The organism is Siminovitchia thermophila, from assembly GCF_016909185.1.
In the GTDB taxonomy this organism is placed as follows: domain Bacteria; phylum Bacillota; class Bacilli; order Bacillales; family Bacillaceae_C; genus Siminovitchia; species Siminovitchia thermophila.
Map to the genome: position 1 here is coordinate 1 of NZ_JAFBFH010000016.1, position 97998 is coordinate 97998.

Annotated in this window: 96 protein-coding genes; 89 read left to right on the forward strand and 7 right to left on the reverse strand. The window is 43.6% G+C overall.

Annotated features, from left to right (window positions below; all coding sequences use genetic code 11):
- Positions 1–261: 261 nt before the first annotated feature.
- Positions 262–495, reverse strand: a complete 234-nt coding sequence (locus JOC94_RS12060) for a spore coat protein (RefSeq protein WP_205179415.1) — start codon at positions 493–495, stop codon at positions 262–264.
- Positions 496–713: 218 nt separating this feature from the next.
- On the opposite strand from JOC94_RS12060, the gene JOC94_RS12065 reads away from it, so the two are divergent.
- Positions 714–1262 carry a YceD family protein gene (locus JOC94_RS12065; protein WP_077111829.1) on the forward strand — a complete coding sequence of 183 codons (549 nt, stop codon included), beginning with the start codon at positions 714–716 and terminating at the stop codon, positions 1260–1262.
- A 32-nt stretch (positions 1263–1294) separates the two neighbouring features.
- On the forward strand, positions 1295–1468 hold the full coding sequence (gene rpmF, locus JOC94_RS12070; protein WP_077111828.1) for a 50S ribosomal protein L32: 174 nt from the start codon (positions 1295–1297) through the stop codon (positions 1466–1468).
- 549 nt (positions 1469–2017) lie between these two features.
- Here the strand turns inward: rpmF and JOC94_RS12075 are convergent.
- Positions 2018–2281: a metal-sensitive transcriptional regulator gene (locus JOC94_RS12075; RefSeq protein ID WP_077111827.1), complete on the reverse strand. Its 264-nt coding sequence runs from the start codon at positions 2279–2281 to the stop codon at positions 2018–2020.
- A 133-nt stretch (positions 2282–2414) separates the two neighbouring features.
- On the opposite strand from JOC94_RS12075, the gene JOC94_RS12080 reads away from it, so the two are divergent.
- Positions 2415–3170 carry an enoyl-CoA hydratase/isomerase family protein gene (locus JOC94_RS12080; protein ID WP_077111826.1) on the forward strand — a complete coding sequence of 252 codons (756 nt, stop codon included), beginning with the start codon at positions 2415–2417 and terminating at the stop codon, positions 3168–3170.
- Between the two features lie 75 nt (positions 3171–3245).
- Positions 3246–3794 (forward strand): RsfA family transcriptional regulator, encoded by a 549-nt coding sequence (locus JOC94_RS12085; protein WP_077111825.1) that lies wholly within the window; start codon positions 3246–3248, stop codon positions 3792–3794.
- Positions 3795–3938: 144 nt separating this feature from the next.
- On the opposite strand, the gene JOC94_RS12090 is transcribed toward JOC94_RS12085, so the two are convergent.
- Together JOC94_RS12090 and JOC94_RS12095 are read right to left on the reverse strand one after the other, a co-directional pair.
- The gene (locus JOC94_RS12090; protein WP_077111824.1) at positions 3939–4355 is read right to left on the reverse strand and encodes a DUF4064 domain-containing protein; all 417 of its coding nucleotides are present in this window, start codon (positions 4353–4355) and stop codon (positions 3939–3941) included.
- Between the two features lie 162 nt (positions 4356–4517).
- Positions 4518–5000, reverse strand: coding sequence for an N-acetyltransferase (locus JOC94_RS12095; RefSeq protein ID WP_077111823.1), 483 nt, complete (start codon positions 4998–5000; stop codon positions 4518–4520).
- A gap of 161 nt (positions 5001–5161) precedes the next feature.
- Here JOC94_RS12095 and JOC94_RS12100 point away from each other — a divergent pair, with 161 nt between their 5' ends.
- From JOC94_RS12100 to JOC94_RS12300, 41 genes are all read left to right on the forward strand, one after another.
- Complete coding sequence (locus JOC94_RS12100) at positions 5162–5374, forward strand: acetyl-CoA carboxylase biotin carboxyl carrier protein subunit (RefSeq protein WP_077111840.1); 213 nt, start codon at positions 5162–5164, stop codon at positions 5372–5374.
- A gap of 174 nt (positions 5375–5548) precedes the next feature.
- Positions 5549–6439 (forward strand): 2-dehydropantoate 2-reductase, encoded by an 891-nt coding sequence (locus JOC94_RS12105; protein ID WP_077111822.1) that lies wholly within the window; start codon positions 5549–5551, stop codon positions 6437–6439.
- A 9-nt stretch (positions 6440–6448) separates the two neighbouring features.
- Positions 6449–6841 (forward strand): DUF3397 domain-containing protein, encoded by a 393-nt coding sequence (locus JOC94_RS12110; RefSeq protein ID WP_077111821.1) that lies wholly within the window; start codon positions 6449–6451, stop codon positions 6839–6841.
- An 82-nt stretch (positions 6842–6923) separates the two neighbouring features.
- On the forward strand, positions 6924–8552 hold the full coding sequence (gene bshC / locus JOC94_RS12115) for a bacillithiol biosynthesis cysteine-adding enzyme BshC (RefSeq protein ID WP_077111820.1): 1629 nt from the start codon (positions 6924–6926) through the stop codon (positions 8550–8552).
- Between the two features lie 140 nt (positions 8553–8692).
- Positions 8693–9124, forward strand: a complete 432-nt coding sequence (gene mraZ / locus JOC94_RS12120) for a division/cell wall cluster transcriptional repressor MraZ (RefSeq protein WP_077111819.1) — start codon at positions 8693–8695, stop codon at positions 9122–9124.
- 40 nt (positions 9125–9164) lie between these two features.
- Complete coding sequence (rsmH, locus tag JOC94_RS12125; RefSeq protein WP_077111839.1) at positions 9165–10097, forward strand: 16S rRNA (cytosine(1402)-N(4))-methyltransferase RsmH; 933 nt, start codon at positions 9165–9167, stop codon at positions 10095–10097.
- A 29-nt stretch (positions 10098–10126) separates the two neighbouring features.
- Complete coding sequence (gene ftsL / locus JOC94_RS12130) at positions 10127–10489, forward strand: cell division protein FtsL (RefSeq protein WP_205179420.1); 363 nt, start codon at positions 10127–10129, stop codon at positions 10487–10489.
- Between the two features lie 38 nt (positions 10490–10527).
- Positions 10528–12696: a penicillin-binding protein gene (locus JOC94_RS12135; protein WP_328799802.1), complete on the forward strand. Its 2169-nt coding sequence runs from the start codon at positions 10528–10530 to the stop codon at positions 12694–12696.
- A 75-nt stretch (positions 12697–12771) separates the two neighbouring features.
- Positions 12772–14703 carry a stage V sporulation protein D gene (locus JOC94_RS12140; RefSeq protein ID WP_205179422.1) on the forward strand — a complete coding sequence of 644 codons (1932 nt, stop codon included), beginning with the start codon at positions 12772–12774 and terminating at the stop codon, positions 14701–14703.
- Positions 14704–15030: 327 nt separating this feature from the next.
- Positions 15031–16488, forward strand: coding sequence for a UDP-N-acetylmuramoyl-L-alanyl-D-glutamate--2,6-diaminopimelate ligase (locus JOC94_RS12145; protein WP_205179423.1), 1458 nt, complete (start codon positions 15031–15033; stop codon positions 16486–16488).
- The gene (locus JOC94_RS12150; RefSeq protein ID WP_205179425.1) at positions 16488–16913 is read left to right on the forward strand and encodes a hypothetical protein; all 426 of its coding nucleotides are present in this window, start codon (positions 16488–16490) and stop codon (positions 16911–16913) included. The genes JOC94_RS12145 and JOC94_RS12150 overlap by 1 nt, the downstream gene beginning before the upstream one ends.
- A complete protein-coding gene (gene mraY, locus JOC94_RS12155) occupies positions 16913–17887 on the forward strand; it encodes a phospho-N-acetylmuramoyl-pentapeptide-transferase (protein ID WP_205179426.1) in 975 nt (324 codons plus the stop codon). The genes JOC94_RS12150 and mraY overlap by 1 nt, the downstream gene beginning before the upstream one ends.
- Position 17888: 1 nt before the next feature.
- A complete protein-coding gene (gene murD, locus JOC94_RS12160) occupies positions 17889–19250 on the forward strand; it encodes a UDP-N-acetylmuramoyl-L-alanine--D-glutamate ligase (protein ID WP_077111812.1) in 1362 nt (453 codons plus the stop codon).
- An 84-nt stretch (positions 19251–19334) separates the two neighbouring features.
- Positions 19335–20435 (forward strand): stage V sporulation protein E, encoded by a 1101-nt coding sequence (gene spoVE, locus JOC94_RS12165; protein ID WP_077111811.1) that lies wholly within the window; start codon positions 19335–19337, stop codon positions 20433–20435.
- A 176-nt stretch (positions 20436–20611) separates the two neighbouring features.
- On the forward strand, positions 20612–21712 hold the full coding sequence (gene murG / locus JOC94_RS12170; protein ID WP_077111810.1) for an undecaprenyldiphospho-muramoylpentapeptide beta-N-acetylglucosaminyltransferase: 1101 nt from the start codon (positions 20612–20614) through the stop codon (positions 21710–21712).
- A 20-nt stretch (positions 21713–21732) separates the two neighbouring features.
- Positions 21733–22641, forward strand: coding sequence for a UDP-N-acetylmuramate dehydrogenase (gene murB / locus JOC94_RS12175; protein ID WP_077111809.1), 909 nt, complete (start codon positions 21733–21735; stop codon positions 22639–22641).
- An 88-nt stretch (positions 22642–22729) separates the two neighbouring features.
- Positions 22730–23509 carry a cell division protein FtsQ/DivIB gene (locus tag JOC94_RS12180; RefSeq protein ID WP_077111808.1) on the forward strand — a complete coding sequence of 260 codons (780 nt, stop codon included), beginning with the start codon at positions 22730–22732 and terminating at the stop codon, positions 23507–23509.
- A gap of 510 nt (positions 23510–24019) precedes the next feature.
- Positions 24020–25309, forward strand: coding sequence for a cell division protein FtsA (gene ftsA / locus JOC94_RS12185; protein ID WP_077111807.1), 1290 nt, complete (start codon positions 24020–24022; stop codon positions 25307–25309).
- A 38-nt stretch (positions 25310–25347) separates the two neighbouring features.
- On the forward strand, positions 25348–26493 hold the full coding sequence (gene ftsZ, locus JOC94_RS12190) for a cell division protein FtsZ (protein ID WP_077111806.1): 1146 nt from the start codon (positions 25348–25350) through the stop codon (positions 26491–26493).
- A 739-nt stretch (positions 26494–27232) separates the two neighbouring features.
- Positions 27233–28159 (forward strand): sigma-E processing peptidase SpoIIGA, encoded by a 927-nt coding sequence (gene spoIIGA / locus JOC94_RS12195; RefSeq protein WP_077111804.1) that lies wholly within the window; start codon positions 27233–27235, stop codon positions 28157–28159.
- Between the two features lie 36 nt (positions 28160–28195).
- On the forward strand, positions 28196–28915 hold the full coding sequence (gene sigE / locus JOC94_RS12200; RefSeq protein ID WP_077111803.1) for an RNA polymerase sporulation sigma factor SigE: 720 nt from the start codon (positions 28196–28198) through the stop codon (positions 28913–28915).
- 148 nt (positions 28916–29063) lie between these two features.
- Entirely contained in the window at positions 29064–29846 is a 783-nt protein-coding gene (sigG, locus tag JOC94_RS12205; RefSeq protein ID WP_077111802.1) for an RNA polymerase sporulation sigma factor SigG, read from the forward strand.
- 105 nt (positions 29847–29951) lie between these two features.
- Positions 29952–30227 carry a YlmC/YmxH family sporulation protein gene (locus JOC94_RS12210; protein WP_077111801.1) on the forward strand — a complete coding sequence of 92 codons (276 nt, stop codon included), beginning with the start codon at positions 29952–29954 and terminating at the stop codon, positions 30225–30227.
- Between the two features lie 93 nt (positions 30228–30320).
- Complete coding sequence (locus JOC94_RS12215) at positions 30321–30992, forward strand: YggS family pyridoxal phosphate-dependent enzyme (protein WP_077111800.1); 672 nt, start codon at positions 30321–30323, stop codon at positions 30990–30992.
- Positions 30993–31010: 18 nt separating this feature from the next.
- Positions 31011–31454 (forward strand): cell division protein SepF, encoded by a 444-nt coding sequence (locus JOC94_RS12220; protein ID WP_077111799.1) that lies wholly within the window; start codon positions 31011–31013, stop codon positions 31452–31454.
- Positions 31455–31458: 4 nt separating this feature from the next.
- A complete protein-coding gene (locus JOC94_RS12225; protein WP_077111798.1) occupies positions 31459–31722 on the forward strand; it encodes a YggT family protein in 264 nt (87 codons plus the stop codon).
- A 66-nt stretch (positions 31723–31788) separates the two neighbouring features.
- Complete coding sequence (locus tag JOC94_RS12230) at positions 31789–32568, forward strand: YlmH family RNA-binding protein (RefSeq protein WP_236017082.1); 780 nt, start codon at positions 31789–31791, stop codon at positions 32566–32568.
- 86 nt (positions 32569–32654) lie between these two features.
- Complete coding sequence (locus tag JOC94_RS12235) at positions 32655–33170, forward strand: DivIVA domain-containing protein (RefSeq protein ID WP_077111796.1); 516 nt, start codon at positions 32655–32657, stop codon at positions 33168–33170.
- Between the two features lie 507 nt (positions 33171–33677).
- Complete coding sequence (gene ileS, locus JOC94_RS12240; protein ID WP_077111795.1) at positions 33678–36437, forward strand: isoleucine--tRNA ligase; 2760 nt, start codon at positions 33678–33680, stop codon at positions 36435–36437.
- Between the two features lie 101 nt (positions 36438–36538).
- Positions 36539–37015 carry a signal peptidase II gene (lspA, locus tag JOC94_RS12245; protein ID WP_205179427.1) on the forward strand — a complete coding sequence of 159 codons (477 nt, stop codon included), beginning with the start codon at positions 36539–36541 and terminating at the stop codon, positions 37013–37015.
- Complete coding sequence (locus JOC94_RS12250) at positions 37002–37913, forward strand: RluA family pseudouridine synthase (RefSeq protein ID WP_077111793.1); 912 nt, start codon at positions 37002–37004, stop codon at positions 37911–37913. The genes lspA and JOC94_RS12250 overlap by 14 nt, the downstream gene beginning before the upstream one ends.
- A gap of 290 nt (positions 37914–38203) precedes the next feature.
- Positions 38204–38749, forward strand: coding sequence for a bifunctional pyr operon transcriptional regulator/uracil phosphoribosyltransferase PyrR (gene pyrR, locus JOC94_RS12255; RefSeq protein WP_077111792.1), 546 nt, complete (start codon positions 38204–38206; stop codon positions 38747–38749).
- A gap of 141 nt (positions 38750–38890) precedes the next feature.
- Positions 38891–39766, forward strand: a complete 876-nt coding sequence (locus JOC94_RS12260) for an aspartate carbamoyltransferase catalytic subunit (protein WP_077111791.1) — start codon at positions 38891–38893, stop codon at positions 39764–39766.
- A 13-nt stretch (positions 39767–39779) separates the two neighbouring features.
- Positions 39780–41066 carry a dihydroorotase gene (locus JOC94_RS12265; RefSeq protein WP_083717528.1) on the forward strand — a complete coding sequence of 429 codons (1287 nt, stop codon included), beginning with the start codon at positions 39780–39782 and terminating at the stop codon, positions 41064–41066.
- Positions 41063–42163, forward strand: a complete 1101-nt coding sequence (locus JOC94_RS12270) for a carbamoyl phosphate synthase small subunit (RefSeq protein ID WP_077111789.1) — start codon at positions 41063–41065, stop codon at positions 42161–42163. The genes JOC94_RS12265 and JOC94_RS12270 overlap by 4 nt, the downstream gene beginning before the upstream one ends.
- The gene (gene carB, locus JOC94_RS12275) at positions 42147–45347 is read left to right on the forward strand and encodes a carbamoyl-phosphate synthase large subunit (protein WP_077111788.1); all 3201 of its coding nucleotides are present in this window, start codon (positions 42147–42149) and stop codon (positions 45345–45347) included. The genes JOC94_RS12270 and carB overlap by 17 nt, the downstream gene beginning before the upstream one ends.
- Positions 45347–46078, forward strand: a complete 732-nt coding sequence (gene pyrF, locus JOC94_RS12280) for an orotidine-5'-phosphate decarboxylase (protein ID WP_077111787.1) — start codon at positions 45347–45349, stop codon at positions 46076–46078. Before carB ends, pyrF begins: the two co-directional genes overlap by 1 nt.
- Positions 46075–46704: an orotate phosphoribosyltransferase gene (gene pyrE / locus JOC94_RS12285; protein ID WP_077111786.1), complete on the forward strand. Its 630-nt coding sequence runs from the start codon at positions 46075–46077 to the stop codon at positions 46702–46704. Before pyrF ends, pyrE begins: the two co-directional genes overlap by 4 nt.
- Before the next feature lie 733 nt (positions 46705–47437).
- Entirely contained in the window at positions 47438–47641 is a 204-nt protein-coding gene (locus JOC94_RS12290) for a hypothetical protein (RefSeq protein WP_205179428.1), read from the forward strand.
- An 11-nt stretch (positions 47642–47652) separates the two neighbouring features.
- A complete protein-coding gene (locus JOC94_RS12295) occupies positions 47653–48483 on the forward strand; it encodes a HesA/MoeB/ThiF family protein (protein WP_077111784.1) in 831 nt (276 codons plus the stop codon).
- Positions 48484–48495: 12 nt separating this feature from the next.
- The gene (locus JOC94_RS12300) at positions 48496–49830 is read left to right on the forward strand and encodes a hypothetical protein (RefSeq protein WP_077111783.1); all 1335 of its coding nucleotides are present in this window, start codon (positions 48496–48498) and stop codon (positions 49828–49830) included.
- Positions 49831–50018: 188 nt separating this feature from the next.
- Here JOC94_RS12300 and JOC94_RS12305 read toward each other — a convergent pair whose 3' ends face one another.
- Both JOC94_RS12305 and JOC94_RS12310 read right to left on the reverse strand, forming a co-directional pair.
- Entirely contained in the window at positions 50019–50180 is a 162-nt protein-coding gene (locus JOC94_RS12305; protein ID WP_205179429.1) for a hypothetical protein, read from the reverse strand.
- Positions 50181–51076: 896 nt separating this feature from the next.
- Entirely contained in the window at positions 51077–52786 is a 1710-nt protein-coding gene (locus tag JOC94_RS12310) for an Rqc2 family fibronectin-binding protein (protein ID WP_205179430.1), read from the reverse strand.
- A 131-nt stretch (positions 52787–52917) separates the two neighbouring features.
- Between JOC94_RS12310 and JOC94_RS12315 the strand changes: the two genes are divergently transcribed.
- From JOC94_RS12315 to spoVM, 16 genes are all read left to right on the forward strand, one after another.
- Positions 52918–55605, forward strand: coding sequence for a calcium-translocating P-type ATPase, SERCA-type (locus JOC94_RS12315; protein ID WP_205179464.1), 2688 nt, complete (start codon positions 52918–52920; stop codon positions 55603–55605).
- A gap of 82 nt (positions 55606–55687) precedes the next feature.
- The gene (locus tag JOC94_RS12320; RefSeq protein ID WP_077111779.1) at positions 55688–56563 is read left to right on the forward strand and encodes a YicC/YloC family endoribonuclease; all 876 of its coding nucleotides are present in this window, start codon (positions 55688–55690) and stop codon (positions 56561–56563) included.
- A 46-nt stretch (positions 56564–56609) separates the two neighbouring features.
- Positions 56610–56867: an extracellular matrix/biofilm regulator RemA gene (gene remA, locus JOC94_RS12325; RefSeq protein ID WP_077111778.1), complete on the forward strand. Its 258-nt coding sequence runs from the start codon at positions 56610–56612 to the stop codon at positions 56865–56867.
- 11 nt (positions 56868–56878) lie between these two features.
- On the forward strand, positions 56879–57493 hold the full coding sequence (gmk, locus tag JOC94_RS12330; protein ID WP_077111777.1) for a guanylate kinase: 615 nt from the start codon (positions 56879–56881) through the stop codon (positions 57491–57493).
- Between the two features lies 1 nt (position 57494).
- The gene (gene rpoZ, locus JOC94_RS12335) at positions 57495–57707 is read left to right on the forward strand and encodes a DNA-directed RNA polymerase subunit omega (RefSeq protein ID WP_077111776.1); all 213 of its coding nucleotides are present in this window, start codon (positions 57495–57497) and stop codon (positions 57705–57707) included.
- Between the two features lie 112 nt (positions 57708–57819).
- Complete coding sequence (gene coaBC, locus JOC94_RS12340) at positions 57820–59025, forward strand: bifunctional phosphopantothenoylcysteine decarboxylase/phosphopantothenate--cysteine ligase CoaBC (protein ID WP_205179434.1); 1206 nt, start codon at positions 57820–57822, stop codon at positions 59023–59025.
- Positions 59022–61427, forward strand: coding sequence for a primosomal protein N' (priA, locus tag JOC94_RS12345; RefSeq protein ID WP_205179436.1), 2406 nt, complete (start codon positions 59022–59024; stop codon positions 61425–61427). The genes coaBC and priA overlap by 4 nt, the downstream gene beginning before the upstream one ends.
- Before the next feature lie 23 nt (positions 61428–61450).
- Complete coding sequence (gene def / locus JOC94_RS12350; RefSeq protein WP_205179438.1) at positions 61451–61954, forward strand: peptide deformylase; 504 nt, start codon at positions 61451–61453, stop codon at positions 61952–61954.
- Positions 61947–62891: a methionyl-tRNA formyltransferase gene (fmt, locus tag JOC94_RS12355; RefSeq protein WP_205179440.1), complete on the forward strand. Its 945-nt coding sequence runs from the start codon at positions 61947–61949 to the stop codon at positions 62889–62891. Before def ends, fmt begins: the two co-directional genes overlap by 8 nt.
- A 3-nt stretch (positions 62892–62894) precedes the next feature.
- Positions 62895–64232 (forward strand): 16S rRNA (cytosine(967)-C(5))-methyltransferase RsmB, encoded by a 1338-nt coding sequence (rsmB, locus tag JOC94_RS12360; RefSeq protein ID WP_205179442.1) that lies wholly within the window; start codon positions 62895–62897, stop codon positions 64230–64232.
- Between the two features lie 42 nt (positions 64233–64274).
- On the forward strand, positions 64275–65036 hold the full coding sequence (locus tag JOC94_RS12365) for a Stp1/IreP family PP2C-type Ser/Thr phosphatase (RefSeq protein WP_205179444.1): 762 nt from the start codon (positions 64275–64277) through the stop codon (positions 65034–65036).
- Positions 65030–66985, forward strand: a complete 1956-nt coding sequence (gene pknB / locus JOC94_RS12370; RefSeq protein WP_205179446.1) for a Stk1 family PASTA domain-containing Ser/Thr kinase — start codon at positions 65030–65032, stop codon at positions 66983–66985. Before JOC94_RS12365 ends, pknB begins: the two co-directional genes overlap by 7 nt.
- 20 nt (positions 66986–67005) lie before the next feature.
- Positions 67006–67887 carry a ribosome small subunit-dependent GTPase A gene (rsgA, locus tag JOC94_RS12375; RefSeq protein ID WP_205179453.1) on the forward strand — a complete coding sequence of 294 codons (882 nt, stop codon included), beginning with the start codon at positions 67006–67008 and terminating at the stop codon, positions 67885–67887.
- A gap of 3 nt (positions 67888–67890) precedes the next feature.
- Positions 67891–68541 carry a ribulose-phosphate 3-epimerase gene (gene rpe / locus JOC94_RS12380; RefSeq protein WP_205179454.1) on the forward strand — a complete coding sequence of 217 codons (651 nt, stop codon included), beginning with the start codon at positions 67891–67893 and terminating at the stop codon, positions 68539–68541.
- Positions 68542–68560: 19 nt separating this feature from the next.
- Entirely contained in the window at positions 68561–69217 is a 657-nt protein-coding gene (locus tag JOC94_RS12385) for a thiamine diphosphokinase (protein ID WP_205179455.1), read from the forward strand.
- A gap of 104 nt (positions 69218–69321) precedes the next feature.
- On the forward strand, positions 69322–69402 hold the full coding sequence (gene spoVM / locus JOC94_RS12390) for a stage V sporulation protein SpoVM (protein ID WP_077111765.1): 81 nt from the start codon (positions 69322–69324) through the stop codon (positions 69400–69402).
- 91 nt (positions 69403–69493) lie between these two features.
- Here spoVM and rpmB read toward each other — a convergent pair whose 3' ends face one another.
- The gene (gene rpmB / locus JOC94_RS12395) at positions 69494–69682 is read right to left on the reverse strand and encodes a 50S ribosomal protein L28 (RefSeq protein ID WP_205179456.1); all 189 of its coding nucleotides are present in this window, start codon (positions 69680–69682) and stop codon (positions 69494–69496) included.
- A gap of 431 nt (positions 69683–70113) precedes the next feature.
- On the opposite strand from rpmB, the gene JOC94_RS12400 reads away from it, so the two are divergent.
- The 28 genes from JOC94_RS12400 to topA all read left to right on the forward strand — a co-directional run bounded on the left by JOC94_RS12400 (position 70114) and on the right by topA (position 97858).
- Positions 70114–70476: an Asp23/Gls24 family envelope stress response protein gene (locus JOC94_RS12400; protein WP_077111763.1), complete on the forward strand. Its 363-nt coding sequence runs from the start codon at positions 70114–70116 to the stop codon at positions 70474–70476.
- 16 nt (positions 70477–70492) lie between these two features.
- Positions 70493–72169: a DAK2 domain-containing protein gene (locus tag JOC94_RS12405; protein WP_205179457.1), complete on the forward strand. Its 1677-nt coding sequence runs from the start codon at positions 70493–70495 to the stop codon at positions 72167–72169.
- 39 nt (positions 72170–72208) lie between these two features.
- Complete coding sequence (gene recG / locus JOC94_RS12410) at positions 72209–74257, forward strand: ATP-dependent DNA helicase RecG (protein ID WP_077111761.1); 2049 nt, start codon at positions 72209–72211, stop codon at positions 74255–74257.
- Between the two features lie 90 nt (positions 74258–74347).
- Positions 74348–74914: a transcription factor FapR gene (fapR, locus tag JOC94_RS12415; RefSeq protein WP_077111760.1), complete on the forward strand. Its 567-nt coding sequence runs from the start codon at positions 74348–74350 to the stop codon at positions 74912–74914.
- Between the two features lie 12 nt (positions 74915–74926).
- Positions 74927–75916: a phosphate acyltransferase PlsX gene (gene plsX / locus JOC94_RS12420; protein ID WP_077111759.1), complete on the forward strand. Its 990-nt coding sequence runs from the start codon at positions 74927–74929 to the stop codon at positions 75914–75916.
- A gap of 19 nt (positions 75917–75935) precedes the next feature.
- The gene (gene fabD / locus JOC94_RS12425; RefSeq protein WP_077111758.1) at positions 75936–76877 is read left to right on the forward strand and encodes an ACP S-malonyltransferase; all 942 of its coding nucleotides are present in this window, start codon (positions 75936–75938) and stop codon (positions 76875–76877) included.
- Between the two features lies 1 nt (position 76878).
- Positions 76879–77622: a 3-oxoacyl-[acyl-carrier-protein] reductase gene (fabG, locus tag JOC94_RS12430; protein WP_077111757.1), complete on the forward strand. Its 744-nt coding sequence runs from the start codon at positions 76879–76881 to the stop codon at positions 77620–77622.
- Positions 77623–77700: 78 nt separating this feature from the next.
- Positions 77701–77934 carry an acyl carrier protein gene (locus tag JOC94_RS12435; protein ID WP_077111756.1) on the forward strand — a complete coding sequence of 78 codons (234 nt, stop codon included), beginning with the start codon at positions 77701–77703 and terminating at the stop codon, positions 77932–77934.
- Between the two features lie 77 nt (positions 77935–78011).
- Positions 78012–78743, forward strand: a complete 732-nt coding sequence (rnc, locus tag JOC94_RS12440) for a ribonuclease III (protein WP_077111755.1) — start codon at positions 78012–78014, stop codon at positions 78741–78743.
- A 25-nt stretch (positions 78744–78768) separates the two neighbouring features.
- A complete protein-coding gene (smc, locus tag JOC94_RS12445; protein ID WP_205179459.1) occupies positions 78769–82332 on the forward strand; it encodes a chromosome segregation protein SMC in 3564 nt (1187 codons plus the stop codon).
- Between the two features lie 17 nt (positions 82333–82349).
- A complete protein-coding gene (ftsY, locus tag JOC94_RS12450) occupies positions 82350–83339 on the forward strand; it encodes a signal recognition particle-docking protein FtsY (RefSeq protein WP_205179461.1) in 990 nt (329 codons plus the stop codon).
- A 95-nt stretch (positions 83340–83434) separates the two neighbouring features.
- Positions 83435–83767: a putative DNA-binding protein gene (locus JOC94_RS12455; protein WP_077111837.1), complete on the forward strand. Its 333-nt coding sequence runs from the start codon at positions 83435–83437 to the stop codon at positions 83765–83767.
- 12 nt (positions 83768–83779) lie between these two features.
- Positions 83780–85123, forward strand: a complete 1344-nt coding sequence (gene ffh, locus JOC94_RS12460; protein ID WP_077111752.1) for a signal recognition particle protein — start codon at positions 83780–83782, stop codon at positions 85121–85123.
- Between the two features lie 587 nt (positions 85124–85710).
- Positions 85711–85983: a 30S ribosomal protein S16 gene (rpsP, locus tag JOC94_RS12465; RefSeq protein ID WP_077111751.1), complete on the forward strand. Its 273-nt coding sequence runs from the start codon at positions 85711–85713 to the stop codon at positions 85981–85983.
- A gap of 11 nt (positions 85984–85994) precedes the next feature.
- Entirely contained in the window at positions 85995–86228 is a 234-nt protein-coding gene (locus JOC94_RS12470; protein ID WP_077111836.1) for a KH domain-containing protein, read from the forward strand.
- A 62-nt stretch (positions 86229–86290) separates the two neighbouring features.
- Positions 86291–86683 carry a YlqD family protein gene (locus tag JOC94_RS12475; protein ID WP_077111750.1) on the forward strand — a complete coding sequence of 131 codons (393 nt, stop codon included), beginning with the start codon at positions 86291–86293 and terminating at the stop codon, positions 86681–86683.
- Between the two features lie 5 nt (positions 86684–86688).
- A complete protein-coding gene (gene rimM / locus JOC94_RS12480) occupies positions 86689–87204 on the forward strand; it encodes a ribosome maturation factor RimM (RefSeq protein WP_077111749.1) in 516 nt (171 codons plus the stop codon).
- Complete coding sequence (gene trmD / locus JOC94_RS12485) at positions 87201–87923, forward strand: tRNA (guanosine(37)-N1)-methyltransferase TrmD (RefSeq protein ID WP_077111748.1); 723 nt, start codon at positions 87201–87203, stop codon at positions 87921–87923. Before rimM ends, trmD begins: the two co-directional genes overlap by 4 nt.
- Before the next feature lie 141 nt (positions 87924–88064).
- Positions 88065–88409 (forward strand): 50S ribosomal protein L19, encoded by a 345-nt coding sequence (gene rplS, locus JOC94_RS12490; protein WP_077111747.1) that lies wholly within the window; start codon positions 88065–88067, stop codon positions 88407–88409.
- A 183-nt stretch (positions 88410–88592) separates the two neighbouring features.
- Positions 88593–89132 (forward strand): signal peptidase I, encoded by a 540-nt coding sequence (lepB, locus tag JOC94_RS12495; RefSeq protein WP_077111746.1) that lies wholly within the window; start codon positions 88593–88595, stop codon positions 89130–89132.
- Positions 89133–89150: 18 nt separating this feature from the next.
- Positions 89151–90008, forward strand: a complete 858-nt coding sequence (ylqF, locus tag JOC94_RS12500; RefSeq protein ID WP_077111745.1) for a ribosome biogenesis GTPase YlqF — start codon at positions 89151–89153, stop codon at positions 90006–90008.
- 72 nt (positions 90009–90080) lie between these two features.
- Complete coding sequence (locus JOC94_RS12505) at positions 90081–90854, forward strand: ribonuclease HII (RefSeq protein WP_205179462.1); 774 nt, start codon at positions 90081–90083, stop codon at positions 90852–90854.
- A gap of 16 nt (positions 90855–90870) precedes the next feature.
- Positions 90871–92127 (forward strand): hypothetical protein, encoded by a 1257-nt coding sequence (locus JOC94_RS12510; RefSeq protein ID WP_205179463.1) that lies wholly within the window; start codon positions 90871–90873, stop codon positions 92125–92127.
- Positions 92124–92405, forward strand: a complete 282-nt coding sequence (locus JOC94_RS12515; RefSeq protein ID WP_077111742.1) for an EscU/YscU/HrcU family type III secretion system export apparatus switch protein — start codon at positions 92124–92126, stop codon at positions 92403–92405. Before JOC94_RS12510 ends, JOC94_RS12515 begins: the two co-directional genes overlap by 4 nt.
- 87 nt (positions 92406–92492) lie before the next feature.
- Complete coding sequence (sucC, locus tag JOC94_RS12520; RefSeq protein ID WP_077111741.1) at positions 92493–93653, forward strand: ADP-forming succinate--CoA ligase subunit beta; 1161 nt, start codon at positions 92493–92495, stop codon at positions 93651–93653.
- Between the two features lie 72 nt (positions 93654–93725).
- On the forward strand, positions 93726–94631 hold the full coding sequence (gene sucD / locus JOC94_RS12525) for a succinate--CoA ligase subunit alpha (RefSeq protein ID WP_077111740.1): 906 nt from the start codon (positions 93726–93728) through the stop codon (positions 94629–94631).
- A gap of 101 nt (positions 94632–94732) precedes the next feature.
- Positions 94733–95605, forward strand: coding sequence for a DNA-processing protein DprA (gene dprA / locus JOC94_RS12530; protein ID WP_077111739.1), 873 nt, complete (start codon positions 94733–94735; stop codon positions 95603–95605).
- A 177-nt stretch (positions 95606–95782) separates the two neighbouring features.
- Positions 95783–97858: a type I DNA topoisomerase gene (gene topA / locus JOC94_RS12535; RefSeq protein WP_077111738.1), complete on the forward strand. Its 2076-nt coding sequence runs from the start codon at positions 95783–95785 to the stop codon at positions 97856–97858.
- The last annotated feature ends 140 nt before the right edge of the window (positions 97859–97998 follow it).

The following is a 97998-nucleotide window of genomic DNA, read 5'->3' on the forward strand; positions in this document are numbered from 1 at the left end:
CTGTATATAGTTAGGGTTCCTGTAGCCATTGTCTTTTATCAAAATTGTACATATTAAAACAGTCAAAAGTGTACATATCATCGTTGACATTTATAAGTAGGCGTTTTCTTCCATCTCCTACTGAATGTTAGTTGAACCAATCGGGCATTTAGGTGCCGTTTACTCCCACTTAGACCTTTTGTATTCACTCGAGATTTTGAATTGGGAGTGTTATGGCACCTTACATGCGGGATAAATAAGGAGGGGAATATCCCCTCGAAATTATTTCGATTCATTCCGATAGCCCGGGAAGCCGCCGTAGCCCGGGAAGCCGCCATAAGAAGGATATTGTCCCATTGGTCCATATCCGGTATACCCAGGGTATCCTTGAAAGCCGCCCATGCCTGCCGGTCCACCATAACCGCCAAATCCGCCAGGTCCCGGGAAGCCGCCATAACCAGGATATCCGCCCATAATAGGAGAGGGCCCGTAAAATTGCCGTTCTTTATTGTCCATTGTTTCACCTCCAGGTGATCATTTCGAATTAGTGTATGTATAAATAACCAAGCTGTGAAGGCGATTGTCCTTTTTATGTACCGAGATTTTTATGTTCAGTTTCTTTCATAATGGGTAAGGGTAAAATAAGAGAAGGTGGGGAAAGGTGTAAAGAGGATTATATTGACAAAAGGAGTCGTGAAAGATATAATAACTTTTGTTGCCCAGAGGTGATGATAATGAAGTGGACGGTAGCTGAATTACATAAATATCAACATGATGTAATGGAGCTTGATGAGACAATCAACGTGAATAAGGTCCTGCAAAAGGAAAATCCCGACATTAGGGATATATCACCGGTTCATGTAAAAGGAACAGCAGATATTGACGCTCGCAAGGTTACTTTTCATCTGGTCATTACCGGTACATTTATCTTGCCTTGTTCGAGAACATTGGCAGACGCCCGCTATCCTTTTCGTATTTCTTCGGCGGAAACTTTTTTGTTAAATCCCGCGCTTTACAATGATGAAGCGGAGATGGCTCATGTAGTCGAAGGCGGCGTCGTAGACTTAATGCCCGTAATTTATGAACTGCTTCTGCTGGAAGTACCGATGCAGGTTTTTTCTGAAGAGGCGCAAACAAATACGGAATTGCCTGCGGGAAAAGGATGGGAAGTTCTTACCGAGGAGCAGCTGGCTAAAGCCAGGGAACAAGAGAAGGAAAAGGTGGACCCTCGGCTGGCAGGGCTTGCCAAATTGCTTGAAAAAAACAAAGATACTCAAAAATAATACGATGACTGCACTGTAAGGAGGTGGGAAGAATGGCTGTACCTAAAAGAAGAACTTCTAAAACTGCAAAAAGACAACGCCGGACTCATTTTAAGTTGCGTGTACCAGGAATGGTTGAATGCCCAAATTGCGGTGAATTAAAGCTTGCCCACCGCGTTTGTAAAGAATGCGGAACTTATAAAGGTAAATCGGTAGTAAACGATTAATTTTTGCTGCATGAAAAAACGTGATGAGGAAAGCCTCTTCACGTTTTTTCTTTTTTTGGAAAGCTGAGTGATAATGGGGTAAATCATTTTTTTCAAAAACATTCGGTTTGTAAAAAACCCTATAAGTCAACTTCGGTTTGACGGATGTTCAAAGCATTATATCAAATGTGCCGCCCGAACATCGGTGAACTCGATATGACGCTTATGGAGAGCGGCTAGTGTTGCCCGGGCGATTAAGGGAGGAGCTCCGAAAGTGCTCATGTTCAGCATCTTGGCCGCTTAAGGCGATGTTTTTTCCGCTTGCTTCAGGGGAGATCCCAAGTTGATGTTGCCTAAACAACGATAGCGTTCAGAAATCAGGTCATCAAACTCGTTTCGTAAATAGCTTAAACGGCGGTTGAGTGGCTCTATATTTTTTCCGAACAACCAAGGCACTTGCTGACCTTCCAATGGAAGTTTATATGAACAAGGCCACGGCGTCCAAAAGCTTGGCACTAGACTGTTCGTTAGGCCGCTTCACTAATTTGCCTATAAAAAGTATTGTATTGCTTACTTACTTCGGACAAGCAAATTAACCGCCTCTTGAACGAGCTCTTCTGTCTTCTGTGTTCCTTCCGCTTCTGCTTGCTTTACGCATTCCACAAGGTTTTGGCTGACGATTACGCCGATCGAACGGTCAATGGCTGTTCTCGCTGCCGACATCTGTGTAATCACATCTTTGCAGTCTTTACCTTCTTCCATCATTCGTAAGATTCCGCGTAATTGTCCTTCTATTCTCTTTACTCTATTTTTTAACAGGTCATCATAATGCATGGTATATGCTCCTTTCAAAAGTACGATGTAAAGTTAATTCTACATTATATCCTATTGGAAAGGCGATAGGCCAAGCTTACAGTTTTGTCCTCTTTTCATTATAATAGATGAAAAGCACTAATGGAGGAAAACGATGGGGGATTTTATACAATATAAATCAGAAGAAGGCATTCTTTTTGGGAAGATTACAAGACCCGAAAAGCGAAATGCCGTAAATTATCAAGTCATGGATGGGTTTCAGGAGTTGCTTGATCGCGCCGAGATTGACCGTTCTGTTAAAGCTGTAGTTATTACCGGGGAAGGCTGTCGCGCTTTTTGTGCCGGAGGGGACATTGCCGAATTTCATGATCTGAAAACCGAAGAGGAAGCCATTTCCATGTTGTCGCGAATGGGAAAGTTGTTATACCGGCTTGCCACGCTTCCAAAACCGACGCTTGCTTCCCTAAATGGCACGGCAGTGGGCGGCGGATGTGAGATAGCGGCGGCCTGCGACTTTAGAATCGCACGCAGCGGGGCAAAACTAGGTTTTATTCAAGCGAATCTTGCCATTACAACTGGATGGGGAGGGGCAAGCTTGTTGTATGAGCGTTTGGCCCCTTCCACCGCTTTTGCATTATTGTCTGAAGCAAAATTACATACTGCGGAAGAAATGGAAGCTATCGGTTTTTTGCAGAAAGTATATGATTCACTAAAGGACCAAACAGCATTCGATTTTATGGAAATCATCTTGCAAAAAGATACAGGAGTAATAGAAGCTTATAAAAAGGCAATGATTGAGAAATTTCATGCTGTCCATTTAAAAGAACGCATGGAAAATGAAATAAAGCGATGTGCAGAACTTTGGGCGCTTGATGCCCATCATGATGCAGTTTCCGAATTTCTAAATTAATAAATATACCATTCCGCTATTCTATCTCTTCTATTACATGCATATGTATGTGTTAAAAAGCCGGGAGTGATGAATATGGCGACAGGACGCCAAGATGCATGGACGATGGAAGAAGATAGACTGCTTGCGGAGATTGTATTGGAACATATCCGGGCAGGAAGCACCCAATTAAAAGCTTTTGAAGAAGTGGGGGCGAAACTGTCGAGAACAGCAGCAGCATGTGGATTCCGGTGGAACTCCTATGTCAGAAAAAAATATAAAAATGAAATATCCGAAGCGAAAAAAGCAAGAAAAGCGTATCCGAAACAGGGGAGAAAAGGGAAAGAGCCAGATATACAGGATGAGCCAAAAGAAAAAGCAAAAACCTTTTCTACAAAAGACATTATTCAGTTTCTAATGGATATGGAAGAAGCACAGTCCAACATCCAATCTGAGTCAGAGATACAAGAAGCGTTAAAAAGGGAAAATGAAAGACTAAAACAGGAATTGGCAGAAACGAAACATCAATTGCAAACCATCAAAAACGATTATGCATCACTTTTGGGAATTCTGGAAAAGGCGAGGGAAGTAGCGGCAATTGACCGGGAGAAAAAAACGAGACAAAAAGCCGAAGCACAAACATAAAAAAAGAAGCTGTCCGAAAAGTAATATTGGAGCTTGAAAATCCAAAAATAAAACCCAAGAATGCTGTAAAATCAACATTCTTGGGTTTTAAGTTTTAGTGTCTTTACGCTAAGTTGGACTTTTTAGACAGCCCCTTCCGTTTCTCTAAAAGCTAGCTTCTGCTGGTTCTTTCCGGACAAATGACATGATACCGGCAATTAAATAGAGAAGAGCGGGTAAAAAGCCAAATCCTACTGAAACAACTCCGGTCAAAACTGCACCAACAATAAACATCCATCCGGCCAGTTTTGGGCTTTTATTTTTAGAGATGTTGACGACGGCAATGATACCAAAAATAAATCCAAGGATGGCCGCCGCAACCACGGCCCAGCCAAATGTGCTCATGAGCCCGAGTATTGCATCTGCATCATCGGGATTAGCACTAAACGTTGGGTCGTTGGCCATTTGTTCAGTTGTGGTATCTGAAGTAGCCGCCCATGCAAAAAAGCCTCCTATTAAGGAAAGTAAAGCATTTAATATGATGCCAATGACTCCCAGTACAACTTCACCTGTTCTTTTCATCAAGATTCCTCCTCTTTAAGTGTAACGGTGTCTGTATATAGTACGGAGAGGAAGGAAAATAGTTTCGATTTTTTTAAAACAAAAAAGGTTTTTCGAGGCCGCATCAGGCCGCCGAAACTGCTGAAATGGCGTTATGGCCGGTGTTCACCAGCCTTTTAGGCGTTATTCAATTCCTCTTTTTTGCTCCGAAACTCCCTCTGGGTACCAAACGAGAGGGTTTTCCCCTAAATCCCTTTCAACACTGTATGTAACCGGCTCAAAACCCATTTTCTCAAAAAAAGGCCGAGAATTCATTCGGGGATTTGTTTTTATGGGCATTTTAAAACTCTTAGCGTAGTTTACCAGTTTTGTTCCCAACCCTTTTTCCTGATAATCTGGGAGCACTTCCAATTTCCATAATTCTAAATAATCCTGTGGCGGGTCAAAATATTGGTCATACTTGGCATCTCGCTTGTAAAGGCTCATCCTTGCCACCAGTTTATCGCCATAATAAATTCCATAAAAAGGAGAGTCGATTTCATCTTCCACAAAGTTTGTTTGTAAGTCTTCAAGCATGGACAGTTCTTGGGCACCATATTCCTTAAAATGTTTGAAATCTTCCATCGTCTTATAATTAATTTTTAACTTTTGTACTTCCGTCGGCATATTTTCATCCCCTTATAAATCCTATTTGTTAGAAATTATCTATTTTAGTTTCATTATATAACAAACCCCAAAAAAATTCAGATATAATGGTAGGAAACGGTTACACCTTTTGGGGGAGGCCAAAGAGCATCGTACAATTAACGGTAATGGAGGAGTTGGATGTGGAGGAAATCAAAGCGGCCATGGCTGGAACAGTTTTTAAAATAATGGTAAAAGAGGGCCAGGATGTCTTGAAGGGCCAAACGGTTGTTGTGTTAGAGTCAATGAAGATGGAAATCCCGGTGGATAGTCCGAGTGCCGGAAATGTCGCTACATTAAAAGTGGCGGAAGGGGATTTTGTCAATGAAGAGGATGTTTTAATTGTATTGGAATGATACAAGTTTCCAAGGTGGCTTGTTGCACAATGCTGTATTATGGAATGTTCGGCATCGCTTTTCTTCCGCCTGATGTTCCGTCTCGTGATGCTCTTTCTTCCTTTGCAGGAAGGGGAGTTATGGTATTTTTGCTAAAATAGAAACTGAGGAATACTGGGAGCGGGTGAATGAAATATGAAAGTGGGCATTATTGGAGGAGGCTCCATTGGTTTGTTACTGGCGGCTTATCTAGGAAAATGTGTTGACATAACGGTTTACACCCGTACGGAAGAGCAAGCCGGAGAATTGGCTGAAAAAGGTATTCGATTGGTCACTCATAAGGAGGATTTCTTCACGAAGGTAAAGGCCCGCAAAGAATTTGGCGACTTGAATCGCCAGGATTTTATTTTTGTGGCGGTGAAGCAATATCATTTGGACGATCTTGTTCCGATTGTCCGTGAAATCGCCAGCGATATTCCGCTTTGCTTTTTGCAAAATGGCATGGGTCATCTTGAATGGCTGCCGAGTCTTCCGAACAAAACGATTTTCCTGGCTACGGTGGAGCATGGCGCCAAACGGGAAGATAGCAGAACGGTTGCCCATAATGGAATAGGTAAAATCAACATCGGATTATACCGTGGCGACAGCAGCAGCTTTCAAACATTATTCGGCTGCAAGCACCCAAATTTTCCGTTTCAGTTTCATCATGATTATGAAGGAATGTTGGTAGAAAAATTAATGGCTAATGCACTGATCAATCCATTGACAGTTATTTTTCAGGAAAAAAACGGTGCCCTTGTGGAAAACCCTTATTATTTTCAACTCTTCAGGCTGTTGTTTGAAGAGATTTATGAAATATTCCCGGATGATGATAAGGAAAAAACATTTCAAAAAGTTGTTAATATATGTCAAAATACGAAAGACAATACTTCATCCATGCTAAAGGATATTCAAGGGGGAAGAAAGACCGAAATTGAGGCTATATTGGGATACGCACTTCGTTCAGCCTCCCAAAAAGGCCTGAATCCTAAGACGTTACAGACGGTTTATCTCATGGTAAAAGGGATTGAACAGGAAAGGAGTTGAGGAGAGAAATTGACAGCAATTTTTTCATCTGCGGCAGGACTTTTTATTACAATCCCGTTTCTTTTTTACATACTGCTTTTTACGATTATAAAACAAATAACGAAAAATCACCGGTTGGCGTTGAACAGTGCGATTAATGCCACTACATTTGTTTTGATTATATCCGTTCATTTGATCATTTTGACGATTTGGGACCGCTCCTTTCTCGCGTTGATTATACTAGTCATGCTCGTGCTTGCCATTATGTTTACTTTTTATCATTGGAAGACGAAAGAAGAAATTCATTATCGAAAAGTGTTTATCGGCTTTTGGAGATTTAATTTTCTGGTATTCTCACTCCTTTATGTCAGTTTAATTCTTTTTGGCGTTATATCTCGCGCAAAGGAAGCGTTGACTGTATAAATCAAGCAGGAAAATGTCTTTTAACGATTTTGTTTGCTATACTCTTTGTGACTGAAACAGTAGGAGAAGGGGAGTACCTTATATGGAATTGCAAAGTACCGTTGTTCCTGCAACGAATCGGTTTGCCTCTTTATATATAGAAAATAGAGAGAACATCCAAGAATTTTTTCATTATGACATAACGAAGAATGGCATATTCAGGCAACGGTATCGGGATGTGCTCGAGCGTCATTTTGACAGGGCCAGTTTGGCTGCCTGTATTGAAAAATATATGAGCCGGTTTCCAAAGTCGGATGCAACGGGGCTGGCACTGGAAAAGCTCCGTGACCAACGGTCGGTAGTCGTGATCGGGGGCCAGCAAGCCGGCTTGTTGACAGGTCCTTTATACACGATCCATAAAATTATTTCCATTATAAAACTTGCTGAACAACAAGAAAAAGAACTGGGAATTCCCGTTGTACCCGTATTTTGGGCAGCCGGGGAGGATCATGATTATCAAGAGATCAACCATCTCTATGTAAGAGAAAAGCAAACGTTGAAAAAAATAACGTATCCCCAACAAATGACAAGCAAGAAAATGGCTTCCCACATCGAATTTGATAAAGGGGTCATGAAAAGTTGGATCCGCCAAGTATTTTCCATGATGGGTGAAAAACCCCACACAAATGAAATTCTCCCTTTTTTAGATGAAGCCGTTCATCATTCTGATACAGTAGTTGATTTCTTCACATATATCATTCTTTCGTTGTTTAAAGATTATGGACTGCTCGTCATTGATTCTGCAGACCCTTCACTTCGTGAACTTGAAAAGCCTTATTTTTCAAAGTTGATTGAGCGAAACCAAGCCATTACCGAAGCTGTTTTATCTCGTCAGACGATCATGGAACAAAAAGGCTTTGAGAAGGCGATTGATATGGACGAAAACGCGGCCAATCTGTTCATGAATACAGATGTCGGGCGGGAATTGCTTTTATATGACCCGGCTGATCAAGTATTTATCAGCAAGGGTGGAAGTATTGTGATGACGGAGGAGCAATTGCGGCAACATCTTCACGATCACCCTGAAAGCTTTAGCAATAATGTTGTAACGCGGCCGCTGATGCAGGAATGGTTGTTTCCCACTTTGGCCTTTATAGCCGGTCCTGGTGAAATCGCCTATTGGGGCGAGTTGCAAACAGCTTTTGAAACAGTCGGTATGGAAATGCCGCCGATTGTTCCCCGATTACATGTTACATTGCTGAACCGTGCCGTTGAAAAAGACTTGGAAGACCTTGAATTATCATTGGAAAAGGTGCTTCAGCACGGCTGCAAGGAAGAAAGGGAACAATTTTTAAAGCATATTCAAGATAAACAGTTGGCTGTCCTTGTGCAGCAAACAAAGGAGAGCCTCCAGGAGCACTATCAAAAAATCCGGACCCATATATATGAAGTTGACCGTGGACATACACGCCTTGCTGATACAAATCTGGCGTTCCACCTTCAACAGCTTGATTTTCTACAGAGGAAAGTAGAAGAAAGTGTCATAAAACGGCATGAAGCGATATTAAACAAGTATCTAAATGTGGAATTAATGCTCCGCCCGGCAGGACATCCGCAGGAAAGAGCTTGGAATATTTTTTACTTCCTAAACGAATACGGCCGTCATTTCATTCATTCTCTTGCAAACAAACCATACGAATTTGACGGGAAGCATAAAGTTGTAAGAATATAGTCGATAAAAAACCGAATCCGCTGCGGATTCGGTTTTTTTATCGAACAATCGGATGAATTTGCGATAAATTTTTTTGAAAAAATGGTGGAGGAAGGTGGGGGATTGTGGTACATTAATTATAGAAAGTGGGGGCACGGGTCATGTTCATGGGGGAATATCGCCACAACATTGATACAAAAGGCCGTTTGATCGTTCCTGCCAAATACCGGGAACATCTTGGAGAATCTTTTGTCATTACAAGGGGACTTGACCGATGTTTGTTTGGCTACCCATTTTCCGAGTGGAAGTCCATTGAAGAAAAATTAAAAGCTCTCCCCTTAACGAAAAAAGATGCCCGGGCTTTTACGAGGTTTTTTTTCTCTGGAGCAGTAGAGTGTGAACTTGATAAACAAGGAAGGGTCAATTTGCCTTCTTCCCTTCTCGACTATGCAAAGTTGGAAAAGGAATGTGTCATTTTGGGTGTGTCCAACCGTTTTGAGATTTGGAGCAAGGATATATGGGAAGACTATTTTTCAACTTCAGAAGAATCATTTGCGGAAATCGCTGAAAACATGATTGACTTTAACATATAACATGCTCCAAGGCCTCAAAGTGAATTGGATGGTGAAAGCTTTGTTTAATCATGAAACTGTATTATTGAAGGAGTCTGTGGACGGCCTGAATATTCGTCCTGATGGTATATATGTGGATTGTACACTTGGCGGAGCCGGGCATAGTTCATATATTTTATCCAAACTTACGAATGGCGGAAAATTGTTTGCGTTTGACCAAGATGAAACTGCTCTGCGGTATGCGCGAGAAAAGCTGAAAGGTTATGCGGAACAATTTACGGCCATTAAAAGCAATTTTAAATATCTCCAAGAGGAACTCCAACATCTTGGGATAAATCGTGTCGACGGTGTTTTGTATGATTTAGGTGTATCATCACCACAATTGGACACACCAGAGCGCGGCTTTAGTTATCATCATGACGCTCCTCTTGACATGAGAATGGATTTGGAAGGCGACTTAACAGCTTATGAAGTAGTCAATAACTGGACTTATGAAGAGCTGGTGAGGATTTTTTTCCGTTACGGGGAAGAAAAGTTTTCCAAACAAGTGGCGAGGAACATTGAAAAGACAAGGGAAAAAAGGCCGATAGAAACAACAGGCGAACTTGTAGAGATCATTAAACAAAGTATTCCGGCACCGGCAAGAAGAAAAGGCGGCCACCCGGCCAAGCGGATCTTTCAGGCGATTCGCATCGCGGTAAACGATGAGTTAAAGGCCTTCGAAAGTTCGCTGAAACAGGCTATTCAGTTGCTAAATCCAGGCGGAAGGATTTGTGTGATCACTTTCCATTCCCTGGAAGACAGAATTTGTAAACAACTGCTCAAGGAAGCCAGTTCCGTACCAGATCTTCCTCCCGGCCTGCCCGTTATTCCGGACGAGCTGAAGCCGGAAATGAAGTTGATAACGAGGAAGCCGATTGTTCCGACAGAAGAGGAACTTGCCGTAAATAACCGATCCAGATCTGCTAAATTAAGAATCGCAGAAAAACGATAAATATACATGAAAAGAATGGGGGAAAATCTGTGAGCAATCTTGCCCGAAAGCAACATGAAACAATTCACAAGTCTTTGGGGCCAAAAGAAGTTCCCGTTCAAAAGGTTCAACGCCTTGCCCGCATCAGCCCCGGGGAAAAAATTCTATTTATCATTTTTGTGTTGTTTGTTGCCTTTATGGCTGTTAAAATTGTCAGTGTGCAGTCTACTATTTATGAAGTGAACAAAGATATTCAGGATGTCCGCACTTCGGTCCAGGAACAAGCAAAAATAAATGCTGATTTATCCATGCAAGTGGATGATTTAAGTAAATACGACCGTATTTGGGAGAAAGCGAAGGAGCGCGGATTTGACTTGAATGAAAATAATGTCAAGGTTGTTGAAAAACGATGAATGTTCAAAAAAAAAATAGGAACATAGGAGCAGCGCTGTTGTTTTCATTATTCGGGCTGCTTTTTTTTGTCTTAGCGGTTAGGATCTTCACGATACAATACACGGGCGAGGTCGAGGGAAAAGCTCTGGCGGCAAAAGCGGCCCAAAAATATATGCGCACAGAAGTGCTGAAAGCAAGCCGGGGAACGATTTACGACAGGCAAGGAGAAGTCATTGCCGAAGATTCCGCCTCTTATACGCTTGTGGCTATTTTGAATAAAAAAGCAACCACAAATCCAAAACGCCCGAACCATGTGACCGATCCCGAAGGCACAGCGCGTGAATTGGCAAAGCATATTTCCCTGAGCGAAGAAGAAATATATAAGCTGCTTACAAAAAAAAACCGCTACCAAGTTGAGTTTGGACAGGCGGGACGTGACTTGCCGCATCATATTAAAAAGAAGATCGAAGCGTTAAAATTACCCGGTATCACCTTTATAAAAGATACGAAAAGGTTTTATCCCAACGGCATTTTTGCTTCTCACCTGATCGGTTATGCCCAAAAGGGAGAGGAGGATGAAAAGGGGGAGGACATTACCGGAAGTACCGGGATTGAAAAAAGCTATGATAAATTGCTGAAGGGAACGGATGGTTCACTGAAATATTCTGGGGATGTGTGGGATTACATATTGCCAAATTCCGAAAAACAAGTCGTGGAGCCGAAAGATGGCAACGATTTATATTTAACAATTGATAAAAAGATTCAAACGTTTTTAGAAGACGCCATGAATCAAGTAGAAAAGGAACACTCCCCAAGCCGGATGATGGCGATTGTCGCCGATCCGAAAACAGGAGCTATATTAGGGATGGGCCAGCGTCCCACCTTCCATCCGACAACAAGAGAAGGAATCGATAAAACGTGGCATAATGAGGTTGTTGAAGCGTCCTTTGAACCCGGATCGACCATGAAGGTTTTTTCTTTGGCAGCCGCGGTTGAAGAAGGTGTTTTTAATCCCAATGAACAATTTAAGTCGGGCGTGTATTATGTTGACAAAAAACAGCCGCCCATTAAAGATCATAACTATGGAAGAGGCTGGGGAACTATTCCCTATTTAGAAGGTGTTCAACGCTCTTCGAATGTTGCTTTTGCAAACCTGCTGGAAAAAATGGGGACAGATACGTGGAAACAATACATGGAGAAGTTCAAGTTTGGCGTAAAGACAGGGATTGAACTTCCGAATGAAGCTACCGGAAAAATTTTATACAACTATCCGGTCGAAAAGGTAACGAGCGTATTTGGCCAAGGGACAACTGTAACATCGCTGCAAATGGTCCAGGCCATGTCAGCCATTGCAAATGACGGAAAAATGATGAAACCTTACGTGGTTGAAAAAATCGTTGATCCTCAAAGCGGGGAAGAAAAGAAAACAAATCCCGAATCAAGTGGACAGCCAATCAGTGCCGAAAGTGCCAAAAAGGTCCGGGATTACCTGGAAACAGTAATTACCGAAAAAAAAGGGACCGGGCATCAATTTTATCAGCTGGAAGGTTATTCAGTAGCCGGAAAAACCGGGACATCACAAATACCTTCACCAACAGGCGGCTATTTGCAAGGAAGGGAAAACTATATATTTTCCTTTATCGGAATCGCCCCCAAGGAAGACCCGAAGCTTATCATGTACGTGATGGTGGAAAAACCGAAGCTGAAAGAAACGGAAAATGGTGCGCTCCCGGTATCAAAAATCTTTAAACCAGTCATGCAAAACAGCTTGAAATACTTGAATATCCAGCCGGAACAAAAAAGAAAGACAAAACTGTCCAAAGTTCCGGATTTAACGAAGATGAAAGCGGAAGAAGCAGTCAATTCCATGAAGGAAAGCGGCTTGCAACCCATCGTGCTGGGCAATGGGGATACAGTTGTAAGTCATTCGCCAAGTCAAGGTGAAAAAGTGTTGGAAGGCGAAAAAGTTGTTTTAAGGACAGATGGCGACCTCTTAATTCCAGATATGAGGAACTGGTCGAAACGCGATGTGCTGAAAGTGGCGCAAGTGGGCAAATTAAAAATAAATATAGTTGGAACCGGATTTGCCGTAAAACAAAACTTGAAGCCAGGAACAAAAGTGAGGGAAGGGGACAGCCTTGTCGTCAATTTTGAAACACAGCTTCAAATGATTGAAAAGAAGAAAGCGAATGAAACCGCCGATCAAGATGAACGTCCGTTAAACTGATCAGCTGAACCCCCGCAAGCAACTATGCCTGTTCTATGTAAAAAGGACAAGGCATATGTTGTAAGGAGCCGAATAATGAGGGGGTTCATTTTAGTGAAGCGGGTTTCTGCTGTAACCGTAAGGAAAAGACTATCTTTTTTTCTCTTTATAGGTATCATTGTATTTTTGATCATTGACATCAGGCTGGGATATGTTCAATTTGTGCTAGGGAATTCGTTAACAGACAAGGCCCGCGACTCGTGGAGCCGAAATATCCCGTTTGAGCCTGAAAGGGGACTGATTTTGGACCGAAACAATGTTCCCATAGCCGAAAATAAGAGTGCGCCGACGGTTTACATTGTTCCAAGGCAAATCGAGGACCCGGCCCGTTCGGCAGAAATGCTGGCCAATGTGCTGGATGTGCCGGTAGATAAAGTGTATAAGCGCATGACGGCCAATTCTTCCATAGAGCGTCTGCCGGAAGGAAGAAAAATTTCATATGAGAAGGCACGAGATGTGAGAGCCCTGAATATTAAAGGTGTGTATATCGCGGAGGATTCGAAACGCCACTATCCGTTCGGCCGCTACTTATCCCACGTGCTTGGCTTTACGGGAATTGATAATCAGGGATTGATGGGGCTGGAACTGTATTATGATGAAGAATTGCAGGGAAAAAAAGGATCGGTCCAGTTCTTTTCGGATGCGAAAGGAAGAAGGATGCCGGACATGTCGGATGACTTTGATCCTCCGGTTGACGGCTTTAATCTGCGGCTGACGATAGACACAAAAATACAGACGATCATGGAGCGGGAATTGGATAACGCTGAAGTACAGTATAAGCCGGATGGGATTGTGGCCCTTGCGATGGATCCGAACAACGGGGAAATTCTGGCCATGTCAAGCAGGCCCACTTTTAATCCTTCAGAATACCGCGACGTCCCGCAGGAAATATATAACCGAAATCTTCCGATTTGGAGTACGTATGAGCCGGGGTCAACGTTCAAAATTATTACACTTGCCGCTGCTTTGGAAGAAAAAAAAGTTGATTTGGAACACGGGCAGTTTTTTGATTCTGGTTCCGTCAAAGTAGGAGGAGCAAAATTAAGATGTTGGAAAAAAGGGGGGCATGGGAGCCAAACGTTTTTGGAAGTAGTTCAAAACTCGTGTAACCCCGGATTTGTGGAGCTTGGGGATCGGCTTGGGAAAGAAAAATTGTTTAAATATATAAGAGATTTCGGTTTTGGCGCAAAAACGGGCATCGATTTGGCTGGCGAAGGTACTGGCATACTCTTTCATATGGATCAAGTGGGACCAGTGGAACAGGCAACGACCGCTTTTGGGCAAGGAGTGTCAGTCACGCCCATACAGCAAGTAGCCGCTGTAGCTGCCGCAGTCAATGGAGGCACTCTTTATCAGCCTTATATAGCAAAAGAACTAGTCGATCCGGCAACAGATGAAGTCGTAATGAGAAAGAGCCCTGTCGCTAAACGGCGCGTTATTTCCGAAAACACTTCCAAGCAAGTCCGCCACGCTTTGGAAAGCGTTGTTGCCCAAGGTACAGGCAGAAATGCTTTTATAGAATCTTTTCGGGTTGGCGGAAAAACGGGAACCGCCCAAAAAGCAAAAGACGGACGTTATCTTGAAAACAACCATATTGTTTCGTTTATTGGATTTGCGCCGGCGGATGACCCGCAAATTGTCGTTTATCTCGCAGTGGATAACCCAAAGGGGACCATTCAATTTGGAGGTACTGTAGCCGCTCCGATCGTTGGAAAAATTATGGAAGATTCATTGCGTTCACTTGATGTGAAGCCCCGCAAAAAACAAATTGAAAAGAAGACAACATGGCTTGATCCCAAAATGGTTACCGTTCCTGATTTGAAAGGAATGACGAAAAAAGAGCTATTGCAGCAAATGCTGAATTTAAAGCTTGAGGTGAGCGGGGATGGAACGACTGTTATCCAGCAGGCGCCCGATCCCGGAGTCAAGGTGGAGGAAGGATCAGTGGTCAGAATATACATGAAGTAATCAGGTATGCAGAGATCTGCCCCGCTTCCTTCGGGGCAGATTTTGCTTGGCATGAGTAGATTTTATGGAAACTGTTTGCTGATGGTAAAATATGTAATCTAGATAAGAGGGTTTTTTCTATTGCGAAAAAATGAATCTGTGGATAATATAATGGATGGCAGATGTCACCAAGGAAAATAACATCATTTGTACTAAGGAATGCATGTTCCTGTATATTCATATAATAGTATATTATCATACGGTCTTATGGTAAAATGATGCCAATTAAAGAATGCGCAAGCTTTCATAAAAGGACGATAATGTTTCATAATAGAAAGGATCGGATCCATGAAGTTACATAGTCTATTAAAGGTATTGCCGTTAACAAAAGCTCCCCGGGAAAATCCCGATATCAACAGCATAACAAACGACACTCGAAAAATTGAACCAGGTGCGTTATTTATTTGTATAAAAGGCCATCAAACAGATGGACATCAATTTGCGAATGCGGCCGTGGCAAAGGGCGCTGTTGCCGTATTAGCGGAAAAGAAAGTGGCAGTGGAGGCGCCGGTAATCCTTGTCCCTGATACGAAACGGGCGATGGCAGTGTTGGCTGATGAGTTCTATGGCCACCCTACGCAGCGACTGAATTTAATCGGAATTACCGGTACAAATGGAAAAACGACAACGAGTATGATGATTGAAAACATTTTTAGAGATGCCGGCAAAAAAACAGGCTTGATTGGAACGCTTCATATAAAAATAGGGGATGAAAAATTAGAAACAAAAAATACCACCCCTGATAATATTGTACTCCAGCAAACATTTGCGCATATGGTTGAAGAAGGAGTCCATACAGTCGCCATGGAAGTATCTTCCCATGCCCTTATCCAAGGAAGGGTAAATGGCTGCGACTTTGATGTGGCTGTGTTTACAAACTTGTCCCAAGATCATTTGGACTACCACGAAACGATGGAGGAATACAAAAGGGCGAAAGGTCTTTTGTTCTCCCGTCTGGGCAATATTTACGACAGGAATAAGCCGAAGTTTGCCGTGATCAACGCCGATGATCCGGCGGGACCATATTTTGTAAAAGAGACGTCAGCCCATGTTGTCACCTATGGAATCGATCAGCCGGCCGAATTTTCGGCGGGAAATATACAAATGAGTGTCGACGGGGCCTCATTTACCCTTCATTCCCCTGAAGGCAAGCAAGAAGTAAAACTGAGATTAATGGGTAAATTCAGTGTGTATAACGCCTTGGCTGCCATTACGACTGCATATGTCGCGAATATTCCGCTCCAATCGGCAATTCATTCCCTTGAACAATTGGAGGGGATTCCCGGCCGCTTTGAAGCAGTGAACGCGGGACAGGATTTTACAGTGATCGTCGATTATGCTCATACGCCTGACAGTTTGGAGAATGTCCTGAAAACCATTCAGCAGTTTGCGAAAAAACGAATTTTTACCGTCGTTGGCTGTGGCGGGGACAGGGATCGGACGAAACGGCCCCTCATGGCGAAAGTAGCTTGCGTTTACTCGACAAATCCCATATTCACATCAGATAATCCGCGCACCGAAGACCCGTCGGCCATTTTGGCTGATATGGAGGCTGGGGTACAGGACCAACGCTACAAAGTGATTCCCGATCGCAAAGAAGCGATCCAGACAGCCATTAGGGAAGCCAAACAAGGGGACGTTGTGTTAATTGCCGGAAAAGGGCATGAAACGTATCAGATTATCGGCGAGAAAGTGATTGATTTTGATGATCGTCTTGTGGCCATGAAAGCAATTGAGGAGCTATAATGATGCTTGAATATAATGATGTTTTACGGATCCTTCCAGAGTTCCGGGGTGTGCAAGTCCCGATTTCTTTTAAAAAAATTACCTTTTCAAGTGAACATGATCAGGAAAAAGGGTTGTTTGTTTTTACCGCGGATGATGATGATCTTCAACAAGCCATTCATCAGGGGGCGGTTGCGGCGGTGTGGAAGAAGGATGTGGAGGTTCCATTTTACGCACCTAATCATTTCCCCATATTTTTTGCGGATGAACCAGCAGAAGCGGTTGTTCAGATAGTTGATCAATATAAGCATAAGATCAGTATTGGAAAAAAAAGAGGAAAAACAGAGTTGATTATGCCAAAAATAAACAATGAACGATATAGAGATATATTTACACAAATTTGTCACTTGCTTCAAAATAACAGCAACAGGGAGGGGGAACAGTGATGATGGAACGTGTCATTCTTTTTACGATCTTGATGTCTTTTTTAGTCACTGTTTTGTTATCCCCTCTTTTTATTCCTTTTTTAAGAAAGTTAAAGTTTGGGCAAAGCATTAGGGATGAAGGACCCAAATCCCATCATAAGAAAAAAGGTACGCCTACGATGGGCGGCATTATTATTTTGCTGTCAATCATCGTGACAACATTGACGATGACGGGAAAATATTCTCAGCCCGGTTTGGATACATATTTACTGCTGCTTGTTACATTTGGTTATGGTTTGCTCGGCTTTTTGGATGATTTTATCAAAATCGCCCTAAAGAGAAATCTTGGCTTAACATCGAAGCAAAAACTATTGGGCCAAATTGTCATTGCGCTTATTTTCTATTTCGTCTTAAAGCGATTTGGATTTGATACGGCAGTGGAGATTCCATTAACAAATTGGGAACTTGATTTAGGGCCTTTTTATGCCCTATTCCTTGTGTTTTGGCTTGTCGGCTTTTCGAACGCGGTTAACTTGACCGATGGGCTGGACGGTCTTCTGTCCGGAACGGCCGCCATTGCATTTGGCGCTTTCGCTATTCTTGCCTGGAGCCAATCTCAATACGACATTGCCGTATTTAGCGTAGCTGTTGTTGGCGCCCTGTTGGGCTTTCTCGTCTTCAACGCCCATCCGGCCAAAGTCTTTATGGGCGACACGGGATCGCTTGCGCTTGGGGGAGCTATTGCCGCGATTGCGATCATGACAAAAATGGAACTCATGCTTCTCCTCGTCGGAGGTATCTTTGTTATTGAAACACTTTCTGTTATTATTCAGGTAACCTCCTTTAAACTTACAGGAAAAAGAGTCTTTAAAATGAGTCCGCTCCATCATCATTATGAGTTGTCCGGCTGGTCCGAGTGGCGGGTCGTGGTAACATTTTGGGCAGTCGGCTTGCTTTTTGCCATCTTGGGAATTTACATAGAGGTGTGGGTATAAATTGAAAAACATTGAAATATATCGTCATAAAAAAATACTTGTGCTTGGCCTGGCAAAAAGCGGGGTTGCCGCTGCATCTCTTTTACACGAACTTGGCGCCTTTGTTACGGTCAATGATAAAAAGCCTTTTGAGGAGAATCCGGCGGCTCAAGGCTTGCTGGAAAAAGGAATAAAGGTGATTTGTGGAAGCCATCCTCCCGAACTCCTTGACGACGGGTTTGAACTGATCGTAAAAAACCCCGGGATTCCATACGGGAATCCTCTTGTCAGGAAGGCTGTGGATCATCATATTCCGATCATTACGGAAGTAGAACTTGCTTACCAAGTGTCAGAAGCGGATATTATTGGCATAACGGGGACAAATGGGAAAACGACCACGACTACACTGATCTTTGAAATGTTAGAAGCAGCGGATAAAAATCCATTGATAGCAGGAAATATTGGTACGGTGGCTTCTGAAGTAGCCAGGGAAGCATCTTCCGACAATACGATCGTCATGGAGCTTTCCTCCTTCCAATTAATGGGAGTCCGCACATTCAAACCCCGAATTGCCATCATAACAAACATATATGAAGCCCACCTTGATTACCATGGAACGATGGATGAATACAGTCAGGCGAAAGTGAATATTACACTGAACCAATCGGAAGGCGACCATTTGATCGTCAATGGGGATCAGGAGCATTTATTGGAACTCGTAAAAGATTCAAAGGCCCAGAAAATCTTCTTTTCTACCAAACAGCCGCTTGCAGAGGGCATATCCATACAAAATCGCAAGATTGTATGGTTTGATGAGGAAATTATTTCACTTGATGAAATCATTTTGCCGGGAAAACATAATCTGGAAAATATTCTTTCGGCGATTGCGGCAGTCAAGCTGATGGGTGTTGAAAATGAAGCGATAGTCCGTGTTCTTGGCAGCTTTAAAGGGGTGGAGCATAGGACACAGCTCGTCACGGAAATGAACGGCCGCACCTTTTATAACGATTCAAAGGCAACCAATATATTGGCGACAAAAAGTGCATTGGAAGCTTTTCAAAGCCCCGTTATTTTGCTGGCGGGCGGACTGGACAGAGGTAACGATTTTGATGAACTTGTCCCATATTTAAAGGGAGTGAAGGCTTTAGTCGTATTTGGACAATCAGCGGATAAATTGGCCAAAGCGGGAAAAGAGGCGGGAATACGATCCATACATCATGTCGATAATGTGGAGGAAGCTGTTCCGGTTTCGTACAGCTTGTCTGAGCCGGGAGATATTATCTTATTGTCGCCCGCGTGTGCGAGCTGGGATCAATACAAGACTTTTGAGGTTCGTGGTCATATTTTCACAGAGGCCGTGCATAAACTGAAAGAGAGCCTATAATGAGGACATGCCGCGAATAAGGAATCTTCGCATCCCAAACTGAAGGAGCAGGCTCAATAAAAAGGAGACAGAGGTGCTGTTTCGTTGCCTTTTAAAAAATCCACTCCTGATTTTATTTTAATTATAGTTACCTGTACATTGCTGGCTTTCGGTTTAATTATGGTATACAGTGCCAGTGCGGTTTGGGCAAATTATAAATTTAACGACTCTTTTTTCTTCGCCAAAAGACAGTTGTTATTTGCCGGGCTTGGTTTTGCAGCGATGTTTTTCATGATGAAGATTGATTATTGGTCATGGCGGAAATGGGCCAAGCCGCTTTTGCTCATCTGCTTTCTTTTACTGTTGATTGTTTTAATCCCCGGCATCGGCATGGAGAGAAACGGTTCCCGAAGCTGGATCGGGGTCGGGGCTTTTTCCATTCAGCCGTCTGAATTTATCAAGCTTGCCCTTATCGCTTTTTTAGCTAAGTTTCTTTCAGAAAACCAAAGGTATATTACAACGGTTAAAAAAGGTCTTTTGCCTTCTTTGTCTCTTGTCTTCTTTGCGTTTGGACTCATTATGCTTCAGCCTGACCTCGGAACGGGAACGGTCATGGCAGGAACGTGTGTCGTCATGTTATTCATCGCGGGTGCGAGAATTTCTCATTTTGTTTTTCTAGGTTTGGTGGGACTTGCCGGCTTTGTCGCCCTCATTGTATCCGCTCCATATAGAATGGCCCGAATTACTTCATTTTTGGACCCGTGGCAAGACCCGTTGAACAGCGGATTTCAAATCATCCAGTCGCTATATGCGATCGGCCCGGGCGGATTGTTCGGATTGGGGCTGGGCCAAAGCAGGCAAAAATTTTTTTATCTGCCTGAGCCGCAAACAGATTTTATTTTTGCTATTTTATCGGAAGAACTTGGTTTTATCGGGGGAAGCTTTGTCATTTTGTTATTCGCTTTGTTGTTATGGCGGGGAATTAAAATAGCGCTTGGCGCCCCTGATTTATATGGCAGTTTTCTCGCCGTGGGCATCATTTCGATGATTGCCATACAAGTAATGATCAATATTGGGGTTGTAACGGGCCTTATGCCAGTAACAGGCATCACCTTGCCTTTTCTGAGTTATGGCGGATCTTCACTCACGATTATGCTGATGGCCGTTGGCGTATTGCTCAATATTAGCCGTTATGCACGTATTTGAGAGAAACTCCAAATAATGGGTTTCTTTTTTTATTACGGTTGTTCTCCAAATGTTTCTTCATTTTACAAATAGACAACAATCGTTATGTTTCACATTTTTCTTGTGTAAAATATAGTAAAATAAGATAATTGAAGAGTTAAATGAATATGATGATCTCACTGACTTGAGGTGACACGATGAAAATTGTTGTCAGCGGAGGGGGAACAGGCGGCCATGTGTATCCGGCGCTTGCCCTGATCCGAACAATTAAAGAAAAGCATCCTGATACGCAGTTTTTGTATATCGGCACAGAAAAAGGGCTTGAAGCCAATATTGTGCAAAGAGAAAACATACCTTTTAAAAAAATACATATAACCGGTTTTAAACGCTCGTTGTCCTTGGAAAATATAAAAACAATTATGCGCTTTTTTAAAGGCGTAAGGGAATGTAAAAAAATGCTAAAGGCCTTCCAGCCTGATGTTGTCATCGGTACGGGAGGCTATGTTTCCGCTCCTGTTGTATATGCGGCAGCAAAATTAAAAATTCCTGCTGTCATTCACGAGCAAAATAGTGTGCCGGGATTAACGAACAAGTTTTTAAGCCGTTATGTACAAAAGGTTGCCATTTGTTTTGAATCTTCAAGGCAGTTTTTTCCGGGACAGAAAGTGGTTCTTACGGGGAACCCCCGGGCATCTGAAGTAATTGGCAAAAAAGGAAGTGGAAGGCTGAATCAATTTGGTCTAAAGGAACATATACCGACAGCTTTAATTTTTGGCGGAAGCAGAGGCGCAAGGCCGATTAATGAAGCGGTGATCAAATCGCTGGCGCAGTTTGCCAATAAACCTTATCAAGTATTGTACATAACCGGTGAGACTCATTATGGAGATGTGGAAGAAGAAGTTGCTTTAATCGGCCGCTCTCCAAATGTGGCGATCGTACCGTTTATTCATAATATGGAAGAGGTGTTGGCCGATGTAGCCGTTGTCGTCGGCCGGGCGGGGGCAACATCCCTTGCCGAAATTACCGCACTCGGACTTCCCGCCATATTAATCCCAAGTCCATATGTTACGAATAACCATCAGGAAAAAAATGCATCGGTTTTAACTTCGGCCGGGGCAGCGATTATGCTTCCTGAAAAAGAGTTAACAAGCCAACGGCTTGTTGCAGCCATAGATGAGATTTTACTAGATCACGAAATATTAGATTCAATGTCTGAAGCATCGAAAAACCTTGGTATGCCGGATGCGACCAAGCGCTTATATAATGTGCTTTTAAGTGTTGTCAATAAACGCCGCTAACTTGTGAGGGGGTTAATGCAATGGATTTTTTAGAAGAACTTCATGCCAACCAAGTTGGAAAGATAAAGGAATATGAGCCTCTTGCCAATCATACGACGATTAAGGTGGGAGGACCCGCAGATATATTTGTCGAACCAGATTCAATTGATCTTTTGCTAAAAACGATGGAAATTGTGCAAAAACATCATATGCCTTGGAGAGTCATAGGACGCGGGTCCAATCTGCTCGTATCTGATGAGGGAATAGAAGGGGTCGTTATCAAGCTCGGAAAAGGGCTGGACCATCTTGAGGTAAATGGGACAGAAGTAAGGGTCGGTGCTGGCTATTCATTTATCGTTTTGGCCAATGCCATGGCCAGGAGAGGTTTAAGCGGGCTGGAATTTGCCGGAGGAATTCCGGGTTCCGTCGGGGGAGCCGTCTATATGAATGCCGGAGCACACGGATCTGACGTCTCAAAGATTTTACGGAAGGCGCACATCCTTTTTCCGGACGGGACGGTAGAATGGCTTTCCAATGAAGAAATGGAATATTCATACAGGACATCCGTTTTACAGAAAAAACGCCCGGGCATCGTGTTGGAAGCTGTTTTTGAGTTGCGTGAGGGCGATCGGGAACTGATAACTGTTGAAATGAAGAAGCATAAACATTATCGTCGTGAAACACAACCGGTAAAACCATGCTGTGGCAGTGTATTTCGCAATCCTTTACCTCATCATGCCGGCAAGTTGATTCAGGACGCAAACTTGAAAGGGTTCCAGATCGGAGGTGCCCAAATCTCCGAACTTCACGGCAACTTCATTATCAATACGGGAAATGCCAAGGCCGAAGACGTCATCAAGCTAATCGATCATATTAAAAAAACAATTTTTGAAAGCACGGGAATTCACTTGCATACAGAGGTTGAAATCGTGCAAAGGGAAATAGATTAAGCAGGCGAAAGGATGGAGTTTTTCATGTTTGTTCAGCAAAGCGGCATCCTTTATAACAAACAAATGATCTTGACGGGGAGTAAGGAGCATGGATAAAGGAAAAATATTATCTTTGGAAGAGCGCATTCCAAAAATAAAAGAGCATCGGAGACGAAAGGCAAATCGCCGGCTCATTTTCCTTATTTCCCTATTCTTCCTTTTAATTGTCTGTGTCATTTATTTTCAATCCCCCCTTAGCCACGTTAAACAGATTCAAGTGCATGGAAATGAAGCAGTCACTTCTGAAGAAGCCATTAAAATGAGCAAACTAAAACGTGGTTTGAGTATATGGGAGATTGACAGAAAACAAGCGGTGAAAGATTTAAAAAGCCATCCTGAAATCAAAAGCGCTGCCGTACGGATCGGTTTTCCGAATACCGTACATATAAATGTGAAAGAATACGCGAAGATTGCATTCGTATCGACGGGAACCGAATTTTTCCCCATATTAGAAAATGGGAAAATATTAACAGATAATCCAAAGATGGAGATTCCAGGCAATGCGCCTATTCTTAATGGTTTTGAAGAAAACCATATATTGGAAGAAATGGCAAAACAATTAATGGAGCTACCGCCGGAAATTGTAAATGCCATTTCCGAAATACATTACAGCCCCAAAAAAACAGATCAATACCACATTAGTTTGTATATGAATGACGGGTTTGAAGTAAGTGCCACAATCCTAACTTTTGCGGAAAAAATGATTCATTATCCTTCCTTTGTCAGTGAATTGGACCCACAGAAGAAAGGTATAATTGATCTGGAAGTCGGGTCTTTTTTTAAAGCATACGAATCAGATAACAAAGAAGAAAAAGAGGAGGGGCAATAAACAGGATGATTTTTTTCTACACATGGACGTGCCCCACTCCTTTTTCTTTTCTGTAAATGAAAACTGAAAAAACCTTGTCTTCCAGTAAAGCTTTTTTTCGCACCAGGAATGCTGGAAATGTTTGGGAACAGGTCCGCTTATTTGGACCGTTTTTTCGAGAGATTTCGAGCATGTCCTGTCATTAGGGACAAACCCAAAGGGGCGAATATATAATGTATGACTCAAGTTTGACTTTTCTAGGTGCTAATCTTGTTGTAGACTTATAATAAGTTATCATGGTACATAACCGTCAAATTTCATCATGCTTTTGCCGGAATTCGTCGAAAGCTGTTGTAATCATGATAAGTTGTACAAAAAACAACGAATGAAAAGTCTAATAAATTTAGTTGACAAACAGGAAATAACGTTCATTTGCCGAATAAGTAAAAGTAGTTAAAAAATTAAGGATGATCATTAAATGGCAACTTTAAGAGAAAAAGAGAATGGGAGAGTTGAAGGAGGTGCCGCGGAGTGAACACCAATGAATTGTATGTCAGTCTTGATATGGGAACTTCCACAATAAAAGTCATAATTGGCTCGATGACCGGTGATTCTTTAAATATTATCGGAGTTGGCAACGCCAAGGCTGAAGGGATCAAGAAAGGTTCAATTGTTGATATAGATGAAACCGTTCATTCGATAAAGAAGGCAGTAGAGCAGGCCGAGAGAATGATAGGCATGCAAATTAATAATTGCATTGTCGGCATTGCCGGAAATCATGTTTCTCTTATGCCATGTCACGGAGTAGTCGCCGTTTCCAGCCAAAACAGGGAAATTACGAATGATGATGTTGCAAGGGTGATGGATGCGGCTCAAGTTGTGTCCATTCCTCCTGAGAGGGAAATTATCAATGTCATTCCCGGACAATTTATTGTGGACGGATTGGATGAAATTACAGATCCGAGAGGAATGATTGGAGTCCGCCTGGAAATGGAAGGGACGATTGTCACCGGGGCAAAGACCATATTACATAATACTTTGCGCTGCGTCGAACGAGCCGGTCTGGAAATCACCGATATCGTTCTGCAACCGCTGGCAGCTGCTTCTATTGCATTGTCAAAAGATGAACGCCAAATGGGAAGTGCCTTAATCGATATCGGGGGAGGTTCCACGACAGTTGCCGTATTTGCCAATGGAGGCATTGCGGGTACAAGCGTTATCCCGGTTGGCGGGGATCATATTACAAAGGATTTGTCAATTGGTTTAAGGACGGCTACTGATGACGCGGAAAACATCAAGCTCGCATATGGACATGCATTTTACGACCATGCGTCAGAAGAAGTAGTATTCAGCGTGCCAATTATTGGCAGCGACCAACATCAACAATTTAACCAGCTGGAGCTATCTGATATCATTGAAGCTAGAATGGAAGAAATATTCGAGCTTGTGCAGCTTGAATTAAAGCAAATGGGAGCTGCCGATTTACCGGGAGGTTTTGTTTTGACAGGAGGCGTCGCCAATATGCCCGGGGTAATGGAATTGGCTCAAATCATTTTCCAAAACAGGGTGAGGATCGCCCTTCCGGATTACATCGGTGTCAGAGAGCCGCAATATACAACAGCTGTAGGGCTCATCAAGTATGCCTACCACGAGGCAAAATTACAAGGCAGAAATATCAGTGCCTCTCCTGTGCAATTGCCAAGTGACGCAGATGAAGCCCGAATTCCTGCGGGTCATCAGCCGAATACAAAAGATACGAAGGATCCCGATGCGAAAATATCTACTAAAGTAAAAAAATTCTTTGGGTACTTTTTTGAATAGAGACATCCGTTGGGAATAAAAGAACAGGAGGACATGTCATGTTGGATTTCGATACAAATATTGATTCTTTAGCAACCATTAAAGTTATTGGTGTCGGCGGCGGCGGTAACAATGCCGTAAACCGGATGATAGAGCATGACGTTCAGGGCGTCGAATTTATCGCAGTCAATACGGACGCACAAGCACTTAACTTGTCAAAAGCCGAGATTAAAATGCAAATTGGCGCGAAGTTAACAAGAGGTCTTGGTGCGGGTGCCAATCCCGAAGTCGGGAAAAAAGCTGCCGAAGAGAGTAAAGAACAGATAGAAGAAGCATTAAAAGGGGCAGACATGGTTTTTGTCACCGCGGGAATGGGCGGCGGCACCGGAACGGGAGCTGCACCGGTCATCGCCCAGATTGCCAAAGATTTGGGGGCATTGACTGTCGGAATCGTCACGAGGCCATTTACTTTTGAAGGCCGGAAGCGGGCGAACCAAGCAAGCGGTGGAATTGACGCGATGAAAGAGTCTGTCGATACTTTAATCGTCATTCCAAACGACAGACTTTTAGAGATTGTGGATAAAAGCACGCCGATGCTGGAAGCATTTCGGGAAGCCGATAATGTTTTGCGGCAAGGTGTTCAGGGAATCTCCGAGTTGATTGCCGTCCCTGGTTTAATTAACTTGGATTTCGCGGATGTCAAAACCATCATGACGAATAAAGGTTCCGCTTTAATGGGGATTGGTGTCGCAACCGGTGAAAATCGGGCGGTAGAAGCTGCCAAAAAGGCTATTTCTTCCCCACTCCTGGAAACTTCCATCGATGGCGCCCAAGGGGTATTGATGAATATCTCCGGCGGAACAAATTTGAGCCTGTATGAAGTTCAAGAAGCGGCAGATGTAGTGGCCAGTGCCTCAGACCAGGAAGTAAACATGATTTTCGGATCTGTCATTAATGAAAGTTTAAAGGATGAAATTGTTGTGACTGTAATCGCAACGGGCTTTAACGAAACAGCTGGACAGGAAAAGCAACAAAATCCTTTGCTCCGGCAAATGAGGCCGCAACACCAGCATAACCATAACCCCGTGACAAGCCGAGAGCAAAAAAGGGAAGAGGTACAGGAGCCTGCAAGGACAAACCAGCCTCCGGTGGAGGATACACTGGATATTCCTACATTTTTAAGAAATCGAAATAGAAGAAGATAAGCCAGATGATGAATCTGGTCGGCTTGTAGAAAAAGCAGTTGTTTTTCTCTACAAGCTTTTTTATTTTGTAAGGTATTATAGAAGCGAAAAAACAGATCGCGGATCTTCTATTCATTATGAATGCGGCCGATTAGTCATATGTTTGATCACTGTTCCATCTTGCGCTTTTCGGGTGGATGTTGATCGGTTTTACAAATGAGACATCCCTATTTCTGCATGATGCCCGTTTTTACATTGGGACCTGACATGCGTTCCCCCTTGATGTCCGTCTTGACAATCATCCCCTTAGCCCACCAGGATGTTTTGACGATCATCCTTTTTGCCCGCCAGGATGTTTTGACGATCATCCTTTTTAGCCCAACCAGGAATGGAGGAAATGTAAAAGCATGGCTGCCCTTCAAGCCTTTTTTAAATGAATCCAGGCTTGGGCAATTGGAATGTTTCTTTCCGGAGTCATCCCATTACTGTCTTAGCAAACACGTAATATTATTTTTTAAAACAGATAGCCGGTCCTGTAGACAGGTTGTCAAGCATCTAGTTACCTGGCCTGATCATGAATCTGGTTTTTTTATTTATCTTCTACCCTTCCGCATTAGCCAATCTTCGATGTTAATTGTGAAAACTTCTCTATTTTCCCTTACAGGAATTGACACATTCTATAGCCCTCTTCCTTTATACTAAACGATAATGAATAAAAGGACTGCCCTTGCGCTATGATCCACTTGGGGAGGGAGGGTCATTGGTTGTTTATTTGGATATCATATGGCTTTTAAATGTCTTGGTAGACAGCTTGCTTTTATGGATAACAGCTATTTTTTTAAAAAGGCATGTCAAACTCTGGCGTCTCTTACTCGGGGGGATTGCAGGATCCATTGTCGTTCTTTTGGCTGTTACTCCGGTAGCCGAGATGTCCGGCCACCCGCTTGCAAAGTTTGGTTTATCCGTTTTTATGGTGATGATCACCTTCGGGTATAAAAGATTTAAAACGTTCATCTCCTCCCTGCTGACATTTTATTTCGCTACATTTCTCATGGGAGGAACTCTTATAGGTGTTCACTATTTTCTCTCATTCGACATGGATCTTGAAACAGCTTATTTTCTTGAGAGCATAAAAGGGTTTGGCGATCCGATCAGCTGGCTGTTTGTAATCTTTGCATTTCCGCTCGCGTGGTATTTTTCAAGGAAAAGAGTGGACGATATGACGATTTCGTCTGTTGAATATAGTGTATTGGCAGATGTTTCCATCCACTTGAACGGACTCCATATTCATGTAAAGGGTTTGATTGACAGCGGCAATCAATTGTATGATCCCATCTCCAAAACTCCGGTTATGATCATTTCGACTCATTCTTTAAAAGAGGTCTTGCCGGAAGAAATCGTGAACCTATCCAATGAGTCGAACCACTCACTTGAGGTTGCTTCGGAATTGCCTGATCAGTGGAGGGAAAAGATGAGGCTTATTCCCGCAAAAACGCTGGGAATGAATCACCAGCTTTTATTCGCTTTTAAGCCAGAATCAATCAAGATCAAAATGAATGACCAGGAGAAGGTTGCTAGAAAAGCTTTGATTGCTTTTACAGACCAACATCTGTCCAGCGATGGCACATTTGAGTGTATTGTACATCCTCTCATTATCGAGCAAGCAATCTCCGAGTCAGCATCATAAGTGCCGCACAACAAAAAAATTCAGGGAGGACATATCGTGAAAAAGTTTCGGTTTCGCATCACATATTATTGGTATAAGTTCCTCATGAAATTGGGATGGAAAACAGATGAAGTTTATTACATAGGGGGAAGTGAGGCTCTTCCTCCCCCGCTTTCCAAGGAAGAGGAAGCGGTTCTTCTTGAAAAGCTTCCCAAAGGGGACAAGACCGCAAGGTCCATGCTGATTGAAAGGAATTTAAGGTTGGTAGTTTATATTGCCAGAAAATTTGAAAATACCGGGATCAATATTGAGGACTTAATCAGCATTGGAACGATCGGACTCATTAAAGCGGTCAATACGTTTAATCCCGAGAAAAAGATAAAACTGGCGACCTATGCTTCACGGTGTATTGAAAATGAAATTCTCATGTATTTGCGCCGAAATAACAAAACAAGATCCGAAGTCTCCTTTGATGAGCCGCTTAACATTGATTGGGATGGCAACGAGCTGTTGTTGTCTGATGTATTGGGGACGGAAAATGATATTATCACAAGGGATCTCGAGGCGAATGTGGACAAGAAACTGTTATTCAATGCGTTGGAAAAATTAAACCATCGGGAAAAACAGATTATGGAGCTTCGTTTTGGCCTGGCGGGTGGGGAGGAAAAAACACAAAAAGACGTTGCGGAAATTCTGGGCATTTCCCAATCGTATATTTCGCGACTAGAGAAAAGAATTATCAAACGCCTCAGAAAAGAATTCAATAAAATGATTTAAGAACTAAAAAATTATTTTGAACGAAAAGCAAAGGACGGCAGAGGCTCACATGGATTTATAAGCGGCAGGAAGAAATGGGAATGCATATATTTTCCTCCCAGGGAGATACTTACACTGTAAGCAAGCTCCTGCTAGGAGGGAAAAACTGTTGAAGCGAAATAAGGTGGAAATTTGCGGTGTGGATACTTCAAAGCTCCCTGTTTTGAAAAATGAGGAAATGCGGGAACTGTTGAAGCAAATGCAACAAGGGGATGTAACAGCCAGAGAAAAACTGATCAACGGCAATCTGCGCCTTGTGTTAAGCGTCATTCAACGTTTTAACAACCGGGGAGAGTATGTGGACGACTTATTTCAGGTCGGGTGTATCGGATTAATGAAATCAATAGATAATTTCGACCTCAGCCAAAATGTCCGCTTTTCAACGTATGCCGTCCCGATGATCATTGGGGAAATCCGCCGATATTTACGGGATAACAACCCTATCCGGGTATCGCGTTCATTGCGGGACATCGCTTATAAAGCACTCCATGTACGTGAACGGTTAATGGCAAAAACGTCTAAGGAGCCAACAGCAGCGGAAATTGCCCGTGAACTGGAAATCCCTCATGAAGAAGTTGTTTTTGCCCTTGATGCCATTCAAGACCCTGTCTCTTTGTTTGAGCCGATATATAACGACGGTGGGGACCCCATTTTTGTCATGGATCAATTGAGCGACGAAAAGAGCAGGGATAGCCAGTGGATTGAAGAAATCGCTTTGCATGATGGCCTGCAGCGGCTGAATGATAGGGAAAAGATGATCATCCGCAAACGGTTTTTTCAAGGAAAGACCCAAATGGAAGTGGCAGAGGAAATTGGCATATCCCAAGCACAAGTATCAAGATTGGAAAAAGCCGCTATTAAACAAATGAATAAAAACATCAACATTCAATGAGCCGGATTTCACTATACGAAATCCGGCTTTCGCTTATCATGAAAGGCTAAGGGTGTTGCATATACTTATAGTATATAAAAAGCATGGCGGGAAGCGGGGATCATAATGGTAAGAATATCGGAATTTCAATTAAAAGATGTGGTGAATGTGACAGATGGCCGCAAGCTTGGAAATATAGGCGATATCGATATAAATCTTGATACGGGTAAAATAGAGTCGATCATTATTAGCCAAACAGGCAAACTGCTTGGTTTTTTTGGAAAAGAAGATGAAATCATTATTCCCTGGAATCAAATTATCAAAATCGGAACGGATGTCATTCTTGTGAGGCACAGCAGTGCCAAATTTGAACAACAGCAGCTTAACATGCCAAAAGATTAAGATTATCCATGCTGTTCGCATGCTTTTGTGGTACACTAAAGAAAATGTCATTTTACGCGAATATATACAACAAGAATATAGGGGTAATGAATCGTGAAAGTTATTGAAAAGCTGCATTTGATTCAACAGGAAATCGCAGAAGCATGCGCCCGGTCCAACCGGAATCCTGAAGACATCACCATCGTGGCGGTAACGAAATATGTGACAATAGACAGGGCTGTGGAAGCACTTGAAGCGGGCATTCAGCATTTTGGTGAAAACCGAGATGACGGTCTGCAGAAAAAATGGGAAGTTTTAAAAGACAAGCCCACATGGCATTTCATCGGAACACTCCAATCCCGAAAAGTTAAAAATATTATTGACAAGGTAACGTATATTCACTCGCTTGACCGGCTATCGTTGGCAAAAGAAATTAACAAAAGAGCCGAACAATCTGTTAAGTGCTTTGTCCAAGTAAACGTTTCCGGTGAAGAGTCAAAACACGGGTTGGATCCTGGTCAGGTGAAAGAGTTTATTGAACAATTGGCCCAATTTGATAAAATAATTGTTGCCGGATTAATGACGATGGCGCCATTAACAGATGACGAGGATATGTTACGCACCTGTTTTCGAAAACTGAAGCATTTGCAAACAGAAATCAAACAGTTGGATTTGCCGCATGCGCCATGTGAAGATCTGTCGATGGGCATGTCCAATGATTTCAAAATTGCCATAGAAGAGGGGGCAACTTTCGTCCGCATCGGGTCCGCTCTTGTTGGTGAATGATGCGAAGGAGGCACGAAATTGGGTATTAAATCAAAATTTAAAAACTTTTTTTTGCTGGAAGATGAGTATGAATACGCTGAAGAAGAAAAAGTGGCTAACGAACCTGAGGAAACAAAAAAACCAAGCACACCGGCTACACGGAAGCAAAATGTCGTCAGTCTGCAAAGCGTACAACAGTCTTCCAAGGTAATATTGATTGAACCGAGAGTATATGCCGAAGCACAGGAAGTAGCGGATCATTTGGTCAACCGCCGAGCGGTTGTCGTTAATTTACAACGTATTCAGCACGACCAGGCAGTCAGAATCGTCGACTTTTTAAGCGGTACTGTTTACGCTATAGGAGGCGACATACAAAGAATCGGCAAGGATATTTTTCTCTGTACGCCTGATAACGTGGAAGTATCAGGAAATATTACAGAAATGATAGACACCGATCATTATGATGATACGAGGTGGTCATAACGGGATGACATTAATAACTGCTATAATTGTACAATTGATTCAACTATATTCTTGGGCATTAATTATATACATATTAATGTCGTGGTTTCCGAACGCCAGAGAATCTGGAATCGGGCAGTTTCTGGGGCGGATTTGCGAACCTTATTTGGAACCATTCCGCAGAATTGTGCCGCCCCTTGGCATGATTGATATTTCTCCGATTGTCGCTTTTATTGTTCTCAAGCTTGCGACAATGGGATTACTTGAAATTGCCAAATGGGTGGGATAAGGGTTTGGGGCCGCTGAGCTCCTTGACTCATGATCCGAGTGTTTTTTGCAAATGGGGTTGACCGTTTTGGATGATATATATCAACATTTTCGCAAGGAAGAAAAACAATTTATTGATTTGGCGATGGACTGGAAAGAGTTTGTGGAAAGAACCTATGCAGAGAAATTGACAGACTTTCTTGATCCAAGACAACAGTTCATATTACAGTCGGTTGTCGGTGATGGACCTGATGTCCGCTATGCTTTTTTTGGAGGAGGTCCTTCTTGTGAGCGTAAAAGGGCACTCATTTTTCCGGATTATTTAAAACCGCAAGAAGATCACTTTCAAATCGGCTTGTACGAGATTGATTATCCCCGGAAGTTTGTGAAGCTGGAACATCGCATGGTGCTCGGGTCGTTAATGTCCCTGGGGATCAAGCGAGAGAAGTTTGGCGACATCATTGTAAACGGGGATCGCATTCAGTTTTTTTCCAGTACGGAAATTGAAGATTATATCATCTCTCAATTTAAAGAGGTCGGCAAGGCCAATGTGACAATTCAAAAGCTTGGGCTGGATGAAGTGATTGAACGGGAAGAAGAGTGGGTCCAGATGGAAAAGACTGCTTCCTCGATGCGGCTGGATGCTATTATTTCTGCCGCTTTTTCCGTTTCAAGGCAAAAAGCCCAATCAATCATCGGTCAAAAGTTGGTAAAATTAAACTGGAAAATAACCGAACAACCGGCAACGGACTGTTTTGAAGGTGATATGATCTCTGCGCGCAGGCTTGGAAGGTGTAAGATTATCCGCATTTTGGGAGAAACGAAAAAACAGAAGCTTAGGATACAATTCGGGATGGTAAAATCTTAAATTTGAAAAGAATCTCCCCAGACTTAGACAAAATTCGTTATAATATATGTATCTTATGATGAGGAAAAGCACTAGGAGGTGGCATGATGCCGTTAACGCCGGTAGACATACATAATAAAGAATTCAGCAAAAGAATGAGCGGTTATGATAGAGATGAAGTCAATGAGTTTCTTGATCAGGTTATAAAAGACTATGAGCTTTTAATACGCGAAAAAAAAGAATTAGAAGACCAATTGGCTGCTATGAATGAGCGTCTGGGCCACTTCAACAATATAGAGGAAACGCTTAATAAGTCGATTGTTGTGGCTCAGGAGGCTGCTGAAGAAGTAAAAGGCAATGCATTGAAAGAAGCAAAGCTGATCATACGTGAAGCTGAAAAAAATGCAGATAGAATTGTAAATGAAGCTTTATCAAAAGCGCGAAAGATCGCCTTGGAAATTGAAGAACTAAAGAAGCAGTCAAAAGTATTCCGCACACGTTTCCGCATGTTGATCGAGGCTCAGCTTGACCTGTTGCAAAGCGATGATTGGGATAAACTGATGGAGTTTGAACTTGATGCTACCGAACTCACTTCTTTAGAAGAGGCGGAAGAAGTAGAGTAGAACTTGACATCATTTTGAGTGCTCACATATAATAATAGTAATTTTACAGGGAATAAAGCGATGATAGGGAAAGTACATTTTTAAAAAAGCCATTCAAGCGATCCGGGGATGGTGGAAGCCCGGGATGGAAGAGAAATGGAAAATCACCCTTGAGTACTCGAAACGAAAGCCTTTGGTAAGTAGATGAGAGCGGCTGATCAACGATACTGATTCAGAGTGGACAAATGCACTTTAAAGTGTGTTCAAAAAGGAGTATAAAAGGACCAAGAATTTCGAGGCATCGCAGTTTGCGCAGCATAGTTGCCAGTGAAGAAATTCGATGTGTCATTTTTAACGAACTTTTTGAGTAACACTTTTATGCATGTCTAATTGGGTGGTACCGCGGGAATATAACCTTCTCGTCCCTTGTGGGGATGTGAAGGTTTTTTGCATTGTAAGAAGAAATGTTGAAAAATGCGTTGTACAAGGCCGGATGGCTGCAAGATAAAAGTTGAAGGAGGAAAAAAAATGGATTATAAAGATACGTTGCTTATGCCGAAAACGGATTTCCCAATGCGAGGGAACTTGCCGAAAAGAGAGCCGGAAATCCAGGCATGGTGGGAGGAACAAGATATTTATCGGAAAGTCCAGGAAAGGACGGCGGGCAGGCCGCTTTATATTCTTCATGACGGCCCCCCATTCGCCAATGGCAGTCTTCATATGGGGCATGCGCTCAATAAAACGTTAAAGGATTTTATCGTCCGCTACAAATCGATGGCTGGTTTTTGCGCCCCTTATGTTCCGGGCTGGGACACTCACGGCCTTCCGATTGAACAGGTTTTGACCAATAAAGGTGTAAAGCGAAAGGAGATGTCGGTTGCCGAGTTCAGGGAAAAATGTGCCCAGTACGCGCTTGAGCAAATTGACAACCAGCGCAAGGAGTTTAAACGGCTCGGTGTACGGGGGGATTGGGAAAATCCTTATATTACGCTAGAGCCCGAGTATGAGGCGGAACAGATAAAAGTGTTCGGTGAAATGGCCAAAAAGGGCTATATTTACAAAGGGAAAAAACCCGTATACTGGTCGCCTTCGAGTGAATCTGCACTGGCGGAAGCGGAAATTGAATATAAAGACAAACGTTCTCCGTCCATTTATGTTGCCTTTCCTGTAAAAGACGGCAAACAAGTACTGAAAGAAGGAACTTATTTGATTGTTTGGACCACAACGCCGTGGACCATCCCGGCCAATCTCGCGATTGCCGTGCATCCTGACTTACAATATGCAGTCGTTGAGCATGAAGGCAAACAATATGTTCTGGCCAAAGATCTGTTGGAAAAAGTAGCTTCTTTACTTGAATGGGATCGATATGAAACGGTGAAAACCTTGAAAGGAAATGAGCTGGAGCATGTAACAGCCACACATCCGCTTTATGAAAGGGATTCGCTTGTAGTCCTTGGTGAGCATGTCACGGTTGATGCCGGTACGGGATGTGTCCATACTGCTCCCGGGCACGGAGAAGACGACTTTTATATTGGCCAAAAATATAGACTTGATGTGCTTTGCCCTGTTGATGATAAAGGTTATATGACAGATGAGGCGCCCGGTTTTGAAGGGTTGTTTTATGATAAGGCGAACAAACCGATCACCGAAAAGCTGGATGAAGCAGGAGCGCTTTTAAAGCTTGAATTCATTACACACTCGTATCCGCATGATTGGCGGACGAAAAAGCCGGTTATTTACCGCGCGACCCCCCAATGGTTTACTTCCATTAAAGATTTCCGGTCCGAACTTCTTGAGGCGATCAAAGAAGTAAAATGGACTCCGAAATGGGGAGAGACACGGCTGTACAATATGGTACGCGATCGTGGCGACTGGTGTATTTCAAGGCAAAGGGTATGGGGAGTGCCCATTCCCGTATTTTATGCGGAAAACGGGGAGCCGATTATTACGGATGAAACGATTACCCATGTTTCCGAACTGTTCCGCAAGCACGGCTCCAACATTTGGTTTGAAAAAGAAGCGTCTGAGCTGTTGCCTGAAGGCTTTACACATCCGGGAAGCCCCAACGGCATTTTCACAAAAGAAACGGATATTATGGATGTTTGGTTTGATTCCGGTTCTTCCCATCAGAGCGTCTTGAACGTCCGCGAAGACCTAAGAAGGCCTGCGGATTTATATCTGGAAGGTTCGGACCAATACCGCGGCTGGTTTAACTCTTCTTTAACAACTTCGGTCGCCGTCACGGGAAAAGCACCATATAAAGGAGTGCTGAGCCATGGATTTGCTCTTGATGGCGAAGGCCATAAAATGAGTAAATCTCTGGGCAATGTTATTGTACCAGCCAAAATTACGAGCCAATTTGGAGCAGAAATATTCCGTCTTTGGGTTGCTTCGGTTGATTATCAATCAGATGTCAGAATTTCCGACGCTATTTTAAAACAAGTAAGTGAAGTATATCGGAAAATCAGGAATACCTTCCGCTTCATGCTTGGAAATCTGGCAGATTTTGATCCCAAAACACATTCGGTTCCAACAGCCAAGCTGAGGGAAGTCGACCAATTTCTGCTTGTCAGGCTAAACAACTTGATAAAAGAATCATTGGCGGCATATGAAGATTTTGAGTTTGCCGATATTTATCACGCGGTGAACAATTTCTGTACAAACGACTTAAGTTCTTTTTACATGGACTTTGCCAAAGATGTGCTGTACATTGAAGCGGCAAATCACTTTGAAAGAAGAGCCATGCAAACGGTCATGTACAAATGTGTTGTGACTCTGGCAAAATTATTGTCGCCGCTTCTGCCGCATACTACGGATGAAGTGTGGTCATACATCCCTGGTGTAGAGGAAATCAGCGTTCAATTAACGGATATGCCCCAACCAGAAGAAATTGCCGATAGCGAAAATCTTGAACATAAATGGAACGAATTTTTGCGTGTGCGCGATGACGTATTAAAAGCGCTGGAAGAAGCCAGAAACGATAAAGTGATCGGCAAATCGCTTACCGCAAAAGTGACCCTTTACGTTAATGATGAAGTAAAGACGCTGCTGGAAAGTATTTCTGAAGACATTAAACAGTTGTTTATTGTTTCAGCGTTTGAAGTGGGTGGCGCGTACGATGATGCGCCGGACAGCGCCTTGAAGCTGGAACGTGCTGCTGTTGTTGTTGAGAAGGCTGAAGGCGAAACATGTGCCCGCTGCTGGGTCGTGACACCAACCGTCGGAGAAGATGCGGATTATCCGGATATTTGCCCGCGTTGTGCCAATGTCGTTAAGCAGTTAACATGATTGATGGCAAGCCCTTCTTTTTCGGAGGGCTTGTTACTTTTAAAAATAAGTGATTATAGCTAAAATGTAATTGGAATGAATTACGATACGGGGGTTTGCGCGTGGGCTATTATTTGATTGCCTTATTTGTAGTTGTATTGGACCAAATTACAAAGTGGCTGATCGTTCGTCATATGGAGATCGGGGAAAGCATTCCGATTCTTCCCAATCTGTTTCATATTACTTCACACCGCAACAGGGGAGCGGCCTGGGGAATATTAGAGGGGCAAATGTGGCTGTTTTATATTATAACCGTCATTGTGGTAGCGGGAATCATATATTATATGCAAACCCAAGTGAAAGGAAAGCCATTCTTTCAGATAAGCCTCGCTTTTATTCTCGGCGGAGCGATCGGGAATTTTATTGACCGCTTGTTTAGGAAGGAAGTCGTTGACTTTCTTGATACATATATTTTTGGCTACGATTTTCCGATTTTTAATATAGCCGATTCCGCTCTGACGATCGGTGTTGTCCTATTGATGATTCAAATCTTTCGTGAAGACAGAAAAGAAAAGGTGAACGCGAATGAAAAAGGTTGAGCATCTTGTTTCAAGTGAGGAAAACGGGGAACGGATTGACAAGTTGATTGCTTCCCTTGATGAACAATGGTCCCGTTCACAAGTCCAGCAATGGATAAAAGCTGGATTCGTTGAAGTAAATGCGGAACAAGTGAAGGCAAATTATAAATGTCAGACAGATGATGAGATCGCCATTTCTATTCCCGAACCAGAACTGCTTAATGTGGAACCGGAGGAAATGGATCTTGATATTTATTACGAGGATCAGGATGTGATCGTAGTCAATAAGCCTAAAGGCATGGTCGTGCACCCTGCGCCGGGCCACCCTTCCGGCACACTTGTAAATGGACTGATGGCTCATTGCAAAGATTTATCGGGTATTAATGGTGTGTTACGCCCCGGCATTGTTCATCGAATCGATAAGGACACATCGGGATTGCTGATGGTCGCCAAAAATGATCTTGCCCACGAACGGCTTGTCGATCAGCTTGTCAAAAAAACCGTCGTCCGGAAATATGTAGCGCTTGTTCACGGGATCATTCCCCATGATCATGGAACGGTCGATGCTCCGATCGGGCGAAATCCGGCCGATCGGCAAAGTATGGCGGTCACCGAAAAAGGCAAGCATGCTGTCACTCATTTTTCCGTAAAAGAAAGATTTGAACAATTTACATTGGCAGAATGCGAACTGGAAACAGGAAGAACCCACCAAATTAGGGTCCATATGAAGTATATCGGCTACCCGCTTGCAGGCGATCCGAAATACGGACCGAAACAGACGATTTCCGCGGACGGACAAGTGCTGCATGCAGGAGTATTGGGTTTTCAACATCCGAGAACGGGAGAGTATTTGGAGTTCAACGCCCCATTGCCACAATATTTTGTTGCGCTTCTAAATAAATTGCGTCAGAATGATTGACATATCCAAGCAACAAGTATATAGTTGGTATAGCTTAATAAATGCCTTTAAATTCGGTCCCGTGAGGCTGAGAAGGAACGTGTATATAATGGGCAGCTCGTTTGTCGTGCCCGTTTAAGGAGAAATGCACCCTCTCGCCGCATTGGCAAGAGGGTTTTTCTATGTTTATAGAGCATGTTCAAACAGCATAGTTTCGAATATCCCATTTCTCCGTTGCAGCAAGGCATGACGTCGTTCGCCGTCGAAGTACTCCTTCTTGTTGAAAAAGACTTTTGAAAGAGGTGTTGTTTATGGCTCCAAAGGCGATTGTTCTTGATGAAAAGGCCATTCAAAGGGCATTGACAAGAATTGCCCATGAGATCATTGAAAGAAATAAAGGAATTGAAGATTGTGTGCTGATCGGGATAAAAACGCGGGGCATTTACTTGGCACAGCGCCTGGCGGAAAGAATCAACCAGATTGAAGGCGTGCAAGTACCTGTCGGGGATCTCGATATTACGTTATACAGAGATGATTTGACGGTTGAAACAGAAAATGCGGAGCCTGAAGTAAGAGGATCCAGTTTGCCGATTGATATTGCCAATCAAAAAGTCATTTTAGTAGATGATGTGTTATATACCGGAAGAACGGTGAGGGCAGCAATGGATGCATTGATTGATATGGGGCGGCCCTCGCAAATCCAGCTCGCCGTCCTCGTGGACAGGGGACACAGGGAATTGCCAATACGTGCTGATTTTATCGGAAAAAATATCCCTACTTCCCGCCAGGAAAAAATCGTTGTGGAACTTTCGGAAACAGATGGCGAGGACAAAGTTACAATCCATTCAATTGAATAATCCCTTTTAAATACAGTCCCGTGAGGCTGGCAAAGGGAGGTTTTATGGAAGCTGAATGTAACAGGCTTCTTTTCGCGAACCCTCTTTGCCGTGTTGGGCAAAAAGGGTTTTTTATTTTGACAGAAAGACAGGTGAATTGTCATGAAACATTTACTTTCAATGTGTGAGCTTTCGAAGGAGGACATATGCGGAATATTGGATATGGCAGACTCCTTCCAACAAGGAAAAACCTGGAGCCCGCCTAAAGAGCTTTTTGCCGTCAATTTGTTTTTTGAACCAAGCACTCGAACCAAAACGAGCTTTGAAATGGCAGAAAGAAAACTTGGACTGGATGTCATCCCGTTTGAAACGGCCCAATCAAGTATTTTAAAAGGAGAAACATTAGAGGATACAATAAAAACACTGGAAGCGATCGGTGTGGACGTTGTGGTGATCCGGCACAAAGAAGAAAAGTATTATGAAGCGCTGAAAAACAAAGTTGGCACAAGACTTGTCAATGCAGGAGATGGCTGCGGCCAGCATCCGACGCAATCTTTGCTTGATCTTCATACAATCCGTCAGGAATTTGGGGGCTTTTCCGGATTGAATGTGGCGATCATTGGGGATTTAAGCCATTCCAGAGTCGCGAAATCAAACAGTGAAGCATTGTCCGCCCTCGGTGCAAATGTATTTTTCTCAGGACCGCGCGAATGGTTTTATGGCAATGCAGAGCGGTATATCGATATAGACGATGCAATGGAAATATGTGATGTAGTCATGCTGTTAAGAATTCAGCATGAGCGTCATGAAAACATGTCCCATTTGAGCGCTGAAGAATATCACGAGTTGTATGGCTTAACCCTTAAAAGGGAAAGGCGGATGAAGAAGGGTAGCATTATTATGCACCCAGGTCCTGTTAACAGAGGGGTTGAAATAGCGGACGGTCTTGTCGAATGCAACAGGTCAAGAATTTTTAAACAGATGCAAAACGGTGTGTATACACGAATGGCCGTACTGCGGACTGTATTGGAACAATAAAAGGAGGATGGGCATGAACTGGCTGATAAAAGACGTAAAAATGCTTAATGATTTGGGAGAATTGAAGGATGTGGACGTCCGCATTCAGGATGGCATGATTGCCGAAGTGGGTTCTGATTTGGAAAGTGACGGAGAAGAAGAGTTTGCCGCGGAAGGGCTGCTTATATCGCCAGGATTTGTGGATCTCCACATCCATCTTCGGGAGCCCGGTGGCGAAGAAAAGGAAACAATTGAGACTGGAACAAAAGCAGCAGCCAAAGGCGGATTTACAACGGTAGCTTCCATGCCGAATACGAATCCAGTACCTGACAATGAAGAGCAAATGAGATGGCTCATGCAACGCATTGAAGAAAAGGCGCATGTGAATGTTTTACCCTATGGCGCCATCACGGCTGGTTTAAAGGGAGAGGAACTGAATGATTTCGAGGCGCTAAAACAGGCGGGCGCATTTGCCTTTACCGATGATGGAGTGGGTATTCAATCGGCTGGAATGATGTATGAAGCCATGAAAAAAGCTGCCGCTATAGAGATGCCAATCGTAGCCCATTGTGAAGATAATTCACTTATTTACGGGGGAGCGGTTCACGAAGGAACCTTTTCAAAGCAATCAGGGATTCCCGGGATTCCTTCCATCTGCGAATCTGTCCAGATTGCCAGAGATGTGTTGCTGGCGGAAGCGGCTAACTGTCACTACCACGTTTGCCATATTAGCACGAAAGAATCTGTCCGTACTGTCCGGGATGCCAAGCGCGCTGGCATAAAGGTGACAGCTGAGGTATCTCCGCACCATCTGCTTTTATGTGATGAAGACATAAAAGGCGATGATGCCCATTATAAAATGAATCCGCCGCTTAGGAGCAAAGAGGATCGAGAAGCTTTAATAGAGGGCTTGCTTGATGGGACAATTGATTTCATCGCAACGGATCATGCTCCCCATACTGCGTCAGAGAAAGCGAGAGGGATGAAGGCGGCTCCGTTTGGAATCGTCGGTTTGGAAACCGCATTTCCATTGCTCTACACGCACTTTGTCAAACAAGGACTATGCACATTAAAACAGTTGATCGATTGGATGAGCGTCGCCCCTTCGAAAACTTTCAATTTGAAAAGTGGAACGCTGGAAACGGGCAAACCGGCCGACATCACGCTGATCGACTTGGAAAAAGAACAGAAAATTGATCCGGCAACGTTTGCTTCAAAAGGAAAAAACACTCCATTTGCAGGTTGGAGCTGCCAGGGCTGGCCTGTTGCAACATTTGTAAGTGGAAAGCTCACATGGGCGAAAGGACGTGATTGTGAATGAAACGGCAGCTTATTTTAGAAGATGGGACAACATTTATTGGCAAGGCGTTCGGAAGTGAAAAAGAGACATCCGGAGAAGTCATATTCAATACGAGTATGACGGGATACCAAGAAATCATTACAGACCCTTCCAACTACGGGCAAATCGTTGCTTTCAGCTTTCCTCTTATTGGAAACTATGGCATCAACCGCGACGATTTTGAGACGATACAGCCGGTCGTCAAAGCGGTTATCGTAAAGGAAGCCGCCGAACAGCCGTCAAATTGGAGAAGCGGCATGTCGATCCACGAATTTTTGAAATTAAAAGATATCCCGGGGATCTCCGGAATCGACACAAGGAAACTCATTCGCAAAATCCGGGCAAACGGACCGATGAAAGGCATCATTTGCGGTTTCGGAGAAAAAGTCGAAACTCACTTGTCGAGGCTGCAAGCGATGGAAACATTGGTTGACCAAGTGAAGCAAGTATCAACCGTTAAACCGTATCCAGTACCGGGACGGGGACATAAAGTCGTTGTCATGGATCTTGGTCTCAAACATGGAATTTTGCGTGAGTTGACGAAAAGAGGCTGCGATGTAACCGTTGTTCCATATCACACGAATGCCAGTGATATTCTTTCATTGCACCCTGACGGAGTACTGCTCTCCAATGGTCCTGGTGATCCGCTTCATGTTCAAAAATTGGCGGATACAGTCCGGGTGATCCAACAGGAGATTCCGATATTAGGCGTCGGTTTGGGACATCAGCTTTTTGCTCTGGCAAACGGCTGCCAAACGAAAAAAATGACCATCGGCCATCGGGGTTCCAGCTATCCAGTAAAAGATATGGAAACGGGCAATGTCCTTTTTACTTCGCAAAACCACGGTTACGAAGTTGTGAAAGAAACGGTTGATGAAAATACCCTTTCTGTGACTCATGAAGAAATCAACAGCGAGTCTGTGGAAGGACTGGCCCATAAACAGTTTCCGGCATTTTCCGTTCAATTTAATCCGGAAGCATCCCCGGGGTCAGAAGATGCGAAATATGTTTTCGATCAATTTTTAGCCATTATGGAGACCAACAAACGAAAGGTTGATGGGCATGCCAAAACGAACTGATATTGAAAGCATCTTGGTGGTTGGGTCAGGACCAATTGTCATCGGGCAGGCGGCAGAATTTGACTACGCCGGGACCCAAGCTTGTCTTGCTTTGAAAGAAGAAGGCTATAGAGTCATCCTGATTAACTCAAATCCGGCCACAATCATGACAGACTCTGAAATCGCAGATGCCGTTTATATTGAACCGCTGACAATCGAATTTGTCAGCCGGATTATTAGAAAAGAAAGACCAGACGCCATCTTGCCGACACTTGGCGGCCAAACAGGATTGAATATCGCAAAGCAGTTAGCGGAAGCAGGTGTGTTGGAAGAATGCGGTGTTGAGATTCTTGGCACAAAGTTGTCAGCCATCGAACAAGCTGAAGACAGAGAGCTTTTTAAGAAACTAATGAATGACTTGAATGAACCGGTTCCTGAAAGTGACATCGTCCATTCCCTCGAGGAAGCTGAGACTTTTACAGAGGAAGTAGGATTTCCAGTCATTGTTCGCCCGGCTTATACATTGGGGGGAACCGGCGGGGGGATTTGCCATAATAGAGAAGAGCTTATTTCCATCGTATCGAGCGGTTTAAAAAACAGCCCCGTCAACCAATGTCTCCTGGAAAAAAGCATTGCTGGTTTTAAAGAAATCGAATTTGAAGTAATGCGGGACTCTAATGATCAGGCGATTGTTGTCTGCCATATGGAAAATGTTGATCCGGTCGGCATCCATACCGGTGATTCCATTGTCGTTGCCCCCTGTCAAACATTAAGCGACAGGGAAGTACAGTTGTTAAGGAACACTTCATTAAAGCTGATCCGCGCCTTGGAAATTGAGGGCGGCTGTAACGTCCAACTCGCCCTGGATCCAAATAGCTACGAATATTATATTATTGAGGTGAATCCGCGTGTCAGCCGTTCTTCTGCTTTAGCCTCAAAAGCAACCGGATTTCCGATTGCGAAACTCGCGGCAAAAATAGCTGCGGGCTATACGCTCGATGAGCTGATGAATCCGGTAACGGGGAAAACGTATGCCTGTTTTGAGCCTGCCATTGATTATGTCGTGACAAAAATACCGAGATGGCCATTTGATAAATTCGAGTCAGCCAATCGGTTGCTTGGTACGCAAATGAAAGCGACGGGCGAAGTGATGGCGATCGGTCGGACATTTGAGGAATCACTGTTAAAAGCTGTTCGTTCGCTGGAAATCAGCCTCTACCACTTGGAACACGAGGAGGCAGGCGGTTACGAAGAGGATACATTTAAGTCAGAAATACAAAACGCCACGGACGAGCGCTTGTTTATCATAGCTGAAGCTTTAAGAAGAGGCATTTCCATTGAAACCATTCATGAATGGAGCCGGATTGACTTCTTTTTCCTTCATAAACTGAACAACATCATCCAACTTGAAGGAGAACTGCAAAAGGAAGCATTTTCTGTTGAATGGGCCAGACGTGCCAAAGAGATGGGATTTTCGGATTTTACAATAGGAAAACGATGGAACTGCACTGAAAAAGAGGTTTATGAGTGGCGGAAAGAGAACGGCATTATACCAGTCTATAAGAAAGTGGACACGTGTGCAGGGGAATTTGAATCAGAGACGCCTTATTTTTATGGCACATACGAGGAAGAAAATGAATCAGTTCAATCGACAAAAGAAAGTGTCATTGTCCTAGGATCTGGTCCGATCCGGATCGGGCAGGGAATCGAGTTTGACTATGCGACAGTACACAGCGTTTGGGCGATTCAGGAAGCCGGATACGAAGCTATCATTATCAACAACAATCCCGAAACAGTTTCAACCGACTTTAGCATTTCTGACAAACTGTATTTTGAACCGCTGACAATCGAAGATGTGATGCACATTATTGATTTGGAGCAGCCAATCGGAGTTGTTGTGCAGTTCGGTGGCCAAACAGCGATCAACCTCGCCGGCAGTCTTGCCGAACGTGGCGTAAACATTCTCGGAACGTCACTTGAAAGCCTTGATCGGGCGGAAGACAGGGATAAATTTGAGCATGCGCTTGCTGAATTAAATATCCCGCAGCCTAAAGGAAAAACAGCATTTTCCGTGGAGGAAGCGGTAAAAATTGCAACAGATATCGGCTATCCGGTCCTTGTCCGCCCCTCGTATGTACTCGGCGGCCGGGCAATGGAAATTGTGTATGAAGAAAAAGAACTGCTTCACTACATGGAACACGCAGTGAAAATTAATCCGGAACATCCGGTGCTTGTTGACAGATATTTAACGGGAAAAGAAATTGAAGTAGATGCCATTTCCGATGGCGAAAATGTATTTATCCCCGGAATCATGGAGCATATAGAGCGGGCCGGAGTCCACTCGGGAGACTCAATCGCTGTCTACCCACCGCAGCATATCAGCCGGGAGATGATGGATAAAATTGTCGATTATACGATTCGATTGGGCAAAGGCCTTGGAATTGTAGGGCTGTTGAATATTCAATACGTTGTATCGAATAATGAGCTTTATGTTATCGAAGTGAATCCGCGCTCCAGCCGTACGGTTCCGTTTTTGAGTAAAATAACAGGTGTGCCAATGGCGAATATTGCTTCCAAAGTGATTCTTGGCGAAAGCCTGGCTTCTCTTGGTTATGGAACAGGACTGCATGAAGAGATAGATGGGGTGTATGTAAAGGTTCCGGTCTTTTCATTCGCCAAACTACGAAGAGTGGATATCAACCTTGGACCTGAAATGAAGTCCACCGGTGAAGTCATGGGGATAGATAGGACAATGGAAAAGGCGCTTTATAAAGGTCTTGTCGCTTCCGGTATTCAAATTAAAACGCACGGAGCCGTACTGATCACTGTTGCGGACAAAGATAAAGAGGAAGCAGCGGAGCTCGCTAAGAGGTTTGCAGCGATCGGCTATCAAATATTGGCTACAAGAGGAACAGCACAGTTTTTGACGAATTTCGGAGTAAAAGTGCAGCCGGTTGATAAAATTGGTTCAGAAGGTCCCAACCTGCTGGATGTCATCCGCCAAGGCAATGCCCAACTTGTCATTAATACAATGACAAGAGGAAAGCAGCCCCGCCGTGATGGATTTAGAATCCGCAGGGAATCAGTGGAAAATGAAATACCTTGCTTAACGTCCCTTGATACGGCAAAAGCGATCCTTGATGTATTGGAATCAATGGTATTTTCTTCAGAACCGATGACTGGCGGCAAAAAGGTGGTTAACTAATGGCAAACGTGCTTAGTAAAGAAAACAGGCCAATTATTGCCCTTGATTTTCCGGGAAAAGATGAGGCGGTAGACTTTTTACGCCTTTTTCCCGGGGAAGAACTTTTCGTAAAAGTGGGCATGGAGCTGTATTATCAAACGGGAGCAGATTTTATCAAAGAATTAAAAAGAGCCGGACATTCCGTTTTTCTTGATTTGAAGCTTCATGATATTCCCAATACGGTGTACCGTGCCATGAAAGTATTGGCGAAGCTGGATATTGACATGGTGAACGTACATGCTGCCGGCGGGAGCAAAATGATGGAAGCAGCAGTGCACGGTCTGGAAGATGGGAGCGGCACCGGGCGCTCCCGCCCGGCAATCATTGCTGTGACACAATTAACGAGTACGAGCGAAGAACAAATGAAAACCGAGCAATTAGTTGACCGGCCTTTGCAGAAATCGGTCTTGCATTATGCGCTACTCGCCAAAAGAGCGGGTCTTGACGGAGTTGTCTGTTCTGCCCATGAGGCAGGCCTCATTGCCGATGAAGCGGGATCTTCATTTTTGCGGGTAACACCGGGTATACGCCCTGAGGGACATGCAACTGACGATCAAAAAAGGGTTGTAACCCCTAAAGAAGCAAGAAAAATAGGGGCATCCTTGATTGTTGTTGGCAGGCCGATTACCCGTGCCGATCAACCCCGGTCGGCCTATCAAAAAGTCTTGAAAGAATGGGAGATGGGAAGATGAACAGCTCTATAGCCGAGCACTTGCTGAATATCGGGGCGGTATTTTTACGTCCGAATGATCCATTTACGTGGTCGTCGGGGTTGAAATCACCCATTTATTGCGATAACAGGATGACGATGTCCTACCCGGAGGTAAGAAAAGAAATAGCGGCAGGACTGGCCGCGTTAATCAGAACCCATTTTCCGCAGGTGGAGATGATCGCCGGCACGGCAACGGCCGGTATACCACATGCCGCATGGGTGAGCGATTTGCTGGATCTGCCGATGTGTTATGTGCGTTCCAAGGCAAAAGCGCACGGAAAAGGCAATCAAATTGAAGGAAAAGTGGAAAAGGGCCAACATGTCGTTGTTGTCGAAGATCTGATTTCCACAGGCGGCAGTGTTCTAACTGCTGTAGAGGCCCTGCGGGAAGCCGGATGCACTGTTCTCGGAACGGTCAGCATTTTTTCATACGAGCTTGAAAAAGGGAAGCGTCAATTAGAAGAGGCTGGGGTAAAAGCGGTATCGCTTGCAGGCTATTCGGACTTGATTCAAACTGCTTTTGAGCAAAAAAGGATTTCCGAAGAAGACTTGAATGCCTTAAAAAAATGGAGGGAAAATCCCGAGGAATGGGCAAAAAGAATGTAAAGCAAAGGGGCTGTCCAATTTGGATGCCCTCCTTTTTTTGTGCTCAGAGGGGAAAGTTTCCGGGATGTGAAGCAAAAGTCGCAGTTCGTTTAACTTTAGATCAATAATGTGCGTTTCGAGGCGGAATAGGAACCCGACTACATATAGGCTAGGTATAATTGGCTGAGATTACCAAATCGATAGTTTTATAAGTAAAGTAGAAGAAAAGACTGCGCGTTTGGCTTGAAGTAAAGAGATGGTTAGTCCATCTGTTCGGTGATGTGGCAGCTAAACAGAAAGAAGTCAGCAGAGGCTGTAGTTTCCAACCAACCAGCTTCAAAGAAAAACACCTTTTGTTGAATTCGGCTTGCCGCTTCCAATCTTTTTGAAGCGTTAACCCAAAAGAGACCGCTCTATGCGGCTGAATATTTTTAAAATCATACACTTCCCTCTGGTGAAAGTCTGGGATAAATTTGTCGAATTTTGAGTTAATCATTTTACAGAAAATTATGTTAAAATATTGACATCTTTCTTCACTCAAGTTACTATGGTCTCTACATGTCAAATTGGTATTTCGCTGAATCCCGATTTGACTTTTGGGAGGTGAGCTTGTGCTAAAGATTAAACATGAAAAAAATGCTACCGAAGATCGCATCTGGTACGTGAAAAAAATCTAGTGTTGTTTGACTTTTCAATGGCGATATTTCTAGAAATATCGCCACCCTTTTAAGTATTAACCTTTTAGGAGGCTGAAATGATGAAAAAGCCCGGCATTAAAAGTGAGTACATCTGTATACTACAGGGGAACATTCTTAGTATAGGTCGTGGAACAGATAAATTTAAAATTGAAGATGTAAATGATGAAATCATTAATTTTATTGAAATGTTAGACGGAGAACATACATACGAAGATATTTGTAATAAATTTCCGCTGGGAAAAAATGGCTACAACAATTAGATGAGTTTGATTTGTTAAGAGATTTTGATGTACCTAAAACACCTATTGATCCGTATTTGCTTAAGAGGTGGGATCGCCAAATTAATTATTTTGCATTGTTCGAAAGGGAAGGTTTTAACGCTAGAAAGGCACAGGAAAAACTTAAAAATTCAACTGTAGCTGTAGTAGGAATTGGAGCAGGTGGTTCCTCGCTTATCAGCCTTTTATCCGCCGCAGGAATTGGAAACATAGTTGGGGTGGATTTCGATACAGTAGAAGAAGTTAATCTTCCATCACAAATATTTTTTAAAGAAAGCGATATTGGCGATCTTAAAGTGAAAGCAATTAAAAAGCATATAACCTCCTTTAACTCGAGTGTTAATTGTGAATTTTATAATAAGCGTGTTGAGTCAACAGAAGATGTATATGAAATTATAAAAGGTGCAGATTTTGTTTTTGATGCCATCGACGAACCTCTATACTATTCTGCACTTTGGGTAACAAGAGCTTGTTTAAAAGCAAATATTCCATATGTAAGCATTGGTTCTAGTGATAAAGCTTCTCGTGTAGGCCCTATGGTCATTCCAGGAAAAACACCTTGTTATGAATGTTTAGGTTTATTGCCTATCGATAAGTTTTTTTATGAACATAAATACGACGCTGCTATCATGGGTGCAAATGTATTAATGGTTGCATCCATTGCTGTTCATGAAATGATTAAATTATTAACAGGATTTGCAACTCCTTCTGTTTTAGGCAAAACGCTTCATATTAATACTGAAAAAATGGCATTTGATTATATTGAACATGCCATTAAACCTGATTGTATCTGTCATTCTCTTATCACTTATGAGCATGCTTAAGGGTGGTATCTGATGAAGGAAAAACTGAATAAGGTTTACTCAAAAAAAGAAATATTTCGCCAGTGGTTTCCATTGGCACTTAGTACAAGTATTCTTTTTATTGAAGTTCCTATCATGTTATTTTTTATATCAAGAATGGAAGATCCCAGTAAAAACATCATCGCTTTTAGTATGGGGCTGGGTTTTATATTTATTTTGAATAGCACTGTGCAGTACTTGACATCTGTCAGCGCAAAATTGTCTAGTAACCAACCTTCATTTTTTCGTCTTTTAAGGTTCTCTCTCATTTACAGTACTTGTTTAGTAGTGTGTGGATGGTTATTCCTGACTACTCCTATTTTCGATTGGTTTTTTGAAAAGGTTCTCTCTATAAATGACTCTCATACAATGGAACTTATTAAACAAGGATGTTTAGTCTTAAGCTTTTCTCCTTTAGCAGTTGCGTGGAGAAGGGTATATCAAGGCCGCTGGATTAAACGGGAAGCTACTGAAGTCATTACTTTGAGTACTTTATTTCGGCTTTTTTCAGGAATAACGATTGCTGCTTTTTTTTATCTATTCCATTCAGTTGATGGTGTAATGGTTGGCGCTTATGCTTTGGTCATTAGCGCATTTGTTGAAGCGATTGTAGTGACAGTCTGGAGAAAGCAAACGAAGAGAAATATCCCTGCTACTGGAGATATCGTCAGTATTTCAATGATATGGAAGTCACATTCCCCCCTTGCTATTACAGGGTTTTTACTTACTTTGGATACACCTATTTTTTTGATAGGGATAAGCAACGCGCCAAATCTTGCGGAGGAGTCTTTAGTGGTATGGCAAATTGTTCTTAGTTTTATTTATATGATCGGTGGAGTTGCTCTTGAGTTGCAGAACATAACCATTAATCTAAGTAATAACGTTCAGTCTATCATCCATTTGCGGAACTTCAGCTTACTATTAGGGATCAGCTTAAGTGCTATTTTATTAACTGTCGTCGTTACCCCACTAGGTGAACTTTATTATATAAAATTGATGGGATTACAGGAGGAGTATTTTTATCTGGCTAACGTCTCAACAGCCATTATGTTGATCACTCCTATTTTTTTCTCGATTCAAAGTAACTTGCGCGGAAGATTAATTTGCTTAGAAAAAGAAAAGTATGTGGAACGTTCAATGTATATTAATATCATTGTCATGACACTGGTGCTGCTTTTTCTTAATATGGGCTCCTCCCTTCCTGGCGCAATGATAGCTGCCATATCGCTTGTTTCGGCCATGTTAATAGAAACGGCAACCCTTTATGGAGTGTTGAAATGGATATCACACAAAGAAAATGAAGATGGAAAAAAGGAGAAGACTGGATAACCCATAAAAAAAGTGTTGCCATTATTTAACTTTTGTTAGACACAATACCGCTTGCTACATTTGGTGTCCAATTCTCCTTGAATATTCAACCTTGAATTTTTTTATCTGAAATGGATCATTCGAATACCTTTTTCCTCCCATCCTCAGGCCTGCTCTTACTCCTGATATAATGTTTTTCACCGTCCATTTCATTTTCCCATCCGCATTGAAACAAACCGCTTGGCTCCTCCGTGGCAATATAAACTTCCAGTAAGTCCTATTTCAAGCAATCGAGGTAAAACGAGAATGGTAACAGGGGTCAACTGCCAGTAAACGCCTGATTGGTTCGGATCAAGTAAAAACTTCGGCAACGAGACATCTCCCGCACAAAAAAGCCCTCTTCTTTTTCAAGATGCCGATCCCAAGGCATTGTGAAGTACAGGATGTACGGCGCGATCTTAGCCTTTGTTCTCCATCCTATTAGCGGACTAATGTAGTTTTTATAAAACAGATTGATCACTTGGAACAAAATTCGATTGTTTAAAATAAAGATTGAGAATTGATAATAAAGATTGATTAAAAATCCATTTTTAATCCAGGATTTTCCTTATTTAACAATCGACCCATTATCTTGATTAAGTGATATGATTCAATTAGATCAATTTTGTTTAGGGGGCGACATTATGGCTAAAATATCAAAGGCATACTTCGGACTTATTGCGGGTGTCCTCACAGGAATTATAGTTGTGAGTATGCTTCGGAACGGAGAAATAAATTGGGTAGTAACCGGGACTACATTTTCCCTTTCTGTATTAGCGTTCTTTGCTATATTGATTACTCGTTTGGGAATCCAAAATAGACATTAAATAAATGAAAATCACTTTAAGGGGATGTCTTTTTGGAAAGGAAAGTGAAAAAAGATTTCAGGTTATATCTGGGTTTGTTGCAGGGGTATTTCTTGTGTTAATAATACCTTTTTTCTTTAAAATTTTTAGTGAAGCATTGTTTCAGAATCGGGCGCTATTCTTGAATAACAAAGGTGGAAAACGATCAAACTTTTTTATCCCGCATGTAAGGTGCCAATACACTACTTCAAGACCTGAGTAGATACAAAAGGTCTAAGTGGAGAAAACGGCACCTACATGCCTGGTTCGTTCAACTAACATTCAGTAGGCGAGGGAAGAAAACGCCTCCTGAATGAAGTTTCACTTAATGAAAATGGAACAGTTCACCCTTTTAGAGATTCGGATGGTGTTGGACTTTTCATTTAGATTCGCATTGCTTTGACTTGTTCCTCGTCAGGAGTGACATAGAGCGTTTCTTGATGATCGTAAATGACAAATCCCGGTTTGGCTCCTTTTGGTTTGTGAACATGGCGGACCTTTGTATAGTCAACCGGTACGGAAGACGAATGTTTTGCTTTGCTGAAATACGCGGCTAGCATGGCAGCTTCAAGCAGCGTTTGTTCAGAAGGCTCTTTGCTTCTTATGACTACATGTGAACCGGGAATATCTTTCGTATGCAGCCATATGTCATCACGGCGGGCCAGTTTATTCGTCAAATAATCGTTTTGCTTATTGTTCTTTCCGACAAGTATGTCCGTTTGGTCACTTGATCTATATTTCTCAATAAGCGGTTTAGCATCGCTTTTTTTCTTGAAGCCGCGTTTGGCTTTTCGTCTGATATAGCCGCCTTCAATGAGCTCTTCCCTGATTTCTTCAATATCTTTTACGGATGCTGATTCGAGTTGTTGGAGCAGAACGTCGAAATATCGTATTTCTTCCATGGCCAGTTCCATCTGCTCTTTGACCGCCTGAATGGAATTTTTCGCTTTTTGATATTTTTTGAAATAGTTCTGGGCGTTTTCGGCCGGGCTTTTTCTGGGGTCCAATGGGATGGTTAATTTTCCACCGTTTTCATCATAATAATTGATCACTTCAATCTCTTTCATGCCTTTTTTTACAGCATGCATGTTTGCTGTCAGCAATTCTCCCAACAGTTGAAGCTCGTCGGCTTTCTCGGCTTTTTCCAAAGTGGCCTCAAGCTTAATAAGCTTTTTTTCATTTTTTTCTTTCTCGTTTTTCATCAGTCGTTCCAAATCAAGCGTTTGCTGTCTGACACGATCCCGTTCTGCTTTTCCAAAGTAAAAATGGTCAAGCATTTCACTTAAACTGGTAAAAGACTTATGCTTATCCCCAATATGTTTGAGGGGAAACAAATAAAAGTCGCTTTTATGTTCAGTTACTGTCAACGAATAATCATATTGATGCAGCTTTAGTTTTTCCATTATGTTTAGGAACACCGGAGGCAGCGTTTTGGGGTTCACCAATCCCGCTCGGAATACAATTTCCTTTGCGGCAACAGGTGAAATGCCCGCAAACCGCTGGACAATTTGTTTGTCGATTTTGCCGGCGTTAAAGTCAATATGCTTCAATATATCCAATTTGTCCGCTTTAAATGGGTCTTCTTTTTCCTGGGGAGGCGGATAAACATAAGTTGAGCCGGGCAATATCGTTCGATAGCTGTTCAATGATGAAGGGATGTGTTTGATGCTGTCAATTATTTTTTGAGTGTCCTTGTTTACAAGAATGATATTGCTGTGCCTGCCCATGATTTCGATCTTCAACTGCTTGATCGTCTCATCCCCAAGATCGTTTCTTCCTTTCATTTCTATGACAATGATCCTCTCAAGGCCCGGCTGGTAAACACTTTGGACGGTGGCGCGTTCCAAATGTTTTCTGAGTATCATGCAAAACATCGGGGGTTCTTCCGGGTTGACCGTTGTTTCTTCCGTTATTTGAACCCGGGAATAATTGGGATGCGCGGAAACGAGTAGCTTTACATTTTTTCCCTTATTGCGGATAATGATCATAACTTCATTTTTGTAAGGTTGGTAAATTTTGTGGACTCTTCCACCCGTAAGTGCTTCATCCAGTTCTTTTGCCATTGCACGTGTAAATAAGCCGTCAAAAGCCATATAAAACATTCCTTTGCTTAAAATAAATTTCCCGTAGGAAAAATTATATCATGAAAGCCTTTCTTTCTGAATAAGCATGGAGTGATAAGGACAACTACTACTTCTTTTGAAGGGAAGGCGGGTGTTGCTTGTTGAAATTCCATCAAATGAAACTAGAAGAAGTGGAACAAACACTTCATACGAATATAACGAATGGTTTGACTCGTAAAGCTGTTCATAAAAAACGGGAGAAGTTCGGCTGGAATGAATTGTCCGAGGGGGAGCGGCCGTCGGCTATCCTGCTCTTTTTTAACCAATTTAAAGATTTTATGGTGCTTGTTCTTCTGGCAGCTACGCTTATTTCCGGACTCCTCGGTGAATACCTGGATGCGGTGGCCATCATGGTCATTGTTTTAATAAACGGTTTCTTAGGCTTTTTACAGGAAAATAAAGCAGAAAAGTCCCTGCAGGCGTTAAAAAATTTATCGGCTCCGCAAGTTACTGTGTTGCGGGATGGCGAATGGCAAAAGATCAATTCGAAAGAAGTTGTTCCCGGGGATATTATCAAATTTGCAAGCGGTGACCGGATTGGCGCTGATATGCGGATTATTGCCGCGAATAATTTGGAGATTGAGGAATCTGCTTTAACTGGTGAATCCATCCCTGCTCCGAAATTTACAGAACCCATTGCTGAAACGAATCCGCCGCTAGGGGATTTGGCGAACATGGCATTTAAGGGAACGTTGGTTACTCGCGGAAATGGGGTAGGGGTTGTGACCGCTATTGGAATGTCCACAGTGATGGGCAATATAGCCGGAATGATCCAGACAGCCGAATCCGTTATGACGCCTTTGCAAAGAAGGTTGGATCAACTCGGAAAAATATTGATTTCCGTGGCACTTGTTTTGACAGTACTTGTCGTCATTACGGGAATCATCCATGGCCACGATGTTTATACGATGTTCTTGGCGGGAGTTTCCTTGGCTGTGGCGGCTATTCCCGAAGGTTTGCCGGCCATCGTTACGATCGCATTATCTCTTGGCGTGCAGCGGATGATACGAAAAAATGCGATTGTTCGCAAGCTGCCGGCTGTTGAAACACTTGGGTGCGCATCTATTATTTGTTCGGACAAGACCGGAACGATGACCCAAAACAAAATGACTGTGACAAAAATTTGGAATGGTGGAAAAGACTGGGATGTAACGGGAACCGGATATCATCTTGAGGGCGAATTTTTTTATCAGGATCATAAGGTGGACGTGCTGAAGGAAAAAACACTTCAACAATTGCTCATTTTTGGAGCCTTATGCAATAACGCCTCCGTTTCTGTTACTGGTAATGAAGTCGAGTTGGATGGAGACCCGACGGAAGGCGCCTTATTGATTGCTGCCTTGAAAGCGGGATATGAAAAACAGACGCTATTAAATGAATTTACAGTTGAAAAAGAATATCCGTTTGATTCTGAACGAAAAATGATGAGTGTGCTTGTCAAGGATCGCTCCGGCCGCCGTTTGATTATTTCCAAAGGGGCACCGGATGTGCTCATTACGAAATGCCAAAGGGCTTTATGGGGCGAAACCGTAAAACCGATTAATGATTTCATTCGAAAAGAGGTAGACGGGGCGGTCGAGGAGCTTGCTGTCCAAGCATTGAGGACGATTGCCGTCGGTTGCAAAGAACTCCACTCCCCAGACATTCCGCAAACGGCTCAAGAGGCCGAAAGCGGCCTGACGTTTATCGGGTTATTCGGAATGATCGATCCGCCGCGTCCCGAAGTGAAAGCCGCCGTTGAAGAGTGTCGCCAGGCCGGAATTAAAACCATTATGATTACCGGTGATCACGTCGTTACCGCCCGGGCCATTGCCAAACAATTGGGGATACTGGAAACAGGAAAGGAAAGCAGAAACGTGATGGACGGACAAATGCTGGACGATATGTCCGTTCAGGAGCTGGAAGGAACCGTTGAGGATGTTGGGGTGTTTGCCCGGGTATCTCCAGAACATAAATTGAAGATTGTCAAGGCATTGCAAAACAGAGGCCATGTTGTCGCCATGACCGGTGACGGGGTAAACGACGCGCCCGCGATCAAAGCGGCTGATATCGGAATTGCCATGGGAATTACTGGAACAGACGTGTCAAAAGAAGCATCTTCTTTAATTTTACTTGACGATAACTTTGCCACCATCAAGGCCGCCATCAAGGAAGGGCGGAACATTTATGAAAACATTCGTAAATTCATCCGTTATTTACTGGCTTCAAATGTAGGGGAAATTCTTGTGATGTTATTCGCGATGCTCTTGTACCTGCCGCTTCCGTTGGTCCCCATTCAAATTTTATGGGTCAATCTTGTAACTGATGGATTGCCGGCCATGGCTCTTGGGTTGGACCAGCCTGAAGAAAATGTGATGCACAGAAAACCGCGGCATCCAAAGGAAGGTGTCTTTGCCCGCAAGCTAGGGTGGAAAATTGTTTCCCGCGGATTTTTGATCGGCATCGTTTCGTTAATTGCTTTTATCATCGTCTACAGACGGGATCCTTCTGATCTTTCCTATGCCCAGACGATTGCTTTTACTACCCTTGTACTGTCCCAGCTTATACATGTTTTTGATTGCCGAAGCGAAATATCCGTTTTTTCAAGAAATCCGTTTGAAAACAAGTACTTGGTTTGGGCTGTCATTTCCTCGGCATTGCTGACTGTGGCGGTTATTTATATCCCGGTACTCCAGCCGATTTTTCATACTGTCCCCATTTTACCTTTGGACTGGTTGTTGGTATTGGGTCTCAGTTGTTTCCCGACTTTCTTATTGGCAGGTTCATTGTTTTCAAGAAAAAACAAATAATGTTATGATATAATCGATGAAGGTAATAGGATGAAGCTATTACCTTTCTTATTGTGTATGAAGCGACCGGGAGTGACTGTGAATGGCTGCAAGCATGACGGGATTTGGACGAAGCATAAAACAAACGGAAAATTTGAGCATTCAAGTAGAAATAAAAACGGTTAACCACCGTTTTTTGGAATATAGCATCAAATTACCCCAAGCTTTCGCCTATGCTGATATGGAAATAAGAAAATGCTTGAACAAATACATAAAGCGGGGCCGGGTAGAGGTTCATGCAACGTTTTCTGGCACATGGAATGCGGCAAAGGAATTGCATATTGACTGGAATCTTTTAGACAGTTATTATCAGTTTATACAGCAGGCCAGCGAAAGGTATCAATTGCCTTCAGACCTGTCGGTTACGGATGTATTACATATTGATGAAGCAGTAGTTGTCAGCGAAGGCAGGCGAGATGTCGACGATCTTGTTACTGTCCTGATGGAGGCTGTTGAAGAAGCCGCAGATAAACTTCTGGAAATGCGGATAAGGGAAGGAGAAAACTTGCTTTCCGATCTGGCAAACCACATTTCTTCGTTACATCTCCTCGTAGAAAAGGCAAAGATGCAGGCTCCAAAAGCAGAAATGGCTTATCGGAAAAAACTTGAAAAGAAATTGAAAGATGTGGCTGGCGACATGTTAGATGACACAAGAATCGCAACGGAGGCGGCTGTTTTTGCCGATAAATCCGATATAAGTGAAGAGCTGGCCAGGCTTGCAAGCCATATCGCACAGTTTACAGAAACAATGAACTCCAAGGGACCCGTCGGTCGGAAACTCGATTTCATTATCCAAGAAATGAACAGGGAAGCGAATACAATTGGTTCAAAAGGAAGCGATTCTGACATTTCGTCGCTCGTAGTGGAAATGAAAGTGTTGATCGAAAAGCTACGGGAGCAAGTGCAAAATTTGGAGTAAATAACGGTTGTAAAAGCAAACAACCGTCAATACTGGGAGGAGCAGCATGCCGGTACAGTTATTAAACATAGGGTTTGGAAATATTGTTTCCGCCAATCGAATTATTTCCATTGTCAGTCCTGAATCTGCCCCTATCAAAAGGATGATTCAGGATGCACGGGAACGTGCCACGCTCATTGATGCCACTTATGGGAGAAGAACGCGGGCCGTCATCATAATGGACAGTGATCATATTATTCTGTCAGCGGTGCAGCCTGAAACGGTTGCGCAACGGTTAGTATCGAATGGCCAGGAAGAGGGGTAGGAAACGGACATATGAAAGAGAAAGGCATTCTGATTGTATTATCAGGCCCATCCGGAGTGGGCAAAGGAACGGTGAGAAAGGCTGTATTTTCCCGTCCGGACGCAACATTTGCATATTCAATTTCCATGACAACACGCAAGCCGCGCGAAGGGGAAGTTGATGGGGTCGATTATTTTTTCAAGTCAAGGGAAGAGTTCGAGCGGCTGATCAAGGAAGGGAAACTTCTCGAGTATGCCGAATACGTCGGTCATTATTACGGAACTCCCATTGATTATGTAAAAGAAACACTTGCTTCCGGAAAAGATGTTTTTTTAGAGATTGAGGTACAAGGAGCAAAGCAGGTTCGGGAAAAGTTTCCAGATGGACTTTTTATTTTTCTCATGCCACCCAGCCTTGACGAGCTGAAAAAAAGAATTGTCGGCCGGGGCACTGAGTCCATTGAGCTCATTCATAATCGGATGGAAGCGGCCAAGAAAGAAATTGAATTAACAAGCATGTACGATTATATTGTGGAAAATGACGATGTCGAACGCGCAGTTGATAAAATTAATGCCATTGTGCAGGCGGAACATTGCCGCAGCGAACGTGTCATCGACAAATACATAAAAATGCTGGAGGTGGAATAACATGCTATATCCTTCTATTGATAAGTTAATGGAAGTGATTGACTCCAAATATTCACTCGTTTCCATTGCCGCAAAAAGAGCCCGTGATCTGAAGGATCATAACAAGCCTCTTTTGGAAAAATACGTTTCCCATAAATATGTCGGCAAGGCATTGGAAGAAATAAATGAAGGTGTCCTCAAAGTCAAGGTCGAAGACAACGCGCTAGCCGAATAGGGAAAATAATCAACCTGTCCGCCAGGATAGGTTGTTTTTTCTTTTCTATAACACGATTATCATTCATAATAGAAGAAAATAAGAAAAGTGTACAATAAAGGAGATATATGTCGTGAATAAAAAAAAAATCTTGCTTTGTATTTCTGGGGGAATCGCAGTATACAAAGCGGCGGATTTAACGAGCAAGCTTGTTCAATCAGGCTTTGAAGTGAAAGTGATCATGACCGCCTCCGCAGTAAAGTTTGTTACACCGCTGACATTTCAGGCTCTTTCGAGAAATGAAGTCCATATAGATACCTTTGCCGAAAATGACCCATCTGTTATTGCCCACATTGATCTGGCGGGTTGGGCAGATTTGGTGTTGGTCGTTCCGGCTACGGCCAATATGATCGGGAAATTGGCGAACGGCATCGCAGATGACATGATCTCCACGACTCTTTTGGCCACGACTGCGCCCGTATGGATTGCTCCCGCCATGAATGTCCATATGTATAACCACCCATCCGTGAAAAAAAATATCGAAACCCTTTTGGAATATGGTGTCCGTATGATTGAGCCGGGATCGGGGTATTTGGCATGCGGATATGTGGGGAAGGGCAGATTGGAAAGCCCGGCCGTTATTTTGGAAAAAGTGGAGGAGTTTTTTGCGCCCAAGCAAGCGGTATTACAAAATCAAACTGTCCTTGTCACGGCAGGACCCACAAAAGAAAAGCTTGATCCAGTCCGTTACTTTACAAACAGATCAAGCGGAAAAATGGGTTATGCATTGGCGGAGCAGGCTGCTTTGCTCGGGGCAAACGTCATTTTAATATCTGGAACGGATCGTCTTCCGATCCCGCAAGATGTTACGTGGATACATGTTGAAAGTGCAGAGGACATGTATAAAGAAGTGATGAAACATTCCGTTGGAGCCGATATCATCATAAAGAGCGCCGCCGTGGCTGATTACCGGCCGAAGCAGATGTTTGACTCCAAAATAAAGAAATCAGCAGACCGAATCATGATCGAGATGGAAAAAACGACAGATATCCTTTATGAACTCGGAAAAAGAAAGAAGGATCAATTTTTGGTAGGTTTTGCTGCTGAAACAAATCATGTTGAAGAATATGCGAGAGAAAAGCTTACAAGAAAAAACGCCGATATGATTGTTGCCAACAATGTCACCCTTGAAGGAGCCGGATTTGAAGGGAATACCAACATCGTAACGATCTATCATAAGGATGGTTCCGCGAAGGAGTTACCAATAATGAGCAAAGCGGATATTGCCAAAGAAATTCTAATGGAGATCGCTTCACAAATGGGGGAATGGCAAACATGACAATTGCCCGGGTCATTGTTGATGTTCCCGCAATTGGAACAGATAAAGAGTTTGATTACGCCATACCTGAAAAATGGCGGGAAATGATTCAGCCGGGAATGCGTGTTGCCGTGCCATTTGGCCCCCGGATTATTCAAGGGTTTGTCATTGGGTTGAAAGATACGACAGATGTTCCACGTTTAAAATCCATCAGTAAGCCATTGGATATGACGCCCGTTTTAAATAAGGAGCTTCTGAGATTAGGAGAGTGGATTGCCGAACAAACGTTGTCTTTTAAGATCACTTCCTTCCATGCAATGCTTCCAGCCGCCATGAAAGCAAAGTATAAAAAAGTCATCCGGAAAACGGATCATATGAAACTGATTTCTTTAGACGACTTATTTGGCGGAAAGCAGGAAATAGACTGGAAGGAGGCAGAAAAACGAAATCTGCTCCCTGATCTTCACAAAGAGATCAATAAAGGCAATGCCGAAGTCATTTATCTTGTAAAGGACCGGGCGAAAACGAAAAAAATGAAAATAGTGCAGCCGGCAGTGCCACATCATGAGCTGAGAGTGGCTGCCGATGAGCTTCCAAAGAATGCAGTGAACCAAATAAAGCTGCTGCAATATATTCATGCTGCACAAGAGGAATCATTTGAGGCGGGGGATTTGGCCGCCCGCGCGGAAGTGCCCCGGCAAACGATTGCGGCACTTGTCAAAAAGGGAATTTTATCTGAAACAGAAGAAGACGTATATCGGGACCCATATAAGCACAAACATTTTCAGCGGACGACCCCGTTGCCGCTCACTGCCCAACAGCAAGAGGCCATTCGCCCGATATTGGAAACGATTGAAACAAATATCCACCAAACGTTCATGCTTTTCGGTGTAACAGGCAGCGGCAAGACAGAAGTCTATTTACAGTCCATTCATGAAGTGATCAAAAAAGGGGAAGAGGCGATTGTCCTTGTACCAGAAATTGCACTTACCCCGCAAATGGTAGAAAGATTTAAAGGACGATTTGGAAGTGATGTGGCTGTCCTGCACAGTCGGCTTTCCATTGGCGAACAGTATGACGAGTGGCGCAAAATCCAAAAAAAGGAAGTCAAAGTCGTTGTCGGAGCGCGTTCAGCCGTGTTTGCCCCTTTCGAAAACTTGGGAATCATTATTATAGATGAAGAACATGAAACGAGCTATAAGCAGGAAGAAACACCGCGCTATCATGCCCGGGACGTTGCCATTGAAAGGGCAAAATATCATCAGTGCCCAGTCGTTCTTGGCAGCGCCACACCTTCACTCGAGTCGTTTGCCAGGGCTCAAAAAGGAGTTTACCAACTGTTGACATTGTCTAAAAGGATGAATGAAAAACAGTTACCTTCGGTAGCAATTGTGGATATGCGGGAGGAAATGAGAAGCGGCAACCGGTCGATGTTTTCCAAAGAGCTTTTTGAAAAACTCAAAGACAGGCTTGCCAAACGGGAACAAACGGTTTTATTTTTGAATCGCCGCGGTCATTCTACGTTTTTAATGTGCCGCGATTGCGGATTTGTCATGCAATGCCCGCACTGCGACATTACGCTGACATTTCACCGCTATTCCAATGAAATGAAGTGCCATTATTGCGGGTTTCAAACGGAGGCGCCGCAAACCTGCCCGGACTGCGCAAGTTCGCATATCCGTTATTTTGGTACCGGAACACAAAAAGTGGAAGAAGAGCTTTCTAAATTGCTTCCAGAGGCCAGGGTGATCAGGATGGACGTGGACACAACTGGACGAAAAGGTGCCCACGAACGGCTATTAGACCATTTTCAGGCGGGACGAGCGGATATTTTGCTTGGAACACAAATGATTGCCAAAGGGCTAGATTTTCCCAATATTACCCTTGTTGGCGTATTAAGTGCCGATACGATGCTTCATTTGCCGGATTTTCGCGCTGCCGAAAAAACGTTCCAGCTTCTGACGCAAGTGAGCGGGAGAGCAGGAAGACATGAATTATCTGGAGAAGTGGTCATTCAAACATATTCACCTGAACATTACAGCATCCAGCTTGCGGGGAAGCAGGATTACGATCGTTTTTACAGGCAGGAAATGGCCATGAGAAAACTTGGCTCATATCCTCCTTTTTACTATCTGGCATTAATCACGGTTCAACACGAAGACTTAATGAAAGTCATTTCCGTTACCGAAAAAATATCCAACTATATGAAAGCAAGAATATCGCAAGATGCCATTTTATTGGGGCCTGTCGCATCCCCCATCCCCAGAATCAATGATAGATATCGTTATCAATGTTTGATAAAATACAAGCGGGAACCGAACCTTTTTCCAGCATTGAAGAAAGTGCTTGAACATTATCAAACGAAACTTTCAAAAGAGGGATTATCCATCTCCATCGATGTTAATCCTTATATGATGATATAACTGACAGAAATGAGGAACTCATAGTGGCTATTCTACCCATCGTATGTCATCCAAACGAAATGTTGGAGAAGAGCTGTGAACGTGTCACTCTTTTTGACGAAGCTCTTGGATCACTGTTGAATGATATGTATGAAACAATGATCGCCGCTGATGGAGTTGGGCTAGCCGCTCCGCAAATAGGCGTTGGTCAACAAATTGCAATCGTGGACATTGGTGAGGAATATGGTGATGAGTATATTGAACTGATTAATCCTGTCATCGTACAGGCAAGTGGTTCAGAAACTGATATAGAGGGCTGTTTGAGCATGCCCGGTTTATATGGAAAGGTCCCACGCCATCGCATTGTCGTTGTAAAAGCAATGGATCGGCATGGACAAGTATTTTCCATAAAAGCCGAAGGCTTTTTAGCCAGGGCTCTGCAGCATGAAATTGATCATTTGCAAGGCATTTTGTTTACAACAAAAGTCACTGAATATGTAACGGAATCTGAATTGGCGACATTGGAAGGGAGCGAACTGAATGACTAAGGTGATATTTATGGGAACGCCCGATTTTGCCGTCCCCATTTTAAGAACGTTGATCGAGGATGGGTATGATGTGGCCGCAGTCGTTACCCAGCCGGACAGGCCGGTTGGCAGGAAAAGGATATTGACGCCGCCGCCTGTAAAAAAAGAAGCGGAAAAGTGGAATATTCCCGTCTACCAGCCTGAGAAAATCAGTGAAGCAGCAGAAACGGACAAAATCCTGGAGCTTTCCCCGGACTTGATCGTCACGGCTGCTTTTGGGCAACTGTTGCCAAGCCCCATTTTGGATGCTCCTAAACACGGCTGCATAAATGTCCATGCTTCCTTGTTGCCTGAGCTTCGGGGCGGGGCGCCGATTCACCACGCCATCATGCGCGGGATGGCCAAAACAGGGATCACGATCATGTATATGGTTGAAAAACTCGATGCCGGAGATATTATCAGTCAAGTGGAAGTTCCCATTACCGAACAAGATGACGTCGGTTCCTTGCATGACAAGCTGAGTGAAGCAGGGGCAACCCTTTTGTCGACAACACTTCCGAAGCTTCTCGCCGGTGAACTAAATCCCCGTCCCCAGGAAGAATCACAAGCAACTTATGCTTTCAACATCACCCGTGAACAAGAACAAATTGACTGGTCTTCTTCCGGAGAAGACATATACAATCATATTCGCGGTTTATGCCCTTGGCCGGTTGCCTATACAACTTTCGACGGTGACATTTTAAAAATTTGGCAAGCGCAAAAAAAGCATATCGAAGCAAAAAAGAAGCCGGGAACGATTGTCCAGGTTGAAAAAGACGGTTTTCTAGTATCCACGGGAAACAATACAGGCATCAAAATATTGGAATTGCAGCCTGCGGGGAAGAAAAAAATGTCAGCGTCCCAATATTTAAGAGGAGCAGGGGCTTCCATCAAAGAAGGCGATCTTTTAGGAGAATAAAACATGAAAAAGCCACCGAAAAACGTTCGCGAAGTTGCATTGGACATATTAGAAGCAGTGGAAAAACAAAGGTCATACAGCAATCTTCTGCTGAACAGCTTCATTAAAAAATATCAATTAAAAGGGCCTGATACGGCTTTGCTGACAGAAATGGTCTACGGAACAATCCAAAGAAAGATGACCCTTGATTATTATTTGGAGCCGTTTATTAAAAAGAAATTGGAGAACTGGGTTCGCAATTTGTTGCGGCTTTCCGTATATCAAATGGTTTATTTGGATAAAATTCCTGATCGGGCTGTTATTCACGAAGCAGTAGAAATAGCCAAAAAACGTGGCCATCGAGGTATTGCCGGGCTTGTGAACGGTGTATTAAGGTCCATTCAGAGAAACGGTATACCATCCCTGGATTCTATCTCAGATCCCGCACAACGCCTGGCGATTGCGACTAGCCACCCACAGTGGCTGGTCGAGCGGTGGATCACTCAGTATGGACTTGAAAAAACGCAAGACATGTGTGAAAAGAATTTGCAGGCTCCTGTTCAAACAGCGAGGGTAAACGTGTTAAAAACGTCAAGGGAACACTTGCTTGAATTACTGGAAGAAGAAGGCCTTATTGCAGAGCCGAGCCCCATTATTCCCATTTCTGTTCGAGCTGTCAAGGGCAACTTGGCGCATTCGAAATATTATGAGAAGGGATATTTTACCATTCAGGATGAAAGCTCCATGCTGGCCGCCTACGCGCTCAACCTTTCTCCCCGTCAAAAGGTGCTTGATGCTTGCGCGGCTCCCGGGGGCAAAGCGGCTCATATTGCCGAGATGCTGGAAAATACAGGGGAAGTCATTGCGCTCGATCTTCACGCCCATAAAGCAAAATTGATTACCGAGCAGGCGAACCGGTTAAGCCTTCAAAACATAACAGTCCAAATACTTGACAGCCGGAAGGTAAACGAGATATTTCCTGAGAAATCCTTTGACAGGGTGCTCGTAGATGCGCCTTGTTCGGGTTTAGGTGTTCTGCGTCGGAAGCCGGACATCAAGTATGCCAAGACGGCGGCAGATATTTATTCCCTGAAAACTGTTCAAGCCGATATATTGAATGCAACAGCAAAGCTTGTGAAAACAGGCGGGGTGCTCGTTTACAGTACATGTACGGTTGATCAGGAAGAAAACGTAAAAGTTGCTGAGAACTTTCTGATTGATCACCCTGACTTTGAACCGTATCCATTACAATTGCCGGAGGCGATATCCGCCTTGGCAAATGGATATTACGTGCAAATCATGCCCCAAGATTTTGACAGTGACGGCTTTTTCATTTCATCATTTAGAAAAAAGGAAGAATAAAAAGTCGTTCCAAATTGACTTATGGGATGAGGTGGATCGCAATTGAAAGCAATATTTAAAACAGATACGGGAAAAGTCCGGCCGCATAATGAAGATAACGGTGGTGTTTTTGTAAATCATCGCGGCGATTATCTTGCCATTGTTGCAGACGGGATGGGCGGGCACAAGGCAGGGGAAGTGGCAAGCCAATGTGCTGTAAGCCATTTGAAAGATCAGTGGCAGCAAGTGGATACGATGGAGACCCCTGCTCAGGCAGAAAATTGGTTTCGAACGAATATAACGGCGGTCAACAAGCAAATTTTAAAATATTCCCGGGAAAACAAAGAGTATGAGGGCATGGGCACAACGATTGTGGCGGTCATTGTTACCGATAAATTTGCGACGGTGGCCAATATCGGGGACAGCCGCTGTTATGTGATGAATGAACAAGGGTATAAACAATTAACGGAAGATCATTCATTTGTCAACGAATTGGTGAAAACAGGGCAAATTACGCCTGAAGATGCGGCCCATCACCCACGTAAAAATATCGTGTTAAAAGCGGTTGGAACCGAGCCGGACATCGAAATGGACACGAAAACAATCACCTTTGAAGAAGGGGATAAAATATTGCTCTGTTCCGATGGTTTGTCGGACAAGGTAACGAAGGACGAGATGGAATCAATTTTAAATGAACAGGGCGATGTAGAAGAAAAAGCCGGAAAATTGATACAGATGGCTAATCAATACGGCGGTGAGGACAATATTTCACTCGCCATTATTGAATATGAAGCCCGCGGTGAAAGCAGGTGTAATGGATGCTGATCGGAAAAAGGATAAGCGGGCGCTATAAGATCATAAAAGTAATTGGCGGAGGAGGAATGGCGAACGTTTATCTGGCCCACGACATGATCTTGGACCGGGATGTGGCTGTAAAAGTATTGAGACTTGACTTCGCAGATGAAGACGAATTTATCCGCCGTTTTCAAAGAGAAGCCCAGTCCGCTACGAGCCTTGCTCATTCCAATATTGTCAATATATATGACGTGGGTGAGGAAGGAAATATATACTATATTGTAATGGAATATGTCGATGGAATGACGTTAAAACAATACATACAACAAAATCATCCCATATCGGTGGAAAAAACGCTTGACATTATGAAACAGCTAACATCCGGACTTTCCCATGCGCATTACAATCACATTATCCATCGCGACATAAAGCCGCAAAATATATTGATTGATCATGAAGGAACCGTCAAAATTACGGATTTTGGCATTGCCATGGCTTTAAGCGCAACCTCGATTACCCATACGAATGCCGTTTTGGGTTCCGTTCATTACTTGTCTCCTGAACAAGCGCGCGGAGGCATGGCCACTAAAAAGTCAGATATATATTCACTCGGGATTGTCATGTTTGAACTTCTTACGGGAAGGCTCCCATTCTTCGGGGAATCGGCGGTATCCATTGCACTGAAACATTTGCAGTCAGAAACCCCATCTCCAAGACGGTGGAATCCAGATATCCCGCAAAGTGTTGAAAATATTGTTTTAAAAGCAACAGCAAAGGATCCTTTTTTACGCTACAATAATGTAGATGAGATGGAAAAAGACTTAGAAACGGCCCTTGACCCGGATCGGCTGCAAGAGCCTAAATTTTTGATTCCCGAAGATGAAGAGGCGACAAAAGCCATTCCGGTTATTACGGATCATGACATCAATTCCTCAGGGGACGAAACGGTTATTCATCCTAACAGTTCGGACAATAACCCCGAGAAAAAAGAAAAGAAGAAGAAAAAGCCGAGAAAAAAGTTGCTTTGGATTATTGGATCGATCATAACCCTTGCACTTTTATTGGTATTGTTGTTTACCATTATTTTGCCAGCAGTCCTTGGGGCGAAAATTGTCAACGTACCTGATGTAAGCGGAAAAGAATACGACGATGCAGTTCTGGCGCTGGTTGATGCCGGCTTGGAGGTCGGTGAAACAATAGAAACCCCGGATGAAGAGTTTAAAGAAGGCGAAGTCATTAAAACAAGCCCCAAAGCGGGTCGGGAAGTTAAAAAGGGCAGTGTCATCGACATTTATTTAAGTACGGGAGAAGAAAAATTCGTCATGTCAGATTACACGGGACGACCGTACGAAGACATTCTTACATTGTTGAATGATGAAGACTTTAAGGAAATTAAAAAAGAAATGGTGACTTCAGACGAAGAACCGGGGACGATCATTGAGCAGGATCCTTCACCTGGATCGGAAGTAGTTCCTTCCGAAACGACGGTTACTTTCACCGTTAGCCAAGGGGCAGAGAGAATTACGCTAAGAGATTTGAGAGGGTACAATAAAAAAGGTTTGGAAAGCTACGAGGAATCTACTGGTTTAACGATTGACTCCTCTGCGGAAGAATATTCGAACGAAGTTGATGCAGGTCTCGTCATATCACAGGAGCCTGCCGCAGGGACCGAACTAAAAAAGGGCGATACAGTCAAGGTGGTCATTTCCAAAGGGGAAAAAGAAATCCCCCCCAAAACCGTGACAAAAGAAATTACGATTCCATATGAACCCGCAGAAAAGGGGAAATCTCAAGAAGTAAGAATCTTTATAGAGGATATGAATCATAGTATGACGGTTCCTGCAGAAATTTTTTTAATCAACTCCAATGTTAAGAGGGAGATCCAATTAAAGGTTGAAAAAGACAAAAAAGCCGGTTATAAAGTGGTGAGGGACAATACAGTCATACTGGAAGAGGAAGTGCCTTATCCAAATGATTAATATTTGAAAGGAAGGATGCCATGACCAAAGGAAAGATTATTAAAGCGTTAAGCGGTTTTTACTATGTATTGGCGGGAGATCAAATAGTCCAATGCAGGGGAAGAGGCGTTTTCCGCAAAAAGAATATACATCCGCTCGTTGGCGATTATGTTACATTTCAGGCTGAAAATGAGCAAGAAGGTTATATTATGGCGATTGAGCCGAGAAAAAATGAACTGACACGTCCGCCAATAGCGAATATTGACCAGGGCATCCTGGTCTTTTCCGCCAAAGAACCGGACTTTAACACACTTCTTCTAGATCGCTTTCTATCCGTTGTGGAGGCAAACAATATTCATCCTATTATTTGCATGACGAAGATTGATTTGCTTTTGGAAGAGGAGAGGAAGCAACTTGATCGTTATGTGGAAGACTATCGGACGATCGGCTATGATGTTATTTTGGTGTCTGCTTTGACCGGTGAAGGGATAGACCAGCTTTTGCCGCATATTGATTCAAAAGTGAGTGTTCTAGCCGGACAGTCAGGTGTCGGAAAATCTTCTCTTTTGAATGCGTTGCGACCAGAGCTTGATTTAAAAACAGGACATATTTCATCACATCTTGGACGAGGCAAGCATACAACCCGCCATGTTGAATTGCTGCAAATTGGTGAAGGACTTGTTGCGGATACGCCGGGATTTAGTTCCCTAGAATTTCCCGAGATGGAGGAGGCCGAATTAGGACGAGCATTTCCGGAAATTTTTGCAGCGAGTGCAAGTTGCAAGTTTCGTCGTTGCCTTCATGTAAATGAACCGGGGTGCGCGGTGATAAAATCCGTCGAAGAAGGCGATATTTGTTTATACAGATATGAACATTACAAGAAATTTTTGGAAGAAATTAAAGAGAGAAAGCCGAGGTATTAGGTTATGAAAATAGCGCCATCCATATTGGCTGCGGACTTTACAAAGCTGGGGGAGGAAATTAAAGAAGTTGAAGCCGCAGGAGCAGATTTGATCCATATTGACGTCATGGACGGTCATTTTGTCCCCAACATCACGATGGGCCCCGCAGTAGTAGAAGCGATCCGGTCTATTACAGAGCTCCCTCTTGATGTTCATCTTATGATTGAAAATCCGGATCAATATATTGAGGCATTCGCCAAAGCGGGGGCGGATTATATGACCGTTCATGTCGAGGCTTCGCCCCACTTGCATCGAACACTGGATGAGATCAAAAAGCAAGGGATAAAATCAGGTGTTGTTCTTAACCCGGCAACACCGGCAGAATCGATAAAATATGTGCTCGACAACATTGATATGGTCTTGTTGATGACAGTAAATCCGGGATTTGGCGGGCAATCATTTATTCATTCCGTGCTCCCCAAAATTACCGAAGTAAGGAATATGGGGCTGAAACATGGTGTTCAATTTGATATTGAAGTGGATGGCGGCATTAATCCCGAAACGGCGAAGCTATGCAAAGAAGCCGGCGCGACTGTCTTGGTAGCCGGTTCCTCTATTTTTCAACAAAAAGACAGAAAAAAAGCCTTGCTGGAAATCCGTAAAGAAATCGTTTAGAAAGGAATAAACGTTGGGAATGACAAAACCAATCATCCATATCGTTGCTGGAGGTCCGAGGAATTTAATCCCGGATCTGTCTTTGTTTATCGATCATCCCGTACTTTGGGCAGGGGTCGATCACGGGGTTCGCACAATCTTCCAGGCAGGTATCGCCCCCCATGTCGCTGTTGGGGATTTTGATTCGATCAGTAAGGAAGAGTGGCAGCAAATTGAAAAGAAAGTACCCGCGATTCACAAGTTTCGCCCGGAAAAAGATGAAACAGACATGGAACTGGCTTTATTGTGGGCCGTCGGGCAAACACCGGAAAAAATCGTTATTTTTGGGGCAACCGGTGGCAGACTCGATCATTTTATGGCAAACGCCTTTTTGGTGGCGGCCTATAAACAGAAATACCCTGACATTATGTTTGAATTAATTGATACAAATAATACCATTTCAGTCTGGTTGCCCGGCATGCACACCATTGAGCAGGACACCGCAAAAAAATATGTCTCTTTTATTCCCGTGTTTAACGAGGTTATAGGGCTTACATTGTCGGGTTTCAAATATCCATTACGCAATCATACGGTTCCGCTCGGCTCTTCACTATGCGTCAGCAATGAACTTATTCGGCAAACCGGTCATTTTTCTTTTGAAAAAGGCATATTAATGATGATAAGGAGCATGGATTAATGTTTCTAACATGTTTGTTTGCTTCGTGTACTAATGAATACATGTTGAATAAGATAAGAGTGAAAACAGCTATTTCTCTTTAAAGCGGTGAGGAGGGGACCTGTATGAAGTTTTACACGATCAAGCTTCCGAGGTTTTTAGGCGGCATAGTACGGGCGATGCTTAGTACATTTAAAAAAGGTTGAATCAAAATGCAAAGAGGCACCTATACGAATAGGCGCCCTTTTTTATAGAGAGAATTGCCTTTCATAAGAAAGAGCAATTTTCTCACTGCCATTATACTCTTTGAACTTTTCCTGATTTGAGTGCGCGTGCTGATACCCACACCCGCTTTGGTTTCCCGTTCACTAAAATCCGCACTTTTTGCAAGTTGGCACCCCATGTGCGTCTGTTTGCATTCATAGCATGAGAACGTTTATTGCCCGTAGCTGTTTTACGCCCGGTAATGACGCATTGCTTCGCCATAAAGATTCCCTCCAATCCATATAAATCCCCATAAATCAACTGTTGACCAAAAGAAGCGCCGCATTTCTTGATTGCTTCCCTCGCGCACATCGGGTGTGCTGGATGTGCCAGCGCTGAAGCTGCGGGCAGTGTTCTTTAACACACTACACTCCGGTGCCGCTCGGTTGCTTTCTTGCGAACTGCTTGCTTTTTTTGCTCAAACCGCCAGTTGATGGTTACATTAATCTTTATTCGTAAATAATACTTTAATAATTTATCATACAACGGGCCAGAATGCAACAAATCTTCTCCCTGCTGTTAAGTTTTTTTTCTTTACGGAGCAATCAAATAAAAATGATTCAGCTTTAAAATTTACCTCTGTTATAGTAAGATAAGCATAGCCATAAACTTGAACCGTTCAACCTTTTGGAAAGAGAATAGGAGGGAGCAACATGTCCATTGAAATGAAAACGAAGTACGGCCAAATCGACATATCGAATGAAACGATCGCAACGATTGCCGGTGGAGCGGCGATTGATTGCTATGGTATCGTCGGTATGGCTTCCAGAAATCAAATTAGAGATGGGCTGACTGAAATATTGCGCAGAGATAATTTTTCGCGCGGAGTGGTCATCCGTCAGGAAGAAGGCGCCTTCCACATCGATATGTACATAATTGTCAGCTATGGAACAAAAATTTCAGAAGTGGCTTACAACGTCCAATCAAAGGTTAAGTATACATTGAAAAAAATGATCGGACTATCAGCCGATACAGTCAATATATTTGTTCATGGAGTTCGGGTTACGAACCCGTAATGAGGAGGAAAAGTTTGTGTCGATAACATCATTGGATGGAAATCGCTTCGCTGAGATGGTTACTCACGGAGCCGATTACTTATCAGCCAATGCCGAGTTGGTTGATGCCTTAAATGTTTTTCCTGTGCCTGACGGCGATACAGGTACAAATATGAAATTATCAATAAATTCGGGAGCAAAAGAGGTACAAAAAAATGTACAAGATCACATAGGCAAGGTAGGTGCCGCTTTTTCCAAAGGCTTGTTAATGGGAGCCCGCGGGAATTCCGGCGTCATTTTATCCCAGCTTTTTCGGGGATTTTCCAAAGAAATTGAAACCAAATCCGCTTTATCGAGCAGAGAATTTGCCCGCGCATTGGAAGCAGGCGTTCAAACAGCTTATAAAGCAGTCATGAAACCAGTGGAAGGAACGATTTTGACAGTAGCAAAAGATGCCGCCAAACAAGCGGTGGAAACCGCCAAAACGACGGTGGATATTGCAGAAGTAATGGATGATACTCTGGCTGCTGCAAAAAAGTCGCTCTCCCGGACCCCCGATCTGCTACCCGTTTTAAAGGAAGTAGGTGTTGTAGACAGCGGTGGGCAGGGACTTGTTTTTATATATGAAGCCTTTCTGGCAGTTTTGAAAGGACAAGTTCTTTCGCGCGCTCCCCGAACGGACGTCCGCTCGATGGAAGAACTGGTAAACGCGCAGCATCACCAAAATGTTCACGGATTTATGAGTACGGAAGATATTGAATTTGGATATTGCACAGAATTCATGGTCCGTTTGGAAAAAGATCACAAACCTTTTTATGAAGAAACCTTCCGGAAAGACTTGAGTGAATACGGTGATTCCCTGCTTGTTATTTCCGATGAAGAGGTGGCAAAAGTCCACATTCACTCCGAGCAGCCCGGAGAGGTCTTATCATACGGCCAGCAGTACGGTCCACTTATTCATATAAAGATTGAAAATATGCGGGAGCAGCACAGCGCCCTTGTAAAAGAGCGCCCGGCTTTAGCCCCATCCACTCCGGTTGTTGAGAAAAAGAAACAGGAGAAATGGGGAATAGTTGCTGTTGCCACTGGAGAAGGCGTCGCTAAATTGTTAAAAAGCACCGGCGTTTCCGCCATTATCGAAGGCGGCCAAACGATGAACCCGAGTACCGAAGACTTGCTTAACGCCGTCAATCGGGTAAATGCTGAAAACATCATTATTCTTCCTAATAATAAGAATATTGTCATGGCAGCGGAACAGGCAGCCGAAGTTGCCAAGGGAAACATCTTTGTTGTTCCATCAAAGACAATTCCTGAGGGGATCGCCGCTATGCTGGCATTCCATCCGGATCGGGACCTAGAAAGCAACGTACAGGCAATGAAAAATGCGATGCAATTGGTAAAAACAGGACAAATTACGTATGCTGTCAGGGATACGTCCATCGATGGAATGGAAATCAAAAAAGATGACTATATGGGCATTGCCAACGGTAAAATCGTAACAACAAACAAAAACTTGTTGGAAGCGGCCAAAAATTTGTTGATAAAAATGATTGAGGATGACTCGGAAATTTTGACGATCATTTATGGAGAAGGCACCGAACCGGCGGTTGCGGAACAATTGGGCCGGTTTGCCGAAGAGCAGTTTCCTGATATAGAGGTTGAACTCCATGACGGGGGCCAGCCTGTATACGACTTTATTTTTTCAGTTGAGTGATATGCTCCTGAAATAAGGAAGGAGGGAGGCAAGCAGCCCATGACCGATTTACAAAATATAGACGTAACAGTAGTAAAAGGAATTGGGAAGGAAACGGCCGTCCAGCTTGCCGATATGGGGATTCACTCCATTCAAGATTTAATGTACTACTTGCCTTACCGTTACGATGACATGAGAGTGCGTGATTTGGCCGACGTTCAACACGATGAGCGGATAACGGTTGAAGGGAAGGTTCATAGTGAACCTTCTCTTGTATTTTATGGAAGAAAAAAGAACAGGCTGACGATCCATCTTTTGGTTGATAAATACTTGATTAAGGCAGTATTTTTCAATCGATCGTATTTAAAGGGCAAGTTGGCGCCGAATGATGTGATTACTGTGTCCGGAAAGTGGGACAAACATCGGCAAACCATTACATGCAGCCACATCGTTTTTGGTCCACACCAGCAAGTCACGCCATTCCTTCCTGTTTATCCGGTAAAAGGGAATGTTACGGTTCCAGCGCTGCGTCGCTATATAGAACATGCCCTGAAAAAATACGGCTGCTCCGTGGGAGATATTCTTCCAAAAGCAGTAAGAGACCGCTACAAATTGGCTCCTATACAGGATGCTCTAGCATTCATCCATTTTCCGAAAACGGAGGAGGAGATGAAGCAGGCGCGCAGACGGTTTGTCTACGAGGAATTTTTATTGTTCCAATTAAAGCTTCAAGTGTTCAGGAAAATGAGAAGGGAACGAACACGGGGAGTCGGCCAAGACTATCATTTGAAGCAATTGAAGCAGTTTATCTCGACCCTCCCTTTTTCTTTGACGAATGCACAGAAAAAAGCAGTCAATGACATTTGTGCAGATTTAAAATCGCCTTACAAAATGAACAGGCTGCTTCAGGGGGACGTCGGTTCGGGGAAAACGGTTGTGGCCGCGATTGCGTTGTACGCAAGTTATACGGCGGGTTTCCAGGGGGCTTTAATGGTTCCAACGGAAATATTGGCCGAACAGCATGCCGAATCGTTAAGCAAGCTGTTCGCCAATACGGACTTGACAATAGGCTTGTTAACCAGCTCAGTAAAAGGGAAGGCCCGCCAAGAAATATTGGAACGGCTTCAAAATGGAGAGATTGATATATTAGTGGGAACGCATGCCTTGATTCAAGATGAGGTGCATTTTTCAAATCTGGGGCTCGTCATTACAGATGAACAGCACCGCTTCGGTGTAGAACAGCGGAGAGTTTTAAAAGAAAAAGGGGAAAATCCGGACGTTTTATTTATGACTGCCACCCCAATTCCCCGAACGCTCGCTATTACTGTTTTTGGCGAGATGGATGTGTCTGTTATTGACGAAATGCCTGCCGGCAGAAAGCCTGTTGAAACGTTTTGGGCAAAGCATGAAATGCTGGATCGGGTACTTTCATTAATGGAAAAAGAGTTGAATAAAGGCAGGCAGGCCTATGTCATATGCCCCTTAATTGAAGAGTCGGAGAACTTGGATGTCCAAAATGCGATTGACGTGTATAATTTGCTGGCCAATCATTTTCACGGCAGGTTTCATACAGGCTTGATGCACGGACGCCTCCCCTCTTCAGAAAAAGAGGAAGTCATGAAAGCATTCAGCGCCAATAAAATCCAAGTCCTTGTTTCGACAACTGTTGTGGAAGTAGGAGTCAATGTTCCAAATGCGACATTCATGCTGATTTATGATGCGGAAAGATTCGGGTTATCCCAGTTGCACCAACTGCGCGGCCGAGTTGGACGCGGCTCCGGACAATCGTATTGCATTTTGCTTGCCGATCCGAAAAATGAAACCGGGAAAGAACGAATGAAAATTATGACAGAAACGAATGACGGATTTGTATTGAGTGAACGTGACCTAGAATTGCGTGGGCCAGGGGATTTCTTCGGAAAAAAACAAAGCGGGCTGCCTGAGTTTCGAGTGGCGGACATGGTCCATGATTACCGAATTTTGGAAATTGCCCGCGCCGACGCGATCCGTTTCATTGAACTGGACGAATTTTGGCAGGATGATGAATATGCGTCGCTTAGATGTTATCTTGAAGAATCGGGAGCTATGTCCGGAGAGAAATTAGATTAAGATATTCCAATAATGTTGCATGACAATCCACCTTTTTATATACTACTATTAATACCAAGTCTTAATAACGTGAAATGGTGTGATGCATGCATGAAGCCAACGAAAAAAGAACGCCAGCAGCTTCTCGTCCAAACGATTGACACGAACCCGTTCATCACGGATGAGGAATTGGCGGAACGTTTTTTGGTCAGTGTTCAAACGATCAGACTTGATCGGATGGAACTCGGTATACCGGAGCTGCGTGAACGTATTAAGCATGTGGCCGAACAACATGTCGATAATGAAGTAAAGTCATTGCCTGCAGATGATGTCATCGGTGATATCATCGATATTGAGCTTGATAAAAGTGCGATATCCATTTTTGATGTGAAAAGCGAACACACATTTACAAGAAATTCTATTGCGCGGGGGCACCATCTGTTTGCCCAGGCAAACTCATTGGCTGTTGCAGTCATTGATGATGAAGTTGCTCTTACGGTCACAGCGGACATTCATTTTACAAGGTCGGTTAAAGCAGGTGAAAGAGTAGTCGCCAAAGCAAAAGTCCTCGGCCATACAAAAGGTGACAAAAGAACGTTTGTGAAGGTTGAAAGTTTTGTAGGCGGCGAAATGTGCTTTAAAGGAAATTTTGAAATGTATCGTTTCAGTTATGAGTAAGGGAGTTTTAACATGAAGATTGCGATAGATGCGATGGGCGGCGATCATGCACCAAGAGAAATTGTCCGTGGTGTAGAAAAAGCAGCCAAAGATTTTACTGATGCAGCATTCACGTTGTATGGAAACGAAAAGGACATACAGCAATACCTGACTAGTCATGAACGGATTGAAATCGTCCATACAACAGAAGTAATCGGGGCGGACGACGAACCGGTCAGAGCCGTGCGCCGCAAGAAAGAGGCATCCATGGTGAAAATGGCCCAAGCTGTGGCCGATGGACAGGCGGATGCCTGTATATCAGCCGGCAATACAGGGGCCTTGATGGCATCAGGTTTATTTATTGTCGGGAGAATTAAAGGTGTGGAGCGGCCCGCTCTTGCCCCGACACTTCCGACCATTGATGGAAAAGGATTTGTGATGCTAGATTTAGGGGCTAATGTGGATGCCAAGCCCGAGCATTTGCTGCAATATGCTTATATGGGAAAAATATATGCTGAAAATGTTAGAAAGATAGAAAATCCGCGAGTGGCTTTATTAAATATTGGCTCTGAACAGAATAAAGGTAACGATCTGACGAAAAAGACATACGACTTATTGAAAAAAGCAAACGTGAACTTTACCGGAAATATCGAGGCCCGGGAACTTCTTGAGGGTCATGCGGACGTTGTCGTAACGGATGGATTTACCGGAAATGTGGTTTTAAAAGCCATTGAAGGAACAGCCGCTTCGCTTTTTTCCATGCTGAAAAAAACGATGACAAAAAGTGTTAAAAACAAATTGGCAGCCGGGATCATCAAAGGGGATTTGCTTGAACTGAAAGATCAAATGGACTATACGGAGTATGGAGGCGCCTGTCTGTTCGGATTGGAGTCGCCGGTCATCAAGGCTCATGGCTCCTCTAATGCGAATGCCGTCTACCATGCGATCCGCCAAGCGTTCGACATTGTCAAGAACGATGTGACCGGAACGATCAAAGCCAATATTACTGAACAAAATGGTTAATATAAAGGGAGTGGAATACATGGAGAAAATTGCCTTTGTTTTTCCGGGGCAAGGCTCGCAAACGGTAGGCATGGGAAAGGAAATGGCCACGCAAAATAAACAGGCAAACCGCATTTTTGACTTGGCGGATGAAACATTGGGTTTTTCCTTGTCCAAGGTCATTTTTGAGGGACCTCAGGAAACGCTGACGCTTACAACCAACGCCCAGCCCGCCCTTTTGACGACAAGCGTCGCTTTGCTGAAAGGGCTGGAAGAAGCCGGCATTCGCCCGGATTATACGGCCGGACACAGCTTGGGAGAATATTCCGCACTGGTAGCGAGCGGAGCGCTCGACTTTAAAGACGCTGTTTATACAGTCAGGAAGCGGGGCGAATATATGGAAGAAGCTGTTCCAAGCGGAGAAGGCACAATGGCGGCTGTATTGGGGTTGGACCGAAGCATCCTTCACGATATTTGCCAACATGTAACGGGAGCAGGAGATCCCGTGCAATTGGCCAATCTCAATTGTCCCGGACAGATTGTGATTTCCGGTACGGTTGCGGGAGTGCAAAAAGCTGGAGATCGGGCTAAAGAAGCGGGGGCGAAACGCGTCCTTCCATTGCAGGTGAGCGGTCCTTTTCATTCCATGCTCATGAAACCCGCAGCAGAAAAATTCCAAGCCGTATTGGACGAAATCAATGTAAAAGATGCCGAGATCCCGGTCGTAGTCAATGTGACGGCGGCTCCCGAAACCGATTCTGCAATGATTCGGAAAAAATTGATTGAACAATTATATTCACCAGTTTTGTGGGAAGATACGGTCGAAAAGCTCATCAAGCTTGGTGTCGGCACTTTCGTAGAAGTCGGCCCGGGAAAAGTGTTATCCGGACTTATCAGAAAAGTAGACCGCAACGTCAAGACAGTATCTGTCCAAGATACGGAAAGCTTACAAGCTGCAGTGGCGGCATTAAGGGGGAATTAAATTGCGTTTGGAAGGAAAAACGGCTATCGTGACAGGAGCCTCAAGGGGAATAGGCCGGGAAATGGCTTTGACACTTGCCAATGAAGGAGCCAATATCATCGTCAATTATTCCGGCAGCAAGGAAAAAGCGGAAGAAGTAGTACGCCTGATTACCGACATGGGCCGCGAAGCGGTCGCCTATCAATGCAATGTGGCGTCTGGGGATGCGGTACAAAAAATGGTGAAAGATACAATTAGCCACTTTGGGCGTATAGATATTCTTGTCAACAACGCCGGTATTACGAGAGATAATCTGCTGATGAGAATGAAGGAAGATGAGTGGGATGAAGTGATCGACACCAACTTAAAAGGAGTCTTCCTTTGCACAAAAGCTGTAACGAGGCAAATGATGAAGCAAAGATCTGGAAGAATCATCAACATCTCTTCGATCGTCGGTGTGATCGGAAACCCGGGTCAAGCCAATTACGTTGCAGCAAAAGCCGGAGTCATCGGCTTAACGAAATCTACGGCAAGGGAGCTTGCATCACGCAATATTACAGTCAATGCGATTGCGCCTGGATTTATTACCACGGATATGACTGACGAATTATCGGAAGACATGAAAGAAGCGATGTTACAACAAATTCCGCTTGCGAGATTCGGTGAAGCAAAGCATATCGCCAAAACAGCGCTGTTTTTGGCTTCCGATGATGCCGAGTACATAACAGGACAAACGATTTGCGTAGATGGCGGAATGGCGATGTAAATGCGCCTGAAGAAAATAAAGGCGATATTTTATTTTTCATGTATATCGATTATAATGACTTGAGGGGAGGTGAATCGGATGGCAGATGTTATGGAAAGAGTAACGAAAATTATTGTTGACCGTCTTGGAGTGGAAGAGTCTAAAGTAACGCTTGAAGCTTCGTTCAGAGATGATCTAGGAGCAGATTCGCTTGATGTAGTTGAACTGGTCATGGAATTTGAAGACGAGTTTGATATGGAAATTTCCGATGAGGATGCTGAAAAAATCGCGACAGTCGGTGATGCGGTCAATTACATAAAAAGCAACAGTTAATCGTTGGAAGTAAAATGTCCCGTTGATTGCCGACGGGGCTTTTTCTACTTATAAATACCGATAAGGTGGAAGAAGATATGCGCAAACCAAAAAAAAGTCAACAAGCAGGAGAACGGGAGCGTTTGTTATTTAAACAGATCCAAGAAAAAATTGGAATTCAATTTTCCAATGAAACACTCCTGATGAAAGCTTTTACACATTCATCCTATGTGAATGAGCATCGAAAAAAGCCCTATGAAGATAATGAACGTCTGGAATTTTTGGGAGATGCGGTTCTGGAACTGACAGTTTCCCACTACTTATACGAAAAATATCCGATGATGAGCGAAGGAGAGCTGACGAAGCTCCGAGCTGCCATCGTGTGTGAGCCGTCATTAGTTGTTTTTGCCAATGAACTGCATTTTGGTGATGCCGTTTTACTTGGCAAGGGAGAAGAAATGACTGGCGGAAGAAAACGGCCCGCATTGCTTGCGGATGCCTTTGAAGCATTTATCGGAGCTTTATACTTGGATCAGGGCTTGGAAATAACGAAAGCATTCCTTGAAAAAATCGTGTTTCCAAAAGTGGACAAAGGTGCTTTTTCTCATGTGATGGATTTTAAAAGCCAGCTTCAGGAATTCGTTCAAAGAGACGGTTCCGGAGCGATTGAATACAATATACTCAAAGAACACGGTCCGGCCCACAATCGTGTGTTTGAAGCGCAAGTAATCCTCAATGGCCAAGTACTCGGCGAAGGCATGGGCCGCTCCAAAAAAGAAGCGGAGCAGCATGCCGCCCAAATGGCTTTAGGAAAACTAAACGAGCTTTAACTCAATAGTGAAGGGAAGAAACAGATTGTTCTTGAAACAATTAAGCATATTTGGATTTAAGTCTTTCGCCGAGAAGGTAACGGTCGATTTTGTACCCGGCGTTACCGCGGTTGTCGGGCCAAACGGAAGCGGCAAGAGCAATATTACAGACGCTCTTCGCTGGGTGCTCGGCGAACAATCCGCCAAAAGCTTGCGCGGGGGAACGATGGAAGACGTCATCTTTGCGGGAAGCGATTCAAGGAAGCCGCTTAATATTGCGGAAGTGACCATGATCTTGGATAATACATCCGGGTTGCTTCCGATTGATTATAATGAAGTCAGTGTGAAAAGATGCGTTCATCGGACCGGAGAAAGTGAATTTTATATCAATGGGAGCCGATGCAGGCTCAGGGATATTGTCGATCTGTTTACTGATTCAGGGCTTGGAAGAGAGGCCTTTTCCATCATTAGCCAAGGAAAAGTGGATCAAATTTTAAACAGTAAACCGGAAGAAAGGCGGACCATTTTTGAAGAGGCCGCCGGAGTCCTGAAATATAAGCAGAGAAAAATGAAAGCAGAAGGAAAATTGGCGGAAACAGAGGACAACTTAAACCGGGTAAACGATATTATCCATGAATTGGATGGACAATTGGAAACGTTAATGGAACAAGCAGAAAAGGCCAAAACATATCTGGATAAAAAAAGGTTGAAAGAAAAAAGTGAAATAGCGTTAACAGTATACCAAATCGAAACGCTTTATAAAGAATGGGAGTCGTTGAACAACAAGTGGGAAGAGCATACCGACAATGAGCAATCAGTGGCAAATGCCGTCCAGCAAGCTGAAATGGCTCTTGATGGGAAAAGGGAGACCGGGAATGGGCTTGACGAGGCGATCACCTCACTTCAAAATGTTCTTCTCGATGTGTCTGGACAACTAGAGAAACTGGAAGGGACGAGCCAGGTTCTTCAGGAAAGAAAGAAGCATACGAACGAACAAATGGAACAGCTCCAAGTTTCGATTCAAGAGGCCGGCAGTAAAATAGAAGAGTTAAAAAAACAACTCGAGGCCACGAGAAATCTCTTACAAAAAAAAGATCAGGAAATTGACCATGTCCAGGATGAGCTTCAAAAAAAGAAAAATGAGCTGGGCTTTTTTGATGACCAAATTGAGGCGACGATTGATTCGCTAAAAAGTGATTATGTCGAGGTTTTGAATCAGCGGGCATCCGAGAAAAACAGGCTTCAATATTTAGAAAGCCAGTTAAGCCAGCAGGAAATAAAGCTGCAAAAGGCGAATGAAAATTATGACAAATATTCAGGAGACTATCAAGATATAAAAAGCAAGCTTTTGGAGAAAAAGGAAAAAATCGTTCAAGTGTTAAAAGCCCTGGAAGACATAGTGTTGCAGGAAAAAGAACTTGTGGAACATATGAATGGGTTGAAGGGTAAATTGGATCAACAGCAATCCATGCTGATGGAATCCTACAGAACCGCCGATAAACTGAAAGCCCAAAAGGAAAGTCTAGAATCATTGGCTGAGGATTATGCCGGATATTTTCATGGTGTACGTCAAGTGTTGAAAGCCAAAAAATCCATTTTGTCTGGCATAGAAGGAGCCGTCGCAGAATTGATTGATGTTCCGAAAGAGCTGGAGACAGCCATTGAAATCGCGCTTGGCAGCGCCGTTCAACACATCATTGTCCAAACAGACGAAGACGCCCGGAAAGCGATCGAATTTTTAAAGAAAAACAGATTGGGACGGGCGACTTTTTTGCCGCTTAATATTGTCAGGCCGAAACAGCTGCAAAGCGAGCAACTAGCGTTCCTTCAGCGTCACAGCCGATTTGTCGGCATTGCCTCGCAACTGATCCGCTTTGACAAAAAGCATGAGGCGGCAATTGGCAACTTGCTGGGAAATGTCATTATTGCCAAAGACTTGCAAGGAGCAACGGAGCTGGCAAAGCTGCTTCAATATCGTTTTCGCATCGTAACCGTCGACGGCGAAGTGATGAATCCCGGCGGTTCCATGACGGGGGGAAATTCAAAACAAAAACGGAACTCCCTTGTGGGACGCAAGAATGAGATTGCCCGGTTAAAAAAAGAGCTATATGCTGTGGAGACAACCATTTCAAACTATGAACTTGAAGGAAGCAGACTGAAGGAGCAACTTGCCAAATATAATAATGTGCTGGATGAAGCGGGAAAACAAAAGAAAAAGTGGCTGCGAGAGCGCCAGGAATTAGAGAAACAAATTTCCCAGCTTGAAATCAATGAAAAAAATGCGCAAGACTACATGGCTCTTTTTGAAATGGAAAAAAAGGAAATCACAGCCGAATGTATCTCGATCCAAGACCAAATGAAGCAAGTTGCATCCGTGTTGGAAAATAGTCAACAAGAAATTGCCAAGCTTGATAAGGAGATTGAAGAGCTCACAACAAAACGGAATGAGCAGCGTCAACATAAAGAGTTGCTTTCAGGGGACATAAACGAATTAAATACGCGTTATGCGACTTTGCATGAACAGAAAAACGCAGAAATAGCCAATCGGGACAGGCTTATGTTAACGTTGAAAGAATTGCAAAACGACATGGTGGACGCAGAGGAAAGACTCGCCGCACTCCAAAAAGAAAGCGAAAAAATCGAGAAAAATATCGTCGATAATCACCAACAAATACACATTATGCGGAAAAAAAAGGAAGAAACGATCGAAGAAGCTGCACTCAGGCGTAAAGAAAGAAACGCTGTCCAGCAAGCCATTGCGGAAATCGAAATCGAACTGCGAGCGTTAAAAAGAAAACATCGGAAAATGATGAATCTGGCAAAAGAAAGCGAATTAAAGAAAAACCGGCTCGAAGTTGAATTGGAAAACTATGCCCATATATTAAAAAATGAATATAGGATGTCTTATGAGCGGGCGAAAGCAGATTATCCATTAGAAGAAACACCTGAAGAAGCAAAAAACAGGTTGGAAGTGCTTAAGAATGAAATTGAGGATATGGGTACTGTCAACATTGGTGCAATAGAAGAATATGACAGGGTAAACAGCCGATTTGAATTTTTACAAGCCCAGCAGCAAGACTTAATGGAAGCGAAGGATACGCTTATACAAATTATGGAGGAGATGGATGGAGAAATGATTAAACGGTTTGGTCAAACGTTTGAATCCATCCAACAAGCATTTGAAGGAGTTTTTCGATCCTTATTTGGCGGAGGACGAGCGAAGCTGGAGTTGACAGCACCGGATGATTTATTAACGACCGGAGTTGAAATAGTAGCCCAGCCGCCCGGAAAAAAACTGCAAAATTTGAGCCTTTTATCGGGCGGAGAACGATCGATGACAGCCATCGCCCTATTATTTTCCATTTTAACAGTCAGACCAGTCCCGTTTTGTGTGCTGGACGAAGTGGAAGCGGCGCTGGACGAAGCGAATGTCCTTCGATTTAGCAATTATTTAAAAGAATTCAGCCAAAGCACCCAGTTTATCGTCATTACACACAGACAAGGCACTATGTCCGGAGCAGACGTATTATACGGCGTCACGATGCAGGAGTCCGGCGTATCCAAACTTGTTTCTGTAAAACTGGAGGAAGCCGAAGCGCTGGCCAAATAACCTTGGGGGTGAAGCAAATGAGTTTTTTTAAAAAATTAAAAGATAAATTTACAACATCAACTGATTCCATCTCTGAAAAATTTAAAGAAGGCCTTGTAAAAACCCGTGATAATTTTTCTAATAAAATCAACGACCTCGTCGCCCGCTATCGTACGGTGGACGAAGACTTCTTTGAAGAGCTTGAAGAAATATTGATTCAGGCCGATGTCGGTTTTGACACGGTTATGGAACTTGTCGATGAGTTAAAGACGGAAGTGAAAAGAAGAAACATGAAAGATCCACTAGAAGTCCAATCCGTTATATCCGAAAAGTTGATTGAGATTTACGAGTCGGGGGAGGATCATCTGGGTGATTTGAACATCCAGAAGGATGGCCTAACCGTCATTTTATTTGTCGGGGTTAACGGAGTCGGCAAAACGACGACGATCGGCAAACTGGCCCACCATTTTAAAGCGGAGGGAAACAAAGTGTTGCTTGCCGCAGGAGATACGTTCCGCGCCGGAGCCATTGAGCAGCTCGAAGTATGGGGTGAGCGTGTCGGTGTGGAAGTTATTAAACAAACAGCGGGTTCGGATCCGGCTGCTGTCATGTATGATGCGGTACAGGCCGCAAAAGCGAGAAAAGCGGATATTTTGTTATGTGATACCGCAGGCCGCCTGCAGAACAAAGTAAACTTGATGAACGAGCTGGGAAAGATCAAGCGTGTCATAGAAAGGGAGATTCCTGGGGCACCACATGAAGTTTTGCTCGTTCTGGATGCCACAACCGGGCAAAATGCCTTGCTCCAGGCAAAAACTTTTAAAGAAGCGACCGATGTCAGCGGCATTGTGTTATCCAAGTTGGATGGAACAGCCAAAGGCGGCATTGTATTGGCGATTCGGAAAGAACTCAATATTCCGGTGAAATTTGTCGGCCTTGGTGAAAAAATAGATGATTTACAGCCATTTGATCCTGAGAAATATATTTACGGATTGTTTTCTGATGCGATCGAGAAAACGGAGGAATAGTCGCTTTCAAGGAAACGGGTTGACGCCTCACTGGTAATGGTGTAAGATTTAGGGTGTGTAAAGGCTTTTAACTTAACAAGGTGGAGATCCCGATGATGCTTGAGAAGACAACGCGCATGAACTACTTGTATGACTTTTATCAAACGTTGTTGACTCCAAAGCAGCGTAATTATATGGCCCTTTACTACCGGGATGATCTTTCACTCGGAGAAATTGCCGAAAACTATGGCGTGAGCCGGCAAGCTGTATACGATAATTTAAAACGGACTGAAGCATTGCTCGAAGAGTATGAAAGCAAGCTTTTACTGCTGGAAAAATTCCAAAAACGAACACATTTGACGAGTTTGATGAGGGAACAGTTAAGCGACTTCCCGGATTTGAAGGATAAAATATCCATCTATCTGGATAAATTAGAGGAATTGGATTAGGGGGCGGCAATAATGGCATTTGAAGGATTGGCCGACCGGTTGCAATCGACAATTCAAAAAATCCGCGGCAAGGGAAAAGTAACAGAAGCGGACGTCAAAGAAATGATGCGTGAAGTCCGGCTTGCTTTGCTTGAGGCGGATGTCAACTTTCGGGTTGTCAAACAATTTATTAAAAAGGTGAGCGAAAGGGCAGTCGGGCAGGAGGTAATGAAAAGCCTCACGCCTGGCCAGCAAGTCATTAAAGTGGTGAAAGAAGAGCTTACCGATCTGATGGGCGGTGAACAAAGCAAGATTGCCACGGCGAAACGTCCACCGACGGTGATCATGATGTCCGGACTGCAAGGAGCCGGTAAAACGACGACAACGGGGAAGCTTGCCAATTTGTTGCGCAAAAGCTACAACCGCAAGCCTTTGCTCATTGCAGCCGATATATACAGGCCGGCGGCCATTAAACAGCTCGAGACGATCGGAAAGCAACTCGATATGCCAGTGTTTTCGCTGGGCGACCAAGTGAACCCCGTGGACATTGTCCGTAAAGGAATTGAAAAGGCAAAGGAAGAAAATTGTGATTATGTTCTAATCGACACTGCCGGACGGTTGCATATTGATGACGAGCTGATGGAAGAATTAAGGCAAATCAAGGAAGTAGCCGATCCGGATGAAATATTCCTTGTAGTGGACGCGATGACGGGGCAGGATGCTGTCAATGTGGCACAAAGCTTTAATGAGCAGCTTGACATTACAGGGGTCATCTTGACAAAGCTGGACGGGGATACCCGCGGAGGGGCTGCTTTATCCATTCGCTCCGTTGCCCAAAAACCCATTAAATTTGTGGGGATGGGAGAAAAGATGGATGCACTCGAACCGTTCCACCCCGAGCGAATGGCTTCCCGGATCTTGGGTATGGGCGATGTGCTTACCTTGATTGAGAAAGCCCAGGAATCTGTCGATGAAGAAAAAGCGAAGGAAATGGAACATAAATTCCGGACAGCCTCTTTTACATTTGACGATTTCCTTGAACAACTTGGCCAAGTCAGGAGCATGGGGCCGCTCGATGAATTGATCAAAATGATGCCGGGCGCCAACAAGATGAAAGGGCTCAACAATTTGCAAGTGGATGAAAAGCAGATTGGGCATGTGGAGGCCATTATCCGGTCCATGACAAAAGCCGAGAAAGAAAATCCCGAAATCATTAATGCGAGCAGGCGCAGAAGAATCGCCAAAGGGAGCGGGCGTCCCGTTCAAGAAGTAAACCGGCTCCTGAAACAGTTTGAGGAAATGAAAAAAATGCTCAAACAAATGTCGGGCATGCAGCAAAAAGGGAGAAAGAAAGGCTTCAAATTTCCGTTTATGTAAGAAAAGCGAAAAGCGCCTGCTTATCGACGTACAGACTGGAGTGCCTGCGACGAGATAAAGGAAACACGGCGAGGACCGAGCCGATGTTGACTTATCGTAGGAGTAGGCTCGAAGTCGGCTAGTCGATAGGCGCTAGAGCTGGACAATAAGAAAAGCGAAAAGCGCCTGCTTATCTAGAGCGCTTTTGCCAAGTTAATAGGACCATGGCGCCTCAGCTGTTTCCAATCAGAATAAGCTTCTTTGTGATGCGCTGAGGTTTAACCACTTCAATTAAGTGTACTGTGTCTTAGGAGACAAGAAGCTGTGCAAAGCGTCTGCATCTTGTGACGCGCTGAATAAGGCTTCTATCGAATAAGCCGGGGCGCAGGAGCATATTAGCGTAAAGTCAGCTAGTCGATAAGCGGCGCGGGAGCAAGATAATATCAAGCTTCCGCCGATTACCAAAAGGCAACTGTATGCCACGTAGTTATCCCGTCTTGGGGTTGCATACATGTCATTTTAACATGTTAAGAAAAAACACTTTACAAACAAAACACACACTGATATTATACTATCTTGTGTGAAACTATTCGGAGGTGCTTTAAAGCATGGCAGTTAAAATTCGTTTAAAACGTATGGGAGCAAAGAAAGCTCCTTTTTATCGGATCGTTGTTGCCGACTCGCGTTCACCGCGTGACGGACGTATCATTGAGGAGGTTGGCACATATAACCCAGTCGCTGAGCCTGCACAAGTTACAATTAATGAAGAAAGTGTGTTAAAGTGGCTTCAGGATGGGGCGAAACCTTCTGATACCGTCCGCAACCTGTTCTCGAAACAAGGTATTATGGAGAAATACCATAACGCGAAGAATAGCAAGTAAACGTGATAGCGATGCAAGAATTAATTTTGTCGATCGTCAAGCCGATTGTTGATCATCCTGACGATGTTCAAGTGCGTGTCAGTGAAGATGACAAACGAATTGTTTATCATCTTACGGTTCACGAAAAGGATATCGGGAAGGTGATTGGAAAGCATGGACGCGTAGCCAAAGCGATTAGAACGGTCGTGTATGCCGCTGCAGGATCCAAACAACATAAGAAGGTATACATGGAAATCGACGAATAGGGAGGAAAAACCTCCCTTTTTTTTAACGATATCACCGAAAATAAAAGACGGAGGATGATCGTGTGAAAATTATCCAAACTGTCACCGTCAAACAAATTTTAACCGAAAAAAGCCGTGAAAAGCTTTCCGCTAAATATAACCAGCAAAAACAGCAATTGCAAAAAGAATGCGATCAATTATTATTTGAGATGAAAAAATTGGAAAGAACAAGAAAGTTTTCAGCCGTCGGCCTAAAAGCCCAATTTGATAAGGAAATTGATTTGAGAAAGGAAAAAATAAAATTAATCGACTTTCAAATTGAGCAGCTTGGGATGCTTCCGTACGGGAGCGAGCTAAAGGATCAAGATGTCCAGGCACTTGTAGAAATTGAAATTGGTGATAATTGGGAAGAAATAATGAAAGGGAAAACCGTCATTATAAAAGACGGAATCATATCTGAAATTCGAGAAAGGTGACTGTCATGGGCTGTTGGTTTAATGTTGGAAAAATTGTCAATACCCACGGAATACGCGGAGAAGTCCGAGTGATTTCCGTAACCGATTTTCCGGAACAACGCTACGCCCCGGGTAATACCCTGCATCTCTTCCTCAACGAAGCAGCACCTATTCCACTTGTAGTCAAAACACATCGCAAGCATAAACAATTTGATTTGCTTACCTTTGAAGGATATGACAATGTGAATGAAGTAGAACAATGGAAAAACGGGATGTTAAAAGTCTCCGAAGAAGAATTGATGGATCTTCCAGAAGGCGAATACTATTTTCACCAAATCATTGGCTGCAAAGTGTTGACTGTTGACGGAGAAGAGCTTGGTACTGTAAAAGAAATTTTAACCCCAGGGGCCAACGATGTTTGGGTCGTCCAAAGAGAGAACGGAAAAGATTTGCTCATACCCTATATCGCTGATGTAGTCCTTAAAGTTTCTGTTGATACAAAAGAAATTGTCATTGATCCGCTGGAGGGATTATTGCCGTGAGGATTGACGTATTGACTTTGTTCCCCGAAATGTTTTCAGGAGTTCTCGGTTCTTCCATTTTAAAAAAAGCTGCCGAAAAAAATGCCGTCACATACCATCTAACAAATTTCCGTGATTTTTCCGATGACAAGCACAAGACGGTAGATGATTACCCTTATGGCGGCGGCGCGGGAATGGTATTAAAGCCGCAGCCGATCTTCGATGCGGTAGAATGCGTAAAAAAGAAACATTCATCGCGCGTTATTCTTTTATGCCCGCAGGGAGAGACATTTACCCAAAAGAAGGCGGAACAGTTGTCAAAAGAGGAGCAAATTATTTTCATTTGCGGACATTATGAAGGATATGATGAGCGGATCAGAAGTATTGTGACTGACGAAATTTCCATTGGGGATTACATATTAACAGGCGGTGAACTGGCCGCTATGGTTGTCATTGATTCGGTTGTCCGGCTATTGCCGGGCGTTCTTGGAAATGAAAAATCACCTGTTTTGGATTCTTATTCAACCGGATTGCTTGAACACCCGCATTATACAAGGCCGGCCGAGTTTCGGGGAATGAAGGTGCCTGACGTGCTCCTATCCGGCAACCATAAAAAGATCGAAGAATGGCGTATCAAGCAATCTTTAAAAAGGACAAAAAATCGCCGGTCCGACCTTCTTGACAGCTATCCGTTAACGGAAGAACAAAAAAAGTGGCTTGACGAGGAAAATCTGTCCTAATTCCAATTGTAAATGACGGCTGGCTATGATATTATTACTTTTGTGGCTGGGAATGTAGCAAGTTGTTTCCAGTCGGTGACTACGGTGTTCCGCTGCAAGATTGAACGTTTGCATGAGCATCGGTGGAAGGAGATGAATACGATGCACAAATTAATAGAGGAAATCACGAAAGAGCAGCTTCGTACTGACCTGCCGGCATTCCGCCCGGGGGATACAGTTCGGATTCATGTAAAAGTCGTAGAGGGAACGCGTGAGCGGATCCAGCTGTTTGAAGGAGTCGTTATCCGCCGGCGAGGTGCCGGAATCAGCGAGACTTTTACCGTTCGCAAAATTTCCTACGGTGTTGGTGTGGAAAGAACATTTCCGGTCCATACACCACGAATTGCTAAAATTGAAGTCGTGCGTCGCGGTAAGGTTCGCCGTGCAAAACTTTACTATCTGCGCAAACTGCGTGGTAAAGCGGCTCGTATCAAAGAAATTCGTTAATTTATGGCTCATGCCTGCTTCGTTGCAACAAGAGGCCGTAAATGAAATTTGTCAAAGGAGCTTGGATTCAAGCTCCTTTTACTTTGCAATTTATTTCCTTGCGTTTTAAACTCGTGTAAAATGGTGTATACATATGAGAGAAAACATGTGAAAACTTCCCAGTGATGATTGGATGGTGACAAAATGGCGAAACAAAAAAATGAGATTTGGGAATGGACAAAAGCCTTGCTCATTGCCGTAGGGCTGGCTGCGATTATTCGTTACTTCCTTTTTGCTCCGATTGTTGTAGACGGGTTTTCCATGATGCCCACACTCCATAACGGCGACAGAATGATTGTTAACAAACTGAGCAAACCGGACCGTTTTGATATTATCGTCTTTCATGCCCCTGAGCAAAAGGATTATATAAAACGTGTGATCGGATTGCCCGGAGATACCGTTGAGTATGTAAACGACACACTTTATGTGAATGGAAAGCCTTATAAGGAACCATATTTGGAAGTCTACAAAAAGCAAAATCCGGAAGGTCCTTTAACGGAAGATTTTACTTTGGAGGAAATTACCGGCCACAAAACCGTTCCGGAAGGTGAACTGTTTGTAATGGGGGACAACCGCCGTTCAAGTAAAGACAGTCGCCATATAGGAACAATACCAATGGAAAAAGTGATTGGCGACACCAAATTTGTATATTGGCCTTTAAAGGATGTTAGAGTTGTAAAGTGATTGAATGGAGGAACATTCATGGCAATTCAATGGTTTCCCGGGCATATGGCAAAGGCTCGCCGGGAAGTGACAGAAAAATTAAAAGTCGTAGATATTGTGTTCGAGCTTGTTGATGCGCGGATTCCCATCTCATCCGCCAACCCTATGCTTGATGAAATCATTCTGCAAAAAAAGCGCCTTATTCTTTTGAATAAGGCTGACATGGCAGATCCTGATTATACGAAGGAGTGGATTCGTTATTACAGCGAAAAGGGCCATAAGGCGCTTGCCATTAATTCCCAGGAAGGGAAGGGATTGAAAGAAATCATCGCAGCATCGAAGGAATTGCTGAAGGAGCAAATCGAGCGGCGGGCAAAAAAAGGTCTAAAGCCAAGAGCCTTGCGGGCGATGATTATTGGCATACCGAATGTGGGGAAATCAACTTTGATTAACCGGCTTGCAAAGCGTAATATCGCCAAAACTGCCAATACACCGGGAGTAACACGCGGACAAGCATGGATTAAAGTCGGAAAAGAACTGGAACTTCTCGATACACCCGGAATTTTATGGCCGAAATTTGAAGATAAAGAAATTGGATACAAGTTGGCTTTAACAGGAGCCATTAAGGATTCATTATTAAATATGCAAGACATTGCCGTCTATGCGCTGGATTTCCTGAAAAGCCATTATCCGCAACGCTTAATGGAGAGGTACCAAATGGCGGATATAGCGACAGAAATGGCTGATTTATTCGATCATATCGGGAAGCTCCGCGGCTGTTTAATGTCCGGAGGGGAAGTTGATTATGATAAAACGGCTGACATCATCGTGATGGATGTGCGAACACAAAAGCTTGGTCGATTGACATTTGATTTTCCGAAAGAACAATCCGACTAATTTTTTGTAAACATATTCATAACCTCTTCACTTGGCCGATATAAAAAACAGATAGACAATGAGGGACAATGGATGGACAAGATGACTGTCGAACAAGTAAAAAAATTGCTGCCAGAGATAACAGACGAGCAGGACCCATTATTTCAGCAGCTTGCCTTGGATTCACGCAAGGGCGTCCAAACCCTTGTAGCCAAATGGCGGCGTGAAAAACAAAAAGCGCTACTTGAGCGGAAGCGATATGAGAACATGAGCAAATTGGAAGAAGAAGCGAGAGCGGCGGGTTATGAGCATATCGCGGGAGTTGATGAAGCCGGGCGCGGGCCGCTGGCCGGGCCGGTTGTTTCGGCCGCTGTCATATTGCCTGCCGACTGTTATATCGCGGGGATCAATGATTCAAAACAACTTTCCGAAAAAAAACGCTTTGACATTTATCAAGAAATTACGGAAAAAGCAATCGCTGTCGGAGTTGGGATTATTTCGGCGCGGGAAATAGATATATTGAACATACATAATGCCGTCAAAAAATCAATGCAGACAGCCATCAGCGAATTAAGTGTCCAGCCGGATTTTATCCTTTTTGACGCCATGGAAATAGATGTGCCGTTTTCCTACAAGTCGATTGTAAAAGGCGACACAGCAAGTGTTTCAATAGCGGCTGCATCAATCATTGCCAAAGTCACCCGCGATCGGCTTATGATACAATATGACGAGCAGTTTCCCCAGTACGGTTTCCGCATCCATAAGGGCTACGGAACTGCAGGCCACTTGTCTGCATTGCAATCTTACGGGCCTTGTCCGATTCACCGAAAATCTTTCGGCCCGATAAAAGAACATGCCGGCCAGTGAGAAGGACGTGAGTTGATTGGATATACATACCATTTCGAGAATAATGTTTAATACCGATAAAGTCCCTGCTGACCAGCCGTTCATACTGCGGGATGGCCAAGTAGTATTTGCCAGAACACTCCGCTTTTTTCCCAATCAGCTGGCAGAAATTCAAATTGGATCCAACCGCTTGATTGCAAAGCTGGAGGTTCCTTTGGAAAGCGGAAAGGGATATTGGTTTCAGGCAGCGTTTCAACAAGGAGAATTGCTTTTAAAATTACTGTCGAAAGAAGCCCCTCGCACCCCTGGTCCCATTTCGCTCAATCACTCTCCATTTCCAGAGCAGAAGGGATTGCAAGAGCTTACAAATTTCTTAATGAAGGAACCCGTTCCATTGACGAAAGAGCAAATATTCACTGCTGGAAGATGGCTGAAGACAGTGAATGACCAAAGTTTGGCTATGGATGTCATCCGTTTTATGAGCAGGCAAAACTTACCCTTTATTGACTCGGTGTTTCAATCCCTTTTTGCGGCTGTAAACAAAACATCCTTCACCAATTTAATGTCCTCATTATATGAATCCCTCCAGCAGGAACCAAAAAATGCCCCTCTCGTTCAACAAATCCTCCAGCATCTTGAGGAGCTGCTCCATCATGGCAGCCATCAAGAAAAAGCTCATACAGGGACAGGCAAGGACGTTTTTCAACATCTTATGAGAGCGATTAAGCATACAGGGATCTTTTATGAAGCCAATATGGAACAGCTCAAGCCGGAGTTGGCATTAAAATCCCTTCTTGTAAAATATGTCGGGATCAATGAAGCTGGAAACACTTCGCGAAATTACGCGGAGCAAATTATTTTAAAAATGAACGGACAGCAGCTATTTTCAGCCAATAACACATCTGTTCAGCAAATCGTTTTCACCATTCCTTTAACAGTTTTTCAGCAATACACCGAATTAACAATGCAATGGACAGCAAAGCGCAAACCGGATGGAAAAATAGACGCTGATTATTGTCGGATTTTATTTTACCTTGACCTGCAACATTTAAAGGAAACGGTTGTGGACATGCAAATACAAAACCGGGTCGTCACAGTTACGCTCTTTAACGAATCAGAGGCAATCAAACCCCTGGCGCAAACGCTTATGCCCTTTCTAAAAGAGGAATTAAAAAATTTGGATTATACTTTATCCACGGTGCATATTCGCAAGCCGGCAAACAAAAGCCCTGTCGTAAACCGGCTATCTGGCTTGGAGAGCAATCCGTATACTGGGGTTGATATTCGGATATGAATGAGAAAAATGTAGAACAGAAGAAAGCCATTGCTTTACGGTATGCTGAAAGCGATCAGGCGCCTATCGTATTGGCAAAAGGAACGGGAAAAGTGGCGGAGAAAATTCTGGAAAAGGCGGAAGAAAATAATATTCCGGTGCAGCAAGACCCCACCCTTGCTGAATTGCTGGGACAGCTAAATATCAACGAAGCCATTCCGGAAGAACTATACGGCGCAGTTGCCGAAGTTCTGGCTTTTATCTATCAAATCGACAAGAAAACCGGAGAATCGAAATGAAAAGGCTTTAAGGGTGGACTTCCATTCGCCATTTTAATACAATAAACACGGTAATCTATTTTTTTACAGTCTGAGGGAGGACGGAAAATGAATATCCATGAGTATCAAGGTAAAGAGATCCTGAGAAAATACGGCGTATCTGTACCAAATGGAAAAGTGGCATTTACCGTTGATGAAGCGGTCGATGCGGCAAAAGAACTGGGTACGGAAATATGCGTTGTAAAGGCGCAAATCCACGCCGGGGGACGCGGGAAAGCCGGTGGTGTGAAAGTCGCGAAAAATCTAGATGAAGTTCGTACATATGCTGACGAAATACTTGGAAAAACCCTCGTTACTCATCAAACAGGACCGGAAGGAAAAGAAGTAAAACGGTTATTGATTGAGGAAGGCTGCGATATCAAGAAAGAATATTATGTCGGTCTCGTTGTAGATCGCGCCACAGATAGAGTCGTCTTAATGGCATCCGAAGAAGGCGGGATGGACATCGAAGAAGTGGCAGCTAAAACGCCGGAAAAAATATTTAAAGAGGTCGTCGATCCGGTTGTTGGATTAACTGGCTTCCAAGCAAGACGTATTGCATTTAACATAAACATGCCAAAAGAGCTTGTGGGAAAAGCGGCCAAATTTATGATCACTCTCTACAATGCTTTTGTTGATAATGATTGCTCCATTGCGGAAATCAACCCGCTAGTCGTTACAGGCGACGGCAATGTGCTCGCACTTGATGCCAAGCTGAACTTTGATGATAACGCCCTATTCAGGCATAAGGATATTTTGGAATACCGCGATTTGGATGAGGAAGACCCGAAAGAAATTGAAGCTTCCAAATATGACCTGAGCTATATCTCCCTTGATGGGAACATCGGATGCATGGTCAACGGTGCCGGTCTGGCGATGGCTACAATGGACATTATCAAACATTACGGCGGAGATCCTGCAAACTTCCTGGATGTTGGAGGCGGGGCTACCGCGGAGAAAGTAACAGAAGCGTTTAAAATTATTCTTTCCGATGAACATGTGAAAGGGATATTTGTCAACATTTTCGGAGGAATTATGAAGTGTGACATTATTGCAACCGGTGTTGTTGAAGCGGCCAAGCAAGTCGGCTTGAGTGTCCCTCTCGTTGTAAGACTCGAAGGCACGAATGTTGATTTGGGCAAAAAAATATTGAACGAATCCGGACTCAATATCATCGCTGCTGAATCCATGTCTGACGGTGCCCAAAAAATTGTTGAGCTTGTCAGCTAAAAAAAACAAAATACATGTACACGATTTGTTTTTCTTTTCGGCTGTACAAAACTGAAAGGAAGGTAAAAAATCATGAGTGTTTATATAAATAAAGATACAAAAGTGATCGTACAGGGAATTACCGGTTCAACCGCATTATTTCACACAAAACAAATGCTTGAATATGGAACAAAAATTGTCGGGGGAGTAACACCTGGCAAAGGCGGTCAAGAGGTCGAAGGAGTTCCGGTCTTTAACACAGTCGAAGATGCTGTAAAAGCAACTGGTGCAAATGCTTCCGTCATTTATGTTCCTGCTCCATTTGCGGCAGACGCCATTTTGGAAGCTGTCGATGCCGAGCTTGACTTGGTCATCTGCATTACAGAACATATTCCGGTTCTTGATATGGTAAAAGTAAAAAGAGCTATGGAAGGCAAGAAAACACGCCTTGTCGGCCCGAACTGCCCGGGAGTCATTACTCCGGAAGAATGTAAAATCGGCATTATGCCTGGCTATATTCATAAAAAAGGCCACGTAGGCGTCGTCTCCCGCTCGGGAACATTGACATACGAAGCCGTACATCAGCTTTCCCAAGCGGGAGTCGGCCAATCCACTGCGGTCGGAATTGGCGGAGACCCTGTTAACGGCACCGACTTTATCGATGTTTTAACCGCATTCAATGAAGACCCGGAAACAGAGGCGGTCATCATGATCGGGGAAATCGGTGGAACAGCTGAAGAAGACGCGGCCCGCTGGGTAAAAGAAAACATGACAAAGCCGGTTGTCGGATTTATTGGCGGTCGTACAGCACCTCCAGGAAAGCGGATGGGTCATGCGGGAGCCATCATTTCCGGAGGAAAAGGAACCGCTGATGAAAAAATCCGCGTCATGAATGAATGCGGCATAAAAGTAGCGGAAACACCAGCTGTTATTGGTGAAACATTGATCGGCGTCCTTAAGGAAAAAGGGCTGTACGAAAAATGCAAAACGCATGATTAAAAACGAACGAAAAAGGGATTGGCCCGTTACCATCATGTTGAAGGCTTTTCCCCCAGTTTTTCAAAAATGGCCCCTCATTTTGAGGGGCTGTTATAAAGGAGATGGTATTCATTTTTAAGGAAAGATTGTTACATCTTCTCCATTGTCAATTACCGAATGGCTCCATTAGACACTTGCTGGAATTGGACCCCGATTTATCACAACTCTATTCGATTTCCTTCTCAACACTTCAATCTTTACTCCATTTAGACCCTTCTTCCAAGAAGCGATTTTCGGAGCAATTTTATACAATGGACATGAACAAACTTCTTTCTTTATACCATTCGAACAACATTGCCGTTATCACTTACCGTGACGAAGAATATCCTGAACAATTGAAGGAAGTTTATGATCCGCCGCTCGTTCTGTTTGCCAGAGGAGACACCGCTCTTTTGAAAAGGCCTTCATTAGCGATTGTGGGGGCCCGAAAGGCGGACGATTATGCCAAAAGGTCGATCCGATTGCTGCTTCCCCCGCTTCTTCAAAAAGGATTCATCATCATTAGCGGATTGGCAAGAGGAACCGATAGCATAGCCCATCAACAGACAATGATGATGGGTGGAAAAACAATCGGGGTGTTGGGAGGCGGTTTTTTTCACCTTTACCCGCCTGAAAACAAAACTCTTGCGGAAGAGATGAGTAAACATCATTTGCTCTTGTCCGAATATCCCCCCATCTGGAAGCCGAAAAAGTGGTTTTTCCCGATGCGCAACAGAATTATCAGTGGTCTTGCCAAAGGAACCGTTATAATTCAAGCGAACATAAAGAGCGGTTCTCTGATTACAGCAGACTTTGCTCTAGATGAAGGCAGAGAAGTTTTTGCGGTTCCCGGGCCCATCGACAGTCCTTTGTCAGAAGGGACGAATAGACTGATTAAACAAGGGGCCAAACTCGTATCATCCGGGGAAGACATTTTAGAAGAACTCCTGTTTTGAGGATTTTGTAAAACAATAAAACTTGCATTTTGGCCAAAAGTGGGATAGATTCATCAAAAGAAGCTTTGAACAGGCTGTCACCTTTCGCCTGTTCTATTTATTTCATTGACAAAAGAATGATACATGTATAAGATTTATTCTGATTTCAGTAACTACACCTCTAGGGAGGATTTTTGTATGTCCGATTATTTGGTTATTGTGGAATCGCCTGCAAAGGCGAAAACCATTGAACGATATTTAGGAAAAAAATATAAAGTGAAAGCATCCATGGGGCATGTCCGCGATTTGCCGAAAAGCCAAATGGGTGTAGACATCGAACATAATTACGAACCAAAGTATATTACCATCCGTGGGAAAGGCCCCATTTTAAAAGAATTAAGGACTGCGGCAAAAAAAGCGAAAAAGGTTTATCTTGCAGCTGACCCAGACAGGGAGGGAGAAGCGATTGCCTGGCATCTCGCCCACAGCTTGGATGTTGACATCACTTCCAATTGCCGGGTTATTTTTAACGAAATTACGAAAGATGCCATTAAAGAATCGTTTAAACATCCCCGTCCCATCAACATGGACCTGGTGGACGCACAACAGGCAAGACGGGTTCTGGACAGACTGGTAGGGTACAATATCAGCCCGCTTCTTTGGAAAAAAGTGAAAAAGGGATTGAGCGCCGGAAGGGTGCAATCAGTGGCAGTCAGACTGATCATCGACAGGGAAAATGAAATTAAAAATTTCGTGCCTGAAGAGTACTGGTCCATTGAAGGCAGTTTTAAAAAAGGAAAGGACCCTTTTCAAGCAGCTTTTTACGGAGTTGGCGGCAAGAAAGTAAAACTGACGTCCGAAGAGGACGTCAAAAACATATTGGGAAAAGTCAAAGGCGATCAATTTATAGTAGATACCGTCACTAAAAAAGAAAGAAGACGGAATCCGGCAAAACCGTTTACGACTTCTTCACTGCAACAGGAAGCCGCGAGAAAGCTGAACTTTCGGGCCAAAAAGACGATGATGCTGGCCCAGCAACTATACGAAGGAATTGACTTAGGAAAAGAAGGCACAGTCGGACTGATTACGTATATGAGAACAGATTCCACGAGAATTTCAGATCTGGCCAAAAACGAAGCGGCGGAATACATTACGGCCAGCTACGGGCAAGAATATAAAGGAACCGGCGGCCGGAAAGAGAAAAAGGCTGTCAACACCCAAGACGCCCATGAAGCGATCAGGCCGACAAGTACGATGAGGGAACCGAACTCGGTAAAGGCCTATTTGAGCCGGGATCAGCTTAGATTGTATAAATTGATCTGGGAAAGATTTGTAGCGAGTCAAATGGCTCCGGCTGTCATGGACACGGTGGCAGTCGATTTAAAAAATGGAGAAGTCATATTTCGCGCAACCGGCTCACAGATCAAATTCCCGGGCTTCATGAAGGTTTATGTAGAAGGCACCGATGATCAGCTTGAGGAAAAGGAAAATGTCCTGCCGGCTTTTTCCGAAGGAGAGCATGTAAAAGCTGAGAAACTTGATCCGAAACAGCATTTTACGCAGCCACCTCCACGGTATACGGAAGCAAGGCTTGTCAAAGCACTTGAAGAGCTTGGAATCGGAAGGCCATCCACTTATGCGCCTACACTGGACACGATCCAAAAACGCGGCTATGTCGCTCTTGACAACCGCCGTTTTGTACCGACAGAACTCGGTGAAATTGTTTTGGAGCTGATTATGGAGTTTTTCCCGGAAATTTTGGACGTGGAATTTACGGCAAAAATGGAATCCAATTTGGATGAAATTGAAGAAGGCCAGCTTGTCTGGGTAAAACTGATTGATGACTTTTATAAAGGCTTTGAGAAAAACCTGAAAAAAGCAGAAGAGGAAATGAAGGAAGTAGAAATCAAAGATGAATACGCAGGCGAGGATTGTGAAAAATGCGGCAATCCGATGGTCATAAAAATGGGCCGGTACGGAAAATTCATGGCTTGCAGTAACTTCCCTGATTGCAGAAACACAAAGCCGATTGTAAAACATATTGGTGTTCAATGCCCGAAATGCCATAAAGGCAGTATTGTCGAAAGAAAAAGCAAGAAAAAAAGAATATTTTTTGGGTGTGACCGCTATCCCGAGTGTGATTTCTTGTCTTGGGATAAGCCGCTTGAAAGACCTTGTCCTAAATGTGAAGGCTTGCTTGTAGAGAAAAAATTGAAAAAAGGCAAACAGGTGCAATGTTCAAATTGTACCTATAAAGAACAACCGCAAGAGTAATGTGAAGCGAGCACTGGCTCGCTTTTTTCTATGAATGTAAAAAATGGCTCTATACTAAATGTTGGGGTTTCCACACAATTTGCCCCAAAAAATACACGCAAACATCCAATTCTTTTATACTTGAATTGTCGAGAAACAAG

Bases quoted from the DNA above. Each gene is read 5' to 3' on its own strand.
- JOC94_RS12060 (WP_205179415.1), bottom strand. From the start codon at position 495: ATGGACAATAAAGAACGGCAATTTTACGGGCCCTCTCCTATTATGGGC.
- JOC94_RS12065 (WP_077111829.1), top strand. From the start codon at position 714: ATGAAGTGGACGGTAGCTGAATTACATAAATATCAACATGATGTAATG.
- rpmF (WP_077111828.1), top strand. From the start codon at position 1,295: ATGGCTGTACCTAAAAGAAGAACTTCTAAAACTGCAAAAAGACAACGC.
- JOC94_RS12075 (WP_077111827.1), bottom strand. From the start codon at position 2,281: ATGCATTATGATGACCTGTTAAAAAATAGAGTAAAGAGAATAGAAGGA.
- JOC94_RS12080 (WP_077111826.1), top strand. From the start codon at position 2,415: ATGGGGGATTTTATACAATATAAATCAGAAGAAGGCATTCTTTTTGGG.
- JOC94_RS12085 (WP_077111825.1), top strand. From the start codon at position 3,246: ATGGCGACAGGACGCCAAGATGCATGGACGATGGAAGAAGATAGACTG.
- JOC94_RS12090 (WP_077111824.1), bottom strand. From the start codon at position 4,355: ATGAAAAGAACAGGTGAAGTTGTACTGGGAGTCATTGGCATCATATTA.
- JOC94_RS12095 (WP_077111823.1), bottom strand. From the start codon at position 5,000: ATGCCGACGGAAGTACAAAAGTTAAAAATTAATTATAAGACGATGGAA.
- JOC94_RS12105 (WP_077111822.1), top strand. From the start codon at position 5,549: ATGAAAGTGGGCATTATTGGAGGAGGCTCCATTGGTTTGTTACTGGCG.
- bshC (WP_077111820.1), top strand. From the start codon at position 6,924: ATGGAATTGCAAAGTACCGTTGTTCCTGCAACGAATCGGTTTGCCTCT.
- mraZ (WP_077111819.1), top strand. From the start codon at position 8,693: ATGTTCATGGGGGAATATCGCCACAACATTGATACAAAAGGCCGTTTG.
- JOC94_RS12140 (WP_205179422.1), top strand. From the start codon at position 12,772: ATGAGGGGGTTCATTTTAGTGAAGCGGGTTTCTGCTGTAACCGTAAGG.
- JOC94_RS12145 (WP_205179423.1), top strand. From the start codon at position 15,031: ATGAAGTTACATAGTCTATTAAAGGTATTGCCGTTAACAAAAGCTCCC.
- JOC94_RS12150 (WP_205179425.1), top strand. From the start codon at position 16,488: ATGATGCTTGAATATAATGATGTTTTACGGATCCTTCCAGAGTTCCGG.
- mraY (WP_205179426.1), top strand. From the start codon at position 16,913: ATGATGGAACGTGTCATTCTTTTTACGATCTTGATGTCTTTTTTAGTC.
- murG (WP_077111810.1), top strand. From the start codon at position 20,612: ATGAAAATTGTTGTCAGCGGAGGGGGAACAGGCGGCCATGTGTATCCG.
- murB (WP_077111809.1), top strand. From the start codon at position 21,733: ATGGATTTTTTAGAAGAACTTCATGCCAACCAAGTTGGAAAGATAAAG.
- JOC94_RS12180 (WP_077111808.1), top strand. From the start codon at position 22,730: ATGGATAAAGGAAAAATATTATCTTTGGAAGAGCGCATTCCAAAAATA.
- ftsZ (WP_077111806.1), top strand. From the start codon at position 25,348: ATGTTGGATTTCGATACAAATATTGATTCTTTAGCAACCATTAAAGTT.
- JOC94_RS12210 (WP_077111801.1), top strand. From the start codon at position 29,952: ATGGTAAGAATATCGGAATTTCAATTAAAAGATGTGGTGAATGTGACA.
- JOC94_RS12225 (WP_077111798.1), top strand. From the start codon at position 31,459: ATGACATTAATAACTGCTATAATTGTACAATTGATTCAACTATATTCT.
- JOC94_RS12235 (WP_077111796.1), top strand. From the start codon at position 32,655: ATGCCGTTAACGCCGGTAGACATACATAATAAAGAATTCAGCAAAAGA.
- ileS (WP_077111795.1), top strand. From the start codon at position 33,678: ATGGATTATAAAGATACGTTGCTTATGCCGAAAACGGATTTCCCAATG.
- JOC94_RS12250 (WP_077111793.1), top strand. From the start codon at position 37,002: ATGAAAAAGGTTGAGCATCTTGTTTCAAGTGAGGAAAACGGGGAACGG.
- pyrR (WP_077111792.1), top strand. From the start codon at position 38,204: ATGGCTCCAAAGGCGATTGTTCTTGATGAAAAGGCCATTCAAAGGGCA.
- JOC94_RS12260 (WP_077111791.1), top strand. From the start codon at position 38,891: ATGAAACATTTACTTTCAATGTGTGAGCTTTCGAAGGAGGACATATGC.
- JOC94_RS12265 (WP_083717528.1), top strand. From the start codon at position 39,780: ATGAACTGGCTGATAAAAGACGTAAAAATGCTTAATGATTTGGGAGAA.
- JOC94_RS12270 (WP_077111789.1), top strand. From the start codon at position 41,063: ATGAAACGGCAGCTTATTTTAGAAGATGGGACAACATTTATTGGCAAG.
- carB (WP_077111788.1), top strand. From the start codon at position 42,147: ATGCCAAAACGAACTGATATTGAAAGCATCTTGGTGGTTGGGTCAGGA.
- pyrF (WP_077111787.1), top strand. From the start codon at position 45,347: ATGGCAAACGTGCTTAGTAAAGAAAACAGGCCAATTATTGCCCTTGAT.
- pyrE (WP_077111786.1), top strand. From the start codon at position 46,075: ATGAACAGCTCTATAGCCGAGCACTTGCTGAATATCGGGGCGGTATTT.
- JOC94_RS12290 (WP_205179428.1), top strand. From the start codon at position 47,438: ATGATGAAAAAGCCCGGCATTAAAAGTGAGTACATCTGTATACTACAG.
- JOC94_RS12300 (WP_077111783.1), top strand. From the start codon at position 48,496: ATGAAGGAAAAACTGAATAAGGTTTACTCAAAAAAAGAAATATTTCGC.
- JOC94_RS12310 (WP_205179430.1), bottom strand. From the start codon at position 52,786: ATGGCTTTTGACGGCTTATTTACACGTGCAATGGCAAAAGAACTGGAT.
- JOC94_RS12320 (WP_077111779.1), top strand. From the start codon at position 55,688: ATGGCTGCAAGCATGACGGGATTTGGACGAAGCATAAAACAAACGGAA.
- remA (WP_077111778.1), top strand. From the start codon at position 56,610: ATGCCGGTACAGTTATTAAACATAGGGTTTGGAAATATTGTTTCCGCC.
- gmk (WP_077111777.1), top strand. From the start codon at position 56,879: ATGAAAGAGAAAGGCATTCTGATTGTATTATCAGGCCCATCCGGAGTG.
- rpoZ (WP_077111776.1), top strand. From the start codon at position 57,495: ATGCTATATCCTTCTATTGATAAGTTAATGGAAGTGATTGACTCCAAA.
- priA (WP_205179436.1), top strand. From the start codon at position 59,022: ATGACAATTGCCCGGGTCATTGTTGATGTTCCCGCAATTGGAACAGAT.
- fmt (WP_205179440.1), top strand. From the start codon at position 61,947: ATGACTAAGGTGATATTTATGGGAACGCCCGATTTTGCCGTCCCCATT.
- rsmB (WP_205179442.1), top strand. From the start codon at position 62,895: ATGAAAAAGCCACCGAAAAACGTTCGCGAAGTTGCATTGGACATATTA.
- pknB (WP_205179446.1), top strand. From the start codon at position 65,030: ATGCTGATCGGAAAAAGGATAAGCGGGCGCTATAAGATCATAAAAGTA.
- rsgA (WP_205179453.1), top strand. From the start codon at position 67,006: ATGACCAAAGGAAAGATTATTAAAGCGTTAAGCGGTTTTTACTATGTA.
- rpe (WP_205179454.1), top strand. From the start codon at position 67,891: ATGAAAATAGCGCCATCCATATTGGCTGCGGACTTTACAAAGCTGGGG.
- JOC94_RS12385 (WP_205179455.1), top strand. From the start codon at position 68,561: ATGACAAAACCAATCATCCATATCGTTGCTGGAGGTCCGAGGAATTTA.
- spoVM (WP_077111765.1), top strand. From the start codon at position 69,322: ATGAAGTTTTACACGATCAAGCTTCCGAGGTTTTTAGGCGGCATAGTA.
- rpmB (WP_205179456.1), bottom strand. From the start codon at position 69,682: ATGGCGAAGCAATGCGTCATTACCGGGCGTAAAACAGCTACGGGCAAT.
- JOC94_RS12400 (WP_077111763.1), top strand. From the start codon at position 70,114: ATGTCCATTGAAATGAAAACGAAGTACGGCCAAATCGACATATCGAAT.
- recG (WP_077111761.1), top strand. From the start codon at position 72,209: ATGACCGATTTACAAAATATAGACGTAACAGTAGTAAAAGGAATTGGG.
- fapR (WP_077111760.1), top strand. From the start codon at position 74,348: ATGAAGCCAACGAAAAAAGAACGCCAGCAGCTTCTCGTCCAAACGATT.
- plsX (WP_077111759.1), top strand. From the start codon at position 74,927: ATGAAGATTGCGATAGATGCGATGGGCGGCGATCATGCACCAAGAGAA.
- fabD (WP_077111758.1), top strand. From the start codon at position 75,936: ATGGAGAAAATTGCCTTTGTTTTTCCGGGGCAAGGCTCGCAAACGGTA.
- JOC94_RS12435 (WP_077111756.1), top strand. From the start codon at position 77,701: ATGGCAGATGTTATGGAAAGAGTAACGAAAATTATTGTTGACCGTCTT.
- rnc (WP_077111755.1), top strand. From the start codon at position 78,012: ATGCGCAAACCAAAAAAAAGTCAACAAGCAGGAGAACGGGAGCGTTTG.
- ftsY (WP_205179461.1), top strand. From the start codon at position 82,350: ATGAGTTTTTTTAAAAAATTAAAAGATAAATTTACAACATCAACTGAT.
- JOC94_RS12455 (WP_077111837.1), top strand. From the start codon at position 83,435: ATGCTTGAGAAGACAACGCGCATGAACTACTTGTATGACTTTTATCAA.
- ffh (WP_077111752.1), top strand. From the start codon at position 83,780: ATGGCATTTGAAGGATTGGCCGACCGGTTGCAATCGACAATTCAAAAA.
- rpsP (WP_077111751.1), top strand. From the start codon at position 85,711: ATGGCAGTTAAAATTCGTTTAAAACGTATGGGAGCAAAGAAAGCTCCT.
- JOC94_RS12470 (WP_077111836.1), top strand. From the start codon at position 85,995: ATGCAAGAATTAATTTTGTCGATCGTCAAGCCGATTGTTGATCATCCT.
- rimM (WP_077111749.1), top strand. From the start codon at position 86,689: ATGGGCTGTTGGTTTAATGTTGGAAAAATTGTCAATACCCACGGAATA.
- rplS (WP_077111747.1), top strand. From the start codon at position 88,065: ATGCACAAATTAATAGAGGAAATCACGAAAGAGCAGCTTCGTACTGAC.
- lepB (WP_077111746.1), top strand. From the start codon at position 88,593: ATGGCGAAACAAAAAAATGAGATTTGGGAATGGACAAAAGCCTTGCTC.
- ylqF (WP_077111745.1), top strand. From the start codon at position 89,151: ATGGCAATTCAATGGTTTCCCGGGCATATGGCAAAGGCTCGCCGGGAA.
- JOC94_RS12505 (WP_205179462.1), top strand. From the start codon at position 90,081: ATGGACAAGATGACTGTCGAACAAGTAAAAAAATTGCTGCCAGAGATA.
- JOC94_RS12515 (WP_077111742.1), top strand. From the start codon at position 92,124: ATGAATGAGAAAAATGTAGAACAGAAGAAAGCCATTGCTTTACGGTAT.
- sucC (WP_077111741.1), top strand. From the start codon at position 92,493: ATGAATATCCATGAGTATCAAGGTAAAGAGATCCTGAGAAAATACGGC.
- sucD (WP_077111740.1), top strand. From the start codon at position 93,726: ATGAGTGTTTATATAAATAAAGATACAAAAGTGATCGTACAGGGAATT.
- dprA (WP_077111739.1), top strand. From the start codon at position 94,733: ATGGTATTCATTTTTAAGGAAAGATTGTTACATCTTCTCCATTGTCAA.
- topA (WP_077111738.1), top strand. From the start codon at position 95,783: ATGTCCGATTATTTGGTTATTGTGGAATCGCCTGCAAAGGCGAAAACC.